Origin of the sequence: Neobacillus piezotolerans (assembly GCF_003362805.1) — a bacterium.
GTDB lineage: Bacteria > Bacillota > Bacilli > Bacillales > Cytobacillaceae > Bacillus_D > Bacillus_D piezotolerans.
Window position 1 is genome coordinate 1 of the sequence record NZ_QNQT01000014.1, and the last position, 81,672, is coordinate 81,672.

Below are 81,672 nucleotides of genomic sequence, written 5' to 3' on the forward strand. Positions count from 1 at the left end.
TATATGAAGGTTTTTTTGAATGTCTACTTAAAGGGGACAATATCAGTTCCAACATGGAGCCAGCTTTTTCGTTTTAAGGCGTTAACTAATATGCAAAGAAGTTAATGATTATATATGTTTTATTAGTACTTTACTTTTGTTCCACTGTTAGGATCAAATATCCATTCGTTATTAGCAGGCTTCGCGCAGCTATTGTTAGGAAGGGGATATGCTATTAATTTTGTCTTAGTGGAGTCCAGCTTGTATGAGTTTCCATAAACGCAGATAGAATAGGCATTTCCTGTTAAAGCAATATCATTTTCAAAAATCGCATCGCCTACAATCGTAATGGATGCTGCCCCCTGCAAAGACAGATTGGTAAAGTATGTATCTCCATTTACAGTCAAATTCCTGCTGCCTTCTATGATAACAGGCTTATTGAAATAAGTGGAAGAAGGATAAGTTAAAGTCTTAGCTTTATATGTTTTACTGGTGTCATGATTTACAGGATTCGTTTCTACTTTTGAATAATAGGATGATGATGGTTTGGGTTGTCCTTCTTTATTTGTAGTAGCATTTTTTTGTATAGTAAAATGCCCTGTTACCTTTGAGATTTCTGTATCTGACTGTCCCACGCTCTCAAATGTGACAATAAGCGAATTGGATTGCTTATCCATGGACTTAAAATTTATTTTGAAAGTATTATTACTGGAATCGACTTCAACAGCTGGTAAACTGACATTCAATTTACCAAGAAGCATATTATAAAATTTTGTATCAAAAAGTGATTGTTCTTTGGCGGCTTCGGCATTTGCTGCTGCTATATGCTTCGTAAGAATCCCCTGATAAAACGTTACCCCCATTTCCGCCAGGTCTGTCGCTTTATTTATTTTATCTGTTTTGTTTAGCTGAGCTCTTGTAGAAAGAGTCAAGCCGCTTAAAGAAAGGGCAAAAATCATCGTAATCGTTATTATGATCAGTACTAATATTAACGTATAGCCTTTTTCATTCCTCAAGCTTATCTACCCCTTAATACTGCTTAATAATTGTACTCATTTCAAGATACTTGCCTTGTTTATTGGTTATTTTGAGATAAACAAATAGAGGATCTTTGGGGTAAATTGTTTTTTCGCCAGTAAATTCTGCATTATCCAGTTTAAGATCGATCAATATTCCTTCGCTTTGCAATGGAGTGAGACTTGTTGAGGATTTACCTATGTATGCTTTTTGGGAAGCAGGATCATTTTTAATAATATACGTTTCTATATTGCTTAAATCAATAGAGTGAAGTTCCTGCTTTGTATGGTAACTTTTTAAGGTTGCTAGTATGATATTTGCCTGCTGATTCAATGTAACCGTTTCAGATATGTTTTTGTAATTTTTATTTGAGTTTAGTAGAACTCCATAAATAACAGAAGAAATGATCATTAAAATTGTAATTCCTGCTAAAAGTTCAATTAATGTTATACCTTTTTCATTTCTCATGGCTCACCTGCGAATATAGGTATAGGTTTCAGAGGTGTTACCAGGACCGGCAGGATCCTGAACAATAATTTTAAACATAATCAAATTCTCAGCACTATTATTTGTTACAGTTGCCCTAACGTTGTAATCAGATCCGGATGATTCATCTATTAATTTCTCGACTTCAATTTGATTAAGTGTTTTTGTTCCATTTAAAACAAAGCCTCTCCCATCAATTATGTTGTTCTCCATCAAATCCTGTTTTGTAACATTTAATTCAATTAAATTGACAATTTTTTGCGCGGTTTGCACTGTGTCGAGTTTGTATTCGTTTTTTTTGGCGAAAAGGGCTGATTGGGTAAAAAAGCCCAGGAAGGAAGTCAGGATTATGGAGAGCAGCACAATGGATAGGAGCACCTCCAGTAAAGTGAATCCTCCTTGTTTTTGTAAAGTTTTCATCTTTCTTGCACCCCACCCTCTTTTTCTCAACCTAGGTTTATTATACAATAAGTAAATAGTGGATAAATGTCATTTTCTCAGATTTTACCGGTTTATTTGAAATATTTTGAAAAAATAATTGGCAGTTTTAGAGGAAATCGGGGGTTTTTCAATGCAACTTTTGTTTGGCCTGGCTTCGCTTCTCATCCTTTTGCCGGTTTTGTATTTTCTTCCCCTAGGTATGACGTCCAAAGGGAAAGTGGTACTTGCTTTAACCGCGGCGGTTTTTGCAATGGCAGCGATGTATTACTCCGAAGTCGTGCCTTTATGGCAAAGCGCCGTCCTCGTTATTGCGATAGTGGGAGTAACTTCTCTTATTTATGGCCGAAAACTCGGATCTTTCTTTAATGTCCCTGACAGAATTGATGGAATATCGTTTTTACACAATGAAAAAGAAAAGAGTTCACCAAGTTTTAATAATAATGAGCCATTGGAACCAATGGATTTAGATGTCGTTCCAAAGGACTATAAGAAACAAACGCTTGCTGGACCTGTGCAAGACGAAATTCAAATAACTGAACTTCTTGCCGAAACGAAGCATGAAGAGATTGAAGCAATTGGACTTTCAGGAAACACCGACGTGATTCTTCCGGTTTTCGAAAACGATGAACTTGAACCACTCACTCCCTTATCCACCGAACACCTGGAGGTACAGGAAGAAACTGGCTTCCTGGATGACCTAGATATGTTTGGGGATTTTGAGGAACTATTTGAAAAATCAATTCCGGCTTCCCCATTTGTTGATGGTTCGGTTCTTCCATTTGAAGAACGTGATTTGGAAATACTTATCGATAGCGAGGATGCGGTGTCCCCAGTCGGTGATTTCGATAAAATGGACAATGGCCCTGAACAAGGCAAAGAACAATATGACTACCTCACCGCGTTGCTCGAGACGGCTGCAAGTATCGAACAAGAGAAAGCAGAGGGTCCGGGGAATGGCTAGGCCTATTTTTGCCCAATTGGGAAAGGGCGGTTTTGCATGAAAAAGAATCAGCAGGCATTAAAAATATTTGTTGTCCTCATTTTGAGCACTGCATATGTTTTCGGGTTTTCACAGTACGGGCCAAAGGCATTTGGCAAGTTGTTCGCGGCCGAAAAAGGCTATCTTCCTGGAACCGCTGTCGGAAGTATCAGCCTCGAAGGCAAGAGCCCGACAGAAGCGCTCACCCTGCTTCAGGACGCAATCGCGGGATGGCAAGCAAACGCAACCTATAAACTTCATTATAAAGAAAAAACAGTAGACCTTGAGATTGATAGATTTAAATTCGATACGGCAGGCACCATCTCCTCGCTAGTCGACGGAAGGCAGAATGCTGTCGAAGTGGGCCTAGACGATCAGACGATAATCGAATGGATTGAAAAAATCTCCCCCGTTTTGATCGGGGAGGAAATCGACCTGAAGAACTTGGGAGAGAAGCTCACAGAGCCAGCCAGGACGCTTTCTTCCGGAGCCGTTTCATTGGCGCTAGATGGATTTTTTGCAAACGCGGGAGATGACCAGGGAGTTATCGCGTCCGGTGCGGTCGATGTAGAGGAGCATTCCTATGAACTTGAAATGGCTGTAAAAGAACTTGCTGCAATAAAGATTGAAGGAAATTCGGAGTTTTCGCTGAACGGAGCCATTGAAAGCAAAGGAATCAACGGCCTTTCGCCTATGGCGCAGAGCATGCTTGCGACATCCGCTTATATCGCGGTGCTGCAGACGAATTTTGAGATAGTCGAACGGAACATCAGCAAGGAACTTCCTGATTTCGCGAAGCTGGGTTCCGAGGCGTTCGCAGACCCGCCAGCGGGAAAGGATTTCATTTTCAAAAATCCGAATGTGTACCCATTCGAACTTACATTTACTTTTAACGGAAAAAAATTGACGGCTGAAATTAAAGGAAGCAAATTCCTTTATGAATACAAGGCTGTCGCCGACGGGGAAGAAACGTTCCAGCCCAGGGTGATCAAACAATTCAGCCCATATTTAAAATCTGGTCAGGTGAGGATTACCGAAGAAGGAAGGCCGGGGTCAATTATTAAAATTTACCGGGAAATCTACAGCCAGGGAAATCTCCTTGATACACAGTTCATCGGTGAAGATTATTATTCGCCAGTCCATCGTGTTGAAGTGCATGCCCTGCCAGCAGGCGAGACCCAACAACAAGGTGAAGCATCGGCAGAATCACCGGCAGGAAATGTAGAATCACCACCTCCCGCTGATGGAAACAGCCAGCAAGACCCATCGATGCCAGAGGAAAACGAGCCGGTACTAACTCCAGGCCAGCAGGATTCCATTCCTGATCCGAACGACGATGGAGCGCTATGGGGAAAGCCGAATGAAGTTCCGAAATAAAATCAGGTGAGCAGGGATAGTTATGATTAGAACGAAAAAACGGCTGGGTGATTTGCTGATTGAAGCAGGCCTTATCACGGAGGATCAGCTTCAGGCAGCCCTTGCACAAAAAGCTCCCCGGCAGCGTCTTGGGGAAGCGCTCGTCCAGCGCGGCACCATTACAGAGCATCAATTGATTGAAGTGTTGGAGGTTCAGCTCGGGATACCTCATATCAGCTTGTTCAGTTATCCATTTGACAAGAAGCTTTTTAATCTTGTTTCTAAGGAAATGGCTCGGAGACACCTTGTCATACCGCTTAAGAAAGACGGGGACAAGCTGTTTATCGCGATGTCGGACCCATTGGATTTCCTCGCTATCGATGACTTAAGGCTTTCCACAGGTTTTCAAATTGAAGCGGCCATCGCGACGAGAGATGACATTGTCAGGGCCATTAATAAATATTACAACACGGACGATGCGCTCGAGGAGTTCCTCGGCGACCTGCCTTCGAAAGATGTTGCCAGTGAAGTTGATGTAACAGATATTGATTCGCCTATTGTCCGGCTTGTCAATATGCTGCTTTCAAACGCCGCCTCTCAAAAGGCGAGCGACATCCACATCGACCCACAGGAAACGAAAGTGGTCGTCAGGTACCGGATTGACGGGGTCCTTAGAGTAGAACGGGTCCTTCCGAAAAGCATGCAAAATGTCTTGGCGGCAAGGATCAAAATTATGGCGAACCTGGATATAACGGAATACCGCATACCACAGGATGGCAGGATCAAAGTCAACCTTGATTTTCACCCGATCGACCTCAGGGTATCGACCCTTCCGACTGTCTTCGGCGAAAAAATCGTTATGCGTCTAATGGATATGGGAAGCACGCTGAATGATCTGGCAAAGCTTGGCTTCAACCAGCTGAATTTTAAGAGATTCAACGATATGATTGAAAAACCGACAGGGATTGTCCTGATCACAGGACCGACCGGCTCGGGAAAATCGTCGACTCTCTATGCGGCCCTGAACAGGCTGAACAGAGAGGAAGTCAATATTATTACAATTGAGGATCCGGTCGAGTACCAGCTCGAGGGCATCAACCAGATCCAGGTGAACCAGAATGTCGGAATGACGTTCGCGGCCGGTTTGCGCTCCATTCTCCGCCAGGACCCGAATATCGTCATGGTTGGGGAAATCCGCGACAAAGAAACGGTCGATGTCGCCATCAGAGCCTCGCTGACAGGCCACCTTGTCCTAAGCACACTTCATACGAATGATTCGCTTGGCACGATTACACGCCTTGTGGATATGGGAGTCGAGCCGTTCATGGTCGCATCCGCGCTTAGCGGAGTTGTGGCGCAGCGCCTCGTCAGGAAGGTTTGCCGGGATTGCGCGGAAACGGTCGAGCCGTCAAAGCGTGAAATCGACATTTTCCAAAGGCGTGGGATTAGAATTGAAAAAGTGCCGCGCGGGCGGGGCTGCTCATCATGCAATATGACGGGCTACAAAGGCAGGATCGCCCTCCATGAAGTACTGGTCATCAATGACGAACTCCGCCGGGCGATAATGGACGGGGAAACGTTCCAGGTACTCCGTGATATTGCAGTGAAGAACAGGACGATCTTCCTCATCGATGATGGCCTTCTAAAAATAAAACAAGGGTTGACGACAACGGAAGAAGTGCTGAGGGTAGCCATTCTTGAATAGGAGACGCGCAAATGAAGGAAAAAATTGACCTGATATTAAGGGCCGCGTTTGAACATAAATCATCCGATATCCACCTGACCGTGGGCATCCCTCCCGTTTTCCGGATTAACGGGGAACTGAGGAAGTACGGAAAAGAACCGTTGCTGCCTCAAGACACGGAAGGGATGGCAAAGTCGATTGTTCCAGCTGATAAGTGGGACGCCTTCAAGGAACGCGGCGAACTCGATTTTTCATATAGCATTGCCGGGCTGTCCAGGTTCCGTGTCAATACGTATCACCAGCGGAATTGCATCGCTATGGCGCTCAGGACAGTCCCAACCAAGATTCCCACGATTGACGAAATAGGGATGCCGGATACGCTGCATAAGCTTGCCGAAAAACCGCAGGGTCTTGTGCTGGTAACGGGCCCAACCGGCAGCGGGAAATCGACGACGCTTGCTTCGATGATCCATTATATGAACCAAACGATGCGAAAGCACATTATTACGCTTGAAGATCCGATTGAGTACCTCCATAAGCATGGGAATTCGATCATTGACCAGCGTGAAGTCGGGATGGATACTGGAAATTTCGCGAACGGGCTCCGCGCGGCGCTTCGGCAGGACCCGGATGTCATCCTGGTTGGGGAAATGAGAGACTTGGAGACAATCCAGACGGCAATTACAGCAGCGGAAACCGGCCACCTTGTGCTCGCCACTTTGCACACATCAAGTGCCCCAGCGACAATCAACCGGATTCTGGATGTGTTTCCTCCGGGGCAGCAGGCGCAGATCCGGATCCAGCTGGCATCGGTCCTGGTGGGAATTGTTTCGCAGCGCCTGTTTCCGACCTCCGATAAAAGGGGAAGGAAGGCAGCGACCGAAATCATGATCAACAATCCGGCAATCGCCAACCTGATCCGCAACGAAAAAGTCCATCAGATTCCAAGCGTCATGCAGACATCGCGCGCACTCGGGATGCACACGCTTGAATCGAACATTAAAGAACTGATTGAAAAAGGCTTTATCCAAAGAGAAGTGGCGGAGCCATTTTTGCAGGAGATGGTATAAGGATGGCCAGATTTAAATACGCGGGCCGCGACCGGAAAGGCGCACGCGAAGGAACCATCAACGCGGTCTCGAAACGCGAAGCGCTCCTAAAGCTGAAAGAGGAAGGCGTCCGGGTCGTCGACATTTCCGAGATGCCGGAAACACTCCTCACGAAGGAGATTACAATAGGAAACCCAGTCAAGCTTGAGCATTTTGTCATCTATATCCGCCAGTTCGCCACACTCCTGAAAGCCGGGGTTACCGTTGTGGATGCGACCCAGATCCTGGCTTCGCAGACGGAAAGCAATCATCTTAAAAAGGCGCTGATTGCCGTTGAATCCGAGCTGCGGGAAGGACATCCGCTTTCACAGGCTGTGACAAAGCATAAAAAAATCTTCGTCCCAATGTTTGTCAATATGATCAGGGCCGGGGAGGTTGGCGGTAATCTCGATGAAACGCTCGAACGGCTTGCCGACCATTTCGAAAAGCAGCACCATACAAGGCAAAAGATTGTTTCGGCGTTAACCTATCCCGCTGTGATTGGAATCCTTGCCATCGGGGTCGTTATATTCCTGCTGACAACAATTGTTCCGACATTCGTCACGATGTTTGATGACCTCGGAGGAGAACTTCCGGCAATCACCCGCTTTGTGCTCGCTGCGAGTGGGTTCGTCCAGGGCTGGTGGTGGCTGCTGCTATTGATCGTTGTTTTGATTGTTGGCGGCATAGTGGCAATTCGGAGGAAAAAGGAAACGAAGTACTATTTGGATTACGCCCTGCTGCGGATGCCGATTTTCGGAAAGCTTTTGCAAAAAGCCGTCCTTGCGAGGATGACGAGGACATTAAGTTCTTTGTTCTCCAGTTCCGTCCCAATTCTCCAGGCAATGACAATTGTTGAAAACGTTGTTGAAAATGAAGTCATTGCCCGTGTGATACGGGAATCCCGGGACTCTCTTGAAAAAGGTCAGTCGATGACGATTCCTATGGAGAAACACTGGGCGTTCCCGCCGCTTGTGACCCAAATGGTTGTAATTGGCGAGCAGACCGGTTCCCTCGATTCGATGCTTTCAAAAGTCGCGGAATTTTATGAGAAAGAAGTCGATATCGGCACTGACAAATTGAAATCTTTGATCGAGCCGCTGATGATTGTCGTCCTCGCCGGCCTTGTCGGAACGATTGTGACAAGCATAATGGTGCCAATGTTCGAAATGTTCAATCAATTTGATAAAAAATACTAAAAACAGACGTATTTCTTCCAAAAATTTGTACTTTTGACAGCAATCCCTGTTGTATAATAGGAGAGAACTAATATCATAGGTTCACAAACCAAAACTATATAAGGAGTGGGGAGAATGTTTAAACAACTTGGCAAAAAACTGAAAGACCAACGCGGCTTGACACTAATTGAATTGCTCGCGGTAATTGTTATATTGGGGATTATTGCGGCGATTGCGGTTCCGTCGATTGGTAGTCTGATTGATAATACAAAGAAGGATGCGCATATTGCAAATGCTCAGCAAATGGTGAGTTCTACTAAATTAGCAATGGCTACAGATTCTTCGTTACAAACTGGTACAGTTTATGTAACTTTAGGATATTTGGTTGCTAACAATTATATTGATTCATTTAAGGATCCAGATAATACCACTTATGCAACTGGGGGGAATACAAATTTTGGTTCGCTTACAGAAACAGATAAAAAATCTTGGGTGAAAGTTGAAAACGGAAAAGTCACTTTGGTGAAATTAGTAAATGATAATCGAGGAGTACAGTCAACTACTAAAGAGGGTATTGATCCAAAGAATATTACTAGGAATGATGTTAGATAGTTAAATGGTTCTGATTACATGTTTATTGTTTTTATACGGCATCACCCTAGGCTCCTTCTTTAACGTAGTCGGACTGCGGGTGCCTGAAGGACAATCCATCGTCAAGCCGCGCTCTGCCTGCCCGAATTGCAGGCAGCATCTGCGGGCGCGTGATCTTGTTCCGGTATTTTCATATGTAATCCTTCGGGGGAAATGCCGCGGCTGTGGGACGCGGATTTCCCCTGTTTACCCGATAACCGAGCTGCTGACAGGCGTCCTTTTTGCACTGGCTCCAATCGTTCTCGGCTGGTCATGGGAGCTTGTCGTCACCTGGACGCTCATTTCCCTGTTTATGATCATTTTTGTGTCGGATATCCACTATATGATCATCCCTGATAAAGTATTGCTTGTGTTTGCAGGGATTTTTTTATTTGAAAGATTGCTATGGCCGCTGACGCCATGGTGGGATTCCCTGCTCGGCGCGGCAGTCGGCTTTGTCCTGCTCCTATTGATCGCTCTTGTGAGCAAGGGTGGAATGGGCGGAGGCGATATAAAGCTGTTCGCTGTCATAGGGTTCGCGGTCGGAACGAAGCTTGTCTTGCTTTCTTTCCTGTTTGCGACGTTGTGCGGGGCGGTTTTTGGAGTCATTGGCCTAATGCTCAGGCTCGTAAAGCGGCGCCAGCCGATACCGTTCGGCCCATTTATCGGGCTTGGGTCACTGGTAGCTTATTTTTACGGTCCAAAAATCATTGACTGGTATTTCACCTTTTTTTATTAGGATTATAAGAAAGTGCAGATTTCCTGGAGCCGCGGCGATGCTCCGGGTTTGATGATTTATATAGATAAGGGGTATTATCAATGGCCTTTTCCCTTTCCTTCGGCAACAAACGGATTATTAACCTTATATTCAACGACCACTCCATCCGCTACCTGGAGCTAAAAAGCGTCAACCCGCCAATTGCGTTAAAGTGGGGGGAACGTTTCCTTCCGCCAGGGATTATTTCTGATGGGAAAATAACAGACGGCGAAACACTCGCAACCATTCTTGATGAATGCATTGAAGAATGGAAGGTTCAGAGGCGGCAGGTGAACTTTATCGTCCCTGACCCGCTAGTCATCATCCGTAAGATAGCCATCCCCATGGATATCCAGGAGGACGAGTTGAAAAGCCATCTGTATATGGAGCTTGGTTCAAGCATCCATCTCCCCTTCGAAGACCCGGTTTTCGACGTTTACCCTCTCGGTGAAAAAGATGGAAAAAAGGAACTTCTCCTATTCGCGTCACCCGAGAAATTTGTGATGGAATACGCGGGAGTCCTGTCAGGATTGAAGCTTCAGCCGGTAGCGGCGGATATTTCCCCGCTCGCCCTTTACCGGATTTACTATATGATGGATAAAGCACAAAGGGAAGAAACCCTTTTTACGGCCCACATCAATCTGACAAGCGTCAGTATGTGTGTGTTCGAAGGGCATATCCCATTCTTTATGCGGCAGTTTCCGCTCGACTTTGACTTGGACAAGTGGGACGTCCGCCGCGACCGGTCAAGCGGTTGTGAATACGTTTTTAAAGGCGATTCCGCTGAACTCAGAAACCAGTTTTCATCCATTTACAGCGAAATGGGTAAGCTGATGGACTTTTACCGGTATTCAGTTTCCGGGGGAGTTAAAGGAGTAACAAAGATCCTGCTTGACGGCGACCATCCGATGCTTGACAAAATCCACAAGGACCTTGGCGAGCAATTTGGCTTGCCTGTTGTGACATTGCCTTCCGAGGCGATCCATAACGGACGGAACCGGATTCTACCTCCAAGCCATACGCTGGCGCTTGGCCTGGCTTTGAAAGAGGTGAAATAATGCTGATCGATATTAACCTGCTCCCGAAAAAGGAGCGAAAAAGCTCGGGCATTATTTTTACCAGCTTGGCCTTTGCCGCATTATTCCTTGCGGTTGGCGGATTCCTGTACTGGCAGGGGGCCACTCTTAAAAACGAAATCGCGGTGGTTGAAAATCGAATTGATACGACGAAAAAAATCGCCGCGCTTGAAGAAAGAAAGGCGAACGAGGTCGTATCTGCGGATTCCGCCTTTAAGCTTTCACAGGGTATCGAATGGGCTGAACAATACACGATACCATCCGTTCCGGTCATGAAGGAATTCACGAAAATGTTGCCGGAGCGCGGCTATATACTGACTTATGCCTATCAGGAAACAGGGCAGCTGGCGCTGACGGTCCAATTTGATTCAAGCCGTGAAGCCGCCTATTTCCTTAACAGGCTGAATAAGTCGAACTGGGTCAAAGATGCTGATTTATCCAGCCTTTCCGCCGCTGGAAACGGAGAGGAACAGATAGCTGATGCGACTGGCGCGGTAAAGGCTGCCTCAAGCCTGAACAAAAAGGAATATCTGCCTCGCTATACCGGGCAATTCCAGATCACCCTTAACAAAGATGTTATAAAGACGGCTATCCAAGAGGAAGGGGAGGATGGCTCATGAGGCTTAATTCAACCAACAAACATAAATGGGTCGCGGCTGTCCTTGGCCTGTTCCTGATAGCATTTGGGGCTGGAGCCTATTTTTTAAGCATCCAGCCGTTAAAAGATAACCTTCAGCTGAAAAAGGAAAGCCTGAAAACAGAAGAACAGCTCCTCTCCATCATTCAAGGACGGGAAAAGGAAACCGAGAATTATTCTTCAGTGAGCTCGACGCAAATGCAACACAAAATACCCGTCAATCCCCTTGTCGAGCAGATGATTCTTGATATGGAAAAAGCCGAGGTAGTCTCGGGTTCGAAGATTCTTTCGATGGCCTTCGCGAAAGATAGCGATATAGCCGCACAAGAGGAAGCCGCTACGGGAGAAACCGTGCCTCAAGGGGAAACCGGGGGCTCAGCCCAATCCGGCGAAATCATGAATGAAGGAGTTAACCAGGAAGGCCAGGCAGAAGGAACCCAGGCCCCTCCAAAATCGGTCATCCAAGTTCCGGATGGCGTCAAAAAAGTGACCGTCCAGCTTTCTGTCGAATCACCGGGATACCCGGAACTCGAAAAATTTGTCTCAACACTTGAAAGCACGAAGCGGATTTCCATGATCGAGTCGATCAGCTATACAGGCGGCGCGGAAATTACTTCCCTGCAGCAAAAGGATGAGCCTCTTAAATTCAGCATCACAGTTTCCGCCTTTTATATGCCAGAGTTAAAGGACCTGGCCCAGCAGCTTCCGGATATAGGCGCTCCTGAGCCGGCGGGAAAACGGAACCCACTTTCCTCTTTCATCGGTGAAGAGCCCGAAAAAGATACGACTGAAAATTAAATCGTTTATTGGCGAAAGCATCTGATAACAAGGCGACAAAAACCTTGTTATTTTTTTTTGCCCCTGTGATAGGATGGAAAAAACCAGCCGTCGGCAAAAGGGGAGCTGATTGTGGACAAGCAGAAAAACAATACAATAAAGGTGAAATTAAATAATGAATCCAGGCCTGTCGTCGAAAAACCAAGAAAGGACAGCCAACCGGTAATGGAACCGATCATCACGGAGGACGAGCCGGCTCACGAAGAAGCCGCCGCCGCAGTTGATGCTGGCGAAGAAGCTTTTGATTGGATCCTTCCGGAAGGAGAACCTATTGAGCAGGGGAAAATAATTATAAATGAAGCGTCGGATACAGCATCCATTTATCCAAAGCAATCCGGCGGAACGAAACGGAAAAGCGGTTTTCCAAACAAACCCGCGCTTCTAACTATTGTATTCGCCATTATGGTGGGGGTGGGCCTTGGAGCCGGCATGCTTAAACTGGTCTTTATCGACAAAGAAGCTACGTCAGCCATCAATCCGGCGGGGGAGGAAACAACCAGCCAAGACGATGAAACAAAGCCTTCCGCTACTGCGACCGAGGTGCCCAATCTCTCGGCGTTTGTCGTCCAGGAGGGGATTTACTCGTCGACTGAATTCGCAGAAACTGCCAGAAAAAATCTTGAAGAAAAAGGGATTCCCGCGGCCATCCTGGATAAGGGTGGACAGGCGATGCTTCTTGCCGGGATTGCCGGAAGCATCGAAAGCGCGAAGGGAATCGGCGAACAGCTAACGGAGAAGGGGATCGCCATTTACGCAAAGGAAATTTCCATCACCGCGCGCCAAAAAGAAAACGTAACAGCCGAGGAAAAACAATTCCTCTCCGGCGCCCCGGAACTTTTCGGGAAAGCAAGCCTCATGTCTGGCTTGGCGATGGAAGGCAAGTCGGCCGGGGGAACGGCGGACGTGCTAAAAGAACTTAATGCAATTGATGCCTCGAAATTCCAGAACCCAAATATAAAAACCCTATACAGCGACCTGGCGGAAGCCGCCCGGAATCTTGAAGCGTACGAAAAATCGGGAAACAAGCAAACGGCGATGGCAGCCCAAACCCATCTCCTCAATTTTATTGCGAAGTATCAAGCGTTTTAATAAGTATCTGAACAATGTTAGCGCCTGGGCTTAAACCCTGGCGTTTTTTTAATTCGCGAATCCGCCATCATCCGCATCAAATTGACAGGAGATGCATAAGAAGCAAAAAGTTTCGCCACTTTAACCATTAGAAATTGTTTGCCGGGCGGAAGTTTGATACGATTAATCTGTATCTCCCCAAACCGAGCAAAAAGAAAGGTGATTGCATGCCGAACCTCATTTTAGCCTCTTCATCTCCACGAAGAAAAGAACTTCTGGAAAATCTCCAATTGAAATTCCGAATTCACAGCTCAGATGTCGACGAAAGCTTCGAACCGGGGACGTCCCCGAAAGATATCGTCATGGGCCTTGCCGAGCGGAAGGCAAAGGCCGTGTTTGCCGAATATCCGGATGCTTTTGTTATTGGCTCCGATACAATCGTGGTCTGTGATGGCGCCATTTTGGGCAAGCCATCCGGCCGCCGGGAGGCAATCGTGATGCTGAAGCAATTATCCGGCAGGACGCACCAGGTGTTTACCGGGGTTGCCATTGCCAGTCCTGGCGGCATCACCCGTTTTTACGAAAAGACCGAAGTTCAATTTTGGGAGTTGTCGGACAGGGAAATCGAGTTTTATGCAGATAGCGGGGAACCTTTCGACAAGGCTGGCGCCTACGGAATCCAGGGGCTTGGCAGCATGCTTGTCAAACGGATCGACGGGGATTATTTCGCCGTCATGGGCCTTCCTGTATCGCGCACCGTCCGTGAGCTTAAGCATGCCGGTTATCCGCTTCCCTTTTAAACTAATTCACTCTATTAAAGATTGAATTTGGAGCGAAAAGCTACACTTGTTAAATGGCTTTTCCGCTGTTGGCGTTTTTCCCGCTCCCATGCTCCCTAAACTCCAGGGAGGAATAAGATTGACTGCCAATACACTGATGATCCGTGACTATCCCCAGGAAGAACGGCCGCGGGAACGCTTTATCGCAGGCGGGCCAGCAAGCCTTTCAAACCATGAACTGATTGCGCTTTTGCTCCGCACCGGAACAAAGGATGAATCAGTCCTTCAGCTGTCCAACCGCCTTCTGTCCCATTTTGAAGGATTGAGGCTTTTAAAAGCCGCGTCACTCGAGGAAATTACCGCGATAAAAGGAATCGGAACCGCCAAGGCGATTCTGCTGATGGCCGCGCTTGAGCTGGGAAGCCGCGTCGCCAACCTGGCGAATAATGACCGCTATGTCATCAGGTCGCCGGAAGACGGCGCGAACTATGTAATGAATGAAATGCGCTTCCTGAGCCAGGAGCATTTTGTTTGCCTCTATCTCAACACGAAAAACCAGGTGCTCCACAAACAGACAATCTTCATCGGCAGCCTGAACGCATCGATAGTCCATCCGCGCGAGGTTTTCAAGGAAGCGTTCCGGCGTTCAGCGGCCTCCATCATTTGCGTCCATAACCATCCATCCGGTGACCCTGCTCCTAGTCGGGAAGACATCGAAGTGACAAAGAGGCTGTCCGAGTGCGGAAAGATTATTGGCATCGATTTGCTCGACCATCTCATCATCGGCGAAAATAAATTCGTTAGCCTGAAGGAAAAAGGGTATTTGTAACACTATGCTTTTATTTGACGTTGCGATATAATATTGTTTATGATTTTTCCTGGCACAGCCTTGCAAAAATCGAATGACTAACGAAAACCGCTGCTTATTATTAATAAAATGAATCGGCTCGAAATTGACTGCATTTTTGCATGGGAAAGGGAGATACAAGTATGTTTGGAATCGGGACTAGAGACCTTGGCATTGATTTGGGGACTGCCAACACACTTATATATGTAAAAGGAAAGGGCATCGTTCTGAGGGAACCTTCCGTTGTTGCCCTTCAAATGGATACAAAGCACATTGTAGCTGTCGGGAATGACGCAAAAAATATGATCGGTCGCACGCCAGGAAATATCGTGGCTTTAAGGCCGATGAAGGACGGCGTCATCGCCGATTATGAAACGACCGCGACAATGATGAAGCATTACATAAAAATGGCGATGAAAAACAAAAGCCCATGGGGCGGGAAACCGTACATCATGGTATGTGTTCCATCCGGCATCACGGCCGTCGAACAGCGCGCCGTAATTGATGCGACAAAGCAGGCTGGCGCAAGGGACGCATTCCCGATTGAAGAGCCGTTCGCGGCGGCAATCGGAGCGAACCTTCCTGTCTGGGAGCCGACCGGAAGCATGGTAGTTGATATCGGGGGCGGAACGACCGAGGTGGCGATCATTTCGCTAGGCGGCATCGTGACGAGCCAATCGATCCGGATCGCCGGGGACGAAATGGATGAAGCAATCATCCAATACATCCGGAAGACGTATAACCTGATGATCGGGGACCGCACCGCCGAGATTATAAAGATGGAAATCGGGTCCGCCGGGACGCCGGAGGGCATTGATAATATGGAAATCCGTGGCCGCGACCTTCTTACAGGCCTGCCGAAAACGATTGAAATCACGGCGGAAGAAATCGCCTCCGCGCTCCATGATACCGTTTATGCGATTGTCGAAGCCGTAAAAAATACCCTTGAAAAGACCCCGCCTGAGCTTGCCGCGGATATCATGGACCGTGGAATTGTCTTGACCGGAGGGGGGGCACTCCTAAGGAATATTGACAAGGTAATCGGCGAAGAAACGAATATGCCGGTTCTGATAGCGGAAAATCCGCTCGATTGCGTTGCGATCGGGACAGGGAAGGCACTTGACCATATCAATCTGTTTAAAAACAAGCCAAGGGATTCCCGTTAAATGTTTGTAAATCGAGGTGTCGAACATGCCCCAGTCTTTTTTGAATAAACGCCTCATTATTTTGCTTGTAAGTATCATCATTCTTGTAGCATTGATCGGATTTTCTTTAAGGGAGCGCGACAAACTATCCTGGCCGGAGCAATTCGTAAAAGACAGCACCGGCTGGGTCCAGTCGCTTATCTCAAGGCCGGTGCAGTACGTTGCCGGTTTTTTTGAAAATGTTGGCGACCTTCAAGATACATACAACGAAAATAAAGAGCTTAAATCTCGGGTGGAAGATATGGTCCGTCTTGAATCCGAAGCGTACAAGTTGAAAAAAGAGAACGAGGAACTCCGCAAGATTCTTGGGAAAAAGGAGTCGCTTCGGGATTCAGAGACAGTCCACGCGGCGGTCATCGGCCGCAATCCGGACCGCTGGAATGAATTAATCATCATTAACAAAGGCACGGCTGATAATATCGGCAAGAACATGGCAGTCATCACCTCCGAAGGGCTGATTGGCAAAATCAAAAACGCCAATGATTTCACATCGACGGTCCAGCTCCTGAGCGCGATGGATCCGAAAAACAGGATTTCAGTTGTGACTCAAGGGAAATCGGAAGTTTACGGCTTTGTCGAAGGGTACGACGAAGAGAAAAAGCTGCTGAAGGTAAAAAAAATCCCGTATGAAGCAAAAGTCGAAAAAGGGCAGACAGTCATAACATCCGGGCTTGGGGGTGTCTTCCCTGCCGGCCTGCTTGTCGGCAAAGTAGTCGAAGTGGAACCAGACCAATACGGCCTGAACCAAATTGCGCTTGTTGAGCCTGGCGCGAACTTCTATGACATCAGTGATGTGATTGTCGTCAAAAGGCTGATGACTCAGCCTGATAAAGCGGAGATGGTGGACGATAAGGAGGAAGAATTGTGAACCGTTTCTTTCTCCCTCTTTTGTTGTTCGTTTTTTTTACAGTTGAAAGCATTTTTGTCCAGCTTCTGCCATCGGAATTTTTCTATGGAAAGTGGATCCTTGTGCCAAGGTTCCTGATTGTAGCCCTTTTGCTGCTTTCTATTTACGGATCACTAAAGCACGCGATTCTGTACGGATTCGCTTTCGGGTTGCTCTTTGATATCGTCTATACGGAAATCATCGGAATTTATTTATTCCTTTTCCCTCTTACAATCTATTTGGTTATGAGGGCCATGAAGGTGCTTCAGGCAAACGCCCTGGTCGTGACGCTCGCCATTTTGGCCGGGATCGCTTTGCTGGAACTGGTAATCTATAAAATGAACAGCTTCCTTCATATTACCGACATCAGTTTGAAGGAATTTGCCGATATGAGGCTGCTGCCGACCTTATGCCTGAATCTCATTTTCATTGCCGCAGCCTTTTACCCGCTCAAGCGATATTATGAAAAATTGGTGGAACGGGAAATCCTTTCTTAAAGGAATTTTGGCAGTGGATGTCGAATAAATAGAGGAAGGCCGCACGAATAGCCCGGCCTTCAGGGGAAAGGTCCATCCGCGTGTTTTTGACAATTGAGGTGAAGTACGGCCATGAATAAAGTGCAAAACGTAATGATTAAAGGGACAAAGGATGGCATTACGCTGTTCCTCGACGATCTCTGTTCCTATGATGACCTGAAGCGCGAACTAGCGGGAAAGCTTTCGGCGCAGCAGCAAAGGGATGGGGAATCGAACCTTCTGCATGTAAAGGTGAACACGGGGAACCGATATTTGACAGAGGCCCAAAGGGATGAAATCGTCGCACTCATCAGCGAAAGAAAATACCTAGTGGTGGATGCGATCGACTCGAATGTCCTTACGAAGGAAGAAGCGGAAGCGCGGAGGAAACAGGAATCGGTGACCACAGTGTCGAAAATGATCCGGTCCGGCCAGGTGCTTGAGGTGCCCGGCGACCTGCTCCTGATCGGCGATGTGAATCCTGGCGGAATCGTGATGGCAGGCGGCAATATTTTCATCATGGGCATCCTGAAGGGAATTGCCCATGCGGGATGTCATGGCAACCGGGAAGCGGTTATTGCGGCTTCGGTAATGAAGCCATCACAGCTGCGGATCAGCCATTATTTGACGACCACCGCGGAAAATCCGGGAAATGATAGCCAGCGCGATATGGAGTGCGCATACATAAATGAAACGAATGAGATTGTTTTTGACAGGCTGCAGGCTCTATCGGGCATACGGCCAGGATTAAGCAGATTTGAAGGAGGGCGTTAACGTGGGAGAAGCAATGGTAATCACATCCGGGAAGGGCGGCGTCGGCAAAACGACGACTTCTGCTAATTTGGGCACCGCCCTGGCACTGCTGGGGAAAAAGGTTTGCCTGGTTGATACGGATATCGGCCTCCGGAATCTCGATGTAGTCATGGGACTCGAAAACAGGATCATTTACGACCTTGTCGATGTCGCTGCCGGGCGGTGCAAGATGCACCAGGCCCTTGTAAAGGATAAGCGGTTCGATGGCCTTTTGTATTTGCTCCCGGCAGCGCAGACGGAGGACAAGACGGCTGTCACGCCGGAGCAGGTAAAAGGCCTGATTGAAACACTGAAGCAGGATTTCGACTATATTATCATCGATTGCCCCGCGGGAATTGAACACGGTTACAAGAATGCGATTGCCGGCGCGGACAAGGCCATTGTGGTCACAACTCCGGAAAAGTCAGCGGTACGCGATGCCGACAGGATTATTGGCCTTCTGGAAAAAGAAGAAACTATTGAGCCCCCAAGGCTGATCATCAACCGGATCCGCCCGCACATGATGCGCAACGGCGAAACGATGGATGTTGATGACATTACTGAGCATTTATCGATTGAATTGCTAGGGATCGTCGCCGACGATGATGAAGTCATCAAGGCCTCCCATTACGGGGAGCCCATTGCCATGAACCCGAACAGCAAGGCTTCCATCGCCTACCGCAACATCGCGCGCAGGATTCTTGGCGAATCCATCCCGCTCCAGCAGCTTGAGGAAGAACACAAAGGTGTGTTAACAAAGATTAAAAGATTCTTCGGAGTCCGTTCATAGATTTTTAGAATAAGAGAATTTTTCGTCCCGCCACTTGCGCGGGGCTTTTTTTATGTGAAAATCGCCCTTGCCAGGCGCGCGCGGGTCCCAATGGAGAAGAGGCTTGTCATACAGGAGGCAGCTCGTTCATAGACTTGTACAAAAAGGGACAAAAGGGCTGGTGGGGTACATGTCAAACAGGGAGGAAATCCGGAAACGGATTGCCAAACGGAAAAAGGAAAGGGGCTTGCACAACCGGAAAACAACCGGAAGCAAACCGGCCGCCTGGCTTATGGATGAAGAAAAATACGGTATGAACGACCTTGTATCCTTTGAAGGAGGACCTGAGGAAGGCCATCCGCTCTTTCGGAAAGAAGTGTTCTTTTTAAAGCTGCTGAGCTCCGCGGTCCTATTCCTCGCGATCGCCATTGCATTCCGGAGCGAATCGCCTGCCCTGGAACCAGTTAAAAATTTGGTCGTTAAAGGGTTGAGCCAGGATTTCCAATTCGCATGGGCAAGCAAATGGTACGAGGACACGTTCGGAAAGCCGCTCGCCCTTCTTCCGGAAGCGCAGGAAGAAAGCGGGTCCCGCCAGGATTTTTCCGTTCCAGCATTGGGCAAAATCCTGGAGAATTTTGAAAAAAACGGCCAGGGCATCATGATTGAGACGGAAAAGGAGGCACCAATCGAGGCTATTAACGCAGGGTTTGTCACGTTCGCGGGGATTAAGGAGGGTATCGGAAAAACGGTCGTTGTCCAGCATGCCGATAAAACGGAGTCGTGGTACGGGAACCTCGATGCGATTGAGGTGGGGCTGTATGATTACATCGATAAAAAAAAGGTTATTGGAACAGTCGGCCCGGGCTCGGATGAACTGAAGGGCGAATTTTATTTCGCGATAAAAAAGGGCGGGGATTTCATCGATCCGATCCAGGTGATCCGCTTTGAATAAAGCTGTTTCCCTCCTTAAGCTCATCCATATTCATCCACTGCTTTGGCTTGCGGCGGCAACGGCTGCATTCACGGCACATTTCCTCGAGCTTTGCCTGCTTCTGGTCATTATTTTTATCCATGAAATGGGGCATGCGGTTGCGGCGTGGCGCTATTCCTGGCGGATAAAAAGGATTTCTCTCCTGCCCTTCGGAGGCGTCGCCGAAATGGATGAACACGGAAACAGGCCATTGAAGGAAGAAGCGATTGTCATCCTCGCCGGGCCGGCCCAGCACATCTGGATGATGGCCGCTGCCCTTCTGCTCAATACATACGGCCTTATTCCGGAGCAAACGTATGAATTGTTTTTAAAATACAATCTGATGATCCTCGTATTCAATCTATTCCCGGTTTGGCCGCTCGATGGGGGAAAGCTTCTTTTTCTTTTCCTCTCTACGTGGAGGCCGTTCCCCGAGGCACACCAGTGGACGCTCATTTGCTCGTTTGTTTCCCTGACGTTGTTTTCATTTGGAACGCTGATCACCGTTCCGCTCCATCTGAATATTTGGTTCGTCGCCGCTTTTCTATACCTCTCCCTTTATCTTGAATGGAAGCAGCGCCATTATGTATTCATCAGGTTCCTGCTCGAGCGGTATTATGGGAATTCCGGTTCCGCTTTTTTGGCACTGACGCCAATCAAAGTGGAGGAGACGGAGGGCATCCTCAACGTTCTATCAAAATTCCGACGTGGCTGCAAGCATTCAATCGTTGTAGGAGGCGCAGGACGCGACAAAGGCATACTTGATGAAAATGAGGTTCTCCATTTCTTTTTTTACGAAAAAAAGACTGGCGGAAAAATTGGCGACCTCTTTTATGCATATTAGATAGCGTTCCCCGGAATCCTGGCGAACGCTTTTTTTTGCGTCTATAATGGAGGAAGGAAATTGAGAAGCGGGGAATACATGTGGACAAATTGATCATCAACAGCGGCGCGAGGGAAAAACGGGCCGCTTTATTCCATAATGGGAAAATCGAACAACTCAAAATCGCGAGGGCCGAGGGGCAATCGCTTGTCGGAAGCATCTTCCTTGGCATTGTCACAAAAGTCCTTCCAGGCATGAATGCCGCGTTCATCGACATCGGAACAGGAAAGAACGCCTATCTCCACAGGGACTCACTGGCCGATTACGCCCAGTCGGAAGCTTTGGATAGGCAGAAGAGAAGCATCTCGTCCTTCGTCAGGCAAGGGGAACGCCTGCTTGTCCAGGCCGAAAAAGACGAAGCGGGAACAAAAGGCGCGAAGGTGACCGGAATCATCGAAGTGCCTGGCGAAAATCTTGTGTACATGCCTTCAGGGAACTATATCGCCATTTCGAAAAAAATCGCTGATCCTACCCGGCGGGAAGAACTGCGCGGGTTGGGCGAAAAGATAAAAGTGGGTGCTGAGGGAATTCTCTTCCGAACGTCTGCGGGGAATGTTCCAGATTCAAAGCTGATTGAAGAAATTGATGGACTCCGGGCCGAAGCGGGAGAGCTTTTCCAGAAAGCCTCCTCGTTAAAAAAGGCGGGGGTTGTAGCCGAAAGGGATCCGTTTATTGAACAACTTGTCCCGCTCATCGAAAAAATGGCCGGCGGGGAAGTTGTAGCGGATGATCCCGGCATTTTAAATCTATTAAAGAAGCGGGCTGCGTCGGGGGATGGCGAGCCAAAGTACAGTTATTATTCCGGGAAGGAAAATATATTTGCGCTTCATGGGGCCGACCAGGAAATCGGGAAGCTCATGAAGAGGGTTGTCTGGCTAGAGAACGGCGCGTACTTGTTGGTGGAGGAAACGGAAACGCTGACCGCGATCGACGTCAACACCGGGAAATTTTCAGGGAAGAGGAGCCTTGATGAAACGGTTTTAAAAACGAATTTGCTGGCGGCCTCTGAAGCCGCGAGGCAAATCAGGTTGCGGGACCTCGCGGGAATCATCCTTATCGACTTTATCGATATGAAAACGGAAGACGAACGGGCTAAGGTTGCGGCGAAAATGGCGGATAAATTGCGGAAGGACGGAAGGAGGACAAGGGTTGTCGGGTTCACATCACTAGGAATCCTTCAAATTACGAGAAAAAGGCTAGGCCCGTCGCTTTCCGGCACGCTTGCAACAAAATGCCCTTCCTGCGAAGGAACTGGATGGATTTCGAGTCCTGAAACCGAGGCTTTCAGGCTTGAACGGGAACTTTGGGAACATAGGGGGACGCTTGACGAGGCGGTGCTGGTTGAAACAAGCCCCGAAGTGAAGGTTGTTTTCGAAGGTGACGGGAAAGTGCATCTGAAGCGGATTGAGGAGTCGCTCGGTTTTAAGATTCTCATCGCGCCGGTCGAATCCGCCGTTCATTTTTACACGATCAGGCAGTTTGGGGACGCGGATGAATTAAGGAAGAAAGCCGACAATACGTATTGACACTATCAGCCTAATTGTGATAGTATTTTCATGTTATGTTTGTAGCGCACCCGTGCTACAACCGCTCAGGAGCAGGCCTTAAGCTTTTGCCACGCGCAAAACGCCTGTGATGGCGAGTCTTAGACTATGAGGAGGTGCAAGTTCATGTACGCAATTATCGAAACTGGCGGTAAGCAAATCCGTGTAGAAGAAGGCCAAGCCATCTACATCGAAAAGCTGAACGCGGAAGCAGGCGAAACAGTTACTTTTGACAAAGTTCTTTTCGTAGGCGGAGAAAACGTGAAAGTTGGAAGCCCGGTTGTTGAAGGAGCTTCTGTAACAGCTACTGTTGAAAAGCAGGGCCGCGCGAAGAAAATCATTGTTTTCAAGTACAAGGCGAAGAAAAACTATCGCAAGAAGCAAGGTCATCGCCAGCCGTACACTAAAGTTGTCATCGGCAAAATCAACGCGTAAGGCGTGATTGGATGATTGATGCTGTAATTTACCGAAATGACTCTGGCTTGATTCAGTCGTTTTCAATTTCTGGGCATGCATTTTTTGCAAAACGGGGCAAGGACATTGTCTGTGCAGGCGTTTCCGCCATAGCCGTTGGGACAATTAATGCTATCCATGAAATTACAGGTGTTACTCCCGAAATAGAGAATGGTGAGGGGTTGCTCCGCTGCGTGATTCCGGGAAATCTTCCGGCACAGGAGCATGATAGAATCCAGATCCTTCTTGAAGGGATGTACTACTCATTGAAAACGATCGAGGAAGAGTACGGAAAGCACATACGGATTACCTTCAAAAACCAGGAGGTGGAATAAATGTTATTGAAATTGGATCTTCAATTGTTTGCTTCCAAAAAGGGAGTAGGTTCTACAAAGAACGGCCGTGACTCCATCTCTAAGCGCCTTGGCGCTAAGCGTGCGGATGGCCAGTTCGTCACAGGTGGATCAATCCTGTACCGCCAGCGCGGCACTAAGATCTATCCAGGTGAAAACGTAGGCCGCGGCGGAGACGACACTCTTTTCGCGAAAGTTGACGGCGTTGTGAAGTTCGAACGCATGGGACGCGACCGCAAAAAAGTAAGTGTTTATCCAGCAGCAGCTCAAGAAGCTTAAGTTTGAATTCTTAATGGAAACTCTAGCCTCCACGGCTGGAGTTTTCTTTTTTTCCTAAAAGGTAATAGTTGATACATAACAGGATTTTCCGGGATAGGCCATATTTGCATACGCGGAAATGTTTTTTTGTTATACTATGGGCAAACAGCAACGGGTACAAGGAGTAGTATATGGAGAAAAATTGGGATGTTGTCGAAGTCCTCAGGCATTCCCGCCATGATTGGCTTAATCGCCTGCAGCTTATAAAAGGGAATCTTGATTTGAACCGAGTAGACCGCGCCAAAGCCATTGTTGACCAAATTATCATCGAAACACAGCACGAGTCAAAACTATCTAATCTTAAAATGCCATTGTTCGCTGCACTATTGCTGACGGCGAACTGGGGAAAGCACCTTTTTCAGCTTGACTATGAGGTGCTTCACGAAACGGAAACAAAGCCTGTGAATGAAGGCGAAATCACAAATTGGACTTCCTCGTTTTTTTCAGTGTTGGACCGTTCCCTGGAAGCGTTCCAGGAAAACAGCCTCTCGGTCTGCATCGATCAGGTGAAGGATGGAATTCGTTTCTTTTTCGATTTTAGCGGAATAATAACAGAAACCATGCTGCTGAAAGAGTTTTTGGAGCATTCGGGAAAAACGGACGTTACAATCGGAAGTTTTTCGGACACGGAGCTTTCCGTAGAGGTGTTCATGCCGTTTCGCTGACGGAAAGGGAATGAAGATGTATTTGCAGCACGACGGGAGGAAATAAAATGTTTGTTGATCAGGTGAAAATATATGTAAAAGGCGGGGACGGAGGCGACGGGATGGTTGCCTTCCGCCGTGAAAAATATGTGCCGAAGGGCGGACCGGCCGGCGGGGACGGCGGCTCGGGCGCGAATGTCGTCTTTGAAGTGGAGGAAGGCCTCAGCACTTTGATGGACTTCCGCTATCAGCGACATTTTAAAGCGCCGCGCGGGGAACATGGCATGTCGAAGAACCAGCATGGAAAAAATGCGAAGGACATGGTCGTCAAAGTTCCTCCGGGCACAGTCGTTTACGACGAAGAAACGAATGAAATCATCGCCGACCTGGTCGAACACGGCCAGACCGCGGTTATCGCAAGGGGCGGCCGCGGCGGGCGCGGGAACTCCCGATTCGCGACGCCTGCCAATCCGGCGCCGGAGCTTTCCGAAAAAGGGGAGCCTGGCCAAGAGCGGAATGTCATCCTTGAACTGAAACTGCTTGCCGATGTTGGCCTTGTAGGCTTTCCGAGTGTTGGAAAATCAACGCTTCTGTCTGTCGTATCATCCGCGAAGCCGAAAATCGCCGAATATCATTTTACGACGATTGTTCCAAACCTGGGTGTCGTTGAAACGGAAGACGGCAGAAGCTTCGTCATGGCGGACCTTCCCGGCCTGATTGAGGGAGCCCACCAGGGAGTTGGGCTTGGCCATCAGTTCCTAAGGCATATCGAAAGGACAAGGGTCATTGTCCATGTTATTGATATGGCGGCGACAGAGGGGCGCGACCCGGTTGATGATTACCAAAAAATCAATGATGAATTGAAGCAATACAACCTAAGGCTGACGGAACGTCCGCAGATCATCGTCGCCAATAAAATGGACATGCCGGAAGCGGAGGAAAACCTGGAGAAGTTCAAGGATCAATTGAAGGAAGATTTCCCTGTTTTTCCGATTTCGGCTATCACCAGGCAAGGGCTTCGCGATTTGCTGTTCGCGATTGCGGATAAAATTGCCGAAACGCCGGAATTCCCGCTTTACGAAGAGGCGCTCGAGGATACGAGTGTCAACAGGGTTGTCTATAAGCATGAGAAGGAAGAACAGGAGTTTAAAATTACGAGGGACCCGGATGGCGCCTATGTCATTTCCGGCGACAGCGTAGAACGGCTCTTCAAGATGACCGATTTTTCCCGCGAGGAATCGGTTCGCCGTTTTGCCCGCCAGCTCCGCGGCATGGGAGTCGACCAGGCGCTGCGTGAAAGAGGAGCGAAGGACGGCGATACTGTCAGGCTGCTTGAGTTTGAATTTGAATTTGTTGAGTAATGTTCGGGCTGAAGAGGTGGCGCAATGAAAACAAACCGTTTTGATAAGAAATTTTACCTGGTCAGGGAAGATGTCCTGCCTGATGTTATGAAAAAGACAATGGAAGCAAAGGAACTTCTGGATAGGGGAAAGGCGGAATCGGTCGGCGAAGCAGCCGCCATCGTCGATTTGAGCAGGAGCGCGTTTTACAAGTACCGCGATACAGTTTTTCCTTTCTCCTCGATTGTCAAGGAAAGGCTAATTACACTTTTCTTTCATCTTGAGGACCGCTCGGGCGCCCTTTCGCGCCTGCTTTCGCTTGTGGCCGAGGCTGGCTGCAATGTTTTGACAATCCATCAGACGATTCCTCTTCAAGGCATGGCGAATGTTACCATCTCGTTGAATATTTCGCAAATCCAGGGTGAGATAGAAAATCTGCTCGAAAAACTCAGGAGCCTCGATTATGTTGAAAAGGTAGAAGTCGTCGGAACGGGAGCATAGCCCCTGTTTATTTGGAAAGGCGCTCGGCAATTTTTTGTCGCGCGCCTTTTTGTTGTTCTGGGAACCACCAGCGTGCCGTTCCTTGCCTCCAGCGTCAATCAAGATATTAGGGCTGGGCGTTGGAAGGTCATGTGTCTAAAGTTGCCCAATGTTTGGACAGCAAAGTGAATTTTCAAGGGATGTCTGTCCAAAGTTGCCCTGCGTTTGGACAGCAAAGTGACTAATATCAACCAGACCAAAACAAAAATCCCCATGCACACGCATGGGGATTAATACGACATCAGCTTATTTCAAACAGGTAACCGGCTTTTTGGAGGGCGGCCTCCGCCTTTTTAAGCGCCTGCTCAGACGGGGCCGACAAGGTGTGAAGATGATACCCGCCAGTCAATTCAGACAAAAAAGCCGCTTTCGTTTTCCGGATTTTTTCTATAAACTGCTTTACCTCCTGGCGGTTCGAGACCATGATCGATGCGGTCAAGTCCCCGTAAACCGGATGCTCGATTTTTACATCTTTGACGGTAACGCCTTCATCCACGACCAACAGCAATTCTTCCTCCGTCTTGCCGGGGGGATGAAAGCATGCAACCGTTTTTTCGAAGACCGGAGAGTGCGCTGAGTGCCTTAAATACAGGTAACCCTGGCTTGTCGCGATAATTGGTTCATTTTTTGCCTTCAAAAGGGTGATGTCGCCAACGATAATCTGCCTGCTGACCTTGGCGGCTGACGCCAGCTCGCTTCCTGTGATTGGCGCGTTGCTATTTTTCAAAAGGGAAAGCAGCATTTGCCTCCGCTCCTCCCCGAGGAGTTTCTTTTCCTCTCCCATATGTACCACTCCAGTAACTGTTTATTTCGCTTCCATTATATTATCACATTTACGGGCCGGACAGCGACAGCACAGGGCATCCCGTCATAAACGATGAGCCCATGGCATAACTTTTTATGTAGATTGTTAGCAATTTGCCCACACGCACATACACTATATGGACTTATGCCATAGGAGGGAAATCAGAGTGAAAATCCATATCGTACAGAAAGGGGATACTCTTTGGAAGATCGCCAAGAAGTACGGCGTGAATTTTGAAGAGCTGAAGAAACTAAATTCACAGCTCAGCAATCCTGATATGATTATGCCCGGTATGAAAATAAAAGTTCCGTCAGGGGGAGGCACGGTAAAGAAGGAATCATCCCCTGGGGGCGCCGCCATTCATCTCGGCGTAAAAAAGGAAGTGCCAGTCGCTGAGCACCCGTTCGCCAATCTGAAAGCGCCGCAGCCGGAAGAATCGCCCGATGTTCCGGTGCCGGTACAGCCAATCGCAAAGGAAGCACCCGTTGTCCCCTACACCCCGAAAATGCCCCAGCAGACCATCCAGGAAGTAGATATAGAAAACTATCTAATAAACATTGCTGCCCCGAAAAAAGAGGTTCCAATTAAAAAGGAAGCACCAATTAAAGCGGTTCCGATTAAAAAGGAAATGCCGATTAAAGAAGTTCCGATTAAAAAGGAAATGCCGATTAAAGAAGTTCCGATTAAAAAGGANAATCAAAGAGGTTCCGATTAAAAAGGAAGTTCCGATTCAGCCAAAAAAGGAAATCCCGCTTCCTCCAAAAAAGGAAGTTCCAATCAAAGCGGTAAAGGAGCAACCGGTCCTTCCGATAAAAGAAGTTCCAGCACCACCGCCTGTACAGCCAAAGGTTGAAATACCGATCAAGACTCCATTGCCCGTACCAGCGCCGGCCATGCCTGTTTACCAGGAACAGCCACTAATGTACGAGGAATATTGTTTTCCGGTAACACCGGTGATGCCTGGCGTTTGTTATCCATGCCCTGTGCCATGTCCGCCAATGCCTGAAGCCATTTTACCAGAGGCTGTTTGCCCGCCTTATCCTGTAGTTCAGGGCGCAATGTATGATCCGTGTTATCCCGGTCCACAGGTGCAAGGGGTAATGCAGGTTGACCCTTGCTATCCTCAGCCAGTGGTCCAGGGCTCCATGTATGAGGGGCAGCCGTTCATGATGGGAAATGAACCGCCGATGGTGGCAGGTACAATGTATACGCACCAGTATGAGTCGGAATCTTCATCCTCATCTTCCATGCCGTTGCTTAACCAGATGGCCCACGGGCAGCAGCCGTATGGGCAGTTCGCAGGATTTGGAGGACAGCCATATAGCCATGGCAATCCAGACGGGTTCATGCAATCGCCTTATCCGGGCCAGCCAATGTATGCCGATCCGCCGCCAGCAGGCCAGCAGTTGTATATGCAGCCAAATCCCGCTGAAATGCCGCAGACTGCTTACGGACAGCAAATACCTGGCTTTATGGGCCAGCAGCTTCCTTATGCACAGCATGTGCCGGGGGCAGGATATATAGAAGATGAATCTCCTATTGGCTATGGCGTAAATCCATACCAGCAGTCGCCTTACGGTGCACAGATGCCATACGGGCCAACAGTTCCTTCCGCGGGCCAACAATTCCCAGTAGGGGGAGTCCAGCCGATGTACGGCGAGCAGGTTCCGATGGGCGGACAAATGCCAGTCGGCCAGCAGTTCCCGATGACCGAGGGCCAGCCGATATACGGCGAGCAGGTTCCAATGGGAGGACGGATGCCATACGGCCAGCAGTTCCCAATGTACGGTGGGCAGATTCCAATGGGGGGGCAAATGCCATACGGTCAGCAATTCCCAATGTACGGCGGGCAGCCAATGTACGGCGGTCAGGTTCCGATGGAAGGCCAAATGCCATACGGCCAGCAGATGCCAATGGGAGGCCAAATGCCATACGGCCAGCAGATGCCAATGGGAGGCCAAATGCCATACGGCCAGCAGATGCCAATGGGAGGCCAAATGCCATACGGCCAGCAAATGCCAATGGGCGGCCAGCCCATGTTTGGCCAGCCTTACCCCGGAAGCGGCCAGCAAATGCCGATGATGGGGCAATTTGGTCAAGGCATGCAACCCTTTGGAGGCCAGCAGCTTCCGACCCTAGGGGGCCAGATGCCATATGGCGAACAACAGATGGGAACACAACTGCCAGGCCAGGCTGGTACGCAAACCGGCCAACCGCAGCAAAGGGAACTGGACATGCGGGAAGTGCCTGAAAGGGAAATGGATCCGTCCATTCCAAGGATTTTCGCACCGCCGCTTCCATTTGCACAGCGGCCGTTCATGCACCCATATGGAATAGGCCCATCCAGGCCCGGCCAATTCGGATTCGCCGATGAAAGCCAGGATTAGGGGGAGAGGGCCGCAGGGAGACGATGAGTTAACAAATCGTCTCCTCTCTTATTTAAAAAAGTATTTTCCTGGAAATGTCCGCGAAATCATTCAACTTCGGCCCACCGTCTATTATGTACGGACCTCGGCGGGAGAGTTTATTATAAAAGGCTACTCCTCTTTCAATCGCTTAATCCTCCAGGAGAATTTTACAGAGCTTCTAAAAACCCATGGCTTCCGGGACACGTATTCGTATTTGCGTCCCTGCAGGAAAGAGCCTTTTTATGCAAATGGATTGTATTTTGGTTTTATCGAGTACATTCCTCCTCATTTTAAACAATTTACATTTCAAACGGAGTCTGACCGCGCGGAGGGCTTAAAAGTCCTCAAGAAATTTCATCATGTTACTGAAAAGATAGCCGGTGCCTACAACCTCTCAATTCCTTTTGCGAATCAAATCGGAAAATGGGAAGAACGGTTCGCCCGGTTTTCCGCCAACTCGCATGTTATTTCATCTATTCTCGGCGCGGAAATCTATGATGAAATACTTGGCTGGGCGGACTGGGGACTTAACGGGATGAAAAGGCGGGAAGCAATTTTTTCCAAGGGGACGCAGGCAATCCTCCACGGTGATGTCGCCCACCATAATTTTTTGAGGTCACGGAATGGCAGGGTGAATCTTATTGATTTTGACCTTATTTCTATTGGCCCTCCCGTCCTCGATTATCTTCAGTATGCCAACAGGATCCTCCCTTTCATGGGATGGTCGTTCGGTGCGCTTTCAGAATGCGATGGAATCAAAGATTTTTTGAATGAGGTAGCCTTTTTGCATGCCCTTGTTTATCCGACGGATATTTTACGGGAATGGAACAGGATCCTGAAAGGGGGAAGTTTACTGGATGGGATGAAAGCGGAACCGGTAAAGGAGATGACGATGCACCGGTATTCCGCCAGGAGGAAATTTATAAAGTCCATTCAAGCAATGGTAAAATAACCATAAATCAAATTTACGCGGCAAGGCTCGAGGCTTTGCCCCGTTTTAAAATATGAACCATGTGAAAAAAGAGGACAGGCTGAAACGCTAATAGAGTCTTTTGGAATCGTTTTTCTGCTTCTTTCCCTTTTTTAGAAGCCTGTTCGCCAAAGGGTCTTGCGGAGGCAGAATCAAAGATTGATGATATTACTTTTTGAAAGGATAATCAGCCGAAACCGGGAAATGCTAAAAAAGAATTACCACACAAAGGTTTAAGACCAGGAAGAGGTGGGCGAAATGAAGCGAAAATCAGCATTAGCGGCGGCTGTATTCTTCATCGTTCTGTTTGGAGGGCTCATTTGCCCGGAAAGTATAACATTTGCGGCGGATGGAATGCCCAATAAGCACGCAGTCGGCCGGCAGGAACCTCTTCGCTTAAAGGTTACCCTAGAAAAAGTGTATGTCGACATGGAAATCAGCCAGGAGCAGCTTATTGAAACGGCCTCATCCTGGGAGGAATTCTGGACAAAGTATGAAGGCTGGACAGCAATTGATATCGGCAGCGATTCCGTTGTGCTGAGGAGGCAGGTTGAGGATATTTCCCCTTTGCTGAAGGCGAACGGCTATTTCGGGCTGAACGGGGAAGGGGTATTGGCCATCTTCAATGGCAAGCCGCCCTATTCGCAAATCATCCAGTCCTTTTTCCAAATTGATGTCGGGAAGCTTGAAAGCAGAAAACAAGCGGAACTTCGAAAGGGAATCCCGATAAAGACCAAGGATAGATATGTGGAAGTTCTCGAGAGCTTCAAGCCCTATTCCACGAGTGAAACCAGGCATGAATAACTGGGGATGGACAATTGGTGGAGTAAAAAAAGCGGCTAATAGATAAAAAAGGACCAGGCTGAAATTCGGCCCGGTCCTTCTGTTTTTGTAAAAAATTATTGCTCAACGCTTGTGACAACATACTGGCCATCTTTCAATTCAACGGAGTATGTTGCGCCCTTATCTGTTTTAATCGTACCTTTGTCAGCGTCGCCTTCAATTGTAACATCCTTCTGCGTTGTGCCCGCAATAGGATTCGTAAAGAATGGGTCGGCTTTTACGATGATTTGACCTTCAGGAGTCTTTTCCCCTGTGGAATAGTGCTCTGAAATTTGTTTCGCGACATCTTCACTGTAGTACTTTGTCAAGAATGTTTCGGCAGCCGCTTCGTCAGCAAAAGTAGCGTTTAGAAGTGGAGTTCCGTCTTCAGCCGCGTCATGCGCATAAACAGTATCAACCTTGTTTTCTGCCATACGGACTGCATTGTACATTTTTGTTTTAGCCTGGTCAGTAAGCTCGGACTTGTTTTCTTCTTTATTTTTATCCTCTGCACCTTTCGAGCTATCCTTGTCGGAACAGCCGACAACCGCGAAAGCCAGAGTGAAAACAGTCAGCAAAGCTAATAATTTTTTCATTTGCTAATAACCCCCAATCTGAAAATTAAAACCTTTCTTATTATAGGGAAATAATGATTGTGAAGCAACCATTTTGTTCAGGTTCCTTAAAATAGTATGGTAGAATGGAGTACAGCAAGAAAGAGGAGAGAGAGCAGTGTTTGATTTTATCAGTGGGAAGGTGGACTACGTATTTCCTGAATACATAGTCATTGAAAATTCGGGTATTGGCTGGCAAATTGCCACTCCGAACCCATTTGCTTACGCGGGGAAGACTGGAACTGTGGTCACTGTTTACGTTTATCATTATGTGCGCCAGGATGTAATGGGCTTATTTGGGTTTTCATCACGGGAGGAAAAAACCCTTTTCACCAAACTTTTAAGCGTTTCGGGCATCGGGCCCAAAGGCGCGCTTGCCATCCTGGCGTTCGGGGAACCTGTGCAGGTTGTCCAGGCGATCGAGAATGAGGATGAAGCCTTCCTCGTCAAATTTCCGGGAGTGGGGAAAAAGACAGCACGCCAAATGATTCTTGATCTAAAAGGAAAACTTCAACATATTACTCCAAACCTGTTCCCGGACCTGTTCAACCCCGAAGCAGGGCAGCCTGTTCCAGGCACCGGCTCATGGGAGTTCGAGGAAGCGGTTCTCGCGCTTAAGGCGCTTGGCTACTCAGACCGGGAAATTAATAAAATTTCGCCTGAATTAAAGAAAGAGAATCTTTCAACGGACCAATACATTAAAAAAGCGCTGCAAAGGCTTTTAAAGTAGGGTGATCGAGATGGATGAAAGAGTTGTTTCAAGTGAAGCCGATCAGCAGGACGCCGTATTTGAAACAAGCCTGAGGCCCCAAACATTGTCACAGTATATCGGGCAGGATAAGGTCAAGGCCAATCTGGAAGTATTCATTCGCGCGGCGCGGATGCGGGGGGAAACGCTTGACCATGTCCTCCTGTACGGGCCTCCGGGGCTTGGTAAGACAACCCTGGCTGCGATTATTGCCAATGAAATGGGGGTAAAGCTTAGAACAACCTCAGGCCCGGCAATTGAGCGCCCTGGCGACCTCGCAGCCATCCTGACGGCGCTTGAACCCGGCGACGTCCTGTTCATTGATGAGATTCACAGGCTGCCAAGGGCGATTGAAGAAGTCCTTTATCCGGCAATGGAAGACTTTTGCCTGGACATCGTCATTGGAAAAGGCCCTGAAGCGCGGTCGATCCGCCTTGACCTGCCTCCATTCACGCTTGTAGGCGCCACCACGAAGGCGGGCTCGATTTCCGCTCCACTGAGGGACCGATTTGGAGTTTTGGCTCGGCTCGAGTATTATAGGGAAGAACAGCTGAAAGAAATAGTGGAACGGACTGCTGAAATCCTGAATACCGATATCTCGGGTCAGGCAGCAACCGAAATTGCCAGGAGGTCCCGCGGGACGCCCAGGATTGCCAACAGGCTGCTCCGCCGTGTACGTGATTTTGCCCAGGTAAGGGGAAACGGGGACATTGACCTTCCTATGGCTGTTGAGGCGCTCGAGCTGCTCCAGGTGGACAGGCTTGGCCTTGACCACATCGATCATAAGCTTTTAACCGGAATCATTGAAAAATTCCGGGGCGGTCCGGTCGGGCTCGATACGATTGCCGCGACGATTGGTGAGGAGTCCGATACGATTGAAGATGTTTATGAACCTTACCTTCTGCAAATCGGGTTTTTACAGAGGACGCCAAGAGGCAGGGTCGTCACTGATTTGGTTTATCGCCATTTCCATATGGAGGTGCCAAAAAAATGACCGGATTATCAAAAATGCTGATGGTGATCGGTGCGGTTATTTTTATGATTGGCCTTTTGATGCCGATTTTGAAGCTTGGCCGTCTGCCGGGTGATATTTTGATTAAAAAAGGGAATACTACCTTTTATTTCCCGGTTGTCACGTCCATTGTGCTGAGCATTGTTCTATCGCTCATTTTCTATATTGCGGGCAGGTTCAGGTAAACAGACCTGCCCTTCATTTTAAGACGTTAGGGTGTAACGAATGAAAGTTGATATATTTGATTTTCACCTGCCCGAGGAGCTTATCGCGCAAACGCCTCTTGAAAGCAGGTCCGACAGCAGGCTTATGGTGCTTGATAAAGTAACAGGCGCCATAAAACATGAAATCTTCAAAAACATTAAAGGCTATTTTCAAAAAGGGGACTGCCTAGTCCTTAACGATACAAAAGTGCTGCCGGCGAGGCTGTACGGCGCGAAAAAAGATACCGGTGCCAAGATTGAAATCCTTCTTTTGAAACAGCTGGACGGTGATAAATGGGAAACGCTGGCCAAGCCTGCAAAAAGAATCAAGGTCGGAACCGAAATCGACTTTGGGGATGGTCTGCTGACCGCGGTATGCACCGGGGAGGCGGAACATGGCGGCAGGTTACTTGAATTCAAGTATAACGGGATATTTTATGAGCTGCTCGAACAGCTAGGTGAAATGCCGCTTCCTCCATATATCAAAGAACAGCTTGAGGATAGGGACCGCTACCAGACCGTTTTCGCGAAGGAGCGCGGTTCAGCGGCGGCGCCGACGGCAGGGCTCCATTTCACCGAGGAACTCCTTGATGAAATCAGGGAAATTGGCGTGAATATCGCATTTATCACACTTCACGTTGGTCTTGGGACATTCAGGCCTGTCAGTGTGGACGATGTCCAGGAACACGACATGCATTCGGAGTTTTACATCGTATCCGAAGGCACAGCAAAGCTCCTGAATGAAACGAGGCGAAATGGCGGCAGGATTATAACGGTCGGAACCACCTCCACACGGACTCTTGAAACGGTGGCATCCGAACACAATGGGCAGTTTGCGGCATCGAGCGGCTGGACGAGCATTTTTATCTACCCGGGCTACGAGTTCAAGGCAATTGATGGAATGATCACAAACTTCCATTTGCCGAAATCGACACTTATTATGCTTGTCAGCGCACTTGCCGGAAGGGAAAATGTCCTCCATGCCTATGAGACGGCTGTCAGGGAGCGTTACCGGTTCTTCAGTTTTGGCGACGCCATGCTGATTTTATAAACATTTTTGCCCAGGGGTTTGCCGTTTTCCAGTCCATCCGGCATGTCATGTGCCAAAAGACTGCGTAGGGATTTCCCCAAGGAAGGAGATTTTGCTTTGGCTGCAATTACATATGAATTAATAAAAACATGCAAACAGACCGGTGCGAGGCTAGGTAGGGTCCATACTCCGCACGGCAGCTTCGAGACCCCTGTCTTTATGCCGGTTGGTACATTGGCGACGGTGAAAACGATGTCTCCCGAGGAATTGAAGGAAATGGGAGCGAAAATCATCCTTAGCAATACGTACCATCTATGGCTCCGGCCGGGCCATGAGATTGTCCGTGAAGCGGGAGGCCTCCATAATTTCATGAACTGGGACAGGGCGATCCTGACTGACTCCGGAGGATTCCAGGTGTTCTCATTAAGCGAATTCCGGAAGATCGAGGAGGAGGGAGTCCATTTCAGGAATCATCTGAATGGGGATAAACTGTTCTTGTCTCCGGAAAAGGCGATGGAAATCCAGAACGCCCTTGGGTCGGATATCATGATGGCCTTTGATGAATGCCCGCCGTTCCCTGCAACCCATGAATATATGAAAAAGTCGGTGGAGCGAACGTCACGATGGGCCGAGCGCTGCTTGAATGCGCATCAGCGGCCAGAAGACCAGGGGTTGTTCGGAATCGTCCAGGGCGGCGAATTCGAAGATCTGCGTAAACAAAGCGCCAGCGACCTGGTAAGCCTTGATTTCCCTGGGTACGCGATTGGCGGACTATCGGTCGGGGAACCGAAGGATGTCATGAATCGTGTCCTGGAATTTACAACCCCGCTTCTCCCGTCCAATAAACCAAGGTATCTGATGGGGGTAGGTTCGCCTGATTCCCTGATTGACGGGGCAATCCGGGGCGTGGATATGTTTGACTGCGTACTTCCGACACGGATCGCCAGGAACGGAACGCTTATGACAAGCAATGGAAGGCTCGTCGTCAAGAATGCGAAATATGCCCGTGATTTTGGGCCTATTGATGAGAACTGCAGCTGCTATACATGCCGGAATTACAGCAGGGCCTACATTCGCCATTTGATTAGATGTGACGAAACATTCGGAATTCGGCTTACATCTTATCATAATCTACATTTTCTGATAGAATTGATGGAGCAAGTCAGACAGGCAATCAGGGAAGACCGTCTGGGGGACTTCAGGGAAGAATATTTTGAGCGTTATGGCTTCAATAAGCCGGATGCGAAAAATTTCTAAATAGATGTCATCGAAAGGAGGGAAACACACATGGCAGGAGGAGGATTACTTGGTACAGTAGGACCGTTAATATTAATGTTTGTCCTATTTTACTTTCTCTTGATTCGTCCGCAGCAAAAGCGCCAAAAGGCAGTCCAGCAAATGCAAAGCGAACTCAAAAAAGGTGACCGCGTTGTAACAATCGGGGGCCTGCACGGGTTTGTTGATTCATTGGATGAGGACAAGGTCGTCATTCGCTGTGGAGATGGAAGCAGACTTACATATGATCGTTCGGCAATCCGTGATGTTCACGCTTCTGAAACAGCAAACAGCTAATAGAAAAGCGGAAGCTCCCGTTTAGCGCCGTATGGACTCGAGGGCCCCGATGTTGACTTATCGTAGCGAGGGGACCGAAGCACACTAGGTGCTGGGCGCAGGAGCTGGACAAACACATACAAAAAGGCATTCCTTCGTAACAAGGAATGCCTTTTGTGTCTTTTAGAAACCGTTATTCATAGCCTCTTAAATCAGGAAGCCGTCCTTTTCGGCGAAGAAATGTTCACCCCGAGGATTCCGCCCATCATCGCGATGAGGATATAACAAATATGATAAACGATTTGTTGCCCGTCAAATAGTCTGTCATACCCCAAGTACTGAAACAAAAATACAATCAGCGAATAAATCAGGCCGGTCATGCCGCCCAGGAGCCATCCCCTTTCGCCAACTTTACCGCCCGCGAGGAATCCCCCGCCAAACAGGCCAATAAACGACATAGCTGTAATGATATACTCGAGCGACAACTCACGAACAGAAGTAAATCTTAAAATTAACGAAAAAATAAGCGAACTGATCAACGCGAACACAAAAATGAAGATCAGTCCAAATACGATTCCTCTCCCAACGCCCCTGTTCTCGATTTTCATCCTCCCCTTTCGCCCCAGCCGCCATGGGCCAAGTCTTTGCCTAGTACAAGCATATTCACAAAGAAAAAAATTAGAATTCGAATTTGTCGGTAGTGGAAAAAAATACCGTACTTTTTTTGGCTTTTGTGAAAAGAATAAGGGTATCGAGAACCAGGAGGCGTCTATATGGCTCATCATTGGGAGATTCTGTTCCGGACTGTCCTTTTATATCTCCTTATCATTGTTACATTCCGATTAATGGGGAAAAGGGAAGTAGGGGAGCTTAGCGTCATTGATCTGGTCGTGACCATCATGTTAGCTGAAATCGCTTCAATGGCAATTGAAAATACGGATGACCATCTCATCCATTCCCTTATTCCGATTTTTGCAATTGTTATCCTGCAAATCCTCTTTTCCTTTATTTCACTAAAAAGCAAAAGATTCAGGGATTTGCTTGATGGAAGGCCATCGATCATCATTAATAGGGGTACCATTGATGAAAAGACGATGAAAAAACAACGCTATAATTTCGACGACTTGCTTGTCCAGCTGAGGGAAAAGAACATCCGGAATATTTCCGATGTTGAATTCGCTATTCTCGAGTCTTCAGGTAAGCTTTCCGTTTTTAAAAAGGAGCCCCAAAAGAAAAAAAAGAAGTCTTCCCAAGGGGACATCACAATGCCGCTTATTATCGACGGGGTTATCCAGGAAGAAAACCTCCGCAGGATCAACAAGACAAGCTTTTGGCTCCGGCAAGAATTAAAGAAGCAGGGAGCATCCGAAATAAAGAAGATTTCATTCTGCAGTTATGACCAGGGAGAATTTTATATCGACAAAAAGGATGAAAGCTAAAAGGCTGGCGTCAGGAAACAAAACTGGCTGCCAGCCTTTTTTATTTTCCCCTCTAAAATGACAGTCTGGAAAGGAACGGGCCGATGTACGGAATCCGTTTCAGTTCGGCCGGGCGGATCAGTTTCAGGAAAAGGACGAGGATTATGTAAATCACGGCCATACTGGCTGACGAAAGTAATACCCGGTACAATATCGATGTGCCTCCTATGAGATTTACATAAATGAAATAGCCTGCATATCCTGAAATGCCAATCGCGAGAAAAGCTTTCAAATAGTCCAGTACGTAAAAAGAGAATGAAATCTTTTTTAAAACCGTCGCGAAATGCAGCAGAGTGACGAGTACGAAGCCGGTGATGATCCCCAGCGCGGCGCCTTTTATCCCAAAAGATGGCTGGGATGCCAGGACAAAAATGACAGCTGTTTTGACGACAGCGCCTATCAGGCTATTGATCATCGCCGCTTTCGCAAGGTTTAACGCCTGCAGCGCGGCCTGAAGAGGACCTTGATAATAGTAGAATAAAAAGAACGGCGCCATTAGCCTGATGAACTGCGCGCCATTTTCTGAACCGTACATAAGGACCATAAGCGGCTCAGCCAAAACATAGAGCATCGCCACAGAGATGCCGCCGGTCAGAAATGCGAACCGGAGGGACTGCTGGAGCCTGTATTCAATCAATTTTCCGTCATTCTTTGAGTTGGCCTCGCTAATCGCCGGGACAAGCGATGTCGCGAGGGAATACGTGATAAAAGATGGCAGAAGGAGCAATGGCATGGCAAAGCCGGTGAGCGCGCCATACTGCTTTGTCGCGACCGCGGCAGCAATGCCGGCAAGCCCAAGGCTGTGCGAGACGACGATGGGTTCAAAAAACCAGGAGATCGACCCGATTAGCCTGCTGCCGGTAGTCGGGACGGCAACATTCATAAGTTCCCTGAATGGCTGCCTCCCAGAACGGACAAATTTGAAAAAGTCTGTTCTAAGACGGAATTTTTTCTTCAGTTTGAAAGCCGCCATTAAATAGCATAAAGATACTATCTCGCCAATCACCGCAGAAAGCATCGCACCCGCGGCGGCGTATTCAATTCCATACGGAAGAAACGCCTTTGTCATGACCGCTATAAGCACTATTCTAAAAAATTGCTCAAGAATTTGCGAATAAGCGGCAGGCTTCATGTTTTGCCGCCCCTGAAAATAGCCGCGCAAAACCGATGAAACCGCAATGACCGGCACGACGGGGGCAATAGCAATTAGTGGGTAGAATGTCCTGTTGTCCGTGAACAGCGTCTCGGCAAGCCAGGGCGCCAGCAAGATAAGGGCGGGAGTGAAAATCGCCGATAGCGTAAGGGTGGTTGCCAGGGAGACTACTAGTATCTTTTTTATTTTCGCATATTCTCCCCGCGCTTCGGCTTCGGCAATATTTTTTGAGATTGCGACGGGAAGGCCGAACTGGGTGATGGTGATGACCAGGACAAGGGATGGATAGGCCATCATATACAGCCCGACTCCTTCCTCGCCGATGAAGCGGGCAATCGCGATCCTGTTTATGAAGCCAAGCACCCTCGTTATAAAGCCTGCCAAGAGCAGGATTGCTGTCCCTTTTAAAAACTTCGACATTCGTTTCCCACCTTCTCAAAATAGTGGATTTCATATACAATTAACTATATGCAGCGAGATGGACAAGAAGACACGCCGATGGATGAAAAAGAAGACAAACAGCCGCAGGAGGGCCAAATGGAAAACGGGCATGTTTATGATCATTACCGGGGAACACTAGCTCCTGTCCTTGAAAGCAAGCTGGATGAATTCCGGCTGCTTGGGAACGATTCAATCAGCGCGGAGGAGCTTTGGAGGTATCTCGTCAAGAAAAAGTGGAAAAAGGACAAAGGGGAAAAGCTGTTCCACCAGATTGTCCAGGATATCCTAACCGTAAAAATGAGTGATTTCATCAGCTTCGCTACGATGGAAACGTATAAAGAATCGCCCTTTTCCCTTGATAATGAAGAAGAGTGGAAAGAGCTGCTGAAATAGCCGTGATGGCGGCTCCGCCAAAATCGCGGAGTCCTCTGCATTTTTTGGAGGCAAGGCAGCTACAGACGCTGATTTTTAGCGAGTTTTCCAATTTTAGCAAATTGACAGGCTTTTGCCGATAATTCATAATGAGAATATTGGTTAAAAGTAGCAAATGGCACTGTGCATGGAATTGAAGGAGGAACTACTGAATGGTTAAGCGCAACAGGATTGTGGCATTTATCCTTATCATCGCCCTTGTTGGAAGTCTGATAGGCGCCACATCACTAAACATCTTGAAAGATATAAAACTCGGCCTCGATTTGCAGGGCGGATTCGAAATCCTTTACCAGGTCAAGCCTGCCAAGAAGGGGCAGAAGATTGACAAAAAGGCTCTCGCTGATACAGCGGAAGCTCTGGACAGGCGTGTCAACGCGCTTGGCGTGAGCGAGCCGAACATCCAAATCGAAGGTACAGACAGGATCAGGGTCCAGCTTGCAGGTGTTACAGACCAGGCAAAGGCCCGTGAAATCCTGTCGACAGAAGCTAACCTGACATTCCGGGATGCAGATGACAAAATAATGATGGACGGTTCCGACCTTGCGGAGGGCGGCGCCAAGCAGACATTTGATGAAAACGGGAAGCCAAGCGTTTCCCTGAAGCTAAAAAGCGCGGACAAATTCCGGAAAGTAACAGAGGAAATTGTCAATAAGGCGCCAGATAACTATCTCGTCATCTGGCTTGATTTTGAAGAAGGAAAGGACTCCTTCAAGGAAGAAGTGAGGAAGCAGGATCCGAAATTCATTTCGGCCCCTGCAGTTTCGAACATCTTTAACCAAAATACCGTTTCTATCGTCGGCCAGTTCACGCCTGAAGAAGCAAACACATTGGCTAGCCTTCTGAACGCGGGCGCGCTTCCTGTAAAACTGGACGAAATTTATTCGACATCGGTTGGCGCCAAATTCGGTGAGCAGGCAATGGATAAAACGGTATTCGCAGGTATTATCGGCATTTTGGCAATCTTCCTGTTTATGATCGCGTACTACCGTTTCCCAGGATTCATCGCGACCATTACACTAACGGTCTATATGTATTTGACTGTTCTTGTCTTTGATTGGCTGAATGTCGTCCTGACGCTTCCTGGTATCGCAGCCCTCATCCTGGGCGTCGGGATGGCGGTTGACGCGAACATCATCACCTATGAACGGATCAAGGAAGAAATCAAGGTCGGAAAATCAATCAAGGCCGCATTCAAGGCCGGAAATGAAAACTCCTTCTCGGCGATTACCGACGCTAACCTGACGACTCTCCTTGCAGCTGCAGTTCTGTTCTTCTATGGGACAAGCTCGGTAAAAGGATTTGCGACAGGCTTGATCATTGGTATTCTTGGAAGCTTCTTCACAAACGTGTATTTGTCAAGATGGCTGCTTGGCCTATGGGTCAACAGCGGCTTCCTGAATAAGAAACCGGGCTGGTTCGGCGTGAAAAAGAGCGAAATTTACAGCCTTGACCAAAATGTTGATACACTTGAGCTTCCAACGAAATTCGACCGTTTCGATTTCGTTAAAAACAGGAGGGTCTTTTTCATCGCCTCCAGTGCCCTTACAATTATCGGGATTATCATCCTTCTCATCTTTAGGCTTAACCTTGGCATCGATTTTACGAGCGGGACAAGGGTTGATATTCTTTCAGCCAAACCGCTAACAACTGAAAAAGTGGCTTCAGAGCTTAAAAAGGCCGGCTTTGAAACCGATGATATTGTTATTTCCGGTGATAAGAAAAATATTGGTGTAGCACGGTTCAAGAAGGACTTCACAAAAGATGAGGTTACCAAGCTGAAAACGGAAATGCATAAAGTGTTCGGCGAAGACCCGACTGTAAACAGCGTTTCCCCGACTGTCGGCAAGGAGCTGGCGAAAAATGCCATGAAAGCCCTGTTGATTGCTTGCTTGGGTCTGATTCTGTTTGTTGCCTTCCGTTTCGAACTGCCGATGGGTGTTTCGGCGATTATCGGGCTACTGTTTGCAGCATTCTTTATCTTCCCGCTGTTCAGCATCATCCGCTGGGAAGTGGATATTACGTTTATCGCAGCGGTCCTTACGGTTGTTGGTTATGCCATCAACGATACCATCGTTACCTTTGACCGAATGCGCGAAAATATGCAGAAACGGCGCCGCCTGAAAACATCCCAGGAAATTACCGACGTCGTCAATACGAGCATCAGGCAGACGCTTGGCCGTTCCGTCAACACGGTTCTCATGGTCGCTCTATCCGTTGTGGCGCTTCTGATTTTCGGAAGCGAATCAATCCGGAGCTTCTCCCTCGCCTTGCTTGTCGGTTTGATTGTCGGTACGTATTCATCGATTTTCATTGCGGCCCAAATTTGGGTAGAGTGGAAAAACAGAGAACTAAAGAAAAAAGGCGTCCTGATCACATACAAGGAAAAGAAAAAATATTCCGATCAGCCGCAAGTATAATATCAGTTAAGCCGCAGGGGAACCTGCGGCTTTTTCATCCGGATTTATTGATGGTGGCGTACGAAAATCCGGTTTGGTTGTCAGAATCAACCGGGATATGTGACAGCAAATGGCGATGATTTGTAATCTTAAAAAACTCGCGAACCAGCAGCCAGACTTGTTCATTTATCAACCTTCATCCCGCTAATATGGTTGAGGCTGCCTCCTTTTCTGGTTGTTTAGATTTTGGCAGTCCTGTATAATAGAAAAGTTGAGGGGTGAACGATTTGCTGAATTCAAAAACTAGATGGATTGTCCGCGAATCCAACGAAAGCATTGCAACTAAATTGGCGGCGGAATTAAATATTTCTCACCTTGTTTCCTCAATGCTTGTTAACCGGGGGCTGGATACTGTTGAAGCTGCGCGGCCTTTTTTATTTGACGGGGAAAAATTCCATGACCCGTTCCTGCTAAAAGGAATGGATGTGGCAGTTTCCCGGATCAGAAGGGCGATTGATAGCCAGGAGCCGGTTTTAATATATGGCGATTATGATGCCGATGGGGTAAGCAGCACTACGGTTTTAATGACTGCGCTAAAAGAATTGGGCGCGAACGCAGATTATTACATACCAGACAGGTTTACGGAAGGCTACGGCCCGAATGAGGCAGCCTTCAGGAAAGCGGCTGAAAATGGTTTTAAACTGATCATTACTGTGGATACCGGCATATCCGGCGTCCATGAAGCCGATGTTGCGAGGGAACTGGGCGTCGATTTGATTATTACTGACCATCACGAGCCGGGGCCGGTCCTTCCAGATGCGCTTGCCATTATCCATCCAAAACTGCCCGACAGCGTTTACCCGTTCAGGGACCTTGCTGGAGTCGGGGTCGCTTTCAAGCTAGCCCATGCCCTGTACGGAGAGGCGCCGGACCATATACTAGAAATCGCGGCAATCGGTACGATCGCGGATCTTGTTTCTCTCAAAGGAGAAAACAGGCTGATTGCAAAAGCCGGGATTGAAAGACTGAAAGTGACCCGAAATATTGGGATAAAGGCTATTTTCAAGTGCGCCGGAGTTGAACCGTCCACAATTAACGAAGAAACAATCGGCTTTTCACTTGCCCCGAGAATTAATGCTGTCGGCAGGCTTGAGCATGCGAGCATGGCCGTTAAACTGCTTTTGACAGACGACAAAACGGAAGCGATTATGCTTGCTCAGGAAATGGACAGCCTGAACAGGGAACGGCAGGCAATTGTCCAGGAAATCACTGAAGAAGCAATCAAACAGGTTGAAGAACAATTCCCGCCTGATACGAATAAAGTCCTTGTTGTCGGCAAAGAAGGCTGGAACGCCGGAGTCATTGGAATTGTCGCATCAAGGCTTGTTGAGAAGTATTACAGGCCAGTCATTGTCCTCAGTTTGGACAACGGAAAAGGCCTAGCGAAAGGTTCTGCCAGGAGCATCCCAGGCTTTGACCTGTTCAAAAACCTATCTGAATGCAGGGATATCCTCCCGCATTTCGGCGGACATCCTATGGCCGCGGGGATGACATTGGAGCTGGATGATGTGGGTGATTTACGCATAAGGCTGAACGAACTGGCGGCGCGTCAAATGACCGACGAAGACTTTGTTCCGGTGCTCCAGCTGGACGCCGAAATATCAATATCGGAAGTGAATCTTGGCGTTCTTGAAGAACTTCTAATGCTCGCTCCTTTCGGGATAGATAACCCGAAACCAAGGATATCGATTGAAGATGCCGCGATTTCTTCGCTTCGGAGGATTGGCAGCGACAGCACCCATTTGAAACTGACGCTATCGAATGGGGAATCAACGCTAGATGGCATCGGGTTTGGTCTCGGACCTTTGGCGGACCATATTTCCCCTTCTTCAAAAATTGCCGTGGCGGGGGAGCTGTCCATAAATGAATGGAACAATATCCGAAAGCCCCAGCTTATGCTGCAGGATCTCGCCATCCGGAATTGGCAGCTGTTTGATTTCAGAGGGGCAAGGACGATTGCAGCTCTTAAAGGAAAACTTCCTGCTGGTAAGAAGACGTTCATAGTTTTTAACGAGGCGAATCTTATGGAGGCCGAAAAGCAGTGTGAAGGTAACGATATTGTCCACATAGTGACTTTTGAAGATGCGCGTGCGGCCAGAATAGATGGGGCTTCCATCGTCCTTGTTGATTTGCCGCCTTCCAGGGAAATCATCAATGAGCTCTTGAAAGGTAAATCGCCTGCGCGAATCTATGCGGTATTTTACCAGGAAACGAGTGATTTTTTCAGTACAATGCCAAGCAGGGAGCATTTCAAGTGGTACTACGCTTTCCTTCTGAAAAATTCACCGTTCGATATCTCTCGCTACGGCAGCCAGCTTGCGAGGAAAAAGGGCTGGACAAAAGAGACGATCGATTTTATGTCCGAGGTGTTTTTTGAGCTGGAGTTTGTTACAATAAACAATGGATTCATTTCCATTTTAAAACCAACATCAAAGCGCGATCTGACCGAGTCGGTTGCGTATCAAACCAAGCATGCACATTTCGCTCTTGAAAGGGATTTGCTCTACTCATCCTATGAGCAGCTAAGGAGCTGGTTCTCCGATATCCTGAAGGAGCCTGTTGAAAATGAGGAGGCACTAAAAGAATGGATTTAAAACAATTTGTCACCATCGTACCAGACTGGCCAAAACCTGGCATAAACTTTAAGGACATCACCACCCTCATGGATAATGGGGAAGCTTATAAATATGCGACAGACCAGATCGTTGAATATGCGCGTGAAAAGGAAATCGACCTTATTGTCGGACCGGAAGCCCGGGGATTTATCATCGGATGCCCGGTAGCCTATTCGCTTGGAGTCGGTTTCGCGCCTGTAAGGAAAGAAGGCAAGCTTCCGCGCGAGACAATCAAGGTGAGCTACGGCCTTGAATATGGGAAGGACGTTCTGACAATCCACAAAGATGCCATCAAACCAGGGCAGCGCGTCCTGATTACAGACGACCTTCTTGCCACCGGAGGTACGATCGAAGCGACGATCAAGCTGGTCGAGGAACTTGGCGGCGTCGTTGCCGGCATCGCATTCCTAATTGAATTGAGCTATCTGGATGGCCGCGAAAAGCTTAAAGGATACGATATTTTGACTTTGATGAAATACTAGGAAAGGGAGCACTCAAACGGGTGCTCTCTTGATTTTATTGACTTGTGTGGAAGATAAACCCATTCGCTCTTCTGGTGGAGGGCCACTTTAAGCCGGGGTTTTCCGGTAAATTATTGCCATAAAGGAAAAATCCCGCGCAATCCCTTTACATCTCTGTGTTTTTTCTCGATAATAGTAACAATCATTATAATTTTTTCATAGAACTGATGCAAAGGCCGCCTCAAGGCATGAGAGCGATTTTTGCAAAAGAAAATCTTTTTCATTACGAAACAAAGGTGATTTCATGGCGAACGATCAGGTGCTAACCGCCGAGCAAGTCATCGACAAGACGAAGGCCTATTTGAACGAGGAGCATGTCGCGCTTGTAAGCAAAGCGTATGAATATGCCGCTTGGGCCCATCGTGACCAGTTCCGGAAATCCGGGGAACCGTACATAATCCATCCGATTCAGGTGGCGGGCATTCTTGCCGATCTTGAGATGGATCCCGCGACGGTTGCCGCAGGTTTCCTGCATGATGTCGTGGAAGATACGGCCGTATCGCTTAAGGACATCGAAACTGAGTTTAACGATGAAGTGGCTATGCTTGTTGATGGCGTGACGAAGCTGGGAAAAATTAAATATAAATCGCATGAGGAACAGCAGGCGGAGAACCATCGGAAAATGTTTGTTGCGATGGCCCAGGATATCAGGGTCATTTTAATAAAGCTGGCGGACCGCCTCCACAACATGAGGACGCTGAAGCATCTTCCTTTTGAAAAGCAGCAGCGGATAGCCAATGAAACATTGGAAATCTTCGCTCCGCTCGCCCACAGGCTCGGTATTTCGAAAATCAAGTGGGAGCTTGAAGACACCGCGCTCAGGTACCTGAATCCGCAGCAATATTACCGGATTGTCAACCTGATGAAGAAAAAGCGCGCCGAGCGGGAGCAGTATCTTGATGAGGTCATCGAGGAAGTAAAGGAGCGGGTCAGGGAAGTTTCCATCAAGGCGGAAATTTCGGGGCGCCCGAAGCATATTTACAGCATTTATCGCAAGATGGTCCTGCAGAACAAGCAGTTCAGTGAAATTTATGATTTGCTCGCTGTACGGATTGTCGTCAATAGCATTAAGGACTGCTATGCGGTGCTTGGGATCATCCATACGTGCTGGAAGCCAATGCCCGGCAGGTTCAAAGACTATATCGCTATGCCGAAGCCGAATATGTACCAGTCCCTTCACACTACAGTCATTGGCCCGAAAGGCGACCCTCTTGAAGTCCAGATCAGGACGACAGAGATGCACCGGATTGCCGAGTTCGGGATTGCCGCCCACTGGGCATACAAGGAAGGAAAGAACATCAATGAAAGTTCATCCTTTGACCAAAAGCTGACATGGTTCAGGAACATCCTTGAGTTCCAAAATGATACGGCCAATGCCGAAGAGTTTATGGAGTCGCTTAAAATCGACCTATTTTCCGATATGGTATTCATTTTTACTCCAAAAGGGGATGTAATTGAACTTCCAGCCGGATCGGTGCCGATCGATTTTGCCTACCGGATTCACTCCGAAATCGGGAACAAAACGATTGGCGCGAAGGTTAACGGGAAAATGGTCACACTTGATTACAAGCTGAAGACCGGGGATATAATTGAAATTTTAACATCCAAACATTCCTACGGCCCTAGCCAGGACTGGCTCAAGCTAGCCCAGACTTCCCAGGCGAAAAATAAAATCCGCCAATTTTTCAAAAAGCAGCGGCGTGATGAAAATATCGACAAAGGGCGGGAATTGGTCGAAAAAGAAATACGCTCGATGAATTTCGATTTGAAAGAAATTCTGACAACGGAAAATATCAAGAAGGTTGCCGAAAAATTCAACTTCATGAATGAAGAGGATATGTTCGCTGCCGTCGGTTACAACGGCGTAACCGCCCTTCAGGTCGCGAACAGGCTGACGGAAAAATGGCGGAAAAAGCGCGACCAGGAGCAGGAAGCGACGATTGCAACCGCGCTGACCGATTTGAAGACCCCGCCTCAGGTTGTCAAAAAGCGTGATTCCGGGGTAAGAGTTGCCGGAATCGACAACTTGCTTATCAGGTTGTCGAAATGCTGCAATCCTGTACCGGGTGATGAAATTATCGGGTTTATCACCAAAGGACGCGGAGTTTCTGTCCATAGGGCAGATTGCCCGAATATCGATACGGCTGAAGACCAGTCAAGGCTGATTCCGGTAGAATGGGAGTCTTCATTCAACGATCGGAAAGAATACAATGTCGAAATTGAAATCTCCGGGTATGACCGCCGCGGGCTTCTGAATGAAGTTCTTCAGGCTGTAAATGAGACGAAGACAGACATTACAGCAGTATCGGGAAGGTCCGACCGGAATAAAATGGCGACGATACTAATGACAATTGCGATCCATAATGTGGCCCATTTGCAGAAGGTCGTCGACAGGATCAAACAAATACCGGATATTTATTCGGTCCGCAGGATTATGAACTAAGGAGTTTCACAATGAGAGCAGTCGTACAAAGAAGCAGGGAAGCGAGCGTAACGGTTGGCGGAGAGACAGTTGGCGAAATTGCCAAAGGGCTTGTCGTCCTTCTTGGTGTGACCCATGACGACACAGAGAAAGACGCGGCGTTTTTGGCCGACAAGATTGCGAACCTGAGGATTTACGAGGATGAAAGCGGAAAGATGAACCTTTCCCTTCTTGACGTGGGCGGGGATATCCTGTCCGTTTCCCAGTTTACGCTTTACGGGGACTGCCGGAAGGGGCGCCGGCCGAATTACATGGCCGCCGCGAAGCCGGACTATGCGAACACGCTTTACGAGGTGTTCAATTCCCTCCTGCGTGAGAAAGGGATCAAAGTGGAAACCGGCCGGTTCGGGGCGATGATGGATGTCAGCCTCATCAATGACGGCCCGGTCACCCTGATCATTGATAGCCATGCATAAATAAAACCCGCCATGTTGGATTGGCGGGTGTTTTTGTCCTTTTAAAAATCCCCTTTGTGCAAGGGGATTTTTTCTTAAACCTAAAAGGAAATGTAGTTCGACAAGCGTGTGCCGCTTACTTCTCTTTAAAATATCTTGCTAGCCCATCGACGATGCCGGTGGATGCGGCTTCCTGGAATTGATTTGAGAGGACGGCCATTTCTTCTTCGGCGTTGCTTAGGTAGCCGAGTTCAATGAGCGCGGCTGCCTGCTTGTTTTCCCTGATAACATGATAATCTCCAAACCTTGCCCCACGGCTATAGGACTTGGTGGAGCTTGAGGCGGATGCCTGAAGGGCGCCAGCGAGCCCTTTTTGATAGGAATGGTAATAGTATGTAGTCATTCCTCTCACGCTCCGGTCATAGTTGGAATCATAGTGGATGCTTATGAATGCGTCGGCTCCATGGTAATGGGCCGTGCCAACCCGCGATGGAAGCGAGAGATATGTATCCCTGTCCCTGGTCATAATAACCTTGGCGCCTTTTGCAGCAAGCTTGTTGGATACAAGCGCCGCGGTTTTTAACGTAAGCCCCTTTTCAAATGTTCCTCTGACCCCTGTGGTGCCATTGTCTATGCCTCCATGGCCTGGATCAATGACGATTACCTTGTTTTTTAGGTGTGCTTCCCCGCCGGATTTGTTTATTTGCGGAACAGTACCTGATACCTCGACGATCCAGCCTGCGATATAACCCGACTGACCGCCTTTTAATTCAATTTCATACCAGCTGCCCGATATATTTTTAATTTTGAATTCGGAGCCTTTGTTTGCCCTGGCGACGACTTTTGAATCCAGTGAAGGCTTTTGGCGGATGTTTGTGCCATCATAAAGGATGGCTGCCCAGCTTTCCTTGACTTCCTGGGGAGCGGGGGTATTTCCTTCGGCGGCTTTTTCGAGGTACCAGCCTGCGACCCAGCCAATCTTGCCTGGCGAAAACTCGATTTTTGCCCAGTTATTCACTTCCTCCAGGATGATGAAAGTTTTCCCTTTGTTGACAGTGGAGATGATTTTGCCGCTCAGGGAGCCTTCGCTTCGGACGCTTAAGGCTGTCGCCGTGACGGTTCCCAAGACGCCTGAAGGCTTTTGTTCGGCCGGAGGCGCGTCTCCTGGTTGTGATGAAAGGAATTCGGAGCTGACCCAGCCCTTTTTCCCTGAAAAAGTGATAAGCGCCCACCCGTTGCCTTCTGAGATAACTTCGACTTTGGCGCCATTGGCCAATTTGCCAATAAGTTCGCTTGAAAGTGACGGTTCGGAACGGACATTCAGGAAGTCGGCGTTCACGGTTTTAACCTGTAGTGGATTATTTTGGGTTTCCCCATTTTGTTCCTTAACGGGGCTTTCTGCCTTTCCAGCCACTTGAAGGAATTGCGCCGAAACCCATCCATTCCCGGATTTGCTTGCAATCCTTGCCCATTCGCCGGATTTTTCGAGCACTTCGGCGGCTTGTCCTTTTACAAGATAGCCGACAATGCCATAACCTGTACCCGGTCCTTTTCTGATCCTTAAATTATCCACGGACGATGCAGCGGATACGTTATCGCTTTTCATCGTCAATAGCCATTCAGCCGCCCAGCCAGTCCCGCCTGAAGGCAGCTGAAGCTGAACCCATTCATCCGATTGGCCCAAAACTGTAAACCTGGCGCCTTTTTTTACAGTGTCGACCACTTTATAGCTAAGGCCCGGCCCGCTTCGGATATTGAGGTTGTCCACGGCTGCGGCGGCAGTTTGGCCGGCAGAGGCTTCCTTTAAGGGGAACAATGTTCCGATTAGCAGTATGCAGCATGCTAGCAGCAAATAAATCCGTTTTTCCATTCGCACCCTCCTATCCTATCATTCTATTTTAGCCGAAAGTTTGGATAATTTCATCCGTTTATCCTTTTTTGGAAAAATTAGCGGTTGGGAAAAAACACCCCCTTATTCTGATACATTTTTCCGAAAGTGGGGAGACTAGTAAAATAAAACCTGTACTGGAGGATGGAACGGATGAGGTATAGCGATAAAGGAATGCATGCGAACACTGGGAGCAAAGGGATTTTCGGCGTCGACTTTCATGATTTTCTTGAAAAGGAGCAGCATTCGGGCACATTTGAACTCGCCAGTGAATTCGGCCTCACAATCAGGGATGTCCGGAAATTGAAGAAACATCTGGAGCGTTCCTAATACAGTATTGACATCTGCCGTTTGGCTCATTATTATAATAGAAAGCACAGGCCAAAAAGCCTTGGCTAATGTACATAATAAGAGAACCGATGATGGAGCATAGTAATTAAGCCATAAATCATGGCCAGAGAGGAATTGCCCCAGGCTGAAAGCAATTCCGCATGACGGTTTAATGAATGAACACTCCGTAGGTTTCTCCCTGAACTGACAGTAGGGGAGAACGTCGCAGGCGTTAACTGTAAAAGAGGGAGCCCCGCTTTTTGGGCTTCAATTAGGGTGGCACCACGGGAATCCAAAACTCTCGTCCCTTGTTTAGAAATAAACAGGGGAGGGGAGTTTTTTATATTTTTACAGGAATGGAGCGGGGTTAAAAACCCATACCACATACAAAAGGAGGAATACCCATGTCGATCAATATCCCGAGGGGGACACAGGATATTTTACCAGGCGAGGTTGAAACGTGGCAGTTGATTGAGGACGCGGCAAAGAGGCTTTGCCGGCTGTATCAATATCAGGAAATCAGGACGCCGATTTTCGAGCATACCGAGCTATTCAGCCGCGGGGTTGGAGATTCAACCGATATCGTCCAGAAGGAAATGTATACATTCGAAGACAGGGGCGGGCGCAGCATTACGCTCAGGCCTGAAGGGACAGCCGCTGTTGTCCGGGCATTTGTGGAAAAGAAGATGTTCGGCAATCCCGACCAGCCGGTAAAGCTATATTATATGGGGCCGATGTTCCGTTATGAACGCCCACAGGCAGGCCGTTTCCGGCAATTCGTCCAGTTTGGCGTCGAGGCGCTCGGAAGCAATGACCCGGCAATCGATGCGGAAGTGATTTCATTGGCTATGAACCTATACGGCGAACTTGGCCTGAAAAAACTGAAACTGGTCCTGAACAGCCTTGGCGATCCCGAAAGCAGGAAAGCGCACAGGGATGCGCTCGTCAGCCATTTTAAGCCGCGGATTGGCGAATTTTGCGGAGACTGCCAGAACAGGCTTGAGAAAAATCCGCTGCGAATCCTTGATTGCAAAAAGGATCGCGACCATGAACTTATGAAAACGGCGCCTTCAATTATTGAATACCTTAACGAAGGCTCAAGGGATTATTTTGAAAAGGTTAAGGAATACCTCGGCCAACTCGGCATTTCGTTCGAAGTCGACCCGAAGCTTGTAAGAGGCCTTGATTACTACAATCATACAGCATTTGAGATTATGAGTGACGCAGAGGGTTTTGGCGCGATTACAACATTATGCGGCGGCGGCCGGTATAACGGGCTTGCCGAAGAAATTGGCGGTCCGGAAACTCCAGGAATCGGTTTCGCGATGAGCATTGAAAGGTTCATTGCGGCGCTTGAAGCAGAAAAAGTCAGCCTGCCGGTGGAAAAGAAAATCGACTGCTACCTTGTCTCGTTAGGGGACAGGGCGAAGGATTATACTGTCGGCCTGCTGCAGGAACTCCGCAAACTGGGAGTTTCCGCAGAGCGCGATTACCTCGGCCGGAAGCTGAAGGCCCAGTTCAAGGCCGCCGACAGGCTGAACGCCCGTTTTGTAGCAGTCCTTGGCGAGGATGAACTTGATAAAGGCGTAATCAATCTTAAGAATATGGAAACCGGTGACCAGGAGGAAGTCGAACTAGCTTCCTTTGTTGAAAAATTCCGGGAACAGCAGGGGTAAGGAGGAAACAGTATGTATGGCAGAAGTTATTTTTGCGGTGAAGTTCCTGAATCCGCGATTGGCGAAAAGGTATTTTTAAAAGGGTGGGTCCAGAAAAGGCGCGACCTCGGCGGGCTGATCTTCATTGACCTGCGTGACCGGACAGGAATTGTCCAGGTTGTTTTCAACCCTGATTTATCCCAGGAGGCGCTTGCCACAGCGGAAAAAATCCGCAACGAGTACGTCCTTGATATCCGCGGCACGGTTGTCGCGAGGGAAGAAGGGACAATCAACGAAAATATTGCTACCGGAAAAATCGAAATCCAGGCTGAAAGTGTCGCAATTATCAATGAAGCAAAAACACCTCCGTTTGTCATATCGGACCGGACAGATGCTTCCGAGGATGTTCGCTTGAAATACAGGTATTTGGATTTCCGCCGCCCGGTTATCTTTGAAACGCTGAAAATGCGCCACAATGTGACGAAGGCGATCCGTGACTTCCTCGATGGCGAGGGTTTCCTTGACATTGAAACGCCGATTTTGACGAAGAGCACCCCAGAAGGAGCGCGCGACTATTTAGTCCCAAGCCGTGTCCATCCTGGTGAGTTCTACGCGCTTCCGCAGTCGCCTCAGCTTTTCAAGCAGCTATTGATGGTTGGCGGCGTCGAGCGATATTACCAGATCGCCCGCTGCTTCCGCGACGAGGACCTTCGCGCGGACCGGCAGCCGGAGTTTACACAGATCGATATTGAAACTAGCTTTATGAGCCAGGACGACATCATCGCGATGATGGAAAGAATGATGTCCAAGCTAATGAAGGAAGTAAAGGGAATCGAGGTTCCCGCGGAATTCCCGCGCATGCGCTACGAGGAAGCGATGACCCGCTATGGTTCCGACAAGCCGGATACACGCTTTGAACTGGAGCTGAAAGATCTTTCCGAAGTTGTTGCAGGCTGCGGCTTCAAGGTATTCGCGGCCGCGGTTGAAAATGGCGGACAGGTAAAGGCAATCAATGTAAAAGGCGCTGCCGACAAGTATTCTCGTAAAGACATCGATGCGCTTGGTGAATTCGCGGCTGTTTATGGCGCGAAAGGCCTTGCCTGGCTGAAGGTTGAAGCTGACGGATTGAAGGGGCCGATTGCAAAATTCTTCTCCCCTGAAGAAGCTGAAGCAATCAGCAAGGTAGTGGAGGCTGAAATGGGAGACCTTCTCTTGTTCGTCGCCGATAAAAAATCTGTCGTCGCGGATGCGCTAGGGGCGCTAAGGCTGAAACTTGGGAAAGACCTCGGCCTGATCGACCAGGGCAAATTCAATTTCCTCTGGATTACCGACTGGCCGCTGCTTGAGTATTCGGAAGAGGATGGCCGTTATTATGCGGCGCACCATCCGTTCACAATGCCATTCAGGGAAGACCTTGCCCTGCTTGACGAAGAACCGTCCAAAGTCCGCGCCCAAGCGTACGACCTAGTGTTGAACGGTTATGAGCTTGGCGGAGGATCGCTGCGAATTTTTGAACGGGACATCCAGGAAAAAATGTTCGAGGTGCTTGGCTTTACGCAGGAAGAAGCAAAGGAACAATTCGGATTCCTGCTTGAAGCGTTCGAATACGGAACACCTCCGCATGGCGGAATCGCGCTTGGACTCGACAGGCTTGTCATGCTCCTTGCTGGAAGCACCAACCTTCGCGATACGATTGCGTTCCCGAAGACCGCTTCGGCAAGCGACCTATTGACGAATGCACCAGGAGAGGTAAGCACCGCCCAGCTTGAAGAGCTTCACCTTGCTTTGAAAATGGAGAAAAGCGAGTAGCCTAAAGTTGGGAAAATTCTTCCGCCCGCTTCCGAAAAAAGGGGGCAGAGGAAGAAAATGGACGATGGCTTGTTTCTTGAAAAATATTCAGATTTTTGATATGATGTAATCAATTAAGAAGAGTCCTGAAGTGTACGTTGCATCGCCTAAATGTTTTGACCGAACATTTTTTCTTCGGGAGTCTGAGTTTCACGGCTGCGCACATGCCCCATACCCGGGGACTTGCAATAGCAGTGAACAGGACACCCACCTGCTTTATGCGGGCCAAAACGAAGGAAATTGGCAACGGCACAAGTTTGGGACTCTTCTGCCTTGTTTAAAGCTATCATTTCAAGCCCCCTGGCGGGAATGCCGGGGGCTTTTTGGTGTCCGCCATGAAGTGCGGTCCGGCTGGCATGGACCCATTTTTACAAAAGCGGGGTTTGGAATTGCACTCGATACGGCCAGTAATTGTGGCGGAAATTTGACAGTTTTCGATAACTCTTGAAAAGTGGGGGATAAATCCAAAAAAATTTTCGATATTCTCCAAAAAGTGGGCGATAAAAGAAAAAAATTTTCGATATCGGCCCGGATTTTTGAATATCGAGGATGGACTGTCACTTGGGTGCGTACTTCTTTAACATTTGCTTGCTATTAAATGAGGTATGTTATATATTTTTACGGGTAAAAGATACATACGAAACAGTGAAACTGAAATTGGAGTGAGGAGCATGCTGCATCAATTTTCACGGAATGAGCTTGCAATTGGCCGGGAAGGCTTGGATATTTTGAAAAACAGCACGGTGATGGTGCTTGGAATCGGGGGAGTCGGGTCGTTTTCGGCTGAAGCGCTGGCAAGGTCAGGAGTCGGACGTCTGATTCTGATTGACAAGGATGTCGTAGATATTACGAACGTGAACAGGCAGGTTATCGCACTACTGTCGACCGTCGGGAAACCAAAAGCGGACCTGATGAAGGAGCGGATTGCCGACATCAACCCGGACTGCGAGGTTATTTCGCTTAAAATGTTTTATACTGAGGAAACGTATGAAGAAGTTTTCGCGTACCAGCCGGATTTCGTCATCGATGCGTCAGATACAATTGTGTATAAAATCCATCTAATCAAAGAGTGCCAGAAGCGGGGAATCCCGATCATTTCAAGCATGGGGGCGGCCAATAAAATGGATCCGACGCGCTTCATGATTGCCGATATTTTCAAGACCCATACCGATCCGATAGCGAAGGTCATTAGGACAAAGCTGAGGAAGGAAGGCATCAGGAAGGGAATCCCAGTCGTGTTTTCCGATGAGAGCCCGATTGTCATCCGCGAAGATGTCCGGAAAGTGGTTGGGAATGACAAGGCGGAAATCCGGAAAGCGCAAATGCCACCGTCTTCCAACGCTTTCGTACCTTCAGTCGCGGGGCTTATCATGGCGAGCTATGTGGTCCGCGAGCTGTTGAAGGATATTAAGATTGAACGTGTCGCCGATGCCGGGGAGAAGTGATTGCCGGCAGGTTTCCGTAATTAAATACGAATAGTAAAATCCCCCGGCCGCTAACCGCACCGGGGGATTTTATGTTGCTAATAAAATGATAAAATACAACCTTGCTTCCCAAGGCGCTTCCGCATCTTGGAATTGGGAAAATTTTTGCGGCGAGTTGCCTTTTTGGGACATTTTTCGGCAATTTTATTTTTTCCCAATCAATTTTTCATAGACAGAGGCGAAGGCCTGTTCGAATTTGCTGTTCTTTTTCGGGACATAATATTTTTTGTTTTTTATTCTGTCAGGCAAATATTGCTGGGGGACCCAGCCCGATTCATAATCATGCGGATAAAGGTAATCGATGCCGCGCCCCAGTTCTTTCGCTCCCTTGTAATGGGCATCCTTGAGGTGGTCGGGAACTTCCCCTGAAATGCCTTTTCTGATATCGGCGAGCGCCGAGTCAATCGCCATGATGGCCGAGTTCGATTTCGGAGAAAGGCAAAGCTCGATGACTGCATTGGCAAGGGGGATCCGCGCTTCGGGAAAGCCGATGCGCTCTGCGGTTTCGATGGCGGCAAGCGTCCGGGCCCCAGCCTGCGGATTGGCGAGTCCGACATCTTCATAAGCAATCACCAGGAGCCGCCGCGCGATGCTTGGAAGGTCGCCGGCTTCAATCAGCCTTCCCAGATAATGAAGTGCCGCGTTCGCATCGCTGCCGCGGATGGACTTTTGAAATCCGGACAGCACATCGTAATGGGCGTCGCCGTCCTTATCGTGGACGAAGCTTTTCTTCTGGAGGCATTCTTCGGCAGTCTCAAGGTCGATATGGATAATTCCATTTTCGTCCGGCTCGGTCGACAGGGCTGCAAGCTCAACCGCATTCAGGGAGCTTCGGACATCGCCGCCCGCCCCTTTTGCAAAATGCTCGAGCGCATCGCTGTCCATCTCGATTTTCATGGTACCGAGGCCGCGCTCTTCGTCTTCCAATGCCCTGAAAATCGCTTTTTTGATATCATCCGGTTCGAGCGGCTTCAGTTCAAAAATCTGGCATCTGCTTCGGATGGCCGGGTTGATGCTATGGTATGGGTTGCTTGTCGTCGCACCGATCATTGTGATCATCCCGTTTTCGAGATACGGGAGGAGGAAGTCCTGCTTCGCCTTGTCAAGGCGGTGCACTTCGTCTAGAAGGAGGATGACTTTTCCCGACATTTTCGCTTCGGCGGCGACAATTTCCATGTCTTTCTTATTATTTGTAACGGCGTTCAGCGTCCTAAATGCGTAGCGGGTGCTGCCGGCTATCGCACTTGCAATCGAGGTTTTCCCGATGCCTGGCGGGCCGTACAGAATCATCGAGGATAACTGTTTCGCCTTGACCATTCTTGATATGATTTTTCCCTCGCCGACGAGATGCTCCTGCCCGCAGACTTCTTCCAATGTCCTGGGGCGCATTCTATAAGCGAGCGGTTTTTGCTGCATCATTGTCCATCTCTCCAATTTGCATGTCTATCTAATAGTGTATCATGCTGGCGGCAGGGCGACCAAGGCTGAATGATTGAGGGTAATGCATAATGCCTCCCATTGTGCTATAATTTGAAAAGCCTATCAGCTTACTATGGATTACCCGGTGAGATTATTTTTCAACAGCAAAGGAGTACTTCGATGCTCAGGAAAAGGAAGGGGCAAATCGGACCGCGGTTCGCGGTTTATACATTCGGGCTTCTGGTCATGTCCCTTGGGGTAGTATTGCTTATCAAAAGCGGCTCCGGCGCTTCGCCCTGGGATGTATTCCATGTCGGCCTTTACAATCATTTCGGCTTAACGGTCGGAAGCTGGTCAATCATTGCCGGGTTCGCGATACTTGCGGCCGCCACGATTATTTCACGCGAATTTCCCCATGTCGGGGCTTTTTTGAATATGCTCTTTGTTGGGGTTTTTATTGATATATTCATGCTGATTCCGTTCCTCCGGGAGCCTGCGGGGATCATTGGCCAAATTGGCATGTTCACCATCGGCCTGCTTTTTATGGGGTATGGGATGGGGCTATATATTTCTGCCAGCCTTGGAACTGGTCCACGGGACAGCCTAATGGCCGCGATTGTTGGAAAGACTGGCTGGAAGGTGCGGAATGTCAGGGGCGCGATCGAATTGGCCGTGCTCCTGATTGGCTGGGAGCTTGGCGGCCCGGTAAGCTGGGGGACAATCGCTTTTTGCATAGCGATCGGACCGCTTGCCGGGATTGCCCTCCCGCAATGTTTCACCTTGACTGACGTGATTTTGGAAAAAATAAAAGGCACAGCGAAACCAAAAGAGACTTTGCCGATGGATAGGAGTTCGGGAATATGAGGATTTCAACGAAAGGGCGTTACGGACTTACAATCATGATCGAGCTTGCGAAAAACCATGGTGAAGGGCCTGTTTCCCTTAAGGCGATCGCTCAGGCAAATGACCTGTCAGAGCATTACCTTGAACAATTGATTGCCCCATTAAGGAATGCCGGCCTGGTCAAAAGCATAAGAGGCGCTTATGGTGGTTACTTGCTAGGCAGGGAGCCGGGAGAAATTACGTCCGGGGATATTATCCGGGTCCTGGAGGGGCCGATAACGCCGGTTGAAGGAATAGAAGATGAGGAGCCGGCGAAAAGGGAGCTTTGGATTAGGATCAGGGATGCGATCAAGGACGTCCTTGACAGCACGACGCTTGAGGATTTGGCCAACCATACAGAAGATGGCGGCCAGGATTCTTATATGTTTTATATATAATGGAACAATAGTAAATAGATTTAAACGATGAAAGGTGATAACATGGAACGGATTTATTTGGACCATGCCGCCACTTCCCCAATGCACCCGAAGGTAATTGAAAGGATGGCGGAGGCGATGGGAACGCTGTTTGGAAACCCATCGAGCATCCACTCCTTCGGCAGGGAAGCGAGGCGTCAGCTTGATGAAGCGAGGCAGGCAATCGCGTCCAGCATCGGAGCCAAAGCGAACGATATTATTTTTACCAGCGGAGGAACCGAAGCGGACAATTTGGCCATTTTGGGAGCAGCGGAGGCTTCAAGCAATAAAGGCAAGCATATCATTACATCATTAACTGAGCACCATGCTGTCCTGCACACATGCGAGAAGCTTGAAAAGCTTGGCTTTGAAGTGACGTATTTGCCTGTTGATGAGGCGGGCCGGATTTCCGTTTCCGATGTTGAAAAGGCATTACGTGACGATACGATCCTTGTGACGATCATGTATGCGAACAATGAAGTCGGGACCATTCAGCCGATTGAAGAAATCGGGCGGCTGCTTGAAGGACATCAGGCGCTGTTCCATACCGACGCCGTCCAGGCCTACGGCATGCTGGAGCTCGATGTCAATAAAATCGGAGTGGACATGCTGTCTGTGTCCGCGCATAAGGTGAACGGGCCAAAAGGGATCGGGTTCCTTTTTGCAAAAGAAGGTGTAAAGCTTTCCCCACGGACGTTCGGAGGCGAACAGGAACGCAAGCGCCGCGCCGGAACAGAAAACCTCGTATCCATCGAGGGTTTCAAGGAAGCGGTAACGGTTATGCGCGAGAACTTGCCGAAAAAGGCGGAAGAATGTTTACGCCTGAAAAAAATGTTCATTAAGATTCTGGAGGAAGAATCTGTAACATTCCAATTGAACGGCTCGCTTGCCGATTCGCTTCCGCATATAGTAAACTTGAGTTTTCCAGGGACAAATGTTGAAGCGATGCTCGTCAACTTGGACCTTGCCGGGATAGCCGCTTCGAGCGGTTCGGCCTGCACCGCGGGCTCGATTGAACCGTCGCACGTGCTCGTTGCCATGTTCGGCAAAGAATCGGACCGGATTGTGAATTCCATCCGGTTCAGCTTCGGGCTAGGCACGACCGAAGAGGCGATCGAGAAGGCCGCCAGGGAAACCGCGAGGATTGTCAACAGGCTCCGCCGCTAAGCGGGCATCTATTCGTTTGTTTTCGAGGGAATTTTTAAAAATACGATCAGGCCGGGCTTTAACCCGGCCTTTCTATAAAGTGTGGTGAATCAGGATGGAAAAGAAAGACCCTAAAAATACACGTGTTGTCGTCGGCATGTCTGGTGGAGTGGATTCATCCGTGGCGGCGCTTCTTTTAAAAGAAAAAGGCTACGACGTCATTGGCATTTTCATGAAAAACTGGGATGACACCGACGAAAACGGCGTCTGCACAGCGACCGAGGATTACGAAGATGTCATCCGGGTCTGCAACCAAATCGGCATACCCTATTATGCCGTCAATTTTGAAAAACAATATTGGGACAAAGTGTTCACCTACTTCCTTGACGAATACAAGGCTGGCAGGACGCCGAACCCCGATGTAATGTGCAACAAGGAAATCAAGTTCAAGGCGTTCCTTGAGCATGCGTTGCAGCTTGGCGCGGATTATCTTGCGACCGGGCATTATGCTCAGGTGGAATTCAGGGACGGCGAATACAAAATGCTTCGCGGTCTTGATGAAAACAAGGACCAGACCTATTTCCTGAACCAGCTGACACAGGCGCAGCTGAGCAAAGTTATGTTCCCGATTGGCAGCCTTGAAAAGTCCGATGTCCGGAAGCTTGCAGCGGAGGCTGGCCTTGCCACCGCGACGAAAAAGGACAGCACGGGCATCTGTTTTATTGGCGAACGGAATTTCAAGGAGTTCCTTGGCCAATACCTTCCTGCCCAGCCTGGCAACATGGAAACGATGGACGGCCAAGTGAAAGGAAGGCATGACGGGCTGATGTATTACACGATCGGCCAGCGCCACGGTCTCGGCATCGGCGGACAGGGTGACCCGTGGTTTGTAATTGGAAAGGATTTAAAGCGGAATGTACTATACGTCGGACAAGGGTTCCACAATGAACTGCTTTATTCCGATTCCATTTTCGCCGACAATGTCAGCTGGGTTTCCGATGAGCAGAATACCGGTGAATTCGAATGCACCGCGAAATTCCGCTACCGCCAAGAGGATAACAAGGTTACAGTACGCCTGCTGGAAGGCAACAGGGTTCAGGTATTGTTCCATGAGCCAATCCGTGCCGTCACCCCAGGACAGGCAGTTGTCTTTTACAACGGGGATGAATGCCTCGGCGGCGGGACAATTGACGATGTTTACCGGAATGGACAAAAGCTTGAGTATGTAGAATAGCATCACGACGGATGCAAAAGCCATTACACCCGATTCCCTTATAGGGGAGCCGGGTGTTTTTTGTGGTCAAGTGTGGATAGGGCGAACTTGGCTAATTTACCCCTCAACGAATCGCAAAATACGGAGAAAATCAGTGGCGGATTGTGGTATACTTTCACGTGACGGAGAGTGATAAAAAAATGGATAAGAACCTCAAAGGAATAGAATTGATGCAGGCCGGAAACTGGGAAGAAGCAGCCATGGCCTTTAATGAAGCAATTGAGGAAAATCCGGGGGATCCGGTCGCATACATTAATTTTGGCAATCTTCTTGCTGTGACGGGCGATGAAGTGCGGGCGTTGAAATTTTTCCAACACGCGCTTGAACTGGATGAAAACGCCGCGGCGGCCTACTACAGTATGGGGACAATTCACTACAACAATAAGCAATTCAATCACGCAAAAGCGATGTTTGAGGCCGCTATGAAAAAAGGGCTCGACACGGCTGACAATTACTTTATGCTCGGTATGTCGATCGCCGAGCTGGGAAATAAGCGGCTCGCACTTCCATACTTGCAGCGGAGCACGGAGCTTGAGCCGGATGATGTGGATGCGCGCTTCCAATACGGCCTTTGCCTCGCGGAAGAAGGCATGATCGACCTGGCTATCCTGCAGTTTGAGGAGTGCATCAGCCTTGCGCCAGACCATGCCGACGGCTATTACAATCTGGGGGTCGCGTTCGCTTTCAAGGAAGAGACGGGCAAGGCGCTTGACATGCTGGATAAGGCTTTAAAAATTGATTCCGGCCATGAGATGGCCCTCAGTGTCAAAAATTTCATAGAGGATGCACTGAAAAAAGACAATTAACATGAATACTGATGCCGTTTGGACGATTTTTTGGAAAGGAGGGATGGGTTATGGACCAGCAGGATTCTCTTGACCTGTTTTCGGAGCAGGGGAAGTTTGTTAAAGGAAGGCCAATCGTAACGATTTTCCACAATGAAACGAACCTGTATACAGTCGCAAGAATCAGGGTTGATGATACGAATGACACGTATGAAGACAGGGAAGCGGTGGTCACCGGCTACTTTCCGAAGCTCCATGACCAGGAAACCTACCTTTTCTTTGGCGAATTCAAGGATCATCCTAAATTTGGCCTTCAATTCCAGGCAACCCATTTCCGGAAGGATATCCCGCAGTCCAAGCAGGGGGTAATTGCGTATTTATCTAGTGAGATTTTCAAGGGAATCGGCCGAAAAACGGCGGAAAGCATTGTTGAAGTCCTGGGGGAAAATGCAATTTCCCGGATTTTGAACGAGCCATCGCTTCTTGATTCCGTCCCGAGGCTTGCACCGGATAAAGCGAAAATGCTTTATGATACGCTGATGGAACACCAGGGGCTGGAGCAGGTCATGGTCGCCCTGAACCAATATGGATTCGGGCCACAGCTTTCGATGAAAATCTACCAGGTTTACAAAGAAGCGACGATTGACATCATCCAGAAGAATCCTTATCAGCTTGTTGAGGATATCGAGGGCATCGGCTTCGGACGGGCAGATGAGCTTGGATACCAGCTCGGCATTTCAGGCAGCCATCCGGACCGGATCAAGGCCGCGTGCCTGTACACGCTTGAAACCGAAAGCATGCAGACCGGGCACGTTTATCTTGAGGCGCGCGACCTGCTGGAAAAAGTAAAGACGCTTCTTGAGGAAAATCAGCGGGATATTATTGATTACGAGGTTATCACCACCGAGCTCATCAAACTTGAGGAGGAAGGCAAGGTAGCGGGAGAAGGCCAGCGCGTCTATTTGCCATCCCTCTATTTTTCGGAGAAAGGGCTTGTTACAAATATAAAAAAGATTCTCGAACAAAAAGAATACAGCGCCCAGTTTCCGGAATCGGAATTCCTGCTCGCGCTTGGCGATCTTGAGGAACGGCTCGGTGTGGAGTATGCCCCTTCCCAAAAGGAGGCCATCCAGACAGCGATCCAGTCGCCGATGATGATCCTGACAGGCGGGCCGGGAACCGGGAAAACAACTGTCATCAAAGGGATTGTTGAGCTATATGCGGAACTTCACGGCTGCTCGCTCGACCCTAAGGATTATATGAAAAAAGACGAAGCTTTTCCTATTCTTCTCGCTGCTCCGACAGGAAGGGCTGCAAAACGGATGAGCGAATCGACGGGCCTGCCGGCAGTCACCATCCACAGGCTCCTTGGATTCAACGGCAGTGAAGGATTCAGCCATGATGAAGAGTCGGCGCTTGAAGGAAAGCTGTTGATTGTCGATGAAACTTCGATGGTCGATATCTGGCTAGCGCATCAGCTGTTCAAGGCGCTCCCCGAATCAATCCAGGTCATTCTTGTCGGCGATGAGGACCAGCTCCCTTCTGTCGGACCTGGGCAGGTGCTGAAGGATTTGCTCCGTTCGGAACGGATTCCGACGGTAAGATTGACGGATATTTACAGGCAGGCGGAAGGTTCGTCCATCATCCGCCTGGCCCATGAAATCAAAAACGGCAGCCTTCCTGCCGATCTTTCCGCCCCTCAGCCTGACAGGTCGTTCATTAAATGCAATGGAAACCAGATTGCCCAGGTTGTCGAGAAGGTTGCCGCCAACGCCCGAAAAAAAGGCTACCACGCAAGGGATATCCAGGTGCTCGCTCCCATGTATAAAGGACCCGCCGGAATCGACAGGCTGAATGTCCTCCTGCAGGAATTATTCAATCCGAATCCAGACGGCAAAAGGAAAGAGCTTGCGTTTGGCGATGTGAAATACAGAATCGGCGACAAGGTGCTGCAGCTGGTCAACCAGCCGGAAAGCAATGTATTCAATGGCGATATCGGGGAAATTGTTTCGATTTTTTATGCAAAGGAAAATACGGAAAAACAGGATATGGCCATCATTTCGTTTGATGGAATCGAAGTGACGTATACCCGTCAGGATTTAAACCAAATCACCCATGCGTATTGCTGTTCCGTCCATAAAGCTCAGGGAAGCGAATTTCCGATTGTCATATTGCCGGTTACCCGCAGTTATTACCGGATGCTGCGCAGGAATCTAATTTACACAGCGATTACCCGCAGCAGGCAGTTCCTTATCCTTTGCGGCGAGGAAGATGCATTTCGGCTAGGAGTGGAACGGAACGACGAACAGACGAGGCAGACAACGCTTGCTGAAAACCTAATTGATGCGATTGTTATCGAAGCAGAGGATACCAGAGGGAATGAGTTGGCTCTTGATAGTTCCGATCCGGCCGCTGAAAATGAGGTTTTGGAAGAACGCATTCCTTATGGCAAGGCGTCGCTTGAAGAAACGCTCATGGACGCTGATCCTCTCATCGGTATGGAAAACGTTACCCCTTATGATTTCATGTGATTTGCCGGAAACTATGAACCAAGGTCCCGGATTTTTAGGGATTGCGGCCCGTCTTGGGTAACATCTTCCGGAAGGCGGGAGAAAATCTTGAGGACATTTGGATTAATGAAAGGCCTTCCCGTCATTTCAGAAAAGAGCGGGGAACATCTCGGTGCTGTTTTGGATTTGGTTATCGAGGGGGATAAGGTGCTTGGGGTCCTTGTAAAAAAAGGAACCTTCCTAAAGCAGGCACAGTTTCTGGCAATCGGTTCAATCATATCGATTGGGCCGGACGGAATCATTATCCCGACTTCCGGCTGCCTTGAGCGGAATGGAAAAGATAAAGAAGGTTTTACACTTTCCCATCATAGCCCGCTTGCCGGAAAAATGGTCCTGTCGGAGGAAGGCGATTCACTGGGGCTCTTGAATGACGTATATTTTTTGGAAGAAGTGGGCACAATCGTAGGGTACGAACTATCGGATGGATTCTTTTCGGACCTGCAGGACGGCAAAAAAGTCATTAAACCAGGCGGCCCGCCGGCAATAGGAAAAGATGCCATCATCGTAAATCCCGACACTACGTGAGGTGCCTTTCCTATGTTCAGTTGTCCAAACTGCCAAAGCAAGGATATTGGCAAAATCGGCATCAATCAGTATTATTGCTGGAACTGCTTTATTGAGCTGTCGCTTGCAAAAGGGCTCATCCATACCCACCAGGTCGAAGAGGATGGAACCTTGAGTTCGCTTGATGATCTTTTCGATGAAAATGAACGCCGCTATTCTAGCTGAAAGCCGGGGCCCGAATCCCGGCTTTTTTGGTTTTCTGGAAGGTGCGTAAATTGGGATGGTGAAAAAGTGGCGGAGATTGGGCAAATTCTTGAAAAGGAGTCGCTCAAATTTTGTTTGAGTGACATCGCTCAGGCAAAATCCTAAAAGGAAGTCACTCAAACCCCGTTGAGTGACATTGTCAGCGTAAAAATCAAAAAGGAAGTCACTCAAACCCCGTTGAGTGACATTGTCAGCGTAAAAATCAAAAAGGAAGTCACTCAAACCCCGTTGAGTGACATTGTCAGGGCAAAAAACAAAAAGGAAGTCACTTAAACCCCGTTGAGTGACATTGTCAGCGTAAAAATCAAAAAGGAAGTCACTCAAATCCTGTTGAGTGACATTGTCGGGGAAAAAATCAAAAAGGAAGTCACTCAAACCCCGTTGAGTGACATTGTCAGCGTAAAAATCAAAAAGGAAGTCACTCAAATCCTGTTGAGTGACATTGTCGGGGAAAAAATCAAAAAGTAAGTCACTCAAACCCCGTTGACCCAATTGAGCGGCAAAGCCAGATTCGTAAAATGTGTCACATAAGTGACATAAATGCCATGTGATTAAACACCAATTCCCCTGCTCCCCCCACGCGAAAAATATCCCAAAATTAACAAGGCATAAACGCGCCACTTCCTTCAAAAACTAGCGGGGAAGGAGGCGCGCAATGATGAACATCCAAATGAAATGGGTTTACCGGATTGCTTTTTTCCTCCTGCTGCTGTCGACGCTTTTCGTATTGATGAAGCTTAAACCCTTCTGGATTCCAGCAGCGCGGGTATTGGGTCATTTGCTGGTTCCCTTTCTGACGGCGGGATTTATTACATATTTGCTCCATCCGGTGGTGGAGAAGCTGCATGCCCGGGGCGTCCACAGGGGTATCGCCGTTTTGCTTATTTATATTGTTTTTTTCGGGGGACTTGGGCTCGCCCTTTACAAGGGGATACCGGCTTTAATGTCACAAATACAGGAACTTTCCGCAAGTGCCCCGGATTTTGCCGACCACTATAGAGGAATGATTGCCAGCCTTGAGGAAAAAACGAAAAAATGGCCAGAAGGCATGCAGGAGAGGGTCGACCGGGGGATTACAGGTGCCGAAGAAAGAGTTAACAGCCTTTTTGATATCGTCCTCGGTGGGCTCGCTGGTTTTGCCGATTCTATCCTGACAATCATGGTCATCCCGTTTATGGCTTTTTATATGCTAAAGGATTATTCCTTGCTGAAACGGGCTTCGTGGTATATGACTCCGAAAAAATGGCGCAGGCAGGGAATCCGGTTTCTCCATGATGTCGATGAATCGCTAGGAGGCTATATCCGGGGCCAGCTTTTGGTCTGCACGATCATGGGCCTGATCTCCTCACTCCTGTTCTGGTTGTTCGGGCTTCGTTTTCCGCTTTTGCTCGGGCTTGTGGTCGCCCTTACAAACGTCATTCCTTATTTCGGTCCGATCATCGGGGCGATTCCGGCTGTCGTGATTGCGGCTTCCTCCTCCGCCAAATTGATTTTCATTACCCTGGCGATCGTGTTTACCCTGCAATTTTTCGAAGGCAATATATTGTCGCCCTACATCGTTGGGAAAAGCCTTCATATGCATCCATTGCTAATTATTCTGGCCCTGCTTGCCGGCGGTGAAATAGGGGGGATAGCCGGGCTGATTTTTGCGGTGCCTGTCCTGGCCATTTTGAAAGTTGCCGCCCTGCATGCAATTGCCGTTTTCGCAGGCGGCCACCGCTGACACTAAAAACTCATTTTAACTGAATTGACAAACTTGTTTCGCATCGCTATAATGCATCCTATAGATGATTTACCATCGGAAAAAATGTTGATGGATCGAGTATGTCATCCGGAATCCAACCGCATTCCGCGGACAGAGAGGGCTTCCATGGCTGGAAGGAGCCCGGGGTGAAAGATGGCAGAAGGCTAATCCTGAGTGCAGCTAACCACTGCCGTTATGCCGCGTTAAGGCAGCATTGAGAGATGGGCGAATGTTTCGCTCATAATCAGGGTGGTACCGCGAGGCAAAGCTCTCGTCCCTGTCCAGGGATGAGGGCTTTTTTGTGTTCAATTTTCAAAAATTATATGGGAGGCATTACAATGAAACAACTGACAGGTTCTCAGATCAGGAAAATGTTTTTGGACTTTTTCCAGGAAAAAAACCACCACGTCGAGCCAAGTGCATCGCTTGTCCCGCATGACGACCCGTCCCTTCTGTGGATAAACAGCGGCGTGGCGACCCTTAAGAAATATTTTGACGGACGGGTGATACCGGAAAATCCACGCATCACCAATGCCCAGAAGTCAATTCGTACCAATGATATCGAAAATGTCGGAAAAACCGCGCGCCACCATACTTTCTTTGAAATGCTCGGAAACTTTTCGATTGGCGAGTATTTTAAGGAAGAAGCAATCGAGTGGGCATGGGAATTCCTCACTTTCGAAAAGTGGATGGGCTTTGATCAGGAAAAATTGTCCGTTACAGTCCATCCGGAAGACCATGAAGCATACGAATATTGGAATAAGAAGATTGGGATTCCGGCAGAACGGATCATACGCCTGGAGGGGAATTTCTGGGATATTGGTGAAGGCCCAAGCGGCCCAAATACGGAAATTTTCTATGACAGGGGACCGGAGTATGGGGATGACCAAAACGATCCGGAACTTTACCCAGGCGGGGAAAATGACCGCTATCTTGAAGTTTGGAACCTAGTGTTTTCCCAGTTCAACCACAACCCGGATGGGACATATACCCCGCTGCCGAAGAAAAATATCGATACCGGAATGGGGCTTGAGAGGATGGCTTCCGTTGTCCAGAATGTCCCGACCAACTTTGACACCGACTTGTTCATGCCGATCATCAGGGCGACCGAAGAAATCTCCGGTGCAAAATATGGCGAGTCAAAGGAAACGGATGTTGCATTCAAGGTTATCGCGGACCATATCCGCACTGTTTCATTTGCGATTGGCGACGGCGCGCTTCCATCAAATGAAGGGCGCGGCTATGTTTTGAGGCGTCTGCTTCGCCGCGCGGTCCGGTACGCGAAGCAAATCGGCATCAACCGGCCTTTCATGTATGAACTGGTTCCGGTTGTCGGTGAAATCATGCACGATTTCTATCCTGAAGTGAAGGATAAACAGGAATTTATCCAAAAGGTCATTAAAAATGAAGAGGAACGCTTCCATGAAACCCTGCATGAAGGCCTCGCAATCCTCGAATCTGTCATTAAAAAAGAAAAAGAGAAGGGCAGCTCGGTCATTTCCGGGGCTGACGTGTTCAGGCTCTATGACACATACGGATTCCCGGTTGAACTGACTGAAGAGTATGCGGAAGAAAGCGGCATGACCGTTGACCACAATGGCTTTGAAGCTGAAATGGAAGCTCAAAGGGAACGCGCGCGCTCAGCAAGACAGGATGTGGAGTCGATGCAGGTCCAGAGCGGCGTTCTTGGTGAAATAAAAGATGAAAGCGTCTTTGTCGGCTATGACCAGCTTGAAACGCAGGCGGCAGTACTTTCCATAATAAAAGACGGTGAACTGGCCGAAGAGGCTTCAGCCGGGGAGGAAGTCCAATTCATTCTCGATAAGACACCATTCTATGCCGAGAGCGGCGGACAGATCGCCGACCAGGGATATGTCATCGGGGATGGGGTAAAGGTATTTGTAAAGGATGTTAAAAAAGCTCCAAATGGCCAAAACCTCCACCGGGCAATCATTGAAGAAGGCACATTTAAAAAAGGCCAGCAGGTAGCCGCGGCGGTTAACCGGGAAAATAGGGAGAAAATCATTAAAAACCATACTGCCACCCACCTGTTGCACCAGGCGTTGAAGGATGTCCTTGGAACGCACGTCAACCAGGCAGGCTCCCTCGTTGAGGCCGACCGCCTGCGCTTTGACTTCTCTCATTTCGGACAGGTAAAGCCGGAAGAACTGGAACAAGTCGAAAAAATCGTCAATGAAAAAATTTGGCAAAACATTGCCGTCGATATATCCCTTAAGCCAATTGATGAAGCGAAGGCAATGGGCGCGATGGCGCTTTTCGGCGAAAAATACGGGGATATTGTCCGCGTCGTGAAAGTGGGCGACTATAGCCTTGAATTGTGCGGCGGCTGCCACGTTCAGAATACGGCTATTATTGGCCTGTTTAAAATCGCGGCTGAGAGCGGCATTGGCGCGGGAATAAGAAGGATTGAAGCCGTTACCGGCGAGGGAGCGTACGGGCTGTTGAACAGCCAGGTTGACTTATTGAAGGAAGCCGCCGAAAAGCTGAAAGCGAACCCGAAAGATATTGCAACAAGGATCGACGGCCTTCTTTCCGAGATGAAGCATCTCCAGCGCGAAAATGAATCGCTGTCTGCGAGGTTGGCCAACATTGAAGCAGGGAACCTTTCGTCAAAGGCCAAGGAAGTAAACGGAGTGACACTTCTTTCCGCGAGCGTACAGGGGCAGGATATGGCAGGGCTCCGTGGGATGGCAGATGATCTGAAGCAAAAGCTTGGCTCGGCTGTCATCGTCCTTGGAAGCGCGAATGAAGGAAAGGTTAATCTGATCGCGGCCGTGACTGAAGACTTGCTTGGCAAAGGATACCATGCCGGCAAGCTTGTAAAGGAAGTAGCGGCACGATGCGGGGGCAGCGGCGGAGGCCGCCCGGATATGGCCCAAGCCGGGGGAAAAGATCCGTCGAAACTTGATGGCGCGCTCCAGTATGCGGAGGAATGGGTTAAATCAATTTGATAATCATGGCAATTAGTGTAGAATAAACATGTTACAACCTAATTTCCAAAGGCGAGGTGCATGCAATGAGCTCATTGGACAAAACGATGAGATTCAATTTTCCTGAAGAGCCATTTGAACATGATGTAGATGAAGTCCTTTTCCAGGTGCACGAAGCGCTTCAGGAAAAAGGGTACAACCCAATCAACCAGATTGTCGGCTACCTTTTGTCGGGCGACCCTGCATACATCCCGCGCCATAAGGATGCCCGCAACATCATCAGGAAGCTCGAGCGGGATGAAATCATTGAAGTGCTCGTGAAATTTTATCTGAAGCAAAAGCGCGGAGGCTAATCATGCGTATTATGGGATTGGACGTGGGCTCTAAAACAGTCGGCGTCGCCCTCAGCGATGAATTTGGATGGACCGCGCAAGGTCTGGAAACAATTAAGATCGATGAGGAAAAAAACGAGTTTGGATTTGAACGTTTAGGCCAATTACTAAAAGAGTATGGCGTCGAGCAGGTAGTCATCGGCCTGCCAAAAAATATGAATGGAACGATTGGCCCCCGGGCCGAGGCGAGCAAACGCTTTGCGGAAGAGGTGGAAAGACTCTTTTCCGTGCCAACCGTCCTTTGGGACGAGCGCCTGACCACGATGGCCGCGGAACGCGTTTTGCTTGAAGCGGATGTGAGCCGGAAAAAGCGTAAAAAAGTCATCGATAAGATGGCTGCCACGATGATCTTGCAAGGATATCTTGATAGTAAAAAGTGAAGGGTGAAGAAAATGGAACACGGCGATAACCAAATTGTAGTAGTAGACGAAAACGGCAACGAACAATTATACGAAATCCTTTATACATTTGAATCAGAGGAGTTCGACAAATCCTACGTCCTGTACTATGCGGCGGGAGCGGATGACAGCGAAGATGAGGAAATTGAAATCCATGCTTCCTCCTTTGTCCCTGGGGCTGAAGGAAAAGCAGGCGACCTGCTTCCAATCGAAACGGATGAAGAGTGGGACATGATTGAGGAAGTGCTGAATACGTTCCTTGATGAACAGGAAGACCACGAAGACTAACAAAATTCAGGAGCCGGCATGCCGGCTCTTTTTTTTTCATATTCGCACCAGTGCAGGCGAAATTGACAAGGTAATACAACTTATGCTGAAATGGAGACGGCGGTTTTTTAGTATAATGGTGTATAATAGTCAAAATGCAGAGACCAATTCACAATGGAAGGCAGGTCCTGTCGAAAACAGGGGGGAAGCGGAATGACTGCTGATAATAAAAATACAAAAAGGGATATAATCCGCAAAAAAATGATCGAACATCAGAGCGAAGCCAAAATTGTCAGGAAAATCGTCCTGTCCATCACGCTTGCATTCATCATACTCGTTTGCTTAATCGGCGGCGGAGGCTATTTGTATGTAAAGTCAGCCTTACAGCCTGTCGACCCATCCAGCAAGGAAATCAGGGAAGTCACCATTCCGATAGGTTCCTCGGTGTCCGGGATTGCCCAAACCCTTGAAAAGAATGGAATTATTAAAAATGCCCGTATATTCAAGTATTATGTCAAGTTCAAAAACGAGTCTGGTTTCATGGCCGGGGACTATAAGATGACGCCTTCGATGACGATGCCGGAAATCATTAAAAGCCTAAAAACCGGCAAGGTGGTCCTAAAGGAAAAGCACAGGCTTGCGGTGCCGGAAGGGAAACAGCTAGCTGAAATCGCCGGCCTTATCGCGAAAGTTACAGGGCAAACCCAGGAAGCTGTGTTCCAAAGGCTTAACGACCGCGAATTCGTGGCTGGGCTTATGGCGAAATACCCTGATCTGTTAACGAGTGAAATTCTTGGAGAGAAAGTCAAATATCCGCTTGAAGGGTACTTATTCCCGGCGACCTATCCAATTTCCAAGGAAAAGCCCTCGGTAGACGAGTTGGTAATTGTTATGCTGGAAAAAACAAAAGCAATGATTTCCCCTTATTCAGAACTCATGAAAGAAAAGAAAATAACCCCCCATCAGCTTTTGACGATGGCTTCCCTGATTGAGGAAGAGGCGACGAAAAAAGCAGATCGCCATAAAATTTCAAGTGTTTTCTACAATAGGATTGAGGCGGGAATGCCTCTTCAAACAGACCCGACTGTCCTCTACGCCCAGGGAAAACATAAGGATAGGGTCCTTTATAAAGACCTTGAGGTCGATTCCCCATACAACACGTATAAATATGCGGGGCTTCCGCCCGGGCCAATTGCCAATGCCGGAAAGATGTCCATCGAAGCGGCATTGAACCCCGAGGCTACAAGTTTTTACTACTTCTTGGCTTCGAAGGATGGAGAGGTCCATTTTTCAAAAACGCTTCAGGAACATAATCAATTGAAGGCCAAGTATATAACAAACAACAATTAAGGCAATGGCGGGGAAAAGTCGTAGATTTTCCCCGTTTTTTGTGGTAAAATTGTTCAAGTGTTTTATAACAGCCCGGGGGAAACCCCCTGACATTACGGAATACGTTTCAGGAAATGGGGAGCTCCCCCATGAACATAAACAATAGCGTCCATTACGGCAAGCCGGCTTAGCCCACAATGCATACTTTTTATGCATCTTGCTGTGAACGCTATTTTTTCGTGTTTAAAAGAAGAACATGCCAGAATAATTCGGAGTGGTCATTGTGTTGGACGAAAAGCTTCAAACATATTTAGACAGCCTGATTCCCGCCCGGACCGGTTTATTCGCCGAAATGGAGGCTTACGCGAAAGAATTCCATGTTCCTATTATGGAGCCGTCCGGAATGGAAGCCCTCCTCCAGATACTAAGGATCCATAATCCAAAAACAATACTTGAAATCGGGACTGCCATCGGCTATTCGGCTCTCCGTATGGCAGAGGCCCTTCCTGAAGCGAAGATTATCACAATCGAGCGGGACGAGGAGCGCTACCGGGAGGCCGAGAAAAATGTCGAAGCCGCGGGAGCATCTGGCAGGGTTGAGCTCCTGCTCGGCGATGCCTTGGAAGCCGCCGGCGAAGTTGGGCCATTCGCGCCATTTGATGCGATATTCATTGATGCGGCCAAAGGGCAATACCAAAAGTTCTTTTCCCTTTATGCGCCACTTTTACGTGCCGGGGGAATCATGGTTACGGATAATGTCCTTTTCAAAGGGCTTGTGTATGGCCGGGAAGCAGAAAGCGGAAGGCTTGTGAAACTGGCCGAAAAAATACAGGGCTACAATAGTTGGCTTACAGGGCTTGAGGACTATGCGACAACAATTATCCCTGTTGGCGACGGAGTGGCAATCAGCTATAAAAAGAGGTGAAGGGAATGAAGAAACCGGAATTGCTCGTAACGCCGACAAGCATCCAGGATATTGCGCCGCTTTCCGATGCCGGGGCGGATGCCTTTGTCGTTGGCGAAGAAAGATACGCCCTTAGGCTTGCCGGTGAATTCAGCCGGGAAGACGTTCGGGAAGCAATCAGGATTGCCCATTCAAAAGGGAAAAAAGTGTATGTGTCGATGAATGGCATTTTCCACAACGAAAAGGTTGAAGAATTGGGGGACTACCTGGCTTTTGCGAGTGAGGCAGGGGCGGATGCTGTGATTTTTGGGGATCCGGCTGTTTTGTTGGCGGCTCGCGAAACCGCGCCAAATTTGAAACTCCACTGGAACACCGAAACAACCGCGACGAACTGGTACACATGCAACTATTGGGGCAGGAAAGGCGCGAAAAGGGCGGTTCTCGCGAGGGAGATCAATATGGATGCAATTCTTGAAATAAAGGAAAACTCCGAGGTTGAAATCGAAGTACAGGTCCATGGGATGAGTTGCATGTTCCAATCAAAGCGGTCATTGCTGGGCAACTATTTCCTCTATCAGGGCAAGGAGATGGAGATTGAAAACCGCAGGCTTGAAAAGGACATGTTCCTCCATGATATAGAACGCGGGAATAAGTATCCTATCTTTGAAGACTCGAACGGGACCCATATTATGAGCCCGAATGACATATGCATGATCGATGAACTGCAGGACATGCTTGAAGCCGGAGTAGACTCGTTCAAAATAGACGGGATATTGAAGGCGCCAGGCTATATTGCCGAAGTAACAAGCCTTTACAGAAATGCGATTGACCTTTACTTTGAAGATCCGGATAAGTACGAAGACGTAAAGGGCGAACTTCTTGAAAAAATCGAAGAAATACAGCCACAATCCAGGCCGCTTGATACGGGATTCTTCTTTAAGGAAACGGTGTATTAAAAATAGGAGGTAGTTGGCCGTGAGCGCTGTAAAGGATAAAATATCAGAAATCATTGATGGCAAGCGGGTAATTGTCAAAAAGCCCGAACTGCTTGCCCCAGCTGGCAACCTCGAAAAGCTGAAAATCGCCGTCCATTACGGAGCGGACGCGGTCTTTATCGGCGGCCAGGAATATGGCCTCCGTTCGAACGCGGATAATTTCACTTTTGAGGAAATGAAAGAGGGCGTGGAATTCGCGAAAAAATATGGCGCGAAAATCTATGTGACAACCAATATTTTTGCCCATAACGAAAATATTGACGGGCTAGAAGACTATTTGTCTGGGCTTAAAGAAGCGGGAGTGGCCGGAATCATTGTCGCCGATCCTCTCATCATCGAAACATGCCGCAGGGTAGCACCGGAAATTGAAGTGCATCTGAGCACCCAGCAATCCCTTTCCAACTGGAAAGCTGTCCAGTTTTGGAAGGAAGAAGGGCTTGAGCGTGTCGTCCTTGCCCGTGAGACGAGTGCGGAAGAGATTCGCGAGATGAAAGAAAAGGTTGACATTGAAATTGAAACGTTCATCCATGGAGCGATGTGCATTGCTTATTCAGGACGCTGCACACTCAGCAACCATATGACCGCCAGGGATTCGAACAGGGGCGGATGCTGCCAGTCATGCCGCTGGGATTATGATTTGTACAGGCGGGATGGCGAAGGGGAAGCCGCGCTTTTTGACGGGGACGATTCGCCTTTTGCGATGAGCCCGAAAGATTTGAACCTCCTTCAATCCATTCCGAAAATGATTGAAATTGGCATTGACAGCCTTAAAATTGAAGGCAGGATGAAATCAATCCACTATATCGCAACGGTCGTAAGTGTTTACCGGAAAGTGATCGACGCGTACTGCGCGGACCCGGACAACTTCTCGATCAGGCAGGAATGGATCGACGAGCTCGATAAGTGTGCGAACAGGGAAACGGCACCAGCCTTCTTTGAGGGCGTGCCTGGGTATAAAGAGCAAATGTTTGGCAATCATAGCAAAAAGACAAGATTTGATTTCGCCGGCCTTGTCCTTGATTATGACAGCGAGTCGAAAATCGTGACCCTGCAGCAGCGGAATTTTTTCAAACCGGGTGATGAAATTGAGTTTTTCGGCCCTGAAATCGAAAACTTTAATGCTGTGATCGAAAAAATTTGGGATGAAAAAGGGAACGAGCTGGATGCGGCCCGCCACCCTTTGCAAATCGTAAAATTCCAGCTGGACAGGCAGGTATACCCGAACAACATGATGCGGAAGGAGAACTAACATGGAGCGCAAACCAGTTGTCATCGGGGTGGCCGGAGGGTCCGGATCGGGCAAAACGTCCGTTACAAAAGCGATTTTTGATAGCTTTAAGGGCCATTCAATCCTGATGATCGAACAGGATTATTATTACAAAGACCAGAGCAGCGTTCCATTTGAAGATCGCCTTAAAACAAACTATGACCACCCGCTTGCTTTTGATAATGACCTGCTGATCGAGCATTTAAAAACGCTCCTCAGCCGGGAACCAATCGAAAAGCCGGTCTACGATTACTCACTTCACACGAGATCGAAAGAAGTGATCCATGTCGAGCCAAAAGATGTCATTATTTTGGAAGGAATCCTTATTCTTGAGGATGAGAGGCTCCGCAATCTGATGGATATCAAGCTGTTTGTCGATACAGATGCGGATATCCGAATTTTGAGGAGGCTCCAGCGCGATATTAAGGAGCGGGGGAGGACGGTGGACTCGGTAATCGACCAATATGTCAATGTGGTGAGGCCGATGCATAATCAGTTTATCGAGCCGACCAAGCGCTATGCCGATGTCATCATTCCCGAAGGCGGGCATAATCATGTTGCGATTGATTTAATGGTAACAAAAATTCAAACTATTCTTGAACAAAAGTCTATTTTATGACACAATAGCATAGAAATAGTAAACAAAATGGAAATTCATTTCCGCGAGTCCAAAGCGGGGAGCCCGCCTGTTTCATGGGAGGCGGTTCCAAGCTTTGTGAACAGCGGTTTTTCCGGACATTAAGGAGAGGCGGCCTTGTACAGGCTGGCCTCCTTTTATAGGAGCGGGAAACGCTTTCCTTACATAAGAAAAAGAAAATAATTGATTGTACAGAATTGAAGGAGTGAATACATTGGCAACAGAGAAAGTATTTCCAATGACACAGGCTGGAAAAGATAAATTGGTCCAGGAGCTTGAACAATTAAAGACAGTAAAGCGGAAAGAAGTCGTGGAGCGCATTAAAATCGCGCGCAGCTTCGGCGACTTGTCCGAGAACTCGGAATACGATTCCGCAAAGGAAGAGCAGGCGTTTGTTGAAGGCCGCATCACCACGCTAGAAAATATGATCAGGAACGCCAAAATCATCGAAGAAAGCGAGATTGCCGGCGACTCTGTCACTCTCGGAAGGAACGTTACATTCATGGAGCTTCCGGATGGGGATGAAGAAACTTACACGATTGTGGGCAGCGCGGAAGCTGACCCGTTTGAAGGGAAAATTTCGAATGATTCACCGATCGCCAAAAGCCTCATGGGCAAAAAAGTCGGCGATACGGTGTCTGTCCAAACACCAGGCGGCGAAATGACAGTAAAAATTACATCCATTAAATAGGTATCAAACACGCGTTTGAAATTTAGGCATCTCGTCAAAGCTTTTGACGAGGTGTTTTTTTATGTGGAAAAAACGATTGGCTTCAATGACTGTAATCGGTATAATTGCATTTTTTCTATTGTTTTGCCGCCTTGCGCAAATACAATTGATCCAGCCCGAGAACTTTTCAAGCCGGCATGTCAACCTGCTTGAAGAGAGTGTCAGGCAAAGGGCCCAAACAGCCCCTTTGGATGACGGCAGAGGGTCCATTCTTGACCGAAATGGCATTTCGATAGGACACAAGGCGGCATCGGTCCTGATTCTATTTCCTTTTTTAAAAAACATCAGTTGGGAATCCGCGAAGGTCGCAGTGATAATCGGGATATCAGAGGAGGATTTGCTTGAAAGCGTTAAACAGGCGAAACAGCCGTTCGCCTATGGGACGCCCGAACCTATCGAATTATCCAGCCGTGAAGTTTCCAAAATTAATGCCCTTAAAATACCCGGTGTCTTTGCAGCGCGGCGGAAGATAAAGGAAGAAGAAATCCCGGCAAGCCAGTTGCTAGGGGTTGTGGGACAAAATGAGCGCGAGATGAGAAAGCGCTATCCGGACAGCGGCCTACCCAGCCGTACCCCAATCGGAGTATCAGGACTCGAAAAGCGTTTCGATCCTTTTTTGATCGGTGAGGGGGATTCCAGCCTCGTCTATCATGTGGATGGCCAAGGAAAGCCGTTGTTTGGAGCGAATGTAAGGCTAAAAGGAGAGAAGAACCCTTTTTATCCTGCAAATATCCGAACGACAATCGACCTGGATATACAAAGGAAGGCAGAACAGCTTGCAGACAGCCATGGCATCAAAAAAGGTGGAATTGTTCTTCTCGATATTGAGACAAACAGCATCCTCGCGCTCGTTTCGCGCCCCGGGGCACAATCGGGCAGCCCATTCGCGAGTGGGGGCAACCAGATGCTCAAGGAACAAATCATGGGCTCTGTTTTTAAAACGGCGGTTGCCGCCGCGGCTATTGAAAATGGTTTGGATGATTCCTCACGCCTATTCGACTGCAGCCGAAAAATTAATGGAGAACCCGATACGGCCCATAACTATGGAATGGTGAATTTCTCTGATAGCTTTGCGATTAGCTGCAATTACACATTTGCAAAGCTTGCGAGGGAGCTGAAGGCAATCGATCCCGGCTTGATTGAGGAGTATGCCGCCATGCTTTCCCTGACAGGTGGGGTAGGATGGGAAGGGGATGTGTTCCATTTTCCGCATTTCCGCCAGCTGGATGGAGAGGAGGGCGGGCGCGTCTTTTTAAAAGAAACCGAGAGGATGGATGACAATTTTGTTTCGCTGACAGGAATTGGCCAAAAAGAGGTCAGGGCGACTCCGCTGGCAGTGGCAAATATGATGGCGACAATCGCGAGGAATGGAGAAAAGCAGCATGTCAGGGCTGTTTCCGCCATTGAATATAAAAACGGAACAACAATGTATGAGTTTCCGCAAACGCCTCTAGTGGGGAAAACGGTTTCTGAGGGTACGGCGCGGAAGCTTCAGCAGCTTTTGAGGCATGTCGTGGAGGATAGCCGAGGAACTGGCAGATGGTTTTCCTCCCTCCCTTATCAGGTGGCAGGGAAATCCGGAACAGCCGAAACAGGAAAGTTTGTGGGGAAGGAGCAGCTTCATAACAAATGGTTCGCGGGGTATTTCCCTTATGGAAAACCAAAGTTTGCGCTTGTCGCGGTCAACCTGGATGTTAAGGGAAACGAAGGAGGCGTTAACCCGCTTTTTGCCGATATTGTAAACTTTTTGTATAGCCGGGGTAACCATGAATGAGAAAAAGGTTATTCCTTCATCTTTCCCGTTTCTCATGATAGAATAATGTCAATCTTGCTTAGGGAGGCCTAGCCAATGGATCATGATTTTTCGAATAAATCACGTTTGCGATACAGAGCTAAACGAAAAAAGACCAATATCATTTTAAATAGCTTAATTGCAATTGTAATTCTTTTAATCCTTGCTGTCGGTTTTTCAATATTCGCGGGAAACGATGATGCTGCGCCGAAAAATCCGGACAAAGCGGAAACTGGCCAAAAAGCCGGCAACACGGAAAAAGGGGATACTGGCGGTGACACCGCTGGCGGCGCATCACAAGATTCCTCCGATGCCGATTCTTCAGCTGATACGGATGACGAAAGCCAGACGGCTGAAGAAAATGTGGATGAGGCCGATGAGCCGGTTGTAACAGAGGGTGGAAGCTCCGAGAATGTCAAAAGGACAATTGAAAATCCGGGGTGGAAACCTGTCGGCACAAGCCAATCCGGTGACCATCAGGTAACCATCGACAGCAGTTCTCCCGATTGGGATGAAATGCACTCCGCGCTTGCCTATGCCATTGGGACGGACAAAGGGAATATGACAACATGGTGGCTTGAAAGGGACAAAAGCAAAGAAGGCGGGGCAATTGGAACTGTCACGGCGAAAGGAAGCGATCAGGCCTACCGTGTATATATCGAGTGGGTTGATGGTGAAGGCTATAAGCCTGTGAAGGTCGAAGAATTGTATGAAAATGATAAAAAATAAAAAATAGCAGGCTGAAGCCCTGCTATTTTTTTAGCTTAAAATGGACGGCCGCAGAGTAATACGTTTTCCCTTCCTCACTCACATGCATTTGGTGTGAAACCGAATGGACGCGCAGCATAATCGCCTTATTTACTTCAATCTGGGTTGCAATCTTCTTTTCGATGGTTTTCAGATCAGCTGCCTCAAAAAATTCAATTTTATCCTCAATCAAATCAAACTGCAGATTCACCGGAATCCCTCCCTTGTTTTATCCCTCTATTTTAGCTTTACATTTGGCAAGGTGGCAATCCGCCTGTTGAAGAATACGAAAGGATATGGTAAATTGGGAACAAGGTTCATTTTAATTCATAGTATGTCAATAGGAATTGTGTGTTTAAAAGTTTGAACATATGGAGCGTGGATATAAATGGGCAGGGAATTTCTTGATTTATTCGAGGTGTGGGCGGAATCCTATGATGAAAGTGTCGAGGGGCATGATAAAGAGTATGAAGAAGTATTCAGGCATTACAGCAGGATTCTTAATACAGTAGCGGAACGGTCCCACGGGCATGTAATCGAGTTCGGAGTCGGTACAGGGAACCTGACCGCAAGGATTTTGGACCGTGGGCTGAAGGTCACCGGAATCGAGCCCTCTCCGGCAATGAGGAAGATAGCCGAGGCAAAACTGCCAGGAAAGGCACAAATCCACGATGGCGATTTCCTAACCTTTCCGGAAGTTGAAAACCCGGATACACTTGTAAGCACTTACGCCTTTCACCATCTGACCGACGAGGAAAAGCGGGAGGCTATAGGCCTTTATGGAAAACTTTTGCCGAACGGTGGTAAAATAGTATTTGCGGATACAATGTATGAATCTGCCGAAGCATTCAAAGATGCGATTGATAAGGCGAAAGAAAATGGCTTCCATAACCTGGCCGCGGATTTGGAAAGGGAATATTACACGACCATTCCCATCCTGAAGGCGATGCTTGAAGAAAATGGCTTTCGTGCCAGCTTTTCGAGATGCAACGACTTTGTCTGGCTGATGGAAGGTGAAAAATTTTAAAAAAGAGAGGTTTCATGATGAAAATTGCCATTATTGGAGCGATGGAGCAAGAAGTCGCATTATTAAGGAGCCATATTGAAGGAAAAACCCGCGAGGTGATCGCCGGCTGTGAATTCACTTCTGGGAACATGGATGGGGCCGAAGTGGTCCTTCTCCGTTCCGGGATTGGAAAGGTGAATGCGGCGATGTCGACCGCGATCCTATTGGAAAGGTTCAAACCCGACTGCGTCATCAACACGGGTTCGGCGGGCGGGTTCGATCCTTCCCTTGAAGTTGGCGACGCGGTCATTTCGACCGAGGTGCGCCACCACGATGTGGATGTCACCGCATTTGGCTATGAATATGGACAGGTTCCCGAGCTGCCACCCGCTTTTATAGCGGATGAGAAGCTTGTTGCGGTTGCGGAAGCCGCAGCTGGTGAAATTGAGGATATCCAGATTGTCAAAGGGATGATAGCGACAGGCGATTCTTTTATGCAAGATCCGGAGAGGGTTGAATTTGTCAGGACTAAATTCACCGGGCTTCAGGCGGTTGAAATGGAAGCCGCCGCGATTGCGCAGGTTGCACATCAATTCAATGTCCCGTTTGTCATCATCCGTTCACTTTCTGATATAGCGGGAAAGGAATCAAATGTATCCTTTGACCAATTCCTTCATAAAGCGGCCCTCCATTCGGCAACGCTTGTCATGAAAATGGTATCTGCCCTTAAATAGAAGAGGGATAGGGGGAGGAAAATGAAGGTTTATAGCAGCGTCCATGAATTGATTGGCAATACACCCATTGTCGAAATAAAATCCTTTCCGCTTCCGGACGGGGTCAGGATTTTTGCTAAGCTTGAGTTCCTGAACCCCGGCGGAAGCGTCAAGGACAGGCTCGGAATTGAATTGCTCCGTGATGCGTTCGAGAGCGGAAAATTGAAGGAAGGCGGAACGGTCATTGAGCCGACCGCGGGAAATACGGGCATCGGCCTAGCCCTCGCCGCGATTAACAGAGGGGTCCAGGTGATTTTTTGCGTCCCAGCGAAATTCAGCCTGGAAAAGCAAGAGCTGATGAAAGCGCTTGGTGCCAAGGTAATCCATACCCCAACCGAAGAAGGCATGAAGGGCGCGATTAAAAAAGCGCAGGAACTGCTTGAAGAAATTCCCGGCTCGTACTGCCCGCAGCAGTTTGCCAACCCGGCGAATCCGGAAACATACTACAAAACCCTAGGCCCCGAGCTTTGGGCGCAAATGGATGGGGAAATCGGCGTATTTGTAGCGGGCGCGGGAACGGGAGGGACCTTTATGGGAACCGCCCGTTACCTGAAGGAAAAAAAGAAGGACATTAAAACCGTCATTGTGGAGCCTGAGGGTTCCATCCTTAATGGGGGTGAGTCCGGCCCGCATAAAACAGAGGGCATTGGCATGGAATTCCTTCCGGGTTATATGGACACTTCCTATTTTGATGCTATCCATACTGTCCTTGATGAAGATGCTTTCGGCCTTGTCAAGGAACTGGCCGCCAAAGAAGGGCTGCTAGTCGGCAGTTCATCAGGGGCCGCTTTCCATGCTGCGCTTCAAGAAGCCAAAACAGCGGCGCAGGGAACAAATATCCTCGTTATTTTTCCAGATGGAAGCGAGCGGTACTTAAGTAAAAAAATCTATGAAGGCGGGATATGAATTGAAAAGGAAAACGAAAATGATTCACGGTGGCATTCCGATCGATCCATTCACGGGTGCCGTTTCCGTACCAATTTACCAGGTTAGCACATACAAGCAGGAGGGCGTAGGGGGCCATAAAGGCTTTGAATACTCCAGGACCGGCAACCCGACAAGGCATGCCCTTGAAGAGCTAATTAAAGA

Annotated in this window: 85 protein-coding genes, 1 other RNA gene, 1 pseudogene and 2 other annotated features; of the genes and pseudogenes, 76 read left to right on the top strand and 11 right to left on the bottom strand. The window is 48.5% G+C overall.

Annotated features, from left to right (window positions below; translation table 11 throughout):
- Nucleotides 1-122 precede the first annotated feature (122 nt).
- Genes DRW41_RS19850 through DRW41_RS19860 form a run of 3 tightly spaced genes read right to left on the bottom strand, consistent with a single transcriptional unit; the run spans nucleotide 123 to nucleotide 1,950 of the window.
- A complete protein-coding gene (locus DRW41_RS19850; protein WP_115453778.1) occupies nucleotides 123-995 on the bottom strand; it encodes a hypothetical protein in 873 nt (290 codons plus the stop codon).
- A gap of 13 nt (nucleotides 996-1,008) precedes the next feature.
- A complete protein-coding gene (locus DRW41_RS19855; protein WP_115453779.1) occupies nucleotides 1,009-1,464 on the bottom strand; it encodes a PilW family protein in 456 nt (151 codons plus the stop codon).
- Between the two features lie 3 nt (nucleotides 1,465-1,467).
- Nucleotides 1,468-1,950 carry a type IV pilus modification PilV family protein gene (locus DRW41_RS19860; protein WP_142752257.1) on the bottom strand — a complete coding sequence of 161 codons (483 nt, stop codon included), beginning with the start codon at nucleotides 1,948-1,950 and terminating at the stop codon, nucleotides 1,468-1,470.
- Between the two features lie 103 nt (nucleotides 1,951-2,053).
- On the opposite strand from DRW41_RS19860, the gene DRW41_RS19865 reads away from it, so the two are divergent.
- From DRW41_RS19865 to thrR, 27 genes are all read left to right on the top strand, one after another.
- Nucleotides 2,054-2,884, top strand: coding sequence for a hypothetical protein (locus tag DRW41_RS19865; protein ID WP_115453781.1), 831 nt, complete (start codon nucleotides 2,054-2,056; stop codon nucleotides 2,882-2,884).
- Between the two features lie 36 nt (nucleotides 2,885-2,920).
- On the top strand, nucleotides 2,921-4,279 hold the full coding sequence (locus DRW41_RS19870; protein ID WP_115453782.1) for a VanW family protein: 1,359 nt from the start codon (nucleotides 2,921-2,923) through the stop codon (nucleotides 4,277-4,279).
- Nucleotides 4,280-4,301: 22 nt separating this feature from the next.
- Nucleotides 4,302-5,963 (top strand): GspE/PulE family protein, encoded by a 1,662-nt coding sequence (locus DRW41_RS19875; RefSeq protein WP_115453783.1) that lies wholly within the window; start codon nucleotides 4,302-4,304, stop codon nucleotides 5,961-5,963.
- Nucleotides 5,964-5,974: 11 nt separating this feature from the next.
- Nucleotides 5,975-7,012: a type IV pilus twitching motility protein PilT gene (locus DRW41_RS19880; RefSeq protein ID WP_115453784.1), complete on the top strand. Its 1,038-nt coding sequence runs from the start codon at nucleotides 5,975-5,977 to the stop codon at nucleotides 7,010-7,012.
- A 2-nt stretch (nucleotides 7,013-7,014) separates the two neighbouring features.
- The gene (locus tag DRW41_RS19885) at nucleotides 7,015-8,229 is read left to right on the top strand and encodes a type II secretion system F family protein (protein ID WP_115453785.1); all 1,215 of its coding nucleotides are present in this window, start codon (nucleotides 7,015-7,017) and stop codon (nucleotides 8,227-8,229) included.
- 114 nt (nucleotides 8,230-8,343) lie between these two features.
- Nucleotides 8,344-8,820: a type II secretion system protein gene (locus DRW41_RS19890; protein ID WP_115453786.1), complete on the top strand. Its 477-nt coding sequence runs from the start codon at nucleotides 8,344-8,346 to the stop codon at nucleotides 8,818-8,820.
- Nucleotides 8,821-8,824: 4 nt separating this feature from the next.
- Nucleotides 8,825-9,577, top strand: coding sequence for a prepilin peptidase (locus tag DRW41_RS19895; RefSeq protein WP_181884651.1), 753 nt, complete (start codon nucleotides 8,825-8,827; stop codon nucleotides 9,575-9,577).
- A gap of 80 nt (nucleotides 9,578-9,657) precedes the next feature.
- Nucleotides 9,658-10,653 (top strand): type IV pilus biogenesis protein PilM, encoded by a 996-nt coding sequence (gene pilM / locus DRW41_RS19900; RefSeq protein WP_115453787.1) that lies wholly within the window; start codon nucleotides 9,658-9,660, stop codon nucleotides 10,651-10,653.
- Nucleotides 10,653-11,291: a PilN domain-containing protein gene (locus tag DRW41_RS19905; RefSeq protein ID WP_115453788.1), complete on the top strand. Its 639-nt coding sequence runs from the start codon at nucleotides 10,653-10,655 to the stop codon at nucleotides 11,289-11,291. Before pilM ends, DRW41_RS19905 begins: the two co-directional genes overlap by 1 nt.
- Nucleotides 11,288-12,106 (top strand): hypothetical protein, encoded by an 819-nt coding sequence (locus tag DRW41_RS19910; protein WP_115453789.1) that lies wholly within the window; start codon nucleotides 11,288-11,290, stop codon nucleotides 12,104-12,106. Before DRW41_RS19905 ends, DRW41_RS19910 begins: the two co-directional genes overlap by 4 nt.
- Nucleotides 12,107-12,217: 111 nt before the next feature.
- Nucleotides 12,218-13,234 (top strand): hypothetical protein, encoded by a 1,017-nt coding sequence (locus tag DRW41_RS19915; protein WP_115453790.1) that lies wholly within the window; start codon nucleotides 12,218-12,220, stop codon nucleotides 13,232-13,234.
- Between the two features lie 206 nt (nucleotides 13,235-13,440).
- A complete protein-coding gene (locus DRW41_RS19920; protein WP_115453791.1) occupies nucleotides 13,441-14,013 on the top strand; it encodes a Maf family protein in 573 nt (190 codons plus the stop codon).
- Between the two features lie 136 nt (nucleotides 14,014-14,149).
- Complete coding sequence (gene radC / locus DRW41_RS19925) at nucleotides 14,150-14,821, top strand: RadC family protein (RefSeq protein WP_181884657.1); 672 nt, start codon at nucleotides 14,150-14,152, stop codon at nucleotides 14,819-14,821.
- A 161-nt stretch (nucleotides 14,822-14,982) separates the two neighbouring features.
- Nucleotides 14,983-16,005, top strand: a complete 1,023-nt coding sequence (locus tag DRW41_RS19930; protein ID WP_115453793.1) for a rod shape-determining protein — start codon at nucleotides 14,983-14,985, stop codon at nucleotides 16,003-16,005.
- Nucleotides 16,006-16,030: 25 nt separating this feature from the next.
- Nucleotides 16,031-16,912, top strand: coding sequence for a rod shape-determining protein MreC (mreC, locus tag DRW41_RS19935; RefSeq protein ID WP_115453794.1), 882 nt, complete (start codon nucleotides 16,031-16,033; stop codon nucleotides 16,910-16,912).
- Entirely contained in the window at nucleotides 16,909-17,427 is a 519-nt protein-coding gene (gene mreD, locus DRW41_RS19940; RefSeq protein WP_115453795.1) for a rod shape-determining protein MreD, read from the top strand. Before mreC ends, mreD begins: the two co-directional genes overlap by 4 nt.
- Before the next feature lie 111 nt (nucleotides 17,428-17,538).
- Nucleotides 17,539-18,219 carry a septum site-determining protein MinC gene (gene minC, locus DRW41_RS19945; RefSeq protein ID WP_115453796.1) on the top strand — a complete coding sequence of 227 codons (681 nt, stop codon included), beginning with the start codon at nucleotides 17,539-17,541 and terminating at the stop codon, nucleotides 18,217-18,219.
- A 1-nt stretch (nucleotide 18,220) separates the two neighbouring features.
- The gene (gene minD / locus DRW41_RS19950) at nucleotides 18,221-19,027 is read left to right on the top strand and encodes a septum site-determining protein MinD (RefSeq protein ID WP_115453797.1); all 807 of its coding nucleotides are present in this window, start codon (nucleotides 18,221-18,223) and stop codon (nucleotides 19,025-19,027) included.
- Nucleotides 19,028-19,196: 169 nt separating this feature from the next.
- Nucleotides 19,197-19,958, top strand: coding sequence for a M23 family metallopeptidase (locus tag DRW41_RS19955; RefSeq protein ID WP_115453798.1), 762 nt, complete (start codon nucleotides 19,197-19,199; stop codon nucleotides 19,956-19,958).
- Complete coding sequence (locus DRW41_RS19960; RefSeq protein ID WP_115453799.1) at nucleotides 19,951-20,820, top strand: M50 family metallopeptidase; 870 nt, start codon at nucleotides 19,951-19,953, stop codon at nucleotides 20,818-20,820. The genes DRW41_RS19955 and DRW41_RS19960 overlap by 8 nt, the downstream gene beginning before the upstream one ends.
- An 80-nt stretch (nucleotides 20,821-20,900) precedes the next feature.
- Complete coding sequence (locus DRW41_RS19965) at nucleotides 20,901-22,385, top strand: Rne/Rng family ribonuclease (protein ID WP_115453800.1); 1,485 nt, start codon at nucleotides 20,901-20,903, stop codon at nucleotides 22,383-22,385.
- Between the two features lie 49 nt (nucleotides 22,386-22,434).
- Nucleotides 22,435-22,515 (top strand) — a sequence feature (ribosomal protein L21 leader region).
- A gap of 14 nt (nucleotides 22,516-22,529) precedes the next feature.
- A complete protein-coding gene (gene rplU, locus DRW41_RS19970; protein WP_059171275.1) occupies nucleotides 22,530-22,838 on the top strand; it encodes a 50S ribosomal protein L21 in 309 nt (102 codons plus the stop codon).
- An 11-nt stretch (nucleotides 22,839-22,849) separates the two neighbouring features.
- Entirely contained in the window at nucleotides 22,850-23,191 is a 342-nt protein-coding gene (locus DRW41_RS19975) for a ribosomal-processing cysteine protease Prp (RefSeq protein WP_115453801.1), read from the top strand.
- Nucleotides 23,192-23,488: a 50S ribosomal protein L27 gene (gene rpmA, locus DRW41_RS19980; protein WP_115453802.1), complete on the top strand. Its 297-nt coding sequence runs from the start codon at nucleotides 23,192-23,194 to the stop codon at nucleotides 23,486-23,488.
- Nucleotides 23,489-23,658: 170 nt separating this feature from the next.
- Complete coding sequence (locus tag DRW41_RS19985) at nucleotides 23,659-24,192, top strand: Spo0B C-terminal domain-containing protein (RefSeq protein ID WP_115453803.1); 534 nt, start codon at nucleotides 23,659-23,661, stop codon at nucleotides 24,190-24,192.
- 47 nt (nucleotides 24,193-24,239) lie between these two features.
- Complete coding sequence (gene obgE, locus DRW41_RS19990; RefSeq protein WP_115453804.1) at nucleotides 24,240-25,532, top strand: GTPase ObgE; 1,293 nt, start codon at nucleotides 24,240-24,242, stop codon at nucleotides 25,530-25,532.
- A 24-nt stretch (nucleotides 25,533-25,556) separates the two neighbouring features.
- Entirely contained in the window at nucleotides 25,557-26,012 is a 456-nt protein-coding gene (gene thrR, locus DRW41_RS19995) for a transcriptional regulator ThrR (protein WP_115453805.1), read from the top strand.
- Nucleotides 26,013-26,292: 280 nt separating this feature from the next.
- Here the strand turns inward: thrR and DRW41_RS20000 are convergent, their stop codons facing one another.
- The gene (locus DRW41_RS20000) at nucleotides 26,293-26,835 is read right to left on the bottom strand and encodes a transcription repressor NadR (RefSeq protein WP_115453806.1); all 543 of its coding nucleotides are present in this window, start codon (nucleotides 26,833-26,835) and stop codon (nucleotides 26,293-26,295) included.
- Between the two features lie 187 nt (nucleotides 26,836-27,022).
- Here DRW41_RS20000 and safA point away from each other — a divergent pair.
- The 4 genes and pseudogenes from safA to DRW41_RS20020 all read left to right on the top strand — a co-directional run.
- Nucleotides 27,023-27,173, top strand: a pseudogene (gene safA, locus DRW41_RS22720) (SafA/ExsA family spore coat assembly protein); the annotation flags it as partial.
- A gap of 741 nt (nucleotides 27,174-27,914) precedes the next feature.
- Nucleotides 27,915-29,243, top strand: coding sequence for a polyadenylate binding domain-containing protein (locus DRW41_RS20010; RefSeq protein WP_181884652.1), 1,329 nt, complete (start codon nucleotides 27,915-27,917; stop codon nucleotides 29,241-29,243).
- Nucleotides 29,227-30,216, top strand: a complete 990-nt coding sequence (locus tag DRW41_RS20015) for a phosphotransferase (protein WP_115453808.1) — start codon at nucleotides 29,227-29,229, stop codon at nucleotides 30,214-30,216. The genes DRW41_RS20010 and DRW41_RS20015 overlap by 17 nt, the downstream gene beginning before the upstream one ends.
- A gap of 276 nt (nucleotides 30,217-30,492) precedes the next feature.
- The gene (locus tag DRW41_RS20020; RefSeq protein WP_115453809.1) at nucleotides 30,493-31,038 is read left to right on the top strand and encodes a BofC C-terminal domain-containing protein; all 546 of its coding nucleotides are present in this window, start codon (nucleotides 30,493-30,495) and stop codon (nucleotides 31,036-31,038) included.
- A gap of 95 nt (nucleotides 31,039-31,133) precedes the next feature.
- On the opposite strand, the gene DRW41_RS20025 is transcribed toward DRW41_RS20020, so the two are convergent.
- Entirely contained in the window at nucleotides 31,134-31,652 is a 519-nt protein-coding gene (locus tag DRW41_RS20025) for an endonuclease (protein ID WP_115453810.1), read from the bottom strand.
- Nucleotides 31,653-31,788: 136 nt separating this feature from the next.
- On the opposite strand from DRW41_RS20025, the gene ruvA reads away from it, so the two are divergent.
- The 6 genes from ruvA (at nucleotide 31,789) to yajC (ending at nucleotide 36,235) form a co-directional block, all read left to right on the top strand.
- Complete coding sequence (gene ruvA / locus DRW41_RS20030; protein ID WP_115453811.1) at nucleotides 31,789-32,400, top strand: Holliday junction branch migration protein RuvA; 612 nt, start codon at nucleotides 31,789-31,791, stop codon at nucleotides 32,398-32,400.
- 10 nt (nucleotides 32,401-32,410) lie between these two features.
- Entirely contained in the window at nucleotides 32,411-33,412 is a 1,002-nt protein-coding gene (gene ruvB, locus DRW41_RS20035; protein ID WP_115453812.1) for a Holliday junction branch migration DNA helicase RuvB, read from the top strand.
- Nucleotides 33,409-33,615, top strand: coding sequence for a DUF2905 domain-containing protein (locus tag DRW41_RS20040; protein ID WP_115453813.1), 207 nt, complete (start codon nucleotides 33,409-33,411; stop codon nucleotides 33,613-33,615). The genes ruvB and DRW41_RS20040 overlap by 4 nt, the downstream gene beginning before the upstream one ends.
- 40 nt (nucleotides 33,616-33,655) lie before the next feature.
- Nucleotides 33,656-34,684 carry a tRNA preQ1(34) S-adenosylmethionine ribosyltransferase-isomerase QueA gene (gene queA, locus DRW41_RS20045; RefSeq protein ID WP_115453814.1) on the top strand — a complete coding sequence of 343 codons (1,029 nt, stop codon included), beginning with the start codon at nucleotides 33,656-33,658 and terminating at the stop codon, nucleotides 34,682-34,684.
- 96 nt (nucleotides 34,685-34,780) lie between these two features.
- Nucleotides 34,781-35,920 (top strand): tRNA guanosine(34) transglycosylase Tgt, encoded by a 1,140-nt coding sequence (tgt, locus tag DRW41_RS20050; protein ID WP_115453815.1) that lies wholly within the window; start codon nucleotides 34,781-34,783, stop codon nucleotides 35,918-35,920.
- Between the two features lie 30 nt (nucleotides 35,921-35,950).
- Nucleotides 35,951-36,235 (top strand): preprotein translocase subunit YajC, encoded by a 285-nt coding sequence (yajC, locus tag DRW41_RS20055; RefSeq protein WP_115453816.1) that lies wholly within the window; start codon nucleotides 35,951-35,953, stop codon nucleotides 36,233-36,235.
- 191 nt (nucleotides 36,236-36,426) lie between these two features.
- Here the strand turns inward: yajC and DRW41_RS20060 are convergent, their stop codons facing one another.
- Entirely contained in the window at nucleotides 36,427-36,822 is a 396-nt protein-coding gene (locus DRW41_RS20060; protein ID WP_115453817.1) for a TIGR04086 family membrane protein, read from the bottom strand.
- A 165-nt stretch (nucleotides 36,823-36,987) separates the two neighbouring features.
- Between DRW41_RS20060 and DRW41_RS20065 the strand changes: the two genes are divergently transcribed.
- Nucleotides 36,988-37,653 carry a DUF421 domain-containing protein gene (locus DRW41_RS20065; protein ID WP_115453818.1) on the top strand — a complete coding sequence of 222 codons (666 nt, stop codon included), beginning with the start codon at nucleotides 36,988-36,990 and terminating at the stop codon, nucleotides 37,651-37,653.
- Nucleotides 37,654-37,705: 52 nt separating this feature from the next.
- Here the strand turns inward: DRW41_RS20065 and spoVB are convergent, their stop codons facing one another.
- On the bottom strand, nucleotides 37,706-39,265 hold the full coding sequence (gene spoVB, locus DRW41_RS20070; RefSeq protein WP_115453819.1) for a stage V sporulation protein B: 1,560 nt from the start codon (nucleotides 39,263-39,265) through the stop codon (nucleotides 37,706-37,708).
- A 48-nt stretch (nucleotides 39,266-39,313) separates the two neighbouring features.
- Here spoVB and DRW41_RS20075 point away from each other — a divergent pair, with 48 nt between their 5' ends.
- Complete coding sequence (locus DRW41_RS20075) at nucleotides 39,314-39,679, top strand: post-transcriptional regulator (protein WP_342772007.1); 366 nt, start codon at nucleotides 39,314-39,316, stop codon at nucleotides 39,677-39,679.
- A gap of 191 nt (nucleotides 39,680-39,870) precedes the next feature.
- Nucleotides 39,871-42,135 carry a protein translocase subunit SecDF gene (secDF, locus tag DRW41_RS20080; RefSeq protein WP_115453820.1) on the top strand — a complete coding sequence of 755 codons (2,265 nt, stop codon included), beginning with the start codon at nucleotides 39,871-39,873 and terminating at the stop codon, nucleotides 42,133-42,135.
- 34 nt (nucleotides 42,136-42,169) lie between these two features.
- On the opposite strand, the gene DRW41_RS23155 is transcribed toward secDF, so the two are convergent.
- The gene (locus DRW41_RS23155) at nucleotides 42,170-42,307 is read right to left on the bottom strand and encodes a hypothetical protein (RefSeq protein ID WP_181884653.1); all 138 of its coding nucleotides are present in this window, start codon (nucleotides 42,305-42,307) and stop codon (nucleotides 42,170-42,172) included.
- 94 nt (nucleotides 42,308-42,401) lie between these two features.
- On the opposite strand from DRW41_RS23155, the gene recJ reads away from it, so the two are divergent.
- The 4 genes from recJ (at nucleotide 42,402) to dtd (ending at nucleotide 48,208) form a co-directional block, all read left to right on the top strand.
- Nucleotides 42,402-44,768 carry a single-stranded-DNA-specific exonuclease RecJ gene (gene recJ / locus DRW41_RS20085; protein ID WP_115453821.1) on the top strand — a complete coding sequence of 789 codons (2,367 nt, stop codon included), beginning with the start codon at nucleotides 42,402-42,404 and terminating at the stop codon, nucleotides 44,766-44,768.
- A complete protein-coding gene (locus DRW41_RS20090; RefSeq protein WP_115453822.1) occupies nucleotides 44,759-45,271 on the top strand; it encodes an adenine phosphoribosyltransferase in 513 nt (170 codons plus the stop codon). Before recJ ends, DRW41_RS20090 begins: the two co-directional genes overlap by 10 nt.
- Before the next feature lie 283 nt (nucleotides 45,272-45,554).
- A complete protein-coding gene (locus DRW41_RS20095; protein WP_115453823.1) occupies nucleotides 45,555-47,753 on the top strand; it encodes a RelA/SpoT family protein in 2,199 nt (732 codons plus the stop codon).
- A gap of 11 nt (nucleotides 47,754-47,764) precedes the next feature.
- Nucleotides 47,765-48,208: a D-aminoacyl-tRNA deacylase gene (gene dtd / locus DRW41_RS20100; RefSeq protein WP_115453824.1), complete on the top strand. Its 444-nt coding sequence runs from the start codon at nucleotides 47,765-47,767 to the stop codon at nucleotides 48,206-48,208.
- A gap of 115 nt (nucleotides 48,209-48,323) precedes the next feature.
- Here the strand turns inward: dtd and DRW41_RS20105 are convergent, their stop codons facing one another.
- Nucleotides 48,324-50,057: an N-acetylmuramoyl-L-alanine amidase family protein gene (locus tag DRW41_RS20105; protein WP_115453825.1), complete on the bottom strand. Its 1,734-nt coding sequence runs from the start codon at nucleotides 50,055-50,057 to the stop codon at nucleotides 48,324-48,326.
- A 171-nt stretch (nucleotides 50,058-50,228) separates the two neighbouring features.
- Here DRW41_RS20105 and DRW41_RS23160 point away from each other — a divergent pair, with 171 nt between their 5' ends.
- The 5 genes from DRW41_RS23160 to DRW41_RS20125 all read left to right on the top strand — a co-directional run bounded on the left by DRW41_RS23160 (nucleotide 50,229) and on the right by DRW41_RS20125 (nucleotide 55,353).
- Entirely contained in the window at nucleotides 50,229-50,405 is a 177-nt protein-coding gene (locus tag DRW41_RS23160) for a hypothetical protein (RefSeq protein ID WP_181884654.1), read from the top strand.
- 80 nt (nucleotides 50,406-50,485) lie between these two features.
- Nucleotides 50,486-50,717: a binding site (T-box leader), on the top strand.
- Nucleotides 50,718-50,809: 92 nt separating this feature from the next.
- Nucleotides 50,810-52,081, top strand: coding sequence for a histidine--tRNA ligase (gene hisS / locus DRW41_RS20110; RefSeq protein WP_115453826.1), 1,272 nt, complete (start codon nucleotides 50,810-50,812; stop codon nucleotides 52,079-52,081).
- Between the two features lie 12 nt (nucleotides 52,082-52,093).
- Entirely contained in the window at nucleotides 52,094-53,869 is a 1,776-nt protein-coding gene (aspS, locus tag DRW41_RS20115; RefSeq protein ID WP_115453827.1) for an aspartate--tRNA ligase, read from the top strand.
- Between the two features lie 119 nt (nucleotides 53,870-53,988).
- Nucleotides 53,989-54,176, top strand: a non-coding RNA gene (gene ssrS / locus DRW41_RS20120) — 6S RNA.
- A 403-nt stretch (nucleotides 54,177-54,579) separates the two neighbouring features.
- Nucleotides 54,580-55,353 (top strand): tRNA threonylcarbamoyladenosine dehydratase, encoded by a 774-nt coding sequence (locus tag DRW41_RS20125; RefSeq protein WP_115453828.1) that lies wholly within the window; start codon nucleotides 54,580-54,582, stop codon nucleotides 55,351-55,353.
- A gap of 183 nt (nucleotides 55,354-55,536) precedes the next feature.
- Here DRW41_RS20125 and DRW41_RS20130 read toward each other — a convergent pair whose 3' ends face one another.
- Complete coding sequence (locus DRW41_RS20130; RefSeq protein WP_115453857.1) at nucleotides 55,537-56,808, bottom strand: replication-associated recombination protein A; 1,272 nt, start codon at nucleotides 56,806-56,808, stop codon at nucleotides 55,537-55,539.
- Between the two features lie 183 nt (nucleotides 56,809-56,991).
- Here DRW41_RS20130 and DRW41_RS20135 point away from each other — a divergent pair, with 183 nt between their 5' ends.
- From DRW41_RS20135 to DRW41_RS20245, 23 genes are all read left to right on the top strand, one after another.
- Nucleotides 56,992-57,675: a YczE/YyaS/YitT family protein gene (locus DRW41_RS20135; protein ID WP_115453829.1), complete on the top strand. Its 684-nt coding sequence runs from the start codon at nucleotides 56,992-56,994 to the stop codon at nucleotides 57,673-57,675.
- A complete protein-coding gene (gene cymR / locus DRW41_RS20140) occupies nucleotides 57,672-58,091 on the top strand; it encodes a cysteine metabolism transcriptional regulator CymR (RefSeq protein WP_115453830.1) in 420 nt (139 codons plus the stop codon). Before DRW41_RS20135 ends, cymR begins: the two co-directional genes overlap by 4 nt.
- 42 nt (nucleotides 58,092-58,133) lie before the next feature.
- The gene (locus DRW41_RS20145; protein ID WP_115453831.1) at nucleotides 58,134-59,276 is read left to right on the top strand and encodes a cysteine desulfurase family protein; all 1,143 of its coding nucleotides are present in this window, start codon (nucleotides 58,134-58,136) and stop codon (nucleotides 59,274-59,276) included.
- A 94-nt stretch (nucleotides 59,277-59,370) separates the two neighbouring features.
- The gene (gene mnmA / locus DRW41_RS20150; protein ID WP_115453832.1) at nucleotides 59,371-60,489 is read left to right on the top strand and encodes a tRNA 2-thiouridine(34) synthase MnmA; all 1,119 of its coding nucleotides are present in this window, start codon (nucleotides 59,371-59,373) and stop codon (nucleotides 60,487-60,489) included.
- 179 nt (nucleotides 60,490-60,668) lie between these two features.
- Nucleotides 60,669-61,334: a tetratricopeptide repeat protein gene (locus DRW41_RS20155; RefSeq protein WP_115453833.1), complete on the top strand. Its 666-nt coding sequence runs from the start codon at nucleotides 60,669-60,671 to the stop codon at nucleotides 61,332-61,334.
- A 50-nt stretch (nucleotides 61,335-61,384) separates the two neighbouring features.
- Nucleotides 61,385-63,844, top strand: coding sequence for an SF1B family DNA helicase RecD2 (gene recD2 / locus DRW41_RS20160; RefSeq protein WP_115453834.1), 2,460 nt, complete (start codon nucleotides 61,385-61,387; stop codon nucleotides 63,842-63,844).
- Nucleotides 63,845-63,931: 87 nt separating this feature from the next.
- Nucleotides 63,932-64,408, top strand: a complete 477-nt coding sequence (locus DRW41_RS20165; RefSeq protein ID WP_115453835.1) for a PRC-barrel domain-containing protein — start codon at nucleotides 63,932-63,934, stop codon at nucleotides 64,406-64,408.
- A gap of 12 nt (nucleotides 64,409-64,420) precedes the next feature.
- On the top strand, nucleotides 64,421-64,612 hold the full coding sequence (locus DRW41_RS20170) for a YrzR-like zinc ribbon domain (protein ID WP_115453836.1): 192 nt from the start codon (nucleotides 64,421-64,423) through the stop codon (nucleotides 64,610-64,612).
- 165 nt (nucleotides 64,613-64,777) lie between these two features.
- On the top strand, nucleotides 64,778-64,924 hold the full coding sequence (locus tag DRW41_RS23165; RefSeq protein ID WP_181884655.1) for a hypothetical protein: 147 nt from the start codon (nucleotides 64,778-64,780) through the stop codon (nucleotides 64,922-64,924).
- A 6-nt stretch (nucleotides 64,925-64,930) separates the two neighbouring features.
- Nucleotides 64,931-65,119, top strand: coding sequence for a hypothetical protein (locus DRW41_RS20175; protein WP_115453837.1), 189 nt, complete (start codon nucleotides 64,931-64,933; stop codon nucleotides 65,117-65,119).
- Nucleotides 65,120-65,309: 190 nt separating this feature from the next.
- Entirely contained in the window at nucleotides 65,310-66,374 is a 1,065-nt protein-coding gene (locus tag DRW41_RS20180) for an AI-2E family transporter (protein WP_115453858.1), read from the top strand.
- A gap of 359 nt (nucleotides 66,375-66,733) precedes the next feature.
- Nucleotides 66,734-69,367 (top strand): alanine--tRNA ligase, encoded by a 2,634-nt coding sequence (alaS, locus tag DRW41_RS20185; protein WP_115453838.1) that lies wholly within the window; start codon nucleotides 66,734-66,736, stop codon nucleotides 69,365-69,367.
- 65 nt (nucleotides 69,368-69,432) lie between these two features.
- Nucleotides 69,433-69,699 (top strand): IreB family regulatory phosphoprotein, encoded by a 267-nt coding sequence (locus DRW41_RS20190; protein WP_048825694.1) that lies wholly within the window; start codon nucleotides 69,433-69,435, stop codon nucleotides 69,697-69,699.
- A gap of 2 nt (nucleotides 69,700-69,701) precedes the next feature.
- The gene (gene ruvX, locus DRW41_RS20195; RefSeq protein WP_115453839.1) at nucleotides 69,702-70,118 is read left to right on the top strand and encodes a Holliday junction resolvase RuvX; all 417 of its coding nucleotides are present in this window, start codon (nucleotides 69,702-69,704) and stop codon (nucleotides 70,116-70,118) included.
- Between the two features lie 12 nt (nucleotides 70,119-70,130).
- Nucleotides 70,131-70,424, top strand: coding sequence for a DUF1292 domain-containing protein (locus tag DRW41_RS20200; protein ID WP_115453840.1), 294 nt, complete (start codon nucleotides 70,131-70,133; stop codon nucleotides 70,422-70,424).
- Between the two features lie 192 nt (nucleotides 70,425-70,616).
- Nucleotides 70,617-71,753, top strand: a complete 1,137-nt coding sequence (mltG, locus tag DRW41_RS20210) for an endolytic transglycosylase MltG (RefSeq protein WP_115453842.1) — start codon at nucleotides 70,617-70,619, stop codon at nucleotides 71,751-71,753.
- Between the two features lie 262 nt (nucleotides 71,754-72,015).
- Complete coding sequence (locus tag DRW41_RS20215) at nucleotides 72,016-72,657, top strand: O-methyltransferase (protein WP_115453843.1); 642 nt, start codon at nucleotides 72,016-72,018, stop codon at nucleotides 72,655-72,657.
- Between the two features lie 5 nt (nucleotides 72,658-72,662).
- Entirely contained in the window at nucleotides 72,663-73,592 is a 930-nt protein-coding gene (locus DRW41_RS20220; protein ID WP_115453844.1) for a peptidase U32 family protein, read from the top strand.
- A 19-nt stretch (nucleotides 73,593-73,611) separates the two neighbouring features.
- A complete protein-coding gene (locus tag DRW41_RS20225; protein ID WP_115453845.1) occupies nucleotides 73,612-74,880 on the top strand; it encodes a peptidase U32 family protein in 1,269 nt (422 codons plus the stop codon).
- 1 nt (nucleotide 74,881) lies between these two features.
- Nucleotides 74,882-75,517, top strand: a complete 636-nt coding sequence (udk, locus tag DRW41_RS20230; protein ID WP_115453846.1) for a uridine kinase — start codon at nucleotides 74,882-74,884, stop codon at nucleotides 75,515-75,517.
- 232 nt (nucleotides 75,518-75,749) lie between these two features.
- Nucleotides 75,750-76,226 carry a transcription elongation factor GreA gene (greA, locus tag DRW41_RS20235; protein WP_115453847.1) on the top strand — a complete coding sequence of 159 codons (477 nt, stop codon included), beginning with the start codon at nucleotides 75,750-75,752 and terminating at the stop codon, nucleotides 76,224-76,226.
- Nucleotides 76,227-76,287: 61 nt separating this feature from the next.
- Nucleotides 76,288-78,039 (top strand): peptidoglycan D,D-transpeptidase FtsI family protein, encoded by a 1,752-nt coding sequence (locus DRW41_RS20240; protein ID WP_115453848.1) that lies wholly within the window; start codon nucleotides 76,288-76,290, stop codon nucleotides 78,037-78,039.
- A 75-nt stretch (nucleotides 78,040-78,114) separates the two neighbouring features.
- On the top strand, nucleotides 78,115-78,786 hold the full coding sequence (locus DRW41_RS20245) for a YrrS family protein (RefSeq protein ID WP_115453849.1): 672 nt from the start codon (nucleotides 78,115-78,117) through the stop codon (nucleotides 78,784-78,786).
- A 22-nt stretch (nucleotides 78,787-78,808) separates the two neighbouring features.
- Here the strand turns inward: DRW41_RS20245 and DRW41_RS20250 are convergent, their stop codons facing one another.
- A complete protein-coding gene (locus tag DRW41_RS20250) occupies nucleotides 78,809-79,015 on the bottom strand; it encodes a YrzA family protein (RefSeq protein WP_115453850.1) in 207 nt (68 codons plus the stop codon).
- 177 nt (nucleotides 79,016-79,192) lie between these two features.
- Here DRW41_RS20250 and DRW41_RS20255 point away from each other — a divergent pair, with 177 nt between their 5' ends.
- From DRW41_RS20255 to DRW41_RS20270, 4 genes are all read left to right on the top strand, one after another.
- Nucleotides 79,193-79,831, top strand: a complete 639-nt coding sequence (locus DRW41_RS20255; RefSeq protein ID WP_115453851.1) for a class I SAM-dependent DNA methyltransferase — start codon at nucleotides 79,193-79,195, stop codon at nucleotides 79,829-79,831.
- 17 nt (nucleotides 79,832-79,848) lie between these two features.
- Nucleotides 79,849-80,544 (top strand): 5'-methylthioadenosine/S-adenosylhomocysteine nucleosidase, encoded by a 696-nt coding sequence (mtnN, locus tag DRW41_RS20260; protein ID WP_115453852.1) that lies wholly within the window; start codon nucleotides 79,849-79,851, stop codon nucleotides 80,542-80,544.
- Nucleotides 80,545-80,565: 21 nt separating this feature from the next.
- Nucleotides 80,566-81,489 (top strand): PLP-dependent cysteine synthase family protein, encoded by a 924-nt coding sequence (locus tag DRW41_RS20265; protein ID WP_115453853.1) that lies wholly within the window; start codon nucleotides 80,566-80,568, stop codon nucleotides 81,487-81,489.
- 1 nt (nucleotide 81,490) lies between these two features.
- On the top strand, nucleotides 81,491-81,672 hold a 182-nt coding region (locus DRW41_RS20270; protein WP_181884656.1), incomplete at its 3' end, for a PLP-dependent transferase.

Excerpts from the sequence above, each read along its gene's own strand:
- DRW41_RS19855 (WP_115453779.1), bottom strand. The coding sequence starts at position 1,464 with ATGAGAAATGAAAAAGGTATAACATTAATTGAACTTTTAGCAGGAATT.
- DRW41_RS19865 (WP_115453781.1), top strand. The coding sequence starts at position 2,054 with ATGCAACTTTTGTTTGGCCTGGCTTCGCTTCTCATCCTTTTGCCGGTT.
- DRW41_RS19870 (WP_115453782.1), top strand. The coding sequence starts at position 2,921 with ATGAAAAAGAATCAGCAGGCATTAAAAATATTTGTTGTCCTCATTTTG.
- DRW41_RS19875 (WP_115453783.1), top strand. The coding sequence starts at position 4,302 with ATGATTAGAACGAAAAAACGGCTGGGTGATTTGCTGATTGAAGCAGGC.
- DRW41_RS19880 (WP_115453784.1), top strand. The coding sequence starts at position 5,975 with ATGAAGGAAAAAATTGACCTGATATTAAGGGCCGCGTTTGAACATAAA.
- DRW41_RS19885 (WP_115453785.1), top strand. The coding sequence starts at position 7,015 with ATGGCCAGATTTAAATACGCGGGCCGCGACCGGAAAGGCGCACGCGAA.
- DRW41_RS19890 (WP_115453786.1), top strand. The coding sequence starts at position 8,344 with ATGTTTAAACAACTTGGCAAAAAACTGAAAGACCAACGCGGCTTGACA.
- DRW41_RS19895 (WP_181884651.1), top strand. The coding sequence starts at position 8,825 with ATGGTTCTGATTACATGTTTATTGTTTTTATACGGCATCACCCTAGGC.
- pilM (WP_115453787.1), top strand. The coding sequence starts at position 9,658 with ATGGCCTTTTCCCTTTCCTTCGGCAACAAACGGATTATTAACCTTATA.
- DRW41_RS19905 (WP_115453788.1), top strand. The coding sequence starts at position 10,653 with ATGCTGATCGATATTAACCTGCTCCCGAAAAAGGAGCGAAAAAGCTCG.
- DRW41_RS19910 (WP_115453789.1), top strand. The coding sequence starts at position 11,288 with ATGAGGCTTAATTCAACCAACAAACATAAATGGGTCGCGGCTGTCCTT.
- DRW41_RS19920 (WP_115453791.1), top strand. The coding sequence starts at position 13,441 with ATGCCGAACCTCATTTTAGCCTCTTCATCTCCACGAAGAAAAGAACTT.
- radC (WP_181884657.1), top strand. The coding sequence starts at position 14,150 with ATGATCCGTGACTATCCCCAGGAAGAACGGCCGCGGGAACGCTTTATC.
- DRW41_RS19930 (WP_115453793.1), top strand. The coding sequence starts at position 14,983 with ATGTTTGGAATCGGGACTAGAGACCTTGGCATTGATTTGGGGACTGCC.
- mreC (WP_115453794.1), top strand. The coding sequence starts at position 16,031 with ATGCCCCAGTCTTTTTTGAATAAACGCCTCATTATTTTGCTTGTAAGT.
- minC (WP_115453796.1), top strand. The coding sequence starts at position 17,539 with ATGAATAAAGTGCAAAACGTAATGATTAAAGGGACAAAGGATGGCATT.
- DRW41_RS19955 (WP_115453798.1), top strand. The coding sequence starts at position 19,197 with ATGTCAAACAGGGAGGAAATCCGGAAACGGATTGCCAAACGGAAAAAG.
- rplU (WP_059171275.1), top strand. The coding sequence starts at position 22,530 with ATGTACGCAATTATCGAAACTGGCGGTAAGCAAATCCGTGTAGAAGAA.
- DRW41_RS19975 (WP_115453801.1), top strand. The coding sequence starts at position 22,850 with ATGATTGATGCTGTAATTTACCGAAATGACTCTGGCTTGATTCAGTCG.
- rpmA (WP_115453802.1), top strand. The coding sequence starts at position 23,192 with ATGTTATTGAAATTGGATCTTCAATTGTTTGCTTCCAAAAAGGGAGTA.
- DRW41_RS19985 (WP_115453803.1), top strand. The coding sequence starts at position 23,659 with ATGGAGAAAAATTGGGATGTTGTCGAAGTCCTCAGGCATTCCCGCCAT.
- obgE (WP_115453804.1), top strand. The coding sequence starts at position 24,240 with ATGTTTGTTGATCAGGTGAAAATATATGTAAAAGGCGGGGACGGAGGC.
- thrR (WP_115453805.1), top strand. The coding sequence starts at position 25,557 with ATGAAAACAAACCGTTTTGATAAGAAATTTTACCTGGTCAGGGAAGAT.
- DRW41_RS20000 (WP_115453806.1), bottom strand. The coding sequence starts at position 26,835 with ATGGGAGAGGAAAAGAAACTCCTCGGGGAGGAGCGGAGGCAAATGCTG.
- DRW41_RS20010 (WP_181884652.1), top strand. The coding sequence starts at position 27,915 with ATGTATGATCCGTGTTATCCCGGTCCACAGGTGCAAGGGGTAATGCAG.
- DRW41_RS20015 (WP_115453808.1), top strand. The coding sequence starts at position 29,227 with ATGAAAGCCAGGATTAGGGGGAGAGGGCCGCAGGGAGACGATGAGTTA.
- DRW41_RS20020 (WP_115453809.1), top strand. The coding sequence starts at position 30,493 with ATGAAGCGAAAATCAGCATTAGCGGCGGCTGTATTCTTCATCGTTCTG.
- DRW41_RS20025 (WP_115453810.1), bottom strand. The coding sequence starts at position 31,652 with ATGAAAAAATTATTAGCTTTGCTGACTGTTTTCACTCTGGCTTTCGCG.
- ruvB (WP_115453812.1), top strand. The coding sequence starts at position 32,411 with ATGGATGAAAGAGTTGTTTCAAGTGAAGCCGATCAGCAGGACGCCGTA.
- DRW41_RS20040 (WP_115453813.1), top strand. The coding sequence starts at position 33,409 with ATGACCGGATTATCAAAAATGCTGATGGTGATCGGTGCGGTTATTTTT.
- queA (WP_115453814.1), top strand. The coding sequence starts at position 33,656 with ATGAAAGTTGATATATTTGATTTTCACCTGCCCGAGGAGCTTATCGCG.
- yajC (WP_115453816.1), top strand. The coding sequence starts at position 35,951 with ATGGCAGGAGGAGGATTACTTGGTACAGTAGGACCGTTAATATTAATG.
- DRW41_RS20060 (WP_115453817.1), bottom strand. The coding sequence starts at position 36,822 with ATGAAAATCGAGAACAGGGGCGTTGGGAGAGGAATCGTATTTGGACTG.
- DRW41_RS20065 (WP_115453818.1), top strand. The coding sequence starts at position 36,988 with ATGGCTCATCATTGGGAGATTCTGTTCCGGACTGTCCTTTTATATCTC.
- spoVB (WP_115453819.1), bottom strand. The coding sequence starts at position 39,265 with ATGTCGAAGTTTTTAAAAGGGACAGCAATCCTGCTCTTGGCAGGCTTT.
- DRW41_RS20075 (WP_342772007.1), top strand. The coding sequence starts at position 39,314 with ATGCAGCGAGATGGACAAGAAGACACGCCGATGGATGAAAAAGAAGAC.
- secDF (WP_115453820.1), top strand. The coding sequence starts at position 39,871 with ATGGTTAAGCGCAACAGGATTGTGGCATTTATCCTTATCATCGCCCTT.
- DRW41_RS20090 (WP_115453822.1), top strand. The coding sequence starts at position 44,759 with ATGGATTTAAAACAATTTGTCACCATCGTACCAGACTGGCCAAAACCT.
- DRW41_RS20095 (WP_115453823.1), top strand. The coding sequence starts at position 45,555 with ATGGCGAACGATCAGGTGCTAACCGCCGAGCAAGTCATCGACAAGACG.
- dtd (WP_115453824.1), top strand. The coding sequence starts at position 47,765 with ATGAGAGCAGTCGTACAAAGAAGCAGGGAAGCGAGCGTAACGGTTGGC.
- DRW41_RS20105 (WP_115453825.1), bottom strand. The coding sequence starts at position 50,057 with ATGGAAAAACGGATTTATTTGCTGCTAGCATGCTGCATACTGCTAATC.
- DRW41_RS23160 (WP_181884654.1), top strand. The coding sequence starts at position 50,229 with ATGAGGTATAGCGATAAAGGAATGCATGCGAACACTGGGAGCAAAGGG.
- hisS (WP_115453826.1), top strand. The coding sequence starts at position 50,810 with ATGTCGATCAATATCCCGAGGGGGACACAGGATATTTTACCAGGCGAG.
- aspS (WP_115453827.1), top strand. The coding sequence starts at position 52,094 with ATGTATGGCAGAAGTTATTTTTGCGGTGAAGTTCCTGAATCCGCGATT.
- DRW41_RS20125 (WP_115453828.1), top strand. The coding sequence starts at position 54,580 with ATGCTGCATCAATTTTCACGGAATGAGCTTGCAATTGGCCGGGAAGGC.
- DRW41_RS20130 (WP_115453857.1), bottom strand. The coding sequence starts at position 56,808 with ATGCAGCAAAAACCGCTCGCTTATAGAATGCGCCCCAGGACATTGGAA.
- DRW41_RS20135 (WP_115453829.1), top strand. The coding sequence starts at position 56,992 with ATGCTCAGGAAAAGGAAGGGGCAAATCGGACCGCGGTTCGCGGTTTAT.
- cymR (WP_115453830.1), top strand. The coding sequence starts at position 57,672 with ATGAGGATTTCAACGAAAGGGCGTTACGGACTTACAATCATGATCGAG.
- DRW41_RS20145 (WP_115453831.1), top strand. The coding sequence starts at position 58,134 with ATGGAACGGATTTATTTGGACCATGCCGCCACTTCCCCAATGCACCCG.
- mnmA (WP_115453832.1), top strand. The coding sequence starts at position 59,371 with ATGGAAAAGAAAGACCCTAAAAATACACGTGTTGTCGTCGGCATGTCT.
- DRW41_RS20155 (WP_115453833.1), top strand. The coding sequence starts at position 60,669 with ATGGATAAGAACCTCAAAGGAATAGAATTGATGCAGGCCGGAAACTGG.
- recD2 (WP_115453834.1), top strand. The coding sequence starts at position 61,385 with ATGGACCAGCAGGATTCTCTTGACCTGTTTTCGGAGCAGGGGAAGTTT.
- DRW41_RS20170 (WP_115453836.1), top strand. The coding sequence starts at position 64,421 with ATGTTCAGTTGTCCAAACTGCCAAAGCAAGGATATTGGCAAAATCGGC.
- DRW41_RS20180 (WP_115453858.1), top strand. The coding sequence starts at position 65,310 with ATGAACATCCAAATGAAATGGGTTTACCGGATTGCTTTTTTCCTCCTG.
- alaS (WP_115453838.1), top strand. The coding sequence starts at position 66,734 with ATGAAACAACTGACAGGTTCTCAGATCAGGAAAATGTTTTTGGACTTT.
- DRW41_RS20190 (WP_048825694.1), top strand. The coding sequence starts at position 69,433 with ATGAGCTCATTGGACAAAACGATGAGATTCAATTTTCCTGAAGAGCCA.
- ruvX (WP_115453839.1), top strand. The coding sequence starts at position 69,702 with ATGCGTATTATGGGATTGGACGTGGGCTCTAAAACAGTCGGCGTCGCC.
- DRW41_RS20200 (WP_115453840.1), top strand. The coding sequence starts at position 70,131 with ATGGAACACGGCGATAACCAAATTGTAGTAGTAGACGAAAACGGCAAC.
- mltG (WP_115453842.1), top strand. The coding sequence starts at position 70,617 with ATGACTGCTGATAATAAAAATACAAAAAGGGATATAATCCGCAAAAAA.
- DRW41_RS20220 (WP_115453844.1), top strand. The coding sequence starts at position 72,663 with ATGAAGAAACCGGAATTGCTCGTAACGCCGACAAGCATCCAGGATATT.
- udk (WP_115453846.1), top strand. The coding sequence starts at position 74,882 with ATGGAGCGCAAACCAGTTGTCATCGGGGTGGCCGGAGGGTCCGGATCG.
- DRW41_RS20240 (WP_115453848.1), top strand. The coding sequence starts at position 76,288 with ATGTGGAAAAAACGATTGGCTTCAATGACTGTAATCGGTATAATTGCA.
- DRW41_RS20245 (WP_115453849.1), top strand. The coding sequence starts at position 78,115 with ATGGATCATGATTTTTCGAATAAATCACGTTTGCGATACAGAGCTAAA.
- DRW41_RS20255 (WP_115453851.1), top strand. The coding sequence starts at position 79,193 with ATGGGCAGGGAATTTCTTGATTTATTCGAGGTGTGGGCGGAATCCTAT.
- mtnN (WP_115453852.1), top strand. The coding sequence starts at position 79,849 with ATGAAAATTGCCATTATTGGAGCGATGGAGCAAGAAGTCGCATTATTA.
- DRW41_RS20265 (WP_115453853.1), top strand. The coding sequence starts at position 80,566 with ATGAAGGTTTATAGCAGCGTCCATGAATTGATTGGCAATACACCCATT.